Annotated in this window: 89 protein-coding genes and 1 tRNA gene (2 of these 90 only partly in view); 61 read left to right on the forward strand and 29 right to left on the reverse strand. The window is 33.3% G+C overall.

Annotated features, from left to right (window positions below):
* From fusA to NMK29_RS02295, 36 genes are all read left to right on the forward strand, one after another.
* On the forward strand, positions 1 to 209 hold the 3' portion of the coding sequence (gene fusA / locus NMK29_RS02120) for an elongation factor G (RefSeq protein WP_108802985.1). The gene continues 1,918 nt to the left of window position 1, outside the view; only the last 209 of its 2,127 coding nucleotides appear in the window; its start codon lies beyond the left edge, outside the window; its stop codon occupies positions 207 to 209.
* A 10-nt stretch (positions 210 to 219) separates the two neighbouring features.
* Positions 220 to 525 carry a 30S ribosomal protein S10 gene (rpsJ, locus tag NMK29_RS02125; protein WP_010181931.1) on the forward strand — a complete coding sequence of 102 codons (306 nt, stop codon included), beginning with the start codon at positions 220 to 222 and terminating at the stop codon, positions 523 to 525.
* Positions 526 to 673: 148 nt separating this feature from the next.
* Complete coding sequence (rplC, locus tag NMK29_RS02130; RefSeq protein ID WP_027392553.1) at positions 674 to 1,291, forward strand: 50S ribosomal protein L3; 618 nt, start codon at positions 674 to 676, stop codon at positions 1,289 to 1,291.
* Positions 1,291 to 1,920 carry a 50S ribosomal protein L4 gene (gene rplD / locus NMK29_RS02135; RefSeq protein ID WP_108802986.1) on the forward strand — a complete coding sequence of 210 codons (630 nt, stop codon included), beginning with the start codon at positions 1,291 to 1,293 and terminating at the stop codon, positions 1,918 to 1,920. Before rplC ends, rplD begins: the two co-directional genes overlap by 1 nt.
* Positions 1,921 to 1,925: 5 nt before the next feature.
* Positions 1,926 to 2,216: a 50S ribosomal protein L23 gene (gene rplW / locus NMK29_RS02140; protein WP_108802987.1), complete on the forward strand. Its 291-nt coding sequence runs from the start codon at positions 1,926 to 1,928 to the stop codon at positions 2,214 to 2,216.
* 9 nt (positions 2,217 to 2,225) lie between these two features.
* Positions 2,226 to 3,050, forward strand: coding sequence for a 50S ribosomal protein L2 (rplB, locus tag NMK29_RS02145; RefSeq protein WP_027392550.1), 825 nt, complete (start codon positions 2,226 to 2,228; stop codon positions 3,048 to 3,050).
* A 6-nt stretch (positions 3,051 to 3,056) separates the two neighbouring features.
* A complete protein-coding gene (gene rpsS, locus NMK29_RS02150; RefSeq protein ID WP_027392549.1) occupies positions 3,057 to 3,335 on the forward strand; it encodes a 30S ribosomal protein S19 in 279 nt (92 codons plus the stop codon).
* A gap of 8 nt (positions 3,336 to 3,343) precedes the next feature.
* Positions 3,344 to 3,751 (forward strand): 50S ribosomal protein L22, encoded by a 408-nt coding sequence (gene rplV / locus NMK29_RS02155; RefSeq protein WP_027392548.1) that lies wholly within the window; start codon positions 3,344 to 3,346, stop codon positions 3,749 to 3,751.
* A 10-nt stretch (positions 3,752 to 3,761) separates the two neighbouring features.
* Positions 3,762 to 4,490, forward strand: coding sequence for a 30S ribosomal protein S3 (gene rpsC, locus NMK29_RS02160; protein WP_027392547.1), 729 nt, complete (start codon positions 3,762 to 3,764; stop codon positions 4,488 to 4,490).
* Positions 4,491 to 4,510: 20 nt separating this feature from the next.
* Positions 4,511 to 4,930, forward strand: coding sequence for a 50S ribosomal protein L16 (rplP, locus tag NMK29_RS02165; RefSeq protein ID WP_027392546.1), 420 nt, complete (start codon positions 4,511 to 4,513; stop codon positions 4,928 to 4,930).
* Positions 4,931 to 4,945: 15 nt separating this feature from the next.
* On the forward strand, positions 4,946 to 5,140 hold the full coding sequence (gene rpmC, locus NMK29_RS02170) for a 50S ribosomal protein L29 (protein ID WP_027392545.1): 195 nt from the start codon (positions 4,946 to 4,948) through the stop codon (positions 5,138 to 5,140).
* Positions 5,141 to 5,152: 12 nt separating this feature from the next.
* Complete coding sequence (gene rpsQ / locus NMK29_RS02175; RefSeq protein ID WP_027392544.1) at positions 5,153 to 5,410, forward strand: 30S ribosomal protein S17; 258 nt, start codon at positions 5,153 to 5,155, stop codon at positions 5,408 to 5,410.
* A 2-nt stretch (positions 5,411 to 5,412) separates the two neighbouring features.
* Positions 5,413 to 5,781, forward strand: a complete 369-nt coding sequence (rplN, locus tag NMK29_RS02180; RefSeq protein ID WP_027392543.1) for a 50S ribosomal protein L14 — start codon at positions 5,413 to 5,415, stop codon at positions 5,779 to 5,781.
* Positions 5,782 to 5,794: 13 nt separating this feature from the next.
* Positions 5,795 to 6,106, forward strand: coding sequence for a 50S ribosomal protein L24 (gene rplX, locus NMK29_RS02185; protein ID WP_027392542.1), 312 nt, complete (start codon positions 5,795 to 5,797; stop codon positions 6,104 to 6,106).
* Between the two features lie 2 nt (positions 6,107 to 6,108).
* Positions 6,109 to 6,660: a 50S ribosomal protein L5 gene (rplE, locus tag NMK29_RS02190; protein WP_027392541.1), complete on the forward strand. Its 552-nt coding sequence runs from the start codon at positions 6,109 to 6,111 to the stop codon at positions 6,658 to 6,660.
* Between the two features lie 2 nt (positions 6,661 to 6,662).
* Entirely contained in the window at positions 6,663 to 6,932 is a 270-nt protein-coding gene (gene rpsN / locus NMK29_RS02195; protein ID WP_010181917.1) for a 30S ribosomal protein S14, read from the forward strand.
* Between the two features lie 68 nt (positions 6,933 to 7,000).
* Positions 7,001 to 7,399 (forward strand): 30S ribosomal protein S8, encoded by a 399-nt coding sequence (gene rpsH, locus NMK29_RS02200; RefSeq protein ID WP_108803006.1) that lies wholly within the window; start codon positions 7,001 to 7,003, stop codon positions 7,397 to 7,399.
* A gap of 20 nt (positions 7,400 to 7,419) precedes the next feature.
* Positions 7,420 to 7,962, forward strand: coding sequence for a 50S ribosomal protein L6 (gene rplF, locus NMK29_RS02205; RefSeq protein ID WP_027392539.1), 543 nt, complete (start codon positions 7,420 to 7,422; stop codon positions 7,960 to 7,962).
* A 10-nt stretch (positions 7,963 to 7,972) separates the two neighbouring features.
* Positions 7,973 to 8,329 (forward strand): 50S ribosomal protein L18, encoded by a 357-nt coding sequence (rplR, locus tag NMK29_RS02210; RefSeq protein ID WP_108802988.1) that lies wholly within the window; start codon positions 7,973 to 7,975, stop codon positions 8,327 to 8,329.
* A 6-nt stretch (positions 8,330 to 8,335) separates the two neighbouring features.
* Entirely contained in the window at positions 8,336 to 8,860 is a 525-nt protein-coding gene (rpsE, locus tag NMK29_RS02215; RefSeq protein ID WP_027392537.1) for a 30S ribosomal protein S5, read from the forward strand.
* 11 nt (positions 8,861 to 8,871) lie between these two features.
* Positions 8,872 to 9,051, forward strand: coding sequence for a 50S ribosomal protein L30 (gene rpmD / locus NMK29_RS02220; protein WP_027392536.1), 180 nt, complete (start codon positions 8,872 to 8,874; stop codon positions 9,049 to 9,051).
* Positions 9,052 to 9,060: 9 nt separating this feature from the next.
* Positions 9,061 to 9,513, forward strand: coding sequence for a 50S ribosomal protein L15 (rplO, locus tag NMK29_RS02225; protein WP_027392535.1), 453 nt, complete (start codon positions 9,061 to 9,063; stop codon positions 9,511 to 9,513).
* Between the two features lie 10 nt (positions 9,514 to 9,523).
* Positions 9,524 to 10,864 (forward strand): preprotein translocase subunit SecY, encoded by a 1,341-nt coding sequence (secY, locus tag NMK29_RS02230; protein WP_027392534.1) that lies wholly within the window; start codon positions 9,524 to 9,526, stop codon positions 10,862 to 10,864.
* Position 10,865: 1 nt separating this feature from the next.
* Entirely contained in the window at positions 10,866 to 11,081 is a 216-nt protein-coding gene (gene infA, locus NMK29_RS02235; protein ID WP_010181908.1) for a translation initiation factor IF-1, read from the forward strand.
* A gap of 117 nt (positions 11,082 to 11,198) precedes the next feature.
* Positions 11,199 to 11,315, forward strand: coding sequence for a type B 50S ribosomal protein L36 (gene ykgO / locus NMK29_RS02240; RefSeq protein ID WP_013621733.1), 117 nt, complete (start codon positions 11,199 to 11,201; stop codon positions 11,313 to 11,315).
* A 2-nt stretch (positions 11,316 to 11,317) separates the two neighbouring features.
* The gene (gene rpsM, locus NMK29_RS02245; protein ID WP_027392533.1) at positions 11,318 to 11,692 is read left to right on the forward strand and encodes a 30S ribosomal protein S13; all 375 of its coding nucleotides are present in this window, start codon (positions 11,318 to 11,320) and stop codon (positions 11,690 to 11,692) included.
* An 8-nt stretch (positions 11,693 to 11,700) separates the two neighbouring features.
* Positions 11,701 to 12,084: a 30S ribosomal protein S11 gene (gene rpsK, locus NMK29_RS02250; RefSeq protein WP_027392532.1), complete on the forward strand. Its 384-nt coding sequence runs from the start codon at positions 11,701 to 11,703 to the stop codon at positions 12,082 to 12,084.
* Between the two features lie 142 nt (positions 12,085 to 12,226).
* On the forward strand, positions 12,227 to 12,832 hold the full coding sequence (gene rpsD / locus NMK29_RS02255) for a 30S ribosomal protein S4 (RefSeq protein WP_027392531.1): 606 nt from the start codon (positions 12,227 to 12,229) through the stop codon (positions 12,830 to 12,832).
* Positions 12,833 to 12,855: 23 nt separating this feature from the next.
* Positions 12,856 to 13,848: a DNA-directed RNA polymerase subunit alpha gene (locus tag NMK29_RS02260; protein WP_027392530.1), complete on the forward strand. Its 993-nt coding sequence runs from the start codon at positions 12,856 to 12,858 to the stop codon at positions 13,846 to 13,848.
* Between the two features lie 63 nt (positions 13,849 to 13,911).
* The gene (gene rplQ, locus NMK29_RS02265; protein ID WP_027392529.1) at positions 13,912 to 14,379 is read left to right on the forward strand and encodes a 50S ribosomal protein L17; all 468 of its coding nucleotides are present in this window, start codon (positions 13,912 to 13,914) and stop codon (positions 14,377 to 14,379) included.
* Positions 14,380 to 14,504: 125 nt separating this feature from the next.
* Entirely contained in the window at positions 14,505 to 15,620 is a 1,116-nt protein-coding gene (gene carA, locus NMK29_RS02270) for a glutamine-hydrolyzing carbamoyl-phosphate synthase small subunit (RefSeq protein ID WP_108802989.1), read from the forward strand.
* A 184-nt stretch (positions 15,621 to 15,804) separates the two neighbouring features.
* Entirely contained in the window at positions 15,805 to 17,097 is a 1,293-nt protein-coding gene (gene eno / locus NMK29_RS02275) for a phosphopyruvate hydratase (RefSeq protein WP_027392527.1), read from the forward strand.
* Between the two features lie 280 nt (positions 17,098 to 17,377).
* Entirely contained in the window at positions 17,378 to 18,664 is a 1,287-nt protein-coding gene (locus NMK29_RS02280) for a citrate synthase (protein ID WP_108802990.1), read from the forward strand.
* 218 nt (positions 18,665 to 18,882) lie between these two features.
* A complete protein-coding gene (locus tag NMK29_RS02285) occupies positions 18,883 to 19,797 on the forward strand; it encodes a dimethylarginine dimethylaminohydrolase family protein (RefSeq protein ID WP_108802991.1) in 915 nt (304 codons plus the stop codon).
* Positions 19,798 to 19,800: 3 nt separating this feature from the next.
* Positions 19,801 to 20,733: a citrulline utilization hydrolase CtlX gene (gene ctlX / locus NMK29_RS02290; protein ID WP_108802992.1), complete on the forward strand. Its 933-nt coding sequence runs from the start codon at positions 19,801 to 19,803 to the stop codon at positions 20,731 to 20,733.
* A 102-nt stretch (positions 20,734 to 20,835) separates the two neighbouring features.
* Positions 20,836 to 21,246: an Rrf2 family transcriptional regulator gene (locus tag NMK29_RS02295; RefSeq protein WP_027392523.1), complete on the forward strand. Its 411-nt coding sequence runs from the start codon at positions 20,836 to 20,838 to the stop codon at positions 21,244 to 21,246.
* 4 nt (positions 21,247 to 21,250) lie between these two features.
* On the opposite strand, the gene NMK29_RS02300 is transcribed toward NMK29_RS02295, so the two are convergent.
* The 3 genes from NMK29_RS02300 to NMK29_RS02310 all read right to left on the reverse strand — a co-directional run bounded on the left by NMK29_RS02300 (position 21,251) and on the right by NMK29_RS02310 (position 23,914).
* Entirely contained in the window at positions 21,251 to 21,877 is a 627-nt protein-coding gene (locus tag NMK29_RS02300) for a chromophore lyase CpcT/CpeT (protein WP_108802993.1), read from the reverse strand.
* A 65-nt stretch (positions 21,878 to 21,942) separates the two neighbouring features.
* Positions 21,943 to 23,385: an SDR family oxidoreductase gene (locus tag NMK29_RS02305; protein ID WP_108802994.1), complete on the reverse strand. Its 1,443-nt coding sequence runs from the start codon at positions 23,383 to 23,385 to the stop codon at positions 21,943 to 21,945.
* A 97-nt stretch (positions 23,386 to 23,482) separates the two neighbouring features.
* The gene (locus tag NMK29_RS02310; RefSeq protein WP_108802995.1) at positions 23,483 to 23,914 is read right to left on the reverse strand and encodes a hypothetical protein; all 432 of its coding nucleotides are present in this window, start codon (positions 23,912 to 23,914) and stop codon (positions 23,483 to 23,485) included.
* A 107-nt stretch (positions 23,915 to 24,021) separates the two neighbouring features.
* On the opposite strand from NMK29_RS02310, the gene argS reads away from it, so the two are divergent.
* A complete protein-coding gene (gene argS, locus NMK29_RS02315; RefSeq protein ID WP_108802996.1) occupies positions 24,022 to 25,800 on the forward strand; it encodes an arginine--tRNA ligase in 1,779 nt (592 codons plus the stop codon).
* Positions 25,801 to 25,805: 5 nt separating this feature from the next.
* On the opposite strand, the gene NMK29_RS02320 is transcribed toward argS, so the two are convergent.
* Positions 25,806 to 27,794, reverse strand: a complete 1,989-nt coding sequence (locus NMK29_RS02320; RefSeq protein WP_108802997.1) for a tetratricopeptide repeat protein — start codon at positions 27,792 to 27,794, stop codon at positions 25,806 to 25,808.
* A gap of 152 nt (positions 27,795 to 27,946) precedes the next feature.
* Here NMK29_RS02320 and NMK29_RS02325 point away from each other — a divergent pair, with 152 nt between their 5' ends.
* Positions 27,947 to 28,417: a GNAT family N-acetyltransferase gene (locus tag NMK29_RS02325; protein ID WP_027392518.1), complete on the forward strand. Its 471-nt coding sequence runs from the start codon at positions 27,947 to 27,949 to the stop codon at positions 28,415 to 28,417.
* On the opposite strand, the gene NMK29_RS02330 is transcribed toward NMK29_RS02325, so the two are convergent.
* The 3 genes from NMK29_RS02330 to NMK29_RS02340 all read right to left on the reverse strand — a co-directional run bounded on the left by NMK29_RS02330 (position 28,414) and on the right by NMK29_RS02340 (position 32,390).
* Positions 28,414 to 30,873, reverse strand: coding sequence for a TonB-dependent siderophore receptor (locus NMK29_RS02330; protein ID WP_108802998.1), 2,460 nt, complete (start codon positions 30,871 to 30,873; stop codon positions 28,414 to 28,416). The two genes, NMK29_RS02325 and NMK29_RS02330, sit on opposite strands and share 4 nt — an antisense overlap.
* A gap of 32 nt (positions 30,874 to 30,905) precedes the next feature.
* On the reverse strand, positions 30,906 to 31,808 hold the full coding sequence (locus NMK29_RS02335) for a FecR family protein (RefSeq protein WP_108802999.1): 903 nt from the start codon (positions 31,806 to 31,808) through the stop codon (positions 30,906 to 30,908).
* A gap of 66 nt (positions 31,809 to 31,874) precedes the next feature.
* Entirely contained in the window at positions 31,875 to 32,390 is a 516-nt protein-coding gene (locus tag NMK29_RS02340; RefSeq protein ID WP_027392515.1) for an RNA polymerase sigma factor, read from the reverse strand.
* A 79-nt stretch (positions 32,391 to 32,469) separates the two neighbouring features.
* Between NMK29_RS02340 and NMK29_RS02345 the strand changes: the two genes are divergently transcribed.
* The 5 genes from NMK29_RS02345 to NMK29_RS02365 all read left to right on the forward strand — a co-directional run bounded on the left by NMK29_RS02345 (position 32,470) and on the right by NMK29_RS02365 (position 39,472).
* Positions 32,470 to 33,159 carry a hypothetical protein gene (locus tag NMK29_RS02345; protein WP_108803000.1) on the forward strand — a complete coding sequence of 230 codons (690 nt, stop codon included), beginning with the start codon at positions 32,470 to 32,472 and terminating at the stop codon, positions 33,157 to 33,159.
* A 134-nt stretch (positions 33,160 to 33,293) separates the two neighbouring features.
* The gene (locus NMK29_RS02350) at positions 33,294 to 34,664 is read left to right on the forward strand and encodes a fasciclin domain-containing protein (protein WP_027392513.1); all 1,371 of its coding nucleotides are present in this window, start codon (positions 33,294 to 33,296) and stop codon (positions 34,662 to 34,664) included.
* 166 nt (positions 34,665 to 34,830) lie between these two features.
* Positions 34,831 to 37,011 (forward strand): fasciclin domain-containing protein, encoded by a 2,181-nt coding sequence (locus NMK29_RS02355; RefSeq protein ID WP_254097129.1) that lies wholly within the window; start codon positions 34,831 to 34,833, stop codon positions 37,009 to 37,011.
* Between the two features lie 211 nt (positions 37,012 to 37,222).
* Positions 37,223 to 38,551, forward strand: a complete 1,329-nt coding sequence (gene ffh, locus NMK29_RS02360; RefSeq protein WP_027392512.1) for a signal recognition particle protein — start codon at positions 37,223 to 37,225, stop codon at positions 38,549 to 38,551.
* Positions 38,552 to 38,587: 36 nt separating this feature from the next.
* The gene (locus NMK29_RS02365) at positions 38,588 to 39,472 is read left to right on the forward strand and encodes a bifunctional 5,10-methylenetetrahydrofolate dehydrogenase/5,10-methenyltetrahydrofolate cyclohydrolase (protein ID WP_108803962.1); all 885 of its coding nucleotides are present in this window, start codon (positions 38,588 to 38,590) and stop codon (positions 39,470 to 39,472) included.
* 456 nt (positions 39,473 to 39,928) lie between these two features.
* On the opposite strand, the gene NMK29_RS02370 is transcribed toward NMK29_RS02365, so the two are convergent.
* From NMK29_RS02370 to rho, 3 genes are all read right to left on the reverse strand, one after another.
* A complete protein-coding gene (locus tag NMK29_RS02370; RefSeq protein ID WP_159092258.1) occupies positions 39,929 to 41,089 on the reverse strand; it encodes an SH3 domain-containing protein in 1,161 nt (386 codons plus the stop codon).
* A gap of 904 nt (positions 41,090 to 41,993) precedes the next feature.
* Complete coding sequence (gene msrA, locus NMK29_RS02375) at positions 41,994 to 42,665, reverse strand: peptide-methionine (S)-S-oxide reductase MsrA (protein ID WP_108803964.1); 672 nt, start codon at positions 42,663 to 42,665, stop codon at positions 41,994 to 41,996.
* Positions 42,666 to 42,834: 169 nt separating this feature from the next.
* The gene (gene rho / locus NMK29_RS02380) at positions 42,835 to 44,508 is read right to left on the reverse strand and encodes a transcription termination factor Rho (RefSeq protein ID WP_108803965.1); all 1,674 of its coding nucleotides are present in this window, start codon (positions 44,506 to 44,508) and stop codon (positions 42,835 to 42,837) included.
* Positions 44,509 to 44,708: 200 nt separating this feature from the next.
* Here rho and NMK29_RS02385 point away from each other — a divergent pair, with 200 nt between their 5' ends.
* Positions 44,709 to 45,119, forward strand: a complete 411-nt coding sequence (locus NMK29_RS02385; RefSeq protein ID WP_108803966.1) for a DUF4293 domain-containing protein — start codon at positions 44,709 to 44,711, stop codon at positions 45,117 to 45,119.
* A gap of 57 nt (positions 45,120 to 45,176) precedes the next feature.
* Here NMK29_RS02385 and NMK29_RS02390 read toward each other — a convergent pair whose 3' ends face one another.
* Positions 45,177 to 45,671: a metallophosphoesterase gene (locus NMK29_RS02390; RefSeq protein WP_108803967.1), complete on the reverse strand. Its 495-nt coding sequence runs from the start codon at positions 45,669 to 45,671 to the stop codon at positions 45,177 to 45,179.
* A gap of 118 nt (positions 45,672 to 45,789) precedes the next feature.
* Here NMK29_RS02390 and truA point away from each other — a divergent pair, with 118 nt between their 5' ends.
* Both truA and NMK29_RS02400 read left to right on the forward strand, forming a co-directional pair.
* A complete protein-coding gene (gene truA / locus NMK29_RS02395) occupies positions 45,790 to 46,539 on the forward strand; it encodes a tRNA pseudouridine(38-40) synthase TruA (protein WP_108803968.1) in 750 nt (249 codons plus the stop codon).
* Positions 46,539 to 48,305 (forward strand): ABC transporter ATP-binding protein, encoded by a 1,767-nt coding sequence (locus tag NMK29_RS02400; RefSeq protein WP_254097131.1) that lies wholly within the window; start codon positions 46,539 to 46,541, stop codon positions 48,303 to 48,305. The genes truA and NMK29_RS02400 overlap by 1 nt, the downstream gene beginning before the upstream one ends.
* Here NMK29_RS02400 and NMK29_RS02405 read toward each other — a convergent pair.
* The 4 genes from NMK29_RS02405 to folP all read right to left on the reverse strand — a co-directional run bounded on the left by NMK29_RS02405 (position 48,302) and on the right by folP (position 51,598).
* Entirely contained in the window at positions 48,302 to 49,078 is a 777-nt protein-coding gene (locus tag NMK29_RS02405) for a DUF3667 domain-containing protein (RefSeq protein WP_108803970.1), read from the reverse strand. The two genes, NMK29_RS02400 and NMK29_RS02405, sit on opposite strands and share 4 nt — an antisense overlap.
* Positions 49,079 to 49,117: 39 nt before the next feature.
* Complete coding sequence (locus NMK29_RS02410; RefSeq protein ID WP_108803971.1) at positions 49,118 to 49,912, reverse strand: DUF3667 domain-containing protein; 795 nt, start codon at positions 49,910 to 49,912, stop codon at positions 49,118 to 49,120.
* A complete protein-coding gene (locus NMK29_RS02415; protein ID WP_108803972.1) occupies positions 49,912 to 50,688 on the reverse strand; it encodes a diadenylate cyclase in 777 nt (258 codons plus the stop codon). The genes NMK29_RS02410 and NMK29_RS02415 overlap by 1 nt, the downstream gene beginning before the upstream one ends.
* Before the next feature lie 79 nt (positions 50,689 to 50,767).
* Complete coding sequence (folP, locus tag NMK29_RS02420) at positions 50,768 to 51,598, reverse strand: dihydropteroate synthase (RefSeq protein WP_108803973.1); 831 nt, start codon at positions 51,596 to 51,598, stop codon at positions 50,768 to 50,770.
* Between the two features lie 83 nt (positions 51,599 to 51,681).
* On the opposite strand from folP, the gene NMK29_RS02425 reads away from it, so the two are divergent.
* From NMK29_RS02425 to NMK29_RS02465, 9 genes are all read left to right on the forward strand, one after another.
* Positions 51,682 to 52,224, forward strand: a complete 543-nt coding sequence (locus NMK29_RS02425) for a DUF1599 domain-containing protein (RefSeq protein WP_108803974.1) — start codon at positions 51,682 to 51,684, stop codon at positions 52,222 to 52,224.
* Between the two features lie 87 nt (positions 52,225 to 52,311).
* Positions 52,312 to 54,051 (forward strand): BT_3928 family protein, encoded by a 1,740-nt coding sequence (locus NMK29_RS02430; protein WP_234424285.1) that lies wholly within the window; start codon positions 52,312 to 52,314, stop codon positions 54,049 to 54,051.
* Positions 54,052 to 54,053: 2 nt separating this feature from the next.
* Complete coding sequence (locus tag NMK29_RS02435) at positions 54,054 to 55,124, forward strand: ABC transporter permease (protein ID WP_108803976.1); 1,071 nt, start codon at positions 54,054 to 54,056, stop codon at positions 55,122 to 55,124.
* A 54-nt stretch (positions 55,125 to 55,178) separates the two neighbouring features.
* Entirely contained in the window at positions 55,179 to 55,931 is a 753-nt protein-coding gene (tpiA, locus tag NMK29_RS02440) for a triose-phosphate isomerase (protein WP_108803977.1), read from the forward strand.
* A 94-nt stretch (positions 55,932 to 56,025) separates the two neighbouring features.
* Positions 56,026 to 56,865 carry a 50S ribosomal protein L11 methyltransferase gene (gene prmA, locus NMK29_RS02445; protein WP_108803978.1) on the forward strand — a complete coding sequence of 280 codons (840 nt, stop codon included), beginning with the start codon at positions 56,026 to 56,028 and terminating at the stop codon, positions 56,863 to 56,865.
* 57 nt (positions 56,866 to 56,922) lie between these two features.
* Positions 56,923 to 57,198, forward strand: coding sequence for an ATP-dependent Clp protease adaptor ClpS (locus NMK29_RS02450; protein WP_027392496.1), 276 nt, complete (start codon positions 56,923 to 56,925; stop codon positions 57,196 to 57,198).
* Between the two features lie 102 nt (positions 57,199 to 57,300).
* On the forward strand, positions 57,301 to 57,486 hold the full coding sequence (locus NMK29_RS02455; protein ID WP_108803979.1) for a hypothetical protein: 186 nt from the start codon (positions 57,301 to 57,303) through the stop codon (positions 57,484 to 57,486).
* Between the two features lie 576 nt (positions 57,487 to 58,062).
* Entirely contained in the window at positions 58,063 to 58,908 is an 846-nt protein-coding gene (locus tag NMK29_RS02460) for a M57 family metalloprotease (RefSeq protein ID WP_108803980.1), read from the forward strand.
* A 369-nt stretch (positions 58,909 to 59,277) separates the two neighbouring features.
* A complete protein-coding gene (locus tag NMK29_RS02465) occupies positions 59,278 to 60,150 on the forward strand; it encodes a M57 family metalloprotease (RefSeq protein WP_108803981.1) in 873 nt (290 codons plus the stop codon).
* Between the two features lie 80 nt (positions 60,151 to 60,230).
* Here NMK29_RS02465 and NMK29_RS02470 read toward each other — a convergent pair whose 3' ends face one another.
* The 3 genes from NMK29_RS02470 to NMK29_RS02480 form a co-directional block, all read right to left on the reverse strand.
* Complete coding sequence (locus NMK29_RS02470) at positions 60,231 to 62,825, reverse strand: TonB-dependent receptor domain-containing protein (RefSeq protein WP_108803982.1); 2,595 nt, start codon at positions 62,823 to 62,825, stop codon at positions 60,231 to 60,233.
* Positions 62,826 to 63,737, reverse strand: a complete 912-nt coding sequence (locus tag NMK29_RS02475; RefSeq protein WP_108803983.1) for a FecR family protein — start codon at positions 63,735 to 63,737, stop codon at positions 62,826 to 62,828. It lies immediately after the preceding gene.
* A 70-nt stretch (positions 63,738 to 63,807) separates the two neighbouring features.
* Positions 63,808 to 64,317 carry an RNA polymerase sigma factor gene (locus NMK29_RS02480; protein ID WP_108803984.1) on the reverse strand — a complete coding sequence of 170 codons (510 nt, stop codon included), beginning with the start codon at positions 64,315 to 64,317 and terminating at the stop codon, positions 63,808 to 63,810.
* Between the two features lie 298 nt (positions 64,318 to 64,615).
* Here NMK29_RS02480 and NMK29_RS02485 point away from each other — a divergent pair, with 298 nt between their 5' ends.
* Entirely contained in the window at positions 64,616 to 68,029 is a 3,414-nt protein-coding gene (locus NMK29_RS02485; RefSeq protein ID WP_108803985.1) for a T9SS type A sorting domain-containing protein, read from the forward strand.
* A gap of 570 nt (positions 68,030 to 68,599) precedes the next feature.
* On the opposite strand, the gene NMK29_RS02490 is transcribed toward NMK29_RS02485, so the two are convergent.
* Entirely contained in the window at positions 68,600 to 69,511 is a 912-nt protein-coding gene (locus NMK29_RS02490) for a M28 family metallopeptidase (protein ID WP_108803987.1), read from the reverse strand.
* A gap of 201 nt (positions 69,512 to 69,712) precedes the next feature.
* On the opposite strand from NMK29_RS02490, the gene NMK29_RS02495 reads away from it, so the two are divergent.
* Entirely contained in the window at positions 69,713 to 70,510 is a 798-nt protein-coding gene (locus NMK29_RS02495; protein ID WP_108803988.1) for a sensor histidine kinase, read from the forward strand.
* The gene (locus NMK29_RS02500; protein ID WP_108803989.1) at positions 70,507 to 71,211 is read left to right on the forward strand and encodes a LytTR family DNA-binding domain-containing protein; all 705 of its coding nucleotides are present in this window, start codon (positions 70,507 to 70,509) and stop codon (positions 71,209 to 71,211) included. Before NMK29_RS02495 ends, NMK29_RS02500 begins: the two co-directional genes overlap by 4 nt.
* A 32-nt stretch (positions 71,212 to 71,243) precedes the next feature.
* Here NMK29_RS02500 and NMK29_RS02505 read toward each other — a convergent pair whose 3' ends face one another.
* Positions 71,244 to 71,972, reverse strand: a complete 729-nt coding sequence (locus NMK29_RS02505; RefSeq protein ID WP_108803990.1) for an NUDIX domain-containing protein — start codon at positions 71,970 to 71,972, stop codon at positions 71,244 to 71,246.
* A gap of 77 nt (positions 71,973 to 72,049) precedes the next feature.
* Between NMK29_RS02505 and galK the strand changes: the two genes are divergently transcribed.
* Together galK and NMK29_RS02515 are read left to right on the forward strand one after the other, a co-directional pair.
* Positions 72,050 to 73,201 (forward strand): galactokinase, encoded by a 1,152-nt coding sequence (galK, locus tag NMK29_RS02510; protein ID WP_108803991.1) that lies wholly within the window; start codon positions 72,050 to 72,052, stop codon positions 73,199 to 73,201.
* A gap of 1 nt (position 73,202) precedes the next feature.
* Positions 73,203 to 74,243, forward strand: a complete 1,041-nt coding sequence (locus NMK29_RS02515) for a UDP-glucose--hexose-1-phosphate uridylyltransferase (protein ID WP_108803992.1) — start codon at positions 73,203 to 73,205, stop codon at positions 74,241 to 74,243.
* A gap of 113 nt (positions 74,244 to 74,356) precedes the next feature.
* Here the strand turns inward: NMK29_RS02515 and NMK29_RS02520 are convergent, their stop codons facing one another.
* The 6 genes from NMK29_RS02520 to NMK29_RS02545 all read right to left on the reverse strand — a co-directional run bounded on the left by NMK29_RS02520 (position 74,357) and on the right by NMK29_RS02545 (position 113,125).
* On the reverse strand, positions 74,357 to 76,651 hold the full coding sequence (locus tag NMK29_RS02520; protein ID WP_108803993.1) for an FdhF/YdeP family oxidoreductase: 2,295 nt from the start codon (positions 76,649 to 76,651) through the stop codon (positions 74,357 to 74,359).
* A 459-nt stretch (positions 76,652 to 77,110) separates the two neighbouring features.
* Positions 77,111 to 89,854 (reverse strand): Calx-beta domain-containing protein, encoded by a 12,744-nt coding sequence (locus NMK29_RS02525; protein ID WP_254097133.1) that lies wholly within the window; start codon positions 89,852 to 89,854, stop codon positions 77,111 to 77,113.
* A 210-nt stretch (positions 89,855 to 90,064) separates the two neighbouring features.
* A complete protein-coding gene (locus NMK29_RS02530) occupies positions 90,065 to 110,863 on the reverse strand; it encodes a Calx-beta domain-containing protein (RefSeq protein WP_254097135.1) in 20,799 nt (6,932 codons plus the stop codon).
* A 515-nt stretch (positions 110,864 to 111,378) separates the two neighbouring features.
* Positions 111,379 to 111,452 (reverse strand) — tRNA-Arg (locus NMK29_RS02535).
* A 44-nt stretch (positions 111,453 to 111,496) separates the two neighbouring features.
* Positions 111,497 to 111,724 carry a putative signal transducing protein gene (locus NMK29_RS02540; protein ID WP_108803328.1) on the reverse strand — a complete coding sequence of 76 codons (228 nt, stop codon included), beginning with the start codon at positions 111,722 to 111,724 and terminating at the stop codon, positions 111,497 to 111,499.
* Positions 111,725 to 111,784: 60 nt separating this feature from the next.
* Positions 111,785 to 113,125 (reverse strand): SPFH domain-containing protein, encoded by a 1,341-nt coding sequence (locus NMK29_RS02545; RefSeq protein WP_108803329.1) that lies wholly within the window; start codon positions 113,123 to 113,125, stop codon positions 111,785 to 111,787.
* 377 nt (positions 113,126 to 113,502) lie between these two features.
* Between NMK29_RS02545 and NMK29_RS02550 the strand changes: the two genes are divergently transcribed.
* Positions 113,503 to 114,015 (forward strand): adenine phosphoribosyltransferase, encoded by a 513-nt coding sequence (locus NMK29_RS02550; RefSeq protein WP_108803331.1) that lies wholly within the window; start codon positions 113,503 to 113,505, stop codon positions 114,013 to 114,015.
* A gap of 61 nt (positions 114,016 to 114,076) precedes the next feature.
* Here NMK29_RS02550 and NMK29_RS02555 read toward each other — a convergent pair whose 3' ends face one another.
* The 3 genes from NMK29_RS02555 to NMK29_RS02565 form a co-directional block, all read right to left on the reverse strand.
* The gene (locus NMK29_RS02555) at positions 114,077 to 114,898 is read right to left on the reverse strand and encodes a hypothetical protein (protein WP_108803333.1); all 822 of its coding nucleotides are present in this window, start codon (positions 114,896 to 114,898) and stop codon (positions 114,077 to 114,079) included.
* Positions 114,899 to 115,025: 127 nt separating this feature from the next.
* Positions 115,026 to 115,175 carry a hypothetical protein gene (locus tag NMK29_RS02560; protein WP_027392435.1) on the reverse strand — a complete coding sequence of 50 codons (150 nt, stop codon included), beginning with the start codon at positions 115,173 to 115,175 and terminating at the stop codon, positions 115,026 to 115,028.
* Between the two features lie 63 nt (positions 115,176 to 115,238).
* Positions 115,239 to 115,343 carry the 3' end of a M56 family metallopeptidase gene (locus NMK29_RS02565; RefSeq protein ID WP_108803335.1) on the reverse strand. It continues 1,926 nt past the right edge of the window, so only the last 105 of its 2,031 coding nucleotides appear in the window; its start codon lies off the right edge, out of view — the gene reads right to left on this strand; it ends in the stop codon at positions 115,239 to 115,241.

The raw sequence follows: 115,343 nt of genomic DNA on the forward strand, positions 1-115,343 counted from the left end.
GAGGACAAGTTAGTGATATGGGTGATAGAGCTGGTGCAAAAACTGTGAAAGCTACTGTGCCACTTTCAGAAATGTTTGGTTATGTTACTACGTTAAGAACATTGTCATCTGGTAGAGCAACATCTACTATGGAATTTTCTCACTATGCTGAGACTCCTTCTAATATTTCAGAAGAAGTGATTGCAGCAGCAAAAGGAGTTAACGCTTAATTTTACAGAAATGAGTCAAAAAATTAGAATAAAACTAAAATCTTACGATCATAATTTGGTGGATAAGTCTGCAGAGAAGATTGTTAAGACCGTTAAGAGTACTGGAGCTGTGGTTACAGGCCCGATTCCATTACCAACACATAAAAAGATTTTTACAGTATTGCGTTCTCCGCACGTTAATAAAAAATCTAGAGAGCAGTTTCAATTAAGTTCTTATAAAAGACTTTTGGATATTTACAGCTCGTCTTCAAAAACAATTGATGCGTTAATGAAGCTAGAATTACCAAGTGGAGTTGAAGTTGAAATTAAAGTTTGATAATACTTCTAAGTAAGAAAATCTTACGATAAATGTCCCAAGCTGCGTGCGAGGGAAAAACGGCAAAAGAATACATTCAGGGTTGAAGTATTTTGACCCTGTTTTTTTGCAAAATAATAAGTAAAATACTAATTAATAATTAATAAATATGTCTGGGTTAATAGGAAAAAAGATCGGTATGACCAGCATCTTCGACGAAAATGGAAAGAATATTCCATGTACAGTTATCGAAGCTGGACCATGCGTGGTTACCCAAGTCAGAACTGAAGAAGTTGATGGTTACAAAGCTGTTCAGCTAGGTTTCGATGACAAAGCAGACAAAAATGCTACAAAAGCGGCTTTAGGTCACTTTAAAAAAGCAGGAACTGTTGCTAAACGTGAAGTTGTCGAATTCCAAGGTTTTGATGAGGAGTACAAATTAGGTGATACGATAACAGTAGAGCACTTCGTAGAAGGAGAGTTTGTAGATGTGTCTGGTACATCAAAAGGTAAAGGTTTTCAGGGAGTTGTTAAGAGACATGGTTTCGGCGGTGTTGGACAGGCTACTCACGGTCAACATAACCGTTTAAGGGCTCCAGGTTCGATTGGAGCGGCATCTTATCCAGCTAGAGTATTCAAAGGAATGCGAATGGCAGGAAGAATGGGTGGAGATAAAGTAAAAGTTCAAAACTTAAAAGTATTAAAAGTAGTTACTGAAAAGAATCTACTTGTTGTGAAAGGGTGTGTTCCTGGACATAAAAATGCTTATGTAACTATTCAGAAGTAATGAAGGTAGCAGTAATTGATATTAACGGAAAAGAAACAGGTAGAAAGGTAGACCTTTCTGATGCTGTTTTCGGTATAGAACCAAACGATCATGCTGTATACTTAGATGTGAAGCAGTATTTGGCTAATCAACGTCAAGGAACTCACAAGGCTAAGGAGCGTGCTGAGATTGTAGGTAGTACAAGAAAGATAAAGAAGCAAAAAGGAACTGGTACAGCGAGAGCAGGTAGTATTAAATCTCCTATCTTCAAAGGTGGGGGTAGAATTTTTGGTCCTAGACCTCGTAACTATTCTTTTAAATTGAATAAGAATTTAAAAAGGTTAGCACGGAAATCTGCACTAAGTATTAAGGCTAATGACAAAGCTATTACAGTTGTTGAAGACTTTACTTTTGATACAATAAAAACAAAGAATTTTACTGCTGTTTTAAAGTCTTTAGGGCTTGAAGGTAAAAAATCTTTATTTGTGTTGGGAGAGTCAAATAAAAATGTATATTTGTCGTCACGCAATTTAAAAAGTTCTGAAGTTATAACTTCCTCAGAATTAAGTACTTACAAAATACTTAATGCTAAGAATGTTGTGTTTTTAGAAGGTTCTTTGAAAGGAATTGAAACGAATTTAAGTAAATAGAAGCCATGAGTATCTTAATAAAACCTATTATTACGGAAAAGGCTACTGCTGATAGTGAGGTGTATAACCGCTACGGTTTTGTAGTTGATAAAAAAGCGAATAAGGTAGAGATCAAGAAAGCAGTTGAAGCTGCTTATGGAGTATCTGTTACTAAAGTTCGAACTATTAATGTCCGTCCAGACCGTAAAACTCGTTATACAAAAACGGGTATGGTCACTGGTAAAACAAAAGCTGTTAAAAAGGCTATTGTACAGGTGGCGGAAGGTGATGTAATTGATTTATATAGTAATCTTTAAGACTAAGAAATGTCAGTAAGAAAATTGAAACCAATTACCCCAGGTCAGCGTTTTAGAGTAGTTAATGGATATGATGCCATTACTACTGATAAGCCGGAAAAAAGCCTATTGGCTCCGAAAAAAAGATCTGGAGGTAGAAACAATCAAGGAAAAATGACCATGCGCTACAAAGGTGGTGGTCATAAGAAAAGGTATCGTATTGTTGATTTTAAACGTGATAAGCAGGGGATTCCTGCTACCGTAGCAACAATAGAGTACGATCCAAACAGAACTGCTTTTATTGCGCTTCTAAATTACCAAGATGGTGAGAAGCGTTATATTATAGCTCAAAACGGTCTACAGGTTGGTCAGAATGTTGTTTCTGGAAGCAATGTTGCTCCAGAAATAGGAAACGCGATGCCGCTTAGTGATATCCCATTAGGTACAATCATATCTTGTATAGAATTACGTCCTGGTCAAGGTGCTGTTATGGCACGTAGTGCTGGTTCGTTTGCTCAGCTTATGGCTAGAGATGGTAAGTTTGCTACTGTAAAATTACCTTCTGGAGAAGTGAGATTGGTGTTAGTTAATTGTATGGCTTCTATAGGGGCTATCTCTAACAGTGATCATCAGTTAGTTGTAGGTGGTAAAGCAGGTAGAGGAAGATGGTTAGGTCGTCGTCCTCGTACAAGACCAGTAGCTATGAACCCTGTTGATCATCCAATGGGTGGTGGAGAAGGTCGTTCATCTGGAGGTCACCCTCGTTCTAGAAAAGGTCTTCCTGCTAAAGGATTTAGAACCCGTTCTAAGACGAAAGCGAGTAATAAGTATATTGTAGAACGTAGAAAGAAATAATAAGATATGGCACGTTCATTAAAAAAAGGACCTTACATTCACTATAAGTTAGAGAAAAAAGTAGCTGCGAATGTAGAGGCTAATAAAAAGACTGTGATAAAAACTTGGTCAAGAGCATCAATGATATCTCCGGATTTTGTTGGTCAGACAATTGCAGTGCATAATGGTCGCCAATTTGTTCCTGTATATATTACAGAGAATATGGTAGGTCATAAACTAGGAGAATTTTCGCCAACACGTTCTTTCAGAGGGCACGCTGGTGCTAAAAATAAAGGTAAAAAATAATTTAAGCTATGGGAGTTCGTAAAAGAGAAATGGCAGAAAGAATTAAGGAAGAGAAAAAGCAGATTGCTTTTGCTAAGCTTAATAACTGTCCTACTTCACCTCGCAAGATGCGCTTAGTAGCAGATTTGGTACGTGGTGAGAAAGTTGAAAGAGCGCTTCATATTCTTAGATTTAATCCTAAAGAAGCATCTCGTCGTTTAGAAAAGTTATTGCTTTCTGCGATAGCTAACTGGCAAGCGAAGAATGAAGACGCAAACATCGAAGAGGCAGATCTTTTTGTAAAAGAGATTCGTGTAGACGGAGGTAGTATGTTAAAAAGACTACGTCCTGCTCCACAGGGTCGTGCACACAGAATAAGAAAACGCTCTAATCACGTTACAATCGTGGTTGCAGCAAAAAATAATACACAAAGCTAATATAAATAGTATGGGACAGAAGACAAATCCAATCGGAAATCGCCTTGGTATCATCAGAGGATGGGAATCCAATTGGTATGGAGGTAATGACTACGGTGATAAACTTGCCGAAGACGATAAGATTAGAAAGTACGTACACGCACGTTTATCTAAAGCTAGTGTATCTAGAGTAATTATTGAGCGTACGCTTAAACTTGTAACCGTTACTATCACTACTGCTAGACCTGGTATAATTATCGGAAAAGGTGGTCAAGAGGTAGACAAGTTAAAGGAAGAGCTTAAGAAAATTACAGATAAAGAAGTTCAGATCAATATCTTTGAGATTAAGAGACCAGAACTTGATGCATTTCTAGTTGGATCTAGTGTTGCAAGACAAATTGAGAGTCGTATCTCTTACCGTCGAGCAATTAAGATGGCTATTGCGGCTGCAATGAGAATGAATGCAGAAGGTATCAAAATTCAGATTTCAGGACGTTTGAACGGAGCTGAGATGGCACGTTCGGAGTCTTATAAAGATGGTCGTATTCCTTTATCAACATTTAGAGCTGACATAGATTATGCTTTGGTTGAGGCACATACTACTTATGGTAGATTAGGTGTAAAAGTATGGATTATGAAAGGCGAAGTATATGGTAAGAGAGAGCTTTCTCCTTTAGTTGGTCTTTCTAAGAAACAAGGAAAAGGAGGCGATAGAGGAGCCGGACGAGGTGGTAATAATAAATCACGTCGTAGAAAGTAATTTTTTAAAGTAAATTAACAATGTTACAGCCTAAAAGAACAAAATTCCGTAAACAACAAAAAGGACGTATGAAAGGTCTTTCTCAAAGAGGACATACACTTTCTAACGGAACTTTCGGAATCAAATCATTAGATTCAAGTTTTGTTACTGCTAGACAGATAGAAGCAGCACGTATTTCTGCTACTCGTTATATGAAAAGAGAAGGATCTCTGTGGATTAAAATTTTCCCAGACAAGCCTATTACAAAGAAACCTCTTGAAGTACGTATGGGTAAAGGAAAAGGAGCTGTAGAATACTGGGCGGCAGTTGTAAAGCCTGGAAGAATCTTATTTGAGATCAGTGGTGTGCCATATGATGTAGCTAAAGAAGCATTACGCTTAGCTGCACAGAAGCTGCCAGTAAAAACTAAGTTTATTGTGTCAAGAACCTATCAAGGTTAAAATTCAAAAGAGACTATGAAACAATCACAAGTAAAAGAATCGTCTACAGCTGAATTGCAAGAAGAGCTTGGTAAATCTCGTAAAGAGTATTCAGATTTAAAAATGGCTCACGCTATGTCTCCATTAGAGAACCCTTTACAATTACGTAAAGTGAGAAGATCTATTGCAAGAATGGCTACTGAGTTAACTAAAAGAGAATTAAACGGTTAATTCTGCTGAAAGATGGAAAAAAGAAACTTAAGAAAAGAGCGTATAGGTGTAGTTACTAGTAACAAAATGCAAAAATCAATTGTAGTTGCTGAAGTAAAAAAAGTAAAACACCCGATGTACGGAAAGTTCGTGTTAAAAACGAAAAAATACGTTGCACACGACGAGAAAAATGACTGCAATATTGGTGATACTGTAAAGATCATGGAAACAAGACCTATGAGTAGAACCAAATGCTGGAGATTAGTAGAAGTAATTGAAAGAGCGAAGTAATTATGGTACAACAAGAGTCTAGATTAAAAGTAGCAGACAACACAGGTGGTAAAGAAGTTTTAGTTATCCGTGTTTTAGGTGGTACAAAAAGAAGATACGCCTCTGTAGGAGACAAGATCGTTGTCAGTGTTAAAGAAGCAACTCCTAATGGAAACATTAAAAAAGGAGCAGTTTCTACTGCAGTTGTAGTTCGTACCAAAAAAGAAGTGCGCAGACCAGATGGTTCTTATATTCGTTTTGATGATAATGCTTGTGTTCTTTTGAACCCTGCTGGAGAAATGAGAGGAACCCGTGTTTTTGGTCCTGTTGCAAGAGAACTTCGTGACAAACAGTTCATGAAGATTGTATCACTAGCGCCAGAAGTGCTTTAATAGTATAGCAAAGATGACAAAGCTAAAAATTAAATCAGGAGATACTGTAAAAGTTATCGCTGGGGACAACAAAGGTCAACAGGGAACTGTACAGAAGGTATTGAAAGATAAGAACAAGGCAATAGTAGAAGGTGTTAACCTTGTGTCTAAACACCAAAAGCCTAGTGCAGCTAATCCACAAGGTGGTATAGTGAAGCAAGAAGCAGCTATTCATATTTCTAACTTAACATTGTTAACCGCTAATGGGGATGCAACTAGAGTAGGATATAGAGTAGAAGGAGATAAGAAAGTGAGATTTTCTAAAAAATCTAATGAAGTAATATAGTTATGGCTTATATCCCAAGACTAAAACAAGAGTATAAGGACAGAGTAGTGTCTACTCTTACAGAAGAATTCAGTTATGGTAATGTAATGGAAGTGCCTAAGCTTAAAAAAATAGTTTTAAGTAGAGGTGTTGGTGCAGCTGTAGCAGATAAGAAGTTAATTGACTACGCCGTAGATGAATTAACAATGATCACAGGTCAAAAAGCAGTAGCTACAATTTCTAAAAAGGATGTTGCAACTTTTAAGTTACGTAAAGGAATGCCTATTGGTGCTAAGGTTACGTTAAGAGGAGAAAGAATGTATGAGTTTTTAGATCGTTTAATTACTTCAGCTTTGCCACGTGTACGTGACTTTAATGGAATTAATGCTACTGGTTTTGATGGTAGAGGTAATTATTCTTTAGGAATTACTGAACAGATTATTTTTCCGGAAATTGATATCGACAAAGTGAATAAGATTTCAGGAATGAATATTACTTTTGAAACTTCTGCAGGAACAGATAAAGAAGCAAAATCATTGTTAACAGAACTAGGGTTACCTTTTAAAAAGAATTAATTATGGCTAAAGAATCAATGAAAGCCCGTGAGGTGAAGAGAGCAAAAACAGTTGCTAAATATGCTGAAAAACGTAAAGCTTTAAAAGAAGCTGGTGATTATGAAGCATTACAAAAGCTCCCAAAGAATGCATCTCCAATCCGTATGCATAATCGTTGTAAGTTAACAGGAAGACCAAAAGGATATATGCGTCAGTTTGGAATTTCTCGTGTAACATTCAGAGAGATGGCTAATCAAGGGTTAATTCCAGGAGTAACTAAAGCTAGTTGGTAATAATAAAAAATTAATTGGTCTAAGGTTTGGCTATACTAGCCGAAAACCAAGATCATAAATTATATACAATGAATACAGATCCTATAGCAGATTATTTAACTAGAATACGTAATGCAAATAGTGCTCAACATAGAGTTGTTGAGATTCCTGCATCAAAGGTTAAAAAAGAGATCACTAAAATATTATTCGATCAAGGATATATTTTAAGTTATAAATTTGAAGATAATACGACACAAGGTAGTATTAAGATAGCTCTTAAATACGATAAACTAACCAAAGAACCTGTAATAAAAGAATTACAAAGAATCAGTAAGCCTGGTCTACGTAAATATGCAGGATCTAGCGAGATACCAAGAATTCTTAATGGATTAGGTATTGCGATTGTTTCTACTTCTCACGGTGTGATGACTGGTAAACAGGCTAAGCAGGATAATGTGGGTGGTGAAGTACTTTGTTACGTATATTAACAGTATAAAAGACAAAAGAAATGTCAAGAATAGGAAAAAATCCAGTAACTATTCCGTCTGGTGTCACTGTAGAAGTGACAGGTAATGTTGTTACTGTTAAAGGAAAATTAGGTGAACTTACACAGGAGATAGATGCTATCAATGTGAAAGTAGAAGAAGGTCAGGTTGTTCTAGAAAGACCTACGGAAGCTAAGGATCATAAAGCAAAGCATGGTTTGTACAGAGCTTTGATTAATAATATGGTTCAAGGTGTTTCTGAAGGTTTTACTAAAGAATTGGAATTGGTTGGAGTAGGTTATAGAGCTTCTAATCAAGGACAAAAATTAGATTTAGCTTTAGGTTTCTCTCACAATATCGTTTTAGATGTTGCTCCAGAAGTGAAAATAGAGACTATATCAGAAAAAGGTAAAAACCCGATCGTAAAATTAACTTCCCATGATAAACAATTAGTGGGGCAGGTAGCAGCTAAAATTAGAGGTTTCCGTAAGCCAGAACCTTACAAAGGTAAAGGAGTTAAATTCGTAGGAGAACAATTAAGAAGAAAAGCAGGTAAATCTGCATAATAACGAAGTTATGGCATTCTCAAAAGATTTAAGAAGATTAAAAATCAGAAAGCGAATCCGCGGTAAAGTAAGCGGAACAGAACAACGTCCTAGATTATCTGTTTTTAGAAGTAATAAAGAAATCTATGCTCAAATCATAGATGATGTTACCGGTAAGACTATCGGTTCAGCTTCTTCAAGAGATAAAGATATTGCTGCTGCATCAGGTAATAAAGCAGAAAAGGCAAGCTTGGTAGGTAAAGCCCTTGCTGAAAAAGCTAAGAAAGCTGGTATAGATACTGTATCATTTGATAGAGGAGGATATTTATATCACGGAAGAGTAAAATCATTGGCTGAAGGAGCTAGAGAAGCAGGACTTAAATTCTAAGAAATTATGTATCAAAAATATAAAAACGCAGAATTAGTAAAACCAAGTGGACTTGAATTAAAAGATCGTTTAGTTGGAGTACAACGTGTTACTAAAGTAACTAAGGGTGGTAGAGCATTTGGATTCTCTGCTATTGTAGTTGTAGGAGATGAAAACGGTGTTGTTGGTCACGGTTTAGGTAAGTCTAAAGAAGTTGCTGAAGCTATTGCAAAAGCAGTGGAAGATGCTAAGAAAAATTTAGTTCGTATACCGTTAACTAAAGGAACATTACCTCACGAACAAAAAGGTAAGTACGGTGGAGCAAGAGTATTATTAATGCCTGCTGCAACTGGTACAGGGGTTATTGCTGGTGGAGCTATCCGTGCAGTATTAGAATCTGTAGGTGTTCACGATGTACTTTCTAAAAATCAAGGATCGTCTAACCCACACAATGTGGTGAAAGCAACGTTTGATGCCTTATTGCAAATGCGTAGTGCAGAGCAAGTAGCAAAACAACGTGGTGTTTCACTTGAAAAAGTGTTTAAAGGATAAATATAGGAACGATGGCAAAGATTAAAATAACTAAAGTAAAAAGCGCGATTAACCGTACTCAGAGACAAAAGAGAACTCTGGAGGCTTTAGGTCTTAAAAAGATCGGTCAGGTTGTTGAGCATGATGACACTCCTAATATCCTTGGGATGGTAAATAAAGTTAAACATTTAGTTTCTGTAGAAACAAAATAATATAAGCACATGGATTTAAGTAACTTAAAACCTGCTGCAGGTTCAGTAAAAAATAACAGTAAGCGATTAGGTCGTGGTCAGGGTTCCGGAAAAGGTGGAACTGCTGCTCGTGGTCATAAAGGAGCGAAATCTCGTTCTGGATACTCTAGAAAGATAGGATTTGAAGGAGGGCAAATGCCTCTTCAAAGACGTGTGCCAAAATTTGGTTTCACTAATATCAATAGAAAAGAGTATCAAGGGATAAACCTAGATACGTTACAGAAGTTAGTTGATGCTGGTAAAATAACTGACACAGTTGATCTTGACGTGTTATTAAATACGCGTCTTGCAGGAAAGAATGATTTAGTTAAGATACTGGGAAGAGGTGAGTTAAAGGCTAAATTAAAAGTCACAGCTCATAAATTTACAGCCACTGCAAAAGCAGCTATAGAAGCAGCAGGTGGTGAAGCAGTAACCTTATAAAAGACATTTCATGAAATTTATTGATACAATAAAAAACATTTGGAAAATAGAAGAACTGAAAAATAGAATTCTAGTTACACTAGGGTTGCTTTTAGTTTATCGTTTTGGAGCACAGGTAGTTTTACCTGGAGTTGATGCGGCAGAATTAGCTAATTTGGGTACTCAAACTCAGGATGGTTTATTAGGATTACTTAATGCGTTTACAGGTGGAGCATTTGCTAATGCTTCTGTATTTGCGTTGGGTATTATGCCTTATATATCTGCTTCTATTGTTGTTCAGTTGATGGGAATAGCTATTCCTTATCTACAAAAACTACAAAAAGAAGGAGAAAGTGGAAGAAAGAAAATTAATCAGATTACGCGTTGGTTAACAATTGCAATTACCTTGGTTCAAGGTCCTGGTTATATTTATAACTTATTCGCTACACTTCCTCCTGCTGCTTTCAGTACGGAGATAAGTCAAACTGTTTTCGTTGTATCATCTGTAATAATATTAACTACCGGATGTATATTCGCTATGTGGTTAGGTGAAAAGATTACCGATAAAGGTATTGGTAATGGTATTTCATTATTAATAATGGTTGGTATTATAGCTACTTTACCTCAGTCGTTTGTTCAGAATTTTATTTCTAGAACTTCTGGAGAAGGTGGAGATATTATAATGGTATTGATCGAACTTGTGATATGGTTTGTCATAATATTAGCTTCTGTATTATTAGTAATGGCCGTTCGCCAGATTCCTGTGCAGTATGCTAGAAGAACAGCTAGTGGAGGATATGAAAAGAATGTTTTTGGTTCAAGACAATATATTCCATTAAAGTTGAATGCGTCAGGTGTAATGCCAATTATATTTGCTCAAGCTATTATGTTTATTCCTGCTGCTGTGGCTGGCCTTTCTGAGTCAGAAACCTCTCAAGGAATAGCTGCTGCGTTTAGTGATATTTTTGGATTATGGTATAACTTACTATTTGGACTGTTAATCATAATATTTACATATTTCTATACTGCGATAACTGTTCCAACAAATAAGATGGCCGACGATTTAAAAAGAAGCGGTGGTTTTATCCCTGGAATTAGACCAGGTAGTGAGACTGCTGAGTATTTAGATAAGATAATGTCACAAATAACATTACCGGGATCTATTTTCCTAGCGCTAATTGCTGTTTTTCCTGCAATAGCCGTAAAGCTTTTAGGTGTTCAACAAGGTTGGGCATTGTTCTTCGGAGGAACTTCATTATTAATTATGGTTGGAGTTGCTATAGATACAATGCAACAGGTTAATTCATATTTGTTGAATAGACATTATGATGGATTGATGAAAACTGGTAAAAATAGAAAAGCGGTAGCATAAAATGGCAAAACAACCAGCAATAGAACAAGACGGAAGTATAATCGAGGCATTATCAAATGCAATGTTTCGAGTAGAGTTAGAGAATGGTCACGTTGTGACAGCTCATATTTCGGGTAAAATGCGTATGCATTATATTAAATTATTACCAGGAGATAAGGTTAAGTTAGAAATGAGTCCTTATGATTTATCTAAGGCTCGTATAACATACAGATACTAATAATTTTAAGAATATTAGTTAATTAAGATTTTTTACGTACTTTTGCGGGCTGAAAATCTTGTTAACGAGACCTTCTGAAATGCTTAATAAGTATTTTCAGGATTTAAACACAAAGAGATGAAAGTTAGAGCATCAATAAAAAAGAGAAGTGCCGAGTGCAAGATTGTGCGTAGAAAAGGCCGACTTTACGTAATTAATAAAAAGAATCCTAGATTTAAACAAAGACAAGGGTAATTATGGCAAGAATTGCAGGGGTAGATATACCTAAACAAAAGCGAGGAGTTATAGCATTAACCTATATCTTCGGAATTGGTAGAAGTAGAGCTAAAGAAATTTTAGACGTTGCCAAAGTAGATGAAAGTATTAAAGTTTCTGATTGGGATGATGACCAGATTGGTCGTATTCGTGAAGCTGTAGGAGCCTATACCATAGAAGGAGAATTACGTTCTGAAGTACAGTTAAATATCAAACGTCTTATGGATATAGGATGTTATAGAGGTATTCGTCACAGAGCTGGTTTACCACTTAGAGGACAGCGTACTAAGAATAATTCTAGAACACGTAAAGGAAGAAGAAAAACAGTTGCTAACAAGAAAAAAGCAACTAAATAATAAGTAGTATGGCAAAGTCAACTTCAAAAAAACGTAAAGTAATTGTTGAGTCAGTAGGAGAAGCACATGTAACAGCATCTTTTAACAACATTATTGTTTCGTTAACAAATAAAAAAGGAGACGTAATTTCTTGGTCTTCAGCTGGAAAAATGGGATTCAGAGGTTCTAAAAAGAACACTCCTTATGCTGCGCAATTAGCTGCAGAAGATGCTGCGAAAGTAGCTATCGAAGCTGGACTAAAGAAAGTAAAGGTATACGTTAAAGGTCCTGGAAATGGAAGAGAATCTGCAATACGTTCTATCCATAACTCAGGAATTGAAGTTTCAGAAATTATTGATGTAACTCCAATGCCTCATAACGGTTGTCGTCCTCCAAAAAGACGTAGAGTATAAGTAAATAAATGTATCCCGAGTATTTTCGGGATCTTTTATGTTTTATATTATAATTAAAAAGTAAGTCAAATGGGGAACAAAGGATTATCGAAGGAAAGTGACCTTAATTCATATCCTCCTCAACAATTAAATTAATAAGAAAATGGCAAGATATACTGGTCCAAAAACTAAGATCGCTCGTAAGTTTGGTGAAGCGATATTCGGTGACGATAAGTCATTCGATAAAAGAAATTATCCTCCAGGTCAACATGGAAATAACAGACGAAGAGGAAAGAAAAGTGAATATGCAATCCAGTTAATGGAGAAGCAAAAAGCTAAATATACATATGGAGTATTAGAACGTCAGTTCAGAAATATGTTCGAAAAAGCGACAAGGTCTACAGGTATTACTGGTGAAGTTTTACTTCAATTATGTGAATCTCGTTTGGATAACGTTGCTTTTAGAATGGGACTTTCAAATTCTCGTAGAGGTGCTAGACAATTAGTTTCTCACAGACATATAACTGTAAATGGAGAATTAGTAAATATTCCTTCTTACCAATTGAAGCCTGGTGATGTTGTTGGGGTAAGAGAAAAATCAAAATCATTAGAAGTTATCCAAAACTCTCTTGCTAACAATAGTAAAGTATACGAGTGGATTACTTTTAATAATGATACAAAAGAAGGTACTTTCGTATCAGTTCCGGCAAGAATTCAAATTCCGGAAAACATTAACGAACAATTCATCGTCGAATTATATTCGAAGTAATAACTCTTAGAAGAAACAATAATATGGCAATATTAAATTTTCAGAAGCCCGATAAAGTTATCATGATCGACTCTAGTGAGTTTGATGGTAAATTTGAATTTAGACCATTAGAACCAGGGTACGGATTGACAGTTGGTAACGCTTTACGAAGAGTTTTGCTATCTTCTTTAGAGGGATTCGCTATAACTTCTTTAAGAATTGAAGGGGTAGATCACGAATTTTCTACTATTTCTGGAGTTGTGGAAGATGTAACAGAGATTATTCTTAATCTTAAACAAGTACGTTTTAAGCGTCAGATTGAAGATATAGATAATGAATCGGTTACAATTTCAATTTCTGGTCAAGAGCAATTAACTGCTGGAGACTTCCAAAAATTTATTTCAGGTTTTCAGGTTCTTAACCCGGATTTGGTTATCTGTAATATGGATAAAAAAGTAGCTCTTAACCTAGAGATTACTATAGAAAAAGGAAGGGGATACGTTCCTGCAGAAGAAAATAAGAAGGCTAATGCTCCGATAGGTACAATCTTTACAGATTCTATTTATACACCTATCAAAAATGTTAAGTATAGTATTGAGAATTATCGTGTAGAACAAAAAACTGATTACGAAAAATTAGTTTTTGAAATTGTTACTGATGGTTCGATTCATCCTAAAGATGCATTAACTGAGGCAGCTAAGATTCTTATACATCACTTTATGTTATTCTCTGATGAGCGTATAACATTAGAGGCTGATGAAATAGCTCAAACAGAAACATATGATGAGGAATCATTACATATGAGACAATTGTTGAAAACAAAGTTGATCGATATGGATCTTTCTGTAAGAGCACTTAATTGTTTAAAGGCAGCAGAAGTAGATACTTTAGGAGATTTAGTATCATACAACAAAAACGATTTAATGAAGTTCCGTAACTTTGGTAAGAAATCTTTAACTGAGCTAGAAGAGCTTGTAAATGTTAAAGGACTTAATTTTGGTATGGATCTTTCTAAATACAAATTAGATAAAGACTAACACATCATATTTTGCTCTCTACACGAGGTAGATTGAGCAAGATGGTGTTTAAATTTTAACGTCATGAGACACGGAAAAAAAGTAAACCACTTAGGTAGAAAAACTGCACATCGTAAAGCTATGCTTGCTAATATGGCTTGTTCTCTTATAGAGCATAAGAGAATAAACACTACTGTGGCAAAGGCTAAAGCGCTTAAGCAGTTTGTAGAACCATTAGTAACTAAGTCGAAAGAAGACACAACGCATAATAGACGTCTTGTTTTTAGTAAGCTTCGTAACAAGTATGCAGTCGCAGAATTGTTTAGAGATGTTGCTGCAAAAGTTGGTGACAGACCTGGAGGTTATACAAGAATAATCAAATTAGGAAATCGTCTTGGAGATAATGCTGATATGGCGATGATAGAGTTAGTTGATTATAATGAGTTATATAACGCTGGTAAACCTGCTAAAAAGAAATCTACTCGTCGAGGTAGAACTAAGAAAGCGGAAACTGCACCAGTAGTAGAAACTCCTAGTTCTGAAGAAGAATAAATGAAAAATGTGATATACACATAGTTATAAAGGATAAACGTTCATCGTTTATCCTTTTTTTTTGAAATTTTATAAAAAAAGTCTAAGTCCTTGAAAGGGAATTTTAATACTAAAAAAGATATAGGATGAAATATCAATCTCGAAAGAAAGCAATTGTTTTATTAGCAGACGGTACTATTTTTTATGGTAAAGCTGTAGGAAAGGAAGGAACAGCATTTGGTGAAGTATGTTTTAATACTGGAATGACAGGATATCAAGAGATTTTTACAGACCCATCTTATTTTGGGCAATTGATGGTTGCTACTAATGCGCATATTGGTAATTATGGAACTAATATTGAAGAGGTAGAATCTGATTCAATAAAAATTGCAGGTTTGATTGTGAAGAATTTTAGTTATGAATTTTCACGTGATCGTGCCGATAGTTCTTTACAAGATTTTTTAGAAAAAAATAATTTACTAGCCGTATCCGATGTGGATACAAGGGCTTTAGTTAGTTATATTAGGGATAATGGAGCAATGAATGCATTAATTTCTACAGAAATAGATGATATCGATTCATTGAAAAAACAATTGGCAGCTGTTCCTGATATGAATGGATTAGAGTTAGCTTCCAAAGTTTCAACGAAAGAGCCTTATTTTTTTGGTAATCCAGATGCAACTTATAAAATATCAGCCTTAGATATTGGAGTTAAAAAGAATATACTACGTAATCTTGCGGAAAGAGATGCATATATAAAAGTATTTCCTTACGATGCTACATTTGATGAAATGAGCGAATGGCAACCTGATGGTTATTTCTTATCAAATGGTCCTGGTGATCCTGAACCATTATCTCAAGCTATAGAAACTGCTAAAGAAATTATTTCAAAAGATTTACCACTATTCGGAATTTGCTTGGGTCACCAAGTGATTGCATTGGCAAATGGCATCAGTACGTATAAGATGCATCATGGTCATAGAGGTATAAATCATCCTGTTAAAAATTTAATAACTGGCAAGGGAGAGATAACATCACAGAATCATGGTTTTGCTATTAATAGAGAAGAAGCAGAAAGTAATCCGGATGTAGAAATAACACATGTACATCTTAATGATAATACTGTGGCTGGTATGAAAATGAAAAGTAAAAACTGTTTTTCAGTGCAATATCATCCAGAAGCTAGTCCTGGTCCAAATGATTCAGTTTATCTATTTGATCAATTTATAAATAATATTAAAAATACAAAGGTAGAAGCTTAGAATTTTAAAATTTATTGTAAATATTCTATACTCTTAATAATAGGTTGATCTATAACGTTATAGTTGATAACTTGTCGTGTTTACTAGGGTTTAAGCAATAAATTAAGAGATTTTCTGAGGTATTTAAATTTACCGGTTTTGTATATTGCGAAGAATTAAAATTATCCAACAAAAACAAATCAAAATGAGTGTAATTATAAATATTCACGCCAGACAAATTTTAGATTCACGTGGTAACCCAACAGTAGAAGTTGACGTGATTACCGAAAATGGTGTTTTAGGTAGAGCTGCTGTTCCTTCAGGAGCTTCAACAGGAGAACACGAAGCAGTTGAGCTAAGAGATGGAGGTAGTGACTATATGGGTAAAGGAGTTAAAAAAGCGGTTGAAAATGTAAATACTATAATCGCAGAAGAATTATTAGGATATTCTGTATTTGATCAAAATTTATTAGATCAAACTATGATAGAAATAGATGGAACTCCTAATAAATCTAAATTAGGAGCTAATGCAATATTAGGTGTTTCATTGGCAGCAGCAAAAGCTGCGGCTAATGAACTAAATATGCCATTATATAGATACGTTGGAGGAGTTAGTGCTAATACACTACCAGTGCCAATGATGAATATTATTAATGGAGGATCACATAGTGATGCCCCAATAGCTTTTCAAGAGTTTATGGTAATGCCAGTTAAGGCAAAAGACTTTACTCATGCTATGCAAATGGGTACAGAGATTTTTCATAACTTAAAAAAAGTACTTCACGATAGAGGATTAAGTACCGCAGTTGGAGATGAAGGTGGTTTTGCGCCGACATTAGATGGAACAGAAGATGCATTAGATTCTATTGCTTTAGCAGTAGAGAAAGCTGGGTATAAGTTTGGAGATGAAGTTATGGTAGCTTTGGATTGTGCAGCTGCTGAGTTTTTTGTGGATGGGAAATACGATTACACAAAATTCGAAGGAAAGACTGGTGTAATAAGAACAAGTGAAGAGCAAGCAGATTATCTAGCTGAGTTAGCTTCTAAATACCCTATTATATCTATTGAAGATGGAATGGATGAAAATGATTGGGATGGTTGGAAGTACTTGACTGATAAGGTTGGAGATAAGGTACAGTTGGTAGGTGATGATTTATTTGTTACTAATGTAGAAAGATTATCCAGAGGAATTGAAAATGGTATTGCTAATTCAATTTTGATTAAGGTGAATCAGATAGGAACATTAACCGAAACTATTGCAGCTGTAAATATGGCTCATAATGCAGGGTATACTTCTGTGATGTCTCATCGCTCTGGTGAAACTGAAGATAATACAATTGCTGATTTAGCAGTGGCGTTAAATACTGGTCAAATAAAGACAGGTTCAGCTTCTCGTAGTGATAGAATGGCTAAGTACAACCAACTACTTCGTATAGAAGAAGAGTTGGGTGTTGTTGCTTATTACCCGAAAGAAAAAGCATTTAAGATTAAAAAGTAAGTTAAAGTGTAATAATAGAAACTTTTAGTTTACTAAACTTTTTATTCATGAAAGAGCACTAGATATTACATAATGAGATTATGTTCGTATTTAATTTGTTCATTTTTTCAAAAAAAACATACGTTTTTAAAAGAGGATTCATAACGAATCCTCTTTTTTTAGCTATTACCATAAAGTGACGTTTCTGTTGTAAAATAGATGGTATGATTAATAATATATTAACACTATATTTTGTAATTTAGCAACCCTTATTATAACAGCAAAATTCTAAATAATCACAATGTCAAAAAAAGCTACTTTAGAAATAGACGGTAACAAATATGAGTTCCCCATAATAGAAGGAACTGAAAACGAATTAGGAATTGATATCAAGACTCTCAGAGGTGCCACAGGTGGTATAACAACTATTGATCCTGGATTTAAAAATACAGGAAGTTGTGAGAGTGGAATCACTTTTCTAGATGGAGAAAAAGGAATTCTAAGATACCGAGGATATTCTATAGAAGAATTAGCAGAAAAAGCTGATTTTTTAGAAGTGGCTTATTTGTTAATTTTTGGTGAGCTACCAACTGCTGAGCAGTTAGATAAGTTTGATAAAGATATTAAAGAGGAGTCTCATGTAGATGAGGATATGAAGAGAATTCTTGATGGGTTCCCTAAAAGTGCTCACCCTATGGGAGTGCTTTCATCTTTAACTAGTGCATTAATAGCTTTTAATCCAGGTTCTGTAGATGTAGATTCTGAAGAAGCTATGTATAATGCTATTGTAAAAATAATGGCTAAATTTCCTGTTCTTGCGGCTTGGACCATGAGAAAGCGTAAAAGCCTTCCTTTAGATTATGGAGATAGTTCATTAGGTTATGTAGAGAATTTACATAAAATGATGTTCTCTAGACCAAATAAAACTTATGAAGCAAATAAGATTGTAAATGACGCATTAGATAAACTTCTAATATTGCATGCTGATCACGAGCAAAACTGTTCTACATCTACGGTGCGTATAGTTGGTTCTTCGCATGCAGGTCTATTTGCATCATTATCAGCAGGAATTTCCGCTCTTTGGGGGCCATTGCATGGAGGAGCAAATCAAGCGGTTATTGAAATGCTTGAAGCTATTAGAGAAGATGGAGGAGATACAGCAAAATATATTGCTAAAGCTAAAGATAAAGAAGATTCGTTCCGTTTAATGGGATTTGGGCATAGAGTATATAAAAACTTTGATCCAAGAGCTAAAATCATAAAAGTATCTGCAGAAGAAGTTTTAGGAGATTTAGGAATAGAAGATCCGGTTCTTGATATTGCTAAAGGTCTTGCTAAAGTTGCGTTAGAAGATGAGTATTTTGTAAAGAGAAAGTTATACCCTAATGTAGATTTTTATTCAGGAATTATATATAGAGCTTTAGGTATTCCTACTGAAATGTTTACAGTAATGTTTGCATTAGGAAGATTACCTGGTTGGATTGCACAATGGAGAGAAATGCGTCTTCGTAAAGAACCAATAGGAAGGCCTAGACAAATATATACTGGAGAAACTTATAGAGCTTTTAAATCTGTTTCTGAAAGATAGAAAAACTGAGAATATAAAAAAGGGATGTAGCATTAGTGCTACATCCCTTTTTTTATGGAATTAATAATTTATTGGTTTCTTTAGGATTTAATTTTAGGATTTGATAAAAAGTTTGTATTTTTTTTGAATAAAATTAGCATCTACATAATACCTCTTCCTATATTTGTTCATATATAAAAGTTAGTTATTAATAATAGTTTTACTTTAAAATCAGACCATTGAAATTAAATATTAAAAATGAGACTTCTAGACTGAGAGCAGTTGTTTTAGGCACAGCTATTAGTAACGGTCCAACGCCTAAAATAGAAGAGGCATATGATCCAAAGTCGATACAACATATAAAGGCTGGTACGTATCCTAAAGAAGTAGATATGGTTGCTGAAATGGAAGCAGTCGCAAAGGTGTTTGAAAAGTATGGTGTAAAAGTATATAGACCTGAAATAATAGAAAATTATAATCAAATTTTTGCTAGAGATATTGCATTAGTTATAGATGATACTTTTATAAAGTCGAATATACTTCCGGATAGAGAAAAAGAAATAAAAGCAATTCAATACGTAATAGATCAGGTTGAACCTGGAAAAGTTTATAAAGCACCATCAGAGGATATTCATTTTGAAGGAGGTGATATTATTATTCATAATGATCATATTTTTATTGGAACCTATAACGGAGATGATTATAGCGATTGTATTGTGGCTAGAACTAATATGAAGGGAGTAGCATATATTAAGTCTCTTTTTCCTAATAAAACTGTAAAAGAATTTGATCTTCAAAAGTCAATGGAAGATCCTAGAGATAATGCTTTACATTTAGATTGTTGTTTTCAACCTGTTGGCAAAAATAAAGCTATAATTCATAAAGAAGGATTTAGGAGTATAGAGGATTATAAGTATTTAGTTGATTTTTTTGGCAATGAAAACTTATTTCATATTAACAGAGATGAAATGTATTACATGAACTCTAATATATTTTCAATATCAGAAGACGTGGTAATTTCTGAAAAAGGTTTTACTAGATTAAATGATTGGTTACGTAATTTAAATATAACAGTAGAAGAAGTTCCATATGCGGAAATAGCAAAACAAGAAGGACTTTTACGTTGTTCTACAATGCCACTGATAAGAGATTAGATAATGAAACAGATAACAAATACTATAGTGATGATTCGTCCAGTTAAGTTTAGGATGAATGAACAAACAGCTGTAAATAACTATTACCAGAACAGTTCAAGTAGTAGTGCAGAAGATGTGCATATAAAAGCACAAAATGAATTCGACGGTTTTGTTGAGAAATTGAAATCTATCGGAGTAAATGTAGTGGTTATTGATGACAAGGAAGAAAATGATACTCCAGATTCTATATTTCCAAATAATTGGGTTTCCTTTCATGAAAATGGTGATATTGGATTATATCCTATGTTCGCTGTTAATAGAAGGAGGGAGCGTAGGCCGGAAATTTTAGATATTATAGAAGGCACTGGTTTTGAAATAAAAAACATTGTTGATTACACATCAGCTGAAGAAGATAATGTTTTTCTTGAAGGTACCGGTAGTCTTGTGCTTGATCGAGTAAATAAAAAGGCTTATTGTGCATTATCTCCAAGGGCAGATGAAGAATTACTTATTGAATTTTGTGAGGATTTTGAATACACTCCAGTAATTTTTACAGCATATCAAACAGTAAAAGGTGAACGATTAGCAATTTATCATACAAATGTTATGATGGGTATTGGAGAAACCTTTGCAGTAGTATGCGTAGATTGTGTAGATGATAAAAAAGAGCGTAAGAATCTTTTGAATCACCTAAAAAATGATGGTAAAGAAATTATATCAATTACAGAAGCTCAAGTGAATAATTTTGCAGGGAATATGTTACAAGTTATCGGGGCGGATGATAAAAGATATTTGGTAATGTCTTCTGCAGCATATAACAGTTTAAGTAAAGATCAGATATCAAAAATAAAAAAACATTGTGAGATTGTTCATAGTGACCTGGGAACAATAGAAGAACTTGGAGGTGGAAGCGCCCGATGTATGATGGCAGAAGTTTTTCTTCCCAGAAAATAATAGTTTGTAGATAACTTTTCTGAGTCTTAAAATAGTTAAAAGATATCACTTAAACACTAAGTGATATCTTTTAACTATTTTTGATTATATTCAATTTAAAAAATGCTTTCGAAGAAAACAAAATACGGATTAAAAGCCCTAACGTATATAGCAAGGAAAAAGTGTGAGCACCCTGTTTTAATATCAGAGATTGCTAAAAGCGAAAATATTTCTCAAAAATTCTTAGAAAGTATATTACTAACACTTCGTAAAAACGGTTTTTTAGGCTCCAAAAAAGGAAAAGGAGGAGGTTATTATTTAATTAAAGAACCTAAAGAAATTTCAATGGCTTCGGTGATCAGGGTGTTAGAAGGGCCTATAGCAATGTTACCATGTGTAAGTCTTAATTTTTATGAAAAATGCGATGACTGTCCAGATGAGGATGCTTGTACAGTGCATGAATTGATGATTGAAGTTAGGGATAATACCTTAAAAGTTTTGGAGAATAAGACTTTAGGGGATTTTATGGACTAAGTTTCTATTCTTCTAAAACTCTAAGGAATATATAAGGTCCTTGAATCTTTCCCCAAACCTGTTTCCCTTGATTATCATACCCTCTATCCCAAGAAGAAATTTTATTTCTACTAATTACTATATTACTGGTAGTATAGGATATGGTTTTGCTAAAACTACTAGAGCAGGTTCCTTTTTCTGTTTTTCCCAGATAAATTGTGGAAGTCTTTTTTTTAAAATAAACATCACACCCTTCCCTTATTTTTAAACTGTCTTTTGTTAACCTATCAAAAACTGATACATTTTTCCATGAATTAACATATTTTCTTTGATTTGGTATTACATAGCTTGTTGTGCTTATTGTAACACTGTCTACTCTTTTAATATGTATTATTCTTTGATTGTATACAGAGGTGTTATTTTTTTCATCAAATAGTTCCTGATAAAACCAATACCCAGATCTGTTTTCCCAGATTGGATAATTATAAAGATTAACCGCAGAATAACCTGATTCTTGTTTAGATTGTTCTTTAGAAGAAAAATTCCCCGATATTATTTTTACAAAATCATCTAGCTCCTGATCGCTACCTTTTTTTGTATTACAACCAAGTGCTACTATTATTAGAAAAAAAATGAGGAAAGGTTTCTGCATTTATTTTTTAGTAAAAATACTAATATTAGATCGAATAAATGCTATTTATCGTATTATTTTGCTTTTTATCTGATTTTTTTAACCTTGTTTGAACTGATATTACGTATCATTCCTCCAAATATAAAGTAATGAAAGGGTACCATCAGATACCAATATAATCGCCCCCAAATGCCTCTTGGTCTAAAGGTAGCAGTTTGATGAAGTATGTTGTTTTTGTCGATGTCAAATTCAAGCCAAGCTTCACCAGGAACCTTCATTTCTGCAAAAAGTAGTAGACGTTTTTCATTCTTATCAGCCACTAAAACTCTCCAAAAATCTAAAGCATCTCCAGAGTTGATTTTATCGGGATTAGTTCTTCCTCTTCGTAAACCAACTCCGCCAAAGAATTTATCAATATGTCCCCTTATTTTCCACATCCAATCTCCATAATACCAACCAGTTTCACCACCTATCGCCCAGATTCTTTCGATTACTCGATGAGGGTTATCTATATTCATCTTTTTATAATCTCTAAGACATCCCTTTTTTGGAACTTTTACATATTTCTGAATATCTTTATCAAAACGACCACTAACCATAGAATCTTTCCAGCTTGATACCACCTGATTTTGTTCTATTTTAATAAAAGCTAATTCTAAAGCTTTGGTATATGTCATAGGTTCAATACCTAATATTTTTTGTAATCGATTGTCGTTGGCTATTACAGGAATACTCATACTATCTACTAAATTTAGCGCAAGTTTATACGATGTAGAAGTAACAAAGTATAACCAATACGAAGAAAGTTTGGGAGTCATTACTGGAAGTGTTAGAATAAGTAAACTGATTCCACGTACTTTAGAATATAACAAAAGCATTTGTTTATAAGTAATGACATTAGGCCCGCTGATATCAAATGATTGATTATAACATTCGGTATTTCCTAATACTCCTGTCATAAAACTTAAGACATCTCTTATAGCAATCGGATGTGTTTTGGTATTTACCCATTTTGGTGTTAGCATAATAGGTAATTTCTCGCAGAGATCTCGAATTATCTCGAAAGAGGAACTGCCTGACCCAACAATGATTCCTGAACGTAAAACAGTAAGATTAAAATTTCCTTTATATAAGGTTTCCTCAACATTTTTTCTGGACCATAAATGCTTGGATAGGTTTTTTTCGTTTACAATACCGCTTAAATATATTACTTGTTTTATGTTAGTTTGTGCTACATAGAGATTGAAATTTTGCGCAGAAATTTCTTCTTTTTTATCAAAATCAGAAGTAGAAGAACTCATAGAATGAATCAAGTAATATGCTACATCAATATCATGAGGTAGTTTAGAAGTATTTGGGTCTTCTAAAAAGTCTATTTCTACAATAGATACTTTTTCGATCATTTCATGATCTATAGAAAGCCTATCTCTATCTCTTACGCAGCAAATAATATCGTGACCAGCGTCTAGTAATAAAGGGAGTAACCTCATGCCAATATAACCATTAGCACCTGTAAGTAATATTCGCATCTTTTTAGGTATAAGATACGAAGAATTACATTGTGATTTTGTCAAAAAAGTAGATTGCTAAAGTTTTTTTACCACTCAATACTGATGTCAATCTTATTTATAAGTCTTCGATATTCGTAGGACTATTGTCTGCTTTATAATTAAGTACTTTTTTAATGTATTGGTGGGTAGCAGTATCCGTGTTTTTTACTTTTATTTTAATGTGATAATTATCCTTATAAATGCAATATTCTTCTGCTTTTCCTTTGTAGATCGTTAATTTATAGAAAGGAATAACTAAAAGATACGTTTCTAAACGTACACCAAAACCAATCAAAATACCTTTTGGTCTCAATTCTATATTACAAGTATGTATTCTGTTATCCAGCATTAATAGGTTATTAATTTCTACACTGGACCCTACAATATGAAGTTTTGGAGAACCAATCCCTCCTAATTTTATTCGTTCTATTAAGGTAAATGGTTTTCCAACTTGCTCTATGAGTTTCTCTTTAAGTTCAGGGTCTCTATATGTATTATTAACAAGCATCTTTTTCTTTTATCACAAGATACGAATTGATGTCAATAGAGGTGGCGGAAGATTATATTTCTATTATCTTTGCTGCCTGATTTTTATATCAAAATACAATTCATAAAATGGCATTACAACAAACTATTACAGAACAAGTAAAAGCGGCAATAAAAGAATTATATAGTGCAGATTTAGAATCCGTAGAGTTACAAGGTACTCGTAAGGAGTTTGAAGGAGATATTACGGTTGTTGTTTTTCCGATGTTGCGAGTAGTAAAAGGGAACCCAGTTCAGATAGGAGAAGCTTTAGGGGCTTATTTAGTTGAGCATATGAAAGAAATTACTTCTTTTAACGTAGTAAAAGGATTTCTTAATTTAGTAATAGAAGATCAATATTATTTAGATTTTTTTGCTAAAATAAAAGATACTAATAATTATGGTTTTGCTAACCCGTTAGAGGGAGATAAGGCAGTAATGGTTGAATATTCTTCTCCTAATACAAATAAACCATTGCATTTAGGACATATTCGAAATAACTTATTAGGTTATGCCGTAGCTGAAATAATAAAGGCTAGTGGTAAAAAAGTATATAAAACTCAGATTATTAACGATAGAGGAATACATATTTGTAAAAGTATGGTAGCCTGGCAAAAGTTTGGGAATGGAGAAACTCCTGACTCTACAGGTTTAAAAGGAGATAAGTTAGTAGGGAATTATTATGTGCGTTTTGATAAAGAATATAAAAATCAGATATCAGAATTGGTAGCATCGGGAAGAACGGAAGATGAGGCAAAAAAAGAAGCCCCTATTCTTATTGAAGCCCAAGAAATGCTCAGAAGCTGGGAAGCAGGAGATGCGGATGTTGTGGACCTGTGGAAGACTATGAATAATTGGGTTTATGCAGGATTTGATCAAACATATAAGACGCTAGGTGTTGATTTTGATAGCTATTATTATGAAAGTAACACATATCTTTTAGGGAAAGATAATATAGAAGAAGGTTTATCGAATGGAGTGTTTTTTAAGAAAGAAGATGGATCTGTTTGGTGTGATCTCACAGATGAAGGTTTAGATGAAAAATTAGTGTTACGTAGTGATGGTACTGCTGTATATATGACACAGGATATAGGTACAGCTATCCAACGTGTAAAAGATAATCCTGATATCGGAGGAATGATTTATACTGTTGGTAACGAACAGGATTATCATTTTAAAGTTCTTTTTCTAATTCTTAAGAAGTTAGGATATGACTGGTCTAAAAATTTACATCATTTAAGTTATGGAATGGTTGATCTTCCAAGCGGTAAAATGAAAAGTAGAGAAGGTACCGTTGTAGATGCGGATGATCTTATTGTCGAAATGGCAGTGACCGCTGGAGAAATTTCAAAAGAATTGGGGAAACTTGATGGCTATTCTGAAGAAGAGAAGAATTCAGTCTATAAAACTATTGGTTTAGGAGCATTAAAATATTTCATTCTTAAAGTAGATCCTAAGAAAAGAATACTATTTGATCCTTCAGAATCAGTAGACTTTCAAGGAAATACCGGTCCTTTTATTCAATATACTTATGCAAGAATTCAGGCTATTTTGCGTAAAGCGGATTTCAATTCGAGTACTTCTGTAAGTGATATAGTATTGGATGGAAAAGAAAAAGAATTGATTAAATTGTTAGAGATGTATCCTGATATTATACAGAGTGCAGCTAAGGATTTAAGCCCTGCAATTGTTGCTAATTACACATATGATTTAGTAAAGGCGTATAATTCGTTTTTTCAGAATGTATCAATATTTGGAGCAGATTCTGAAACCGAGAAAGTTTTTAGAGTTCAACTGTCTGAAATGGTGGGTAAAACTATTAAATCTGCATTTAGTCTACTTGGGATTCAGGTTCCAGAGCGTATGTAATTATTTTAAGAGTTTTGGTTTTTTGGTAGAGTAATACAAAAAGAACTTCCTTTTCCAAGAGTACTTTCAACAGTTAGAGTCCCTTGGTTAAGAGCGATCAATTCTTTACAAATATTTAACCCTAATCCAGTACCAGCTTCGTTGTTAGTTCCTTTTGTGGTCAAGGTTTCTTCAGAAAAAATTTTCTTTAGATTTTCTTCAGATATTCCAATTCCGGTGTCATTAAAATAGATTTTTACAACGTTCTCTTCTTCTTTTTTAAATAAGGTTATGGTGTCTCCAGGATTGCAAAATTTTATTGCATTTGCAATCAGGTTCTGGGTTACTATGGTACACATATCTTTATCGGCATATACCTGTGTGGTATTTTTTAAGCCATTAATGATTTTGATTTCTTTTTGAGAAGCTTTTGATGAAAAAAATATAATTTTTTCTCGTATAATTTCCGAAAAATCGTACGTATTAGGGTTTGCCTTAAGCTCATTCATCTGAGATTTGGACCAGTTTAATAGATTAGTTAATAATAGGGATGTTTGATGGGCACTATTAGAAAGTAAAGGGATTATCTCTTTAAATTCATTTTCGGAAATTACATCATCTCTTAATAAATTAAGAGTGTTATCTAAACCGTGTATTTCATTTTTTAAATCATGAGATACAATAGAAAATAATTTGTTTTTTACTTGATTGGATTCATTTAACTCTTTTATATATTTAGCTCTTTCTAATCTGCTTTTTACTATTCCTATTATAAAAATGAAGGCAACAACAAAAGCTGCAATTGCCAAATAGGTATATATTTTCTGTTTGAACAATTCTTCTTTAGCTAATTGTTCACTTTTTTTTTGTTTATCTAAAGTTATTTGTTGCTTTTTTTCATCTTCAACTCTTCTTTTTACAAGTTCTATTTTTTGACTAGTTTCTTTAAGTGTATGAGCATTAAATAAATTATTATATTTTTTTTGCCATTTATATGCGTCTAGATATTTTCCTTGTGCAGAGTCTAGAGCAGAGGATAAATCATAACAGTTGAGAAGTAATGGTGTAGAATTAAGCTTTTGTGATTCAGTAGTAGCTGCAGAGATATAGCTTTCAGCATCTTGAAATTTCTTAGTCTTTATAGCAACTTCGCCAAGAGATAATTTTGTTCTGATTAGTCTTTCTTTATAGGCTACTTTGCCTCCAATAAAAAGTGCAGATTCATAATACTTTTTGGCTTGCTGGTACTCTTTTTTAATAAAAGATATTCTGCCTAGAGCACTATATGCCTCAGCAATTCCATGACTATCATTTTCTCTTTTATTAATTGTTAAAGATTCATTTAGTAATACCAATGCACTATCTAATTTTTTTTCTTTGATATAAATTAGTGCTAAATTATTAAGAGTAGAACCTATAGTTTTCGAGTTTGTATTTCGTTTTAGTGCTAATGATTGATAATAATATTTTTTGGCGGATTCGAGCTCATTAATGTCTCCATAGACGTTTCCAATGTTGTTAATAGTTGTGGATAGACTAGCACTATCTTTTAATTTTTCATAATATTGATTAGCTTCTAAAAGATGTGTAATGCTTTTTTCGGGATTTCCTAGTCGTTGTTCAATAACTGCTTTGTTATTTTGAATTATCGCCAGCCCTCTTGTGTAATTTATTCTTCCGTAGTATAAAGCAGCTTGATCAAAACACTTTAAAGCTTCATATAAATCATCAGTGTGATTATAGATAGCAGCTTTTTCGTTATGTATCTGTCCAACACCTTTATCGTATTTGATCTCTTTAGAAATTCTAATAACGCTATCGCAATATTTTAAACCTTCTTCAAATTTTTCATTTAAATTCAATTCATAGATCAAATCAGCTGCAAGATTAATATTTAAGGAATCCGATATAGATTTTGTAACCTGAATAATGCTATCCAGTTTTTTTTGTTGTGATAACCCAATACTACTAGTAAATAATAGTAGAATGGTAAAGCAATAATAGGTATGTTTCATAAAAATAATTTAGGGCACTTAAAAATTACGATATTTATCGTTGATTTTATGTTTTTTTTAACTAAAAATTTCATTCCTACGGCATTTTTTTTATTTTTATAGGAAATGTTGTTTTACCCCATAATAAAAGAAGTATTCTTCTACCTAACTAAATGAATTATCAAATATCCAAAGCTACTGACAGTGATTTGCCATTAATGCAACGATTATTCTATCAAACAGTTACCATCTATGGTTCTAAGATTTTTACCAAAGAAGAGGTGAAAATATTTTCTAGACTAGCATTAGATAAAAAACACTGGAAAGCAAAGTTTGTGGATGACTATGTATATAATGCTAAACTTAATGGAGAAGTTATTGGTTCATTTTCGCTTAGTAAAAATGGGGAAATAGAATATATTTTTGTTCATCAAAATTATCAAGGAAGAGGAATAGCAAAGAAACTTTACCAGACTTTAGAAGAAGTCGCAAGAGAAGCGAACATGTTAACCTTAAGCACTCAAATTAATTCTAATACAAAAGATTTTTTCAAAAAAAATGATTTTGAGATTATTCAAAATATAGAAAAAGTTGCGGGAGGAGAAGATATTGTTGGGTATAATGGTGTTAAAAAACTTGGTTAGAAACTTAATCGAAAAACAGCATTAGGTGTAATGCCTAAACCAAATTCTTTTATAGTTTCAATTTCACTTTGATTTCTTATGACGAAATATTGATTAAAAATGTTTTCTTGATTTAAAAGATTCCAAATTGAAAACCCAGCTAAACCGTTAATGCTTTTTCCTATTTTAAAAGTATAGGTAGATGAAAGATCGATTCTGGTGTAGCTATTTAATCTATTGCTATTAGGGTTTTGGTAATTTATGATATCATTTTCAATGCTATTTGTGGTATTAGGAAATGTAGTTGGTTTTCCACTATGCCAATTTATACCGGCAGATATCTTTAAGTTTTTATTATTATATGCAGCTGCAAAGTTTACGTTATGCCTAATATCAATATTGTTGGCAAAATTGGATGGACTTAAATTAGAGAATGAGTATTCATTATCTGCATACGAATAACTAAGCCAAGTACTAAAGTTTTTAAATCTCTTGTTAATCAAAAAATCAATACCTAATACTTCGTATGAACCGTGATCATTAGTGAATTCGAATTGATTCTGAAATCCTTGACTTCTAGTAATAATTCCTTTTACATCCTTATAGTATATATCTGTAGTTATAAGCCAATTATTATGATTATAGCTAAGGCCTATAGAAGCTTGTCTACTTTTTAAAACAGGAATGTTTTCATCATTAGATAATACCCATCTTCTGTTTTCAATGCCTAGAAAATCATTCTGTAGATCTATAACTTGAGATGTAGATTGACTTTTGATTTCTCCTAAAACCTCAATTGTAAAGTGATTATTAAATCTTTTGTAAAAATTAATTCTTGGTTCGAGAATGTATGTGTCAAACTTTTCTAAGTAATTAAGACGAGCACCTAGGTTTGCATATATAGAACTGCTGTCAGAATTATATTCTATCTCAGAAAATAAACTATGCGTACGGATTACTTCTTTAGTAAGATCTCTAAATGTTGGATTATTTAATTCTTGTAAATATGATATACCAGTTTCATTGAATTGGTATCCATTTTTCAAATTAATATTTGCATCAGTTTTAAGAAATGTATTTAGTTTTAAACCATTTTCTAGAACATCATTTTTTTGTAAAAGTCGCTGATTATTTGGTATGTCAGAATTAATTGTTTCTAGGACATAATTTGTGCCATACAATAGTAGTTCACTCTGAAAAAGTTTACTCCAATTTCTTTGATAAAGAATACCACCTACGATGTTGTTTTGTGTAGCACTACTTTCTCTAGAGTTATTAATCTGGGTATCAGAAGAATTTTCTTGAAAAACCAGGTTGTTTCGCATTAGAAGAGCATTTACTTTTATAAGATCTTTAGGAGATAATTGATATAGCCATCTCATACTTATATCATAGAAAGAAAATCGCTCTCCAGAATTATTAGTGCTAAATACTTCAGAATTTTGGAATGCTTTGTCAAAGTACTGATTATATGTTGGTGTTTCTAATATATCATTAATAGAATGTCTTACTGCTAATTGAATGGAAGATTTTTTATTTATTGGAGTATCTAAATAAGTATCAACACTGATTAAATTTAAACCAATACTTGCGTCTAACTTATTGTTAATTTTGTTAGTCGTATTCATTGCTATTACACTTGAAACACCATCACCATATTTGGCGCTTGAACCATTTTTGTATACCTGAACATTTTTAGTTAGATAAGGATTAAATGCGGAGATAAGCCCAAAAAAGTGACTAGATTGATACATTTTAATACCATCCCATAGAATTAGGTTTTGATCATTAGTACCTCCCCTTACATTGATATCAGAAACAGTTTCGTTTACACTAAGAACTCCTGGAAGTGCTTGTATAGTTTGTAATAGGTCTGGTTCTGTAAGACCAGGCAAAATACCAAAATCATTATAATCGATTTGAATAGAACCATCAAGTTGTTTATCTATCCCTTTAATTAAATAGTCATTTAGGACGATTTCGTTTATATACTCTAGTTTTTGAATTAATGTTATTTTTTTACAAGGTTTGTTAAAAAAATCAAGTGCAGAAACAGTGACTGGTGAGTAACCTAAAAAGCTAATTTTAATTTTTTCATTAGGAGAATTTACTTTAAGCGTGAATTTGCCATTAATATCACTAATAGCGGTATCATCGATTCCTTGAATAGAAGCATCAGATATAGTTCTATTAGTGATGTCAACTAAAGCACCACATATTTCTACAAACTTAAAACTAACAGCAACAGAATTGTTTTTTAGGATCGTATAATCGAATGGAGTGTTATTTCTTAGATATACAATGGTTCGTTCGAAAGAAATAGAATCAGAAGGTTTAATAATATTAATATTTTCCAATTCTTGGTTTACATAAGAAAAATCATATCCAAATTTTTCCTGTATAGTATTTAAAAATGATATAAGTGAAATTGTATCTTTTTCGGTTTGAGAATTTACCTTAAAAAGAAAAAATAACATTAAAAAAATAGAAATGAGGATTTTGGGTTTAATCACTCTTTAGATAAAGTTACTGTTTTGTTATTAATCACATATTTTATACGCATTGGAATCGTAACCGATTTTAATGCATTTTCAATATCTGAATGTACAAAATTACCCGTAAATAGAATAGAAGGATCTATATTTTTTGTTTCTAGTGTAACTCCAAATTGCCATTCTAATTCTTTAAGAACTTTAGAAAAGGGAACTTTATAGAAATAACTTTTATTATAATACCATTTAGGTTCTTGATCAGTAATCTTTTTGTCTAATATAACATTCGAATCATATTCTAGTGCATCTCCAGCTCTCAAATACTTTGTTTCATCACCTATAGCAACACTAACAACTCCTTCGTAACAGATTACCTCAAAAAAGTTTTCTCTTTGCTTAATATTAAACCTAGTTCCTATAACACTTACGATCCCTGATGGAGTATGGACATCAAATTTTTTACCTTTAGCAACTTTAAAATATGCTTCTCCTTGTAATGATATTTTACGTTCACTTTCCCAATTTTTTTCATTGTAAGTTAATGAAGAGGTAGCATTAAGTCTTATCATTGAATCATCAGGAAGATTAATGGTAGATTTATCACTTATCGTTTTAATTGTAGTGTCATATTGTTTAAAAAAAGAAAAATATAAGCCAATCCCAATCACAAAGATTGCAGCTATAGGAAACAATATTTTAATATAAGATTTTCTTTTTGGCATTTGTTTTTTCTTAGATAAATCGTTAGTAAGGTTTTGTAAATTACTTATTGTATCATAATCAGGCGCACTAAATTTTTTAGCAGTTTCTGATATTTTTACATAAGAATCATAGGCGTCCAATTTCTCAAACGCCTCTGATTCCTGCTTAGTGAGTTGATCATTATTCAACCACTTATTAATAAGATCCTCCTTTTTCATAACAAGTTTCTTAATATTATAACAACTGATAGGTGAAAATTCCTACCCTGGTTTTTAAATTATTTTTTAAATTCCTTCAATATCTTTTCTCAACTTTTCTAGAGCACCATAAATTCTTTTTTCTACTGCTTTTCTAGAAATACCTAATAAGTCAGCAATTTCTTTGTGCTTTTTGCCTTCTATTCTATTCATCAAAAACGCAACTCGTTGAGATTCTGTTAAGTTAGATAGTGCATTTTGATATTTTAAAAGATATTCTTTTTCCTCCATTATAAATTGAGGACTTTCATTTGTACTACTTTTTGTTTCCGTTAACTTATAATTTAATTTTACTTTATCATGTTTTATCTGATTTAAAGTAAGATTATTAGCTACGGTGAATAAAAAACTCTTTGCTTTTTCTATTGAAACTTTATTACAATTATCCCATAGCTTAATAAAAGCTTCCTGAACTTGATCTTTAGGATTTATATGAGAACCATATTTGTAATAAATGAAGTCGTGAAGATTTTTAGAATGTTTTTTAAATAATTCTGAAAACAGTCTTTCCTCGCAAACATCTTTGAAGAGAGTTTTTGGCATTTTGAATTTTTTCCAAAATTAAAAAAAAACTTAAGCTAGTGGGAATTTGAGTACTTAAATTGTTATAATAGTGAATTAAATGAAGAAAAGTACTATGGAAAAAATGAGAAATTGTATAATCTTAATATTTGTGAGTTTTACGGTATTAATGATTTCTTGTCAAGAGGAGGAGAGGGAACTTATTGATCCTGAGTTGGATAATGCCATTCATCAGGATTCGCAACTCGCAGGGTTAATGAGGAATATTGTTACTCACGATGGGTCTTTTGATGATTTAATTGATGGAGGTAATTGTTATAGTATTAACTTACCATATTCGATACTGCTAAATGGTACAGATGAAATAATCATCAATCAAATTTCAGATTATGATCTTTTTACAGAATCAGATAATATTCAGATCCAATTTCCTATTACCGTTACACAACATAATTATATAGAAGAAATAATCGAAAACGAATCACAATTACAAACATTGGCTAATAGTTGTGAGTTACAGGATGATGATATAGAATGTATTGATTTTATATACCCTTTTAGGTTTGCAACTTATAATACCTCTAATAATATTTTAAATACAATAGAAGTAATTCATGATGCACAAGTGTATGGATTTATGGATAATCTTGATGAAAATACGTTAGTTGCTATTAATTACCCTTTGAGATTATCATTAAGTGATGGGACCAGTATAGAAGTAATACATAATGATCAATTAGTATCTGAGATACTAACATTTGAAACATCTTGTGATGAAAATGACGGATAGTTTTGTTTATTTTTTTTATAAAATAGTTAAACAAAAAGTTAAAAAAATACTAAAATCATTTTTTGAGGTAGCACTTTTACTTTATCAGTTGTTTCATCAACGAACAATAAATTAAAAAAATAAAAACCAATAACATGAAAAATTTCTTCAAAAAAGCTTTTTTAGCATTCTGTATTATTTCAATTGCTTCTTGTAGTGATGACGACGATACTACATTTATCCCCGATGCAATGACAATAGCTGATTTTGTTGCAGATAATGCGGATTATAGCTCTTTATTAGCTGCATTGGAAAGAACAGATTTAGACGTAACATTAAATGGGAATGGTAATTTTACTGTATTTGCACCTAACAACGCTGCATTTACTGAATTCTTAGATGGAACACCATTAGAAGATGTGCCTGTTGAAACGTTAGAGCAAATTTTATTAAACCACGTTTTAGGAACTACGCAAGCTTCTACTAGTCTAACAACAGGTTATGTGAAGAATTTAGCTACAGAATCTAATTCTAATACTAATATCAGCATGTATATTAATACAGCAAATGGTGTAGTAATAAATGGGGAGTCTACTGTAACAACTCCAGATATAATGACAGATAATGGTATTATACACGCAGTGGATAAAGTAATTCCATTGCCTACGATGCTTACTTTTGTGACAGCTGATAGTAATTTCTCTTCACTTGCTGGAGCAGCAACTACACCTGGTTTTGACACGGATTTTGTAGCTGTATTAAGTGGTGCAGATAGTAATTTAACATTACTGGCGCCTGATAACGATGCATTCACAGATTTAGGAGATATTTCTGGATTATCAACTGCTGCATTAGAGCAGGTCTTATTAAATCACGTAATTGCTGGAACAAATATTTCGACTGCTCTTACTACTAGTTATAATAATACATTAGCTACCTACGGTGATACTATGGATAACTTAAGTATTTATATAAATACTGAAAGTGGAGTTTCTTTTAATGGTATATCCGATGTTAGTGAAGCAGATATTGTTGCTTCTAATGGAGTAATTCATAAGGTGGACGCTGTAATTACGCTACCAACAGTGGTTACTTTTGCTACAGCTGATGCAACTTTTAGTAATCTTGTAGCGGCTCTTACCAGAGATGATCAATTAGATGAAAATTATGTTTCTATATTGAGTACAGAAAATGGAACATCTCCTGCACCTTTTACTGTGTTTGCTCCAACAGATGATGCATTTGCTAGCCTTTTAACAGAACTTGGAGCAGCTTCCTTAGCTGATATAGAAGAAGCTACATTAACGGCTACTTTAAATCTTCATGTTGTAGCAGAAGCAAATGTTAGAGAAGAAAATTTAATGACTGGTACAGTAACTACATTAGGAGGAGATATTACTGCTGATGCAACAAATGCAACATTAACAGATGTTAATGATAGAGTAAGTAATATTATTGTTACCAATGTTCAGGCTGCTAATGGTGTAATCCATGCGATTGATAAGGTAATTCTTCCTGCACTATAAGAAGAAATTAACTAGAACAGTAAACTAAAATATATAGTGCACTGCACCTCTAGATTATAATTCCCCCGAAAGGGCATTTAGATATTGAATCCCCCTATTAATTCAGGACTAAATGCCCTTTTTTCTCACACATATTTTAAATATTAACTAATTTAAATTCAAACTCATGAAAACGCTAATCAAAAGATTAACGGTACCATTTTTGTGCCTTATTTTAACGAACTTCATTATTTCTTGTCAAAATGATAATAATGAATTAGACCCCGAAAACCCTGATCAAATCGAATTTGAAGAGTCAAAAATTATTAGTTTTGACGAAGTTGAGGAAATGACTCAGAATATTATCGATGGTGAGTTGCTTGAACCCGTAAACGAAGATGAAGCTTTTGGCAGTTCTAAAGATTCTAGATTCGATATCAGTAGAGAACGACGAGTATATGATTTTTCTGCAACAGTTAATAGTGGAACCGGAGCAGGAACAGATATTACAGGTAAACTTCGCTTAAACTTCACCTTATATCACGCTAGCTTTACAATCGTTCGAGGAAATTTGGTATTACCCGATGGGACTAAAGCTAGGACTAGAGGAGCTATTGTAAGTGACGGAATTGTTTATTTAATAATTGACCCTCCTGGTAGAAATTTGATTTTTGGAATTGGAAGAGTAGATGAAGAAGGTGATCTAGAAGGACACTTTAGAATTTTTGGAAATGGGATAGGAAGAGGAGATTGGAATGCTGAACTAGTTAAAACTATTTTCCCTGATAAAACGATTGTGGATTTAATTGTAGAAGATGGTAGATTCACATCTTTAGTTGGGGCTTTACAGGCCACAGATTTAGTAGCTCCTTTGTCCGGAGAAGGCCCGTTCACAGTTTTTGCACCTACAGATGAGGCATTTGCAGCATTAGATGAAGTTCCGGAGTTAGAAGTATTAAAACAGGTACTGTTGTATCATGTAGCAAGTGGAAGGTTTAATACACCAAGATTGTTGAGAGAAGAAATGATAGAAACATTACAAGGTGAAAATGTTAAAGTAAGTCTTGATGAAAACAATGAAATTGTTATAAATGACACTGTTAAGTTGCTTTCTGCAAATATTGGTGGTTCTAATGGAGTAATCCAAATCATAGATGCAGTATTAATACCACCATCTTTTCAGCCTTTACCATCAATTGTAGAAATAGCTGTCGCAACTCCAGAGCTTTCTACGTTAGTAGGAGCATTGCAATCTGCTAATTTAGTAGATACATTAAACGGAGAAGGACCTTTTACAGTATTTGCACCAACTAATGATGCATTTGCTGCTTTGGATGCTATTCCTGATGGAGATGCTCTAACGGAGGTGCTTTTGTATCATGTAGCAGCTGGAAGATTTACTGCAGAAGAGTTAATTGCAGGGCAAACAGTTACTACAGTACAAGGAGATGAAGTAACCATTGAAATGATTAATGGAGAGGTGTTTTTAAATGGTACAATAAAAGTGATTTTAGCAGATATTCAAGCATCTAATGGTGTTGTACACGTAATTGATGGAGTGTTACTTCCACCTGCTGATCTTCAGTCGATTGTAGAAATAGCTGTCGCAACTCCAGAGCTTTCTACTTTAGTAGGAGCATTGCAATCTGCTAATTTAGTAGATACATTAAATGGAGAAGGACCTTTTACAGTATTTGCACCAACTAATGGTGCATTTGCTGCTTTGGATGCTATTCCTGATGGAGATGCTCTAACGGAGGTGCTTTTGTATCATGTAGCAGCTGGAAGATTTACTGCAGAAGAGTTAATTGCAGGGCAAACAGTTACTACGGTACAAGGAGATGAAGTAACCATTGAAATGATTAATGGAGAGGTGTTTTTAAATGGTACAATAAAAGTGATTTTAGCAGATATTCAAGCATCTAATGGTGTTGTACATGTAATTGATGGAGTGTTACTTCCACCTGCTGATCTTCAATCTATTGTAGAAATAGCTGTTGCTACTCCAGAGCTTTCTACGTTAGTGGGAGCATTACAAGCGGCTAATTTGGTAGATACATTAAACGGAGAAGGACCTTTTACAGTATTTGCGCCAACTAATGCTGCTTTTGCTGCTTTAGATGCTATTCCTGGAGGAGAAGCATTAACCGAAGTGTTGTTGTATCACGTGGCAGCAGGTAAATTTACCGCCGATGATTTGCTAACAAGACAGATAGTTACTACTGTTCAAGGAGATGAAGTAACTATTGAGATGATCGAGGGGCAGGTGTTTTTAAATGAAATTATTAGAGTTGATATTGCAAATATCGAAGCATCTAATGGTATCATACATGTAATTAATGGAGTATTAATTCCTCCATCTTTATAAAGGACAGAACTTGAATTAGCCAAAGAATAATGTCCTGAGAGCTATTAGAAAGAACATAAAGTATCTTTCTAATAGCTTTTTTATTTGAACTAAATTTCTTTTTCGATATTTATAATTCTGTTATAACCATTCTTTATTAATACACTTCAAATCATTAAATTTGCACCTGTCTACTAAAAAAGTAGATTTTTTCAAAACCTGAAGAAAGCATATGTTTGATAATTTAAGTGATAAGTTAGATAAGGCGTTACATATTCTTAAAGGCCACGGTCAAATTACAGAAGTAAATGTTGCTGAGACACTTAAGGAAGTTCGTAGAGCGTTGGTTGATGCCGATGTTAATTATAAAATTGCCAAAGATTTTACAGCTACTGTAAAGGAAAAAGCGTTAGGTCAAAATGTACTTAAAAGTTTAAAACCTGGTCAATTAATGGTAAAACTTGTAAAAGACGAGTTAACCGAATTGATGGGAGGAGAAGTTGCTGGTGTTAATCTTTCTGGCAATCCTTCAGTGGTTTTAATGTCGGGATTACAAGGATCTGGTAAAACTACGTTTTCTGGAAAATTAGCAAACTTTCTAAAGAATAAAAAAACTAAGAAACCACTTTTAGTTGCCTGTGATGTATATCGACCGGCGGCTATTGATCAGTTACACGTTGTTGGAGAACAAATAAACGTTGAGGTTTTTAGTGATAGAGGAAATAATGATCCTGTTGCTATTGCTAAGGCAGGTGTTGCCCATGCTAAAGCGAATGGATTTAATGTAGTGATTATAGATACAGCTGGTCGTCTAGCTGTTGATGAAGTCATGATGACTGAGATTGCTAATATTCATAAAGCTGTTACTCCTAACGAAACTTTATTTGTTGTAGATTCTATGACCGGTCAAGATGCGGTTAATACTGCCAAAGCATTTAATGATGTATTAAACTTTGATGGTGTTATTCTTACCAAATTAGATGGAGATACTAGAGGTGGAGCAGCAATTTCTATTAAATCAGTTGTTAATAAGCCAATAAAATTTATTGGTACAGGAGAAAAGATGGAGGCAATTGATGTATTCTATCCTTCTCGTATGGCGGATCGTATCTTAGGAATGGGAGATGTTGTGTCTCTTGTAGAACGAGCTCAAGAACAATTTGATGAAGAAGAGGCCAGAAAATTACAGAAAAAAATTGCCAAAAATCAATTTGGTTTTGATGACTTCTTAAAACAAATTCAACAGGTTAAGAAGATGGGTAATATGAAGGACCTAGTTGGAATGATTCCTGGAGCTGGCAAAATGATGAAGAATGTTGATATTGATGATGATGCTTTTAAACATATAGAAGCAATTATCCATTCTATGACTCCAGCAGAGCGAACAAAACCTCAGATTATTAATGCAAGTAGAAAAAAACGCATTGGTAAAGGATCTGGAACTTCTGTGCAGCAGGTTAATCAATTACTCAAGCAGTTTGATCAGATGAGTAAAATGATGAAAATGATGCAAGGTGGCGGCGGAAAGCGAATGATGCAGATGATGGGTAAAATGAAATAATATATAATTAAATTAACAATAGAGTAGGGGCTCAATATGGAAGTTTTAGACGGTAAAAAAGTAAGTAACGATATTAAAAATGAAATCGCTGACGAGGTTCAAAAGATGAAAGATCGTGGCGAAAAGGTTCCGCATTTAGCAGCTGTATTAGTTGGAAATGATGGCGCCAGTCTTACTTATGTCGGGAGTAAGGTAAAGGCATGCGAAAGAATAGGTTTTGAATCTACTTTAGTGAAAATGCCAAGTACCACAAGTGAAGTTGAATTGTTAGCTAAAATTAAAGAATTAAACGAAGATTCTAATATTGACGGGTTTATAGTTCAGTTACCACTACCGCCACAAATTGACACTCAAAAAGTATTATTGGCTGTAGATCCAGATAAAGATGTGGATGGATTTCATCCAATGAATTTTGGGAAAATGGCTTTGGATATGTCTACTTTTATTCCAGCCACACCATTTGGAATTTTAGAACTTTTGGAACGTTATAATGTTGATACAAAAGGGAAACATACCGTAGTTATAGGCAGAAGCCATATAGTAGGAAGGCCAATGAGTATTTTGATGGGAAGAAAAGGCTGGCCAGGTAATTCTACAGTGACATTAACGCATAGTCATACAAAAAATATTACACAGATTATTTCCCAAGCAGATATTGTTATATCAGCGTTAGGTGTTCCTAATTTTCTTAAAGCAGAAATGGTAAAAGATGATGCTGTAATTATTGATGTAGGTATTACTAGAGTTACTGATGATTCTAGGGAAAGAGGATATAGAATTGTAGGGGATGTAGATTTCGAAAATGTTAGTAAAAAAGCTTCTTTTATTACCCCAGTTCCAGGAGGAGTAGGTCCGATGACTATTGCAATGCTTCTTAAAAATACATTGTTAGCTAGAGAGAGGCATCGTAATAACGGGTAAAGTATAATTTTTAGGATGATGATATCCAATAATAAGGTAGGTTTTAATAATCTATTTTAAAGAATATATAATTAAGTAAAAGCTTTGAGGTTTTAAAACCTCAAAGCTTTTTTGTTATAACGAATTTGCTAAACATTATAAACTGATCTTTTTTAGAGAGTTCAATACTTCTAGTGCTTGCATCGTCGATAAAATGCAAATAGTTTGGAAATCATAAACCGTTGAACATTCTACTGTCAACGGCTTTTCCTAGTATTTATTTGCCCTGTTTTTTTATACGATTGTGTAACGCAAATAATCTATGCTTATACTTAAATATATTTAATACAATATTAAATTAATTCAAAATAAAAAAGCGCCTTGAATAAAGGCGCTTTTTTTTATTTTACATTTATTATTGGTGATAATAAAATATGTATATTTTTATTTTAATAGTTTACTGTTCGCGTAGTACTATTAAAAAGAGTTGAAAGAACTAGCATCAATGTTATCTTGATCTTCTACATCATTGTATAAAGTTCCATTCGCTTGAAGATCTAAAGAAAGACTATAAGATGGTACATTAATTCCTTCATCCGTCTTGATTGTGTTGAAATCTAAGATATCTTGTCCTTTTTCATACAAAGCATTTTTTGTAAAAGTACCTTGCTTCTTTCCATTCTTGCTAGGAGACTCTCTCCATTCTTTTCCATAAGCAATCACACAATAGTACTCTCCTTCAGGAATATTTCTAATGAATTGAGTTTGGTTACTATTAATGTATACAATTCTTATTGTCTCATCATCTTTTGCAGTTTTACCCATTTTAACAAGTTTAACTACAACTTCTGTGTTCTTACCTACTTCTACTTTTAAATAGTTGTCTAATTTGTATTCAAATTTTCCTTTGAAATTAAATGACTTAGGAGTAGCTCCTGACTTATATGTTTTCTTTTCCCAACTAGAATATTTATTTTCTCTAGTCACTTTAGTTGGTGCAGCAGCTGCTCTTGTTCCAGCATTACTGCCACCAGAAGCTGTTTTAGATTCTATAGGCGTGTATGCAGTCTCTGTAGATCCTAAAGTTCTTTTGTTCGCTTCTTCTAATGCTTTTTGAGTCTCAGCTAATTCAGCTAATCTTCTTCTTTCTGCAGCAGACTGATTTTCTTTTGCAGCACGAGCGGCAGCTTCTGCTACAGCAGCATCAGCTTCTGCTTGTCTTGTTAGTCTTTCAGCTTCAGCAATTGCTTTTCTTGCAGCTTCGGCAGCGGCAATTTTAGCTTGTTCTGCTTTTCTAATTGCTTCTTCTGCAGCAAGTCTAGCAGCATTTCTTCTAGCTTCAGCAGCTTTTGCAGCTCTTTCAGCTTCTGCGATACTACTATCTTCTGCTAGTAATTTTGTTTGTACAAAACCGTTTCCGTTTTTGTATTGTACTGTACTCCAGTCTCCATAACCAGAACTAATAACATATACTTGGGTTCCCTGAGGGATCTCCCCAATAATGTCGAAATTTGCTCCTGGTCCAGTTCTTAATTCTAATTTGGCGGTGGACATTAAATAGCGATCCAGCGACTTTATTTGAGCGAAAGTCGAGGAAGTCATCACCAATAGCAAAATAAATGTAAAAATTGATTTCATAATCTTTCTGTGTTTACATAATTAAAATTCAAAAATAAAGCAGATTAGGGTTCTTTAATCTTAAGACGTTAATCTTTAGTTGCTTTTTTTATACTCTTTTAAATAATTTTTTAAAAGTTATTGTTCAAAAATCCGTTCTCAAAAAACATGCCAAACTATTTTTAATGACATTTCTAAATTGTTAACAAAAGTTGCCTTCGTGTTAAAAAAAGTAGATTTTTAAAGAACATTTACAAGCTTAAGTTGTTGTCTTTCAGTTAATTAAACATGTTTTCCTTGAGTACAAGTTTAAACTTATTTATTAATCAGCTGAGTTGAAAACTCTTAAACTATAAACAAAAGTAAGTTATTAATATGAAAAACACAACTTGTTTTGACTTTATTTGCATAAAAATCTACTTTTTTTTTAATCGATTTGTGTTTTTCAACGATTATTTTGTGTATTACAACTGATTTACGCCGTGTTTATTGGGCTTGAAGTCGGTGAGCGATTTTTTAGTTTTTTTAAAATTTATTTTTACTTTTTTTATCAATGGATTATTAGTGATTGGATTTTATTTTTCACAATACTTTAACATTTTTAATTATGCGTGCATAGTATATTTCTGTGCTTTTAAATAAATATTATTCTTCTTGGTAGCCTTATCTTTTTGATATTAAGTAGTTTGAGTTTTTTATTTCTTTGTTTTGTTTTAGATTTTCAGATATTTCAGTTTATTATATTAGGCATTTTATTTTAAGATTAACATGGCTAATATTCTATTGGAAAATTCACTTATTTACGTTGTTTTAAGAGTGAGTTTTACTTCCGTCAGAAATAGATGACCGTTTTTATGGTGTAAGATTTTAGTGAGAATACGATTCTTGTTTAAAAGAATTTGCTACTAATCATTTAGAAAACGATTTAGTGGTTTTCTTTGATTAATTCAGGAATTTTTTTTTGAAAACGTTTTAGCCTAGGTTTAGATACATTCTGAATATACCTATTATATGGATTTCTTTTTTCATAATCTTGGTGATAATCTTCTGCTTTCCAAAATTTTTGAAATGGAGTTACTTCTGCTGCGATTTGTCTATTTAAGCTTTTGCTAAGAAAGTTTTTCTTTTTTTGAATTATATTTTTTTGTTCATCATTTTGATAAAATATAATTGATCTGTACTGAGATCCGTGATCTGGGCCTTGGCCGTTTATTTGTGTTGGATTTTGGGAGCCAAAATAAACGTCAACTAGTGATGAAAAAGAAATTATTTTTGGATCATATAAAACTTCTACAGCTTCTGCGTGCCCTGTACGTCCTGTATTGCTCGATTCATAGGTGGGATTTTTGGTATGTCCTCCAGAGTATCCAGAGACTACTTCTTGTACGCCAATAACGCTTTCATATACTGCTTCTACGCACCAAAAACATCCGCTAGCGAAATATGCACGTTCTAATCCATTAATTGGTTCGGTTTGGATAGCTTTTATGTTTTGATTTTGAGTGGTATTACTAGTTTGGTTATTATTTTGACTATTACCTTGGCAACTAGTTAGTAAAGTAGAAATGGTGAGTATGCTATATATTAAGGTCTTCATAATTTTTTTTTATAATAGTCTTTGTTTGTTGTTAAACCTTTCAGTGTTTAATCTTTATTGCAAAATTACATAGATGTGCTGATTATGATCCTTAAAAAAACTGTAAATAAAAAAAATGGCTGTCACTAAAATGACAGCCATTTTTTACATTATATATATAAGGTATGTTTTATCCGTTCATGGAAATCAAGAATTCATCATTGTTCCTTGTTTGTTTAAAACGTTCATTGATAAATTCCATAGCTTCTACAGGATTCATATCTGCTAGGTATTTTCTCATTACCCACATCCTTTGTATTGTGTTTTCGTCTAATAATATGTCATCTCTACGTGTACTTGACGATGTAAGATCAATAGCAGGGAAAATTCTACGATTGGATATTTTACGATCCAATTGTAGTTCCATATTACCAGTTCCTTTGAATTCTTCAAAGATAACTTCGTCCATTTTGGAACCAGTTTCGGTTAAAGCTGTTGCTATGATGGTAAGTGATCCACCATTTTCTATATTACGAGCCGCACCAAAAAATCGTTTAGGCTTATGTAACGCATTTGCATCAACACCACCACTAAGAATTTTACCAGAAGCTGGTTGCACAGTGTTGTATGCTCTAGCTAAACGGGTAATAGAGTCTAGTAGTATTACTACATCATGGCCACACTCTACTAGTCTTTTTGCTTTTTCTAATACAATGTTAGCAATTTTTACATGCTCGTGAGCTTCCTTGTCAAATGTTGATGCTATAACTTCCCCGCGAACATTACGCTGCATATCGGTAACTTCTTCAGGTCGTTCATCAATCAGTAATATCATTTGGTATACTTCAGGATGGTTAGCTGCAATTGCATTTGCTACATCCTTTAGTAGCATTGTTTTACCTGTTTTTGGTTGAGAAACAATCATACCACGTTGTCCTTTACCAATAGGAGAAAACAAATCCATTATTCGTGTTGATATAGTGCTTTGTCTTTCTGCTAATTTAAATTTCTCTTGAGGGAAAAGTGGTGTTAGGTGTTCAAAAGAAACTCTGTCTCTTACTACTTGAGGATCAAGACCGTTAATTTTATTTACCTTTATTAGAGGGAAATATTTTTCACCTTCTTTAGGCGGTCTTACTTGTCCAAGAACTGTGTCACCAGTTTTAAGTCCAAATAGTCGAATTTGTGATTGTGAAACGTATATGTCATCAGGAGAAGAGAGGTAATTGTAATCACTAGATCTTAAAAAACCATAACCATCTTGCATGATATCAAGTACTCCTTCGCTTTGGATGATTGCATCAAATTCGTAATCAGGTTCTTTGTAGCGATTTCTGTTGTCTCTGTTCCCGTTATCCCTATTTCCGTTATTATCTTTTTTATTATTGTTATTACGGTTTTTGTTTTGGGATTTATCGTTATTTCTATTGCGATTATCTTTTCTGTTATCGTCTTTTCGATCCTCTTTTTTCTCTTCCTGTTTTCTTTGAGGTTTTTTGTTTTCTTTGGCCTCTTTCACAGGTTGAGTATTCTCCTTAGGTTCTGGTTTAGCAGGACTACTTTTTTCTACAGGAGGATTTGTGTCTTTTTTGACTTGAGGATTTTGAGTGTTTGTAGTTTTGCGCGGTCTTCTTTGTCTTGGCGCTTGCTTAGATTGAGGTTTTTCGGTTTTCTTCTCTGTTTTGGCAGAAGAATCTTCTGTAATAACCTCTTTAACCTTGTTAGGGTTTGCTGCTTGGTAATCAAGTATTTGGTATACCAAGTCTAACTTTTTCATGGTGCGAAATTTAGGTACATTTAAACTTTTCGCAATTTCCTGTAGCTCAGGAAGCTTTTTTGCTTTTAATTCAGAAATCTCTAACATTTAAATTTGTTATATAATTTAAGGTTCTGGTATTAAATTTTCTAAAGAAGAATTCTAGGAAAATTTTATTTTGAAGGTAAGTAACCTAAATAGAATGGGTTACATAAATTGTGTTGCAAGTATACGACTTTATTTTTGATTTTTGCACATAATTATAAAAAGAAACTCTTATTTTTGCTTTTCCAAAAGCGTAAGGGGGAATGATACAAAGAATTCAATCAGTTTATTTGTTTTTAGTAGTTTTAATATCCGGTGGATTGTCTACTATTTTACCTTATGGGCTTAATGAAAATGGAGAGGAGTTATTACCTCAGGATAATCTTTTGGTTTTGGGGATGTTTGCTGGGGCAGCAATTTTGGCTTTAGTAAGTGTTTTTTTATTTAAGAATAGACAGCTTCAATTTGTTTTGGGGCGTATCAATATCTTATTAAACTTTATTTTACTAGGAGTATTTGTTTATTGGTCACTAACATTATCTGGAGAAACCTTGGTTTCGGAGAAAGGTATTGGGATGTTGATTCCTGTTATTTCTATCGTTTTATTAGTTGTAGCCAACAAGGCTATAAAAAAGGATGAAAATCTCGTAAAATCTGTAGATCGATTACGATAAACCTAAAATCTTAGTAGTATTAGTGCGTTAGGACCCGGAGTATGCCAACTTCGGGTCTTATTTTTTACCAAGCTCGATTACTTCAAGGTTTTCTATTTTTCCTTTACTTAATGTGAATCTTAACATGGTTCTTACTTTATGAAATCCATGTTTTCCGGCTGCTCCTGGATTCATATGTAATACGCCATTATTTTTGTCAGGAATCACTTTTAAAATATGCGAATGTCCGCATATAAATAATTTCGGTGGGTTAGTCTTTATTTCTTCTATCGTATTGCGATTGTATTTTGGGGGATATCCTCCAATATGAGTTATCCAAACAGAAACTTCTTCACAAGAAAATCGTTGATGTAGTGGAAAACAAATTCTTGCTTTGTCATCATCAATATTTCCATAAACAGCACGAAGTGGTTTAATAGCCTCAATTTTATCGGTTACTTTAAGGTCACCGATGTCTCCTGCATGCCAAACTTCATCTGCTTCTTTTACATAATGTAAAATACGATCGTCGATATAGCTATGCGTATCACTAAGTAAGAGTATTTTTTTCAAATTATTGAATAAGAAAGATTTATGATGTAATAAATAAACCGAAGTATTACAATATAATTCATCTCTATATTATAAAGTATATTTGCGGTTAGAATTAGGACAAAAATAGAATAAACCGTTGAGATATTTTTTAGAACTTTCATATAATGGAACACCTTATCATGGATGGCAACGACAACCTAATGCAATTTCGGTGCAGGAGGTTTTAGAAGATGCGTTATCATTACTGTTGAAATCTAAAATTGATATTGTAGGTGCTGGTAGGACAGATGCAGGTGTTCATGCAAAACAAATCATGGCACATTTTGATAGTAAGGATGAATTGAATGTTGTTAAATTTCGATATAAACTTAATTCTCTTCTTCCTAAGGAGATTGCAATAAAAGAAGTGAGTTTGGTAGGTGATGATGCGCACGCTAGATTTGACGCGATAAGTAGATCTTATGAGTATTTTGTAACATTGTATAAAGACCCTTTTAGTATAAATAGTGCTTATTATCTAAAGAAAGAGTTGGATGTTGATTTGATGAATGAAGCTGCTAAATTACTGTTAAACTATACGAGTTTTAAATGTTTTAGTAAGTCCAAAACCGATGTAAAAACGTATAATTGTACTATTACCCATGCTGTTTGGGAGATAAATGATAATAAATTAATTTTTAAGATTTCTGCGAATCGTTTTTTAAGAAATATGGTAAGAGCGATTGTCGGAACACTTATAGAGATAGGAGAGCATAAATTAAACCTAGAAGATTTAAAAAATATAATAAAAAGTGAGAATAGAAGTGAAGCTGGGTATTCTGTGCCAGCTCATGGTTTATATTTGACAGAAGTACAGTACCCAAAAACTATTTATCGTACAAAGTAATGGCTGAAAAAAGCGGAAAAGCATTTGATTTTAAGTTGTTTAGAAGATTGATTAGTTATACTAATCCTTATCGGTTTACATTTTATTTTGTGGCCTTATCTGCTATCTTATTATCAGCTTTTGCGGTATTAAGACCGCTCTTACTACAGAAAACAATTGATGAAAGTTTTATTCCTAAGGATGAAAAATTAATAGTTTTTTATATCAGCTTAATATTTGGAGTTTTACTATTGGAGGTTATTTTTCAATTTCTATTTATATATTTTGCTAATTGGCTAGGTCAAGAGGTGATTAGAGATGTTAGAGTTAAGCTTTTTGATCATATGTTAGGTTTTAAAAAGCAGTATTATGATAAGTCTGCGGTTGGTAGATTAGTAACTCGTGCAGTGAGTGATATAGAAACGATTGCCAGTATATTTAGTCAAGGACTTTTTATGATCATAAGTGACTTGTTAAAAATGGCGGTTATTCTTTGTTTTATGTTGTACTACAGTTGGCAACTTACCTTAATTGTTTTAGCAATTTTACCTTTTATAATTTTTGCTACCAGGGTTTTTCAAAGAAAAATGAAAACTGCTTTTGAAGAAGTAAGAACTCAAGTTTCTAATTTAAATTCTTTTGTACAGGAACGAATAACTGGAATGAAAATAGTTCAGCTTTTTACTAGAGAGAATATTGAATATGACAGTTTTAAAGAAATAAATGAAAAGCACAAAAAAGGCTGGATAAAAACCGTTTGGTATAATTCGATATTTTTTCCTATTGCAGAAATGTCTAGTTCGATCACTATAGGATTAATAGTTTGGTATGGAGGATTGAGAGCTGCACAAGGTGATGTGATTACCTTAGGTGTTGTAATTGCTTTTATTGAGTTATCTCAAATGCTTTTTAGGCCATTACGACAGATAGCGGATAAGTTTAATACGCTGCAGATGGGTATGGTTGCGGCAAATCGAGTATTTGCAGTATTGGATACACATTCTAAGATAAATGATTTAGGAACGATAGAACTTCAGAATATAGAAGGGAATATCGATTTTAATGATGTGCGTTTTAGTTATATAGAAGGAGAAGAAGTGTTAAAAGGAATCTCGTTTTCTGTTAATTCTGGAGAAACAGTTGCAATTGTAGGAGCCACTGGTGCAGGTAAATCGACAATTATCAATTTGCTAAATAGGTTTTATGAAATTGACGGAGGAGTTATTTCTATTGATAATAAACCTATTGATACCATTGATTTAAAATCTTTGCGAAGCCATATCGCTGTAGTCTTGCAAGATGTGTTTTTGTTTGCAGATACTATTTTTAATAATATAACGCTAAATAATACGAATATAACAGAGGATCAAGTTGTGAAAGCTGCTAAAGAAATAGGGATTCATGATTTTATAAGTAGCCTTCCTGGCGGTTATCATTATAATGTGAAGGAAAGAGGGGTAATGCTCTCTTCTGGTCAAAGGCAATTAATATCTTTTCTTAGAGCTTACGTTTCTAATCCTGGTGTTTTAGTTTTAGATGAAGCCACATCTTCTATAGATTCTCATAGCGAACAATTGATCCAGGACGCTACCGACAAGATTACAGAAGGTAGAACTTCTATTGTTATTGCTCACCGATTAGCAACTATTAAAAATGCTGATAAAATTATCGTTATGGATAGCGGTAAGATTGTAGAACAAGGAAACCATAATGAATTGTTAGAGGTTGAAAACGGTTACTACAAAAATCTTTATGATGTACAGTTTGCCGAAGTTCGAGAAGCTTAGTTAAGAAACCCGTATTCTTCAAGAAACTTTGTAGATAGAGCCATCGCAACTGCTAATCCGATAAAGATTAAAAGAATCAATAAGAATCCAATAAGTCCTTTTACGATAACCTTTATGTATTTAATTTTATATAAATTTTTGAATAAAAATGTTGCGTAAATAGCCTGAATCCCTAAAAAAACAAAGCTACTTTCTTCTATATAATCACCAAAACTAAACGAAATTAGATAAGGAATAAAAGTTAATATCGTAAGGTGTGCTATTAGGTATGTGTTTATTACGATATGTTCTGTGAAATTATACTTCTTATATTTTCTAAATATAAATCGAGATATAAACGAGTAAAAAGGTATTAATAAAAAATAACCAAGTGTAGGATATTTTTCTGTTACTTCTATGAAAAACTTCAATGTTTCTGATTGATCATCTAATTTTTCAGATTCTGACGCAATATTAAAAGCTTTTTCTTTTAAGAACGTTAATATAGTCGATAATGTAAGTGATAATAGAAAGTATGAAGGTAAATTAAGGTGTTTTTTTCTGACACCATTAATATAATCATCGATTACTAAGTGAGGTTTTATAGTAAGGTCTCTAATAGTTTTTATAAAAGTATTATCAACATTAAGATAAACTTCACTTATTTCGGTAAGTAAGTTTTTAAAGGTAATACGTTTTGTGATTTTTTTAGCGCCACAATTAGAGCAGAAATTAACATCTTTTATATTGTAACCACAGTTTTTGCAATTATTAATTGTAACAGTTTTGTTCATTATATACTGAGGTTTTTTTGGAGATATTAATTAAAACAATTAAATAGAAGAGTTTGCTTCTCCTTCCATAACACCTGTTTTCATCATTATTATTGCGACAATAATAGAGAAAATTACAAACAAAACGGACATAATTATAAAAAACAGCAAGGTCTTAATTAATATTTTTTTCAGATTTATCTCATAAAGACTTTTAAGTACATATGCTATATAAATAATGGAAACTGGGAATTGAATCCACAGAATTAGATATAAGTTTTTTGCAGTTAAGAGCAGAGGTAAGGTAATAAAACTTATAACCATAGTTATATGTGAGTACGCATATAAATAGATCACAAAATGTTCTGTAAGATTATATTTTTTATAGTTTATGAATACCAGTCGTGATATCAAAGCTAGAATCGGTATGGTTAAAAATGAGATCAGGGATTGATATTCAAACGAAAAATCCGAAGCTACTTTTGAGGCTTTAATTTGGTTGACATCTGTAAATACATTTGAGAAAATTACATCTTTATACTTGCTAAGAATAAAACTGTATAAACTTGCTATAGTAAGAGAAATAGCAAAGTAACTAAAAACATTTACATATCTTTTTCTTAGACCATGAATGAATCCGTCAATTACAGTATTCGGTTCAGTGAATAGATGTATGAATGTTCTTATAAATGAATTATCGAGATTAAGAAAGCGATCACTAAATTCTTGAGTTAGATTTTTAAATGTGATGCGTTTGGTTATTTTTTTAGCTCCGCAATCAGGACAAAAGGAGTAGTGATCAATCTGAAAACCACAATTTTTACAATGATTTATATTAGTTGGATAGTTGCTCATTATTGTAAATCCCTGGTTATTTTTTCAATCAATTCTTCAGGAGTTTTAAAAATTACAAACTCTCTATTTTTAACATAAGATATTTGACCTGTTTCTTCGCTTACTATAAGTGCTAGTGCGTCAGTTTTTTCTGTTATACCTATAGCCGCACGATGCCTTAATCCAAAACGTAAAGGGATGTCTCTGTCATTTGTTACAGGTAGAATGACACGAGTAGCTACGATTCTATTATCCTCTACAATCATAGCACCATCGTGTAATGGACTATTTTTATAAAAAATACTTTCTATAATCGGTGTTTTTACTAAAATATCTAGTTCATCACCAGAAGTTTTTACAAAATCCAATGAAGTATTTCTTTTAATTACGATTAATGCGCCAGTAAATGTAGTTCCCATTTTTTGACAGGCTTTCACAATGGAGCCTACGTCCGTAAGACTGTCTTCTGGAGTGTCTCTAATAAATTTTAGCTGTCTTAGAAATTTTCTTCGTCTTCCAAAATTTGTAGATCCAATCATTAATAAGAATTTTCTTATTTCTTGCTGAAAAACAACAATTAAAGCAAACATTCCCACACCAATAAACTCTCCTAAGACACTACTTAGCATTTCCATGGCTAGAAACTGCGTAAGCTTCCAAACCAAGTAAATCATTACGATACCTATAAAAATGTTAATTGCTGCTGTTCCCTTAACCAACTTATAGATATAGTATAGCAAGAGTGCCACGAGTACGATATCTAGGACATCTAATATTCTAAGGTTGATTAAATCCAAATGCGGTCTTTTTGTAAAAATAGAAAAATTAGTGAAACTCTGATTTGAAAAGCTTGAAAAAGCATCGTTTTAAAAAACTTTAAGTCTGTACTTTATATTTGTTCATTAGTGTAATACATTCCATAGCTTCTTTTACATCATGTACCCTTAAAATCGAAGCACCTTTTAGTAACGCAATAGTGTTTAAGGATGTTGTGCCATTTAAAGATTTAGATGGGTCAATTTTTAATGATTTGTAAATCATTGATTTTCTTGATACGCCTACTAGAATTGGTAACCCTTGGAGGTTGAATAAATCAAGTTTTTTTAGGAGCTCAAAGTTTTGATCGATATTTTTTGCAAAACCAAAACCAGGGTCGATAATAATATCGTTAATTCCTTCTTTTCTGGCTTCGATTATTTTTTTAGAAAAATAAAGCTGCACATCCTTAATCAGATTATCATATTGATTTAAAGATTTCATGGTTTGCGGCGTACCTTTCATATGCATCATAATATAAGGCACTTTGAGCTCTCCAACGGTTTTAATCATCTCTTTGTCTAGACTACCAGCAGAGATATCATTGATAATTGATGCACCAGCTTCTATACATTGTTTTGCAATTTTACTTCTAAAGGTATCAATCGATAAAATAATATTAGGAAACTTAGACAGAAGTAATGTAATTATTGGTAAAATTCTATTTTCTTCTTCTTCGATCGAAATATGATCTGCACCAGGTCTAGATGAATATGCTCCAAGATCTATAAAAGTAGCTCCTTCTCGCAGCATTTTTTCGGCTTGATGTAAAATCTGTGATTCGTCTTTATATTTTCCACCATCATAAAAAGAATCTGGTGTTAGATTTAAGATACCCATCACTTTTGGTGTAGAGAGATCGATTAAAGAACCTTTGCAATTAATAGTCATAGAAGAGTTTATACTATATTTTTAATGTTTATTTGGTATAATTGCCATATTAAAGCGAAATTTACGCAAAATTCAACAGTAATATGCAAGATACGTCAACACAATATGACGCGGTAATTAAGAAATGTCGTGATCTCTTCATCAACAAAATGAAAGATTACGGTAGCGCTTGGAGAATTCTAAGATTACCATCCCTTACAGATCAAATTTTTATTAAAGCGCAACGAATTAGAGGTTTGCAAGAGAATGCTGTAAGAAAAGTAGATGAGGGAGAGGTTTCTGAATTTATTGGAATCATAAATTATAGCCTTATGGCTTTAATACAGTTAGAAAAAGGAATTGCTGAACAGCCAGATTTGTCTACAGATACAGCTACAGAATTGTATGATAAACATATTGATATTACAAAAACATTAATGATGAATAAAAATCATGATTATGGAGAGGCTTGGCGTGATATGAGGGTTAGTTCACTTACTGACTTAATTATTCAAAAATTGTTAAGAGTAAAACAAATTGAAGATAATAAAGGTAAAACATTGGTTAGTGAAGGAATCGATGCGAATTATCAAGATATGATTAACTATGCAGTTTTTGCTATGATCCATTTAGGTGAAGCGAAATAATGCAGGTTTTATAAAATACTGTTAAACTAAAAGTAACAAGATGTAAACCTATTATCTTGTTCAAAATAAATTATAATTACTATTCTAATGATGAAAATACTTGTTGGTTTTTCCAGAATATTTGTAGCTGCTCTTTTCTTATTTTCAGGCTTTATTAAACTTAATGATCCTTTAGGATTCTCCTATAAACTACAAGAATATTTTAGCGAAGGTGTATTAAATATGGAGTTTTTGATTCCAATTGCTTTACTTATGGCAGTATTCCTTTGTATTTTTGAGATAATAGTTGGAATTACGTTGCTTTTAGGGTATTTGCCCAAGTTTACAGTTTGGTCATTATTGGGTATGATTGTCTTTTTTACATTTCTTACCTTTTATTCCGCATACTTTAATAAAGTTACTGATTGTGGATGTTTTGGAGATGCATTGCCATTAACACCTTGGGAATCTTTCACTAAAGATGTAATTCTATTGGTGTTTATTTTAATATTATTCTTTGGAAGAAAATACATAACGCCTATTCTACCTGAGGCTTCTCATAAGTGGATAGTATTTGTAAGTTTTACAGCCTGTTTAGCATTTGCTTATCAAGTATTAATGCATTTACCTACATTCGATTTTAGAGCATATAAAATAGGAACAAATATAGAAGAAGGAATGTCGGTTCCTGATGGAGCTCCAGAGGCAGAGTTTAAGTACTCTTGGAAGTTTGATGTAAATGGTAAAGAAGAAATTGTAACAACTAGTGGAGAATATCCGCAAGTTGATGGTAAGTATATTGGTGTAGAAACAGAAATGATTAATGAAGGATATATACCGCCTATCCATGATTTTGCTATTGAAAAAGATGGAGAGGATTATACAACAGAATTTTTAGAAAAAGAAAATGTTGTGCTTATTGTAATGTATAATTTGTCAAAAAGTGAAGGAGAAGGAATGAGCGTGATAAAAGGACTTACTGATAAAGCTATGACCCAAGGGTATGATGTAATAGGTCTTACAGCATCTTCTCCTCAAGAAGTTTCTCAGAAAAAACAACAGTATAATTTAAGTTTTGAGTTTTATAGTACTGATGAAACTGCTCTTAAAACAATTTTAAGATCAAATCCTGGAATAGTAAAATTAAATAAGGGAACCATTACTGAAAAACTGCATTGGAATGATGCTGATAAATTGGTTTTGGATAAAGTAGAACCGTCTAAACCCAAAATTAATGTAAAATTGAGATCTCAATTAGATAGTATTGCTAAACTAGACCAAAAGTTTAGAAGACTAATGCAAGCTAAGACAGTAGAGGAGCGAGATAGTATTGCTAAGTTAGTTGGAGCAACAGAAAAGGAAGTAACTACGGATCTATGGCAGCAACAGAGCGCAATAGATTCTTCAAATACAGTTTTTATAGAACAAGTTTTTAAAAAACACGGATATCCTGGTAAAAGTTTAGTGGGAGAACCGACCAATAAAACCGCTTGGTTTGTGATTCAGCATTCTAATAAAATAAATGAATACCTTCCATTGATTAAAAAAGCTGGAGAAGAAGATGAAATTCCTTTTAGGTTAGTAGCTATGATGGAAGACCGGCATCTAATGAGTATTGGTGAAGAACAAGTTTATGGTACTCAGGGAACGACATTAAATCATAATACAAATACACCGGTCAAGATTATTTGGCCGATAAAAGATGCTGAAAATGTTAATCAACGCCGAAAAGATGCTGGATATAATACTACAATAGAGGAATATGCTAAAAGATTATATGGAGATACTTTTGAATATAAAGTCTATACATTAGAAGAGGTCGAAAAGTTGAAAGAAAAGACAAATTAGTAATGACTAAATACTTCTATAAATTTGGGTATGCATTACTTACTTTATTAGGAGTAATTACTGTTATATTTCTTCTGTTTACTATTCTTCCCGGAGATCCGGCGCAAATGATGATGGGACAGAATGAAAATAAAGAACAATTAGACATTATTAATAAAAAATATGGCTTTGATCTTCCTTTGAGTACACAATATCGATATTATCTTAATGATCTTTCGCCTGTTTCATTTCATAGTATAGACGAAAATGATTTTTCATTTTTTGATACTGAAAAATATACAGGCTTTTCATTATTTACAATTGGTAAAACAAAAACAGTTTTTAAGTACCCTTATCTAAGAGAGTCCTTTCAGAAGAACGGTAAAAAAGTAAGTCAGGTGATTAAAGAAACCTTGCCAAATACTGCAGTACTTGCTGTGTCTGCTATTTTAATAGCTATATTTCTGGGGATTTCTATGGGTATTGTTAGTGCATTAACTAAGGATCAATGGGCAGATCGATTAATTCAATTGGTAAGTACTATTGGTATGAGTGTACCTTCTTTCTTTAGTGCTATTATTTTTGCTTGGTTGTTTGGCTATGTTTTACACGAATATACCAATCTTAATATGACAGGAAGTTTATATGAAGTAGATGATTTTGGAGAAGGAACTTATATTCAATGGAAGAATTTAATATTGCCTGCTATAGTTCTTGGAGTGAGACCATTAGCAGTAGTTACTCAGCTAATGAGGAATTCATTATTAGAAGTCATGAGTCAGGATTATATACGTACAGCTAAGGCAAAAGGCTTATCGTTGTTTCAGGTAATTAAAAGACATGCGTTAAAAAATGCATTAAATCCGGTAGTGACAGCTATTTCTGGTTGGTTTGCATCAATGTTAGCGGGAGCCGTTTTCGTAGAATATATTTTTGGTTGGAACGGCCTTGGCAAAGAAATAGTAGATGCATTAAATACATCAGACCTTCCTATTATTATGGGAGCCGTTATCGTAATCTCTTCTGTATTTATCTTAATCAATATATTTGTAGATCTTATATATAGATGGCTAGATCCTAGAATAAGGGTGTAAGTATCTTATTTAGAATTATAACCAAATAAAAACCACACACATAAATTAAAATTAATGAGAACAAAAATTGTAGCAGGAAACTGGAAAATGAATAAAAATCTTGCGGAGACAGGAGTTTTACTTTCAGAATTAAAGGCAAAATTTCAAGATTTACCAGAAGCTAAAATAATCGTAGCTCCGACCTTTACAAATCTTTATTACGCTTTCGAAGAACTTAAAGAAGTTGATATCGATGTAGCGGCACAAAATATGTATCAAGCAGAAAGCGGTGCATTTACAGGAGAGATTTCTGCAGACATGTTAAAAAGTGTAGGTGTAGAAACAGTTATACTTGGTCATAGTGAGCGTAGAGCTTATTTTGGAGAAACAGATGAATTGTTAGAAGAGAAAGTGAATACAGCGTTGAAGCATAAAATGACTATTATCTTTTGTTTTGGAGAAGAACTAGAAGATCGTAAAAGCGGAAACCATTTTAATGTAGTAGAAGGGCAATTAAAAAATGCTTTATTTAAATTAGATAATGATGCTTGGAAGCATATTGTTTTGGCATATGAGCCAGTTTGGGCGATAGGAACAGGAGAAACCGCAAGTCCTGAACAAGCACAAGAAATGCATGCTTTTATACGTAAAACTATAGGAGACGCCTTTAATGCAGAAATTGCAGAAGATGTTTCTATATTGTATGGAGGAAGTGTAAAACCTGCAAATGCTAAAGAGATTTTTGCAAAACCAGATGTAGATGGAGGACTAATAGGAGGAGCTTCATTAGACCCTGATAGTTTTGCAGCTATCGCTAATTCATTTTAAATTATATTTTTGAAAATAAATAAAAGGTATTCGTAAGTGCGAATACCTTTTTTATTAGTCAAAGTATTAACTTTGCACCCTAATTTAAATAAAGATGACAACACCTATATACATAGGCTATTATTTTAATATCACACCGTTGCAGCCCGCTACAGAAATTCTGATAGCAGAATTAGGTAATGTTGGTTTTGAGAGTTTTGTTGAAACAGAAAATGGGTTAGAGGCTTTTATTCAAAAGGAAGAATGGAAAGCGAATATTTTAGATGATATCTACATACTAAGCTCCGATGAATTCGAAATTACCTTTTCGACTAAAGAAATAGAACAGGTGAATTGGAATAAGGAGTGGGAGAAGAATTTTACTCCAATCGTAGTCGATGATACTTGTGGTGTAAGAGCACCTTTTCATGAAAAGCCAGAATTACAATATGATATCGTGATAGAACCGAAAATGTCTTTTGGAACAGGTCATCATGAGACAACTCATATGATGATTCAGCACTTACTTAAACAAGATTTACAAGATAAAAAGGTTTTGGATATGGGGTGTGGAACTGGTGTTTTGGCAATTTTAGCTGAAATGAAAGGAGCACAACCTATAGATGCAATTGATATTGATAATTGGTGTTATTTAAATACAATTGAAAACGTAGAGCGAAATAATTGTAAACACATTACCGCTTACGAAGGAGATGCTTCGTTACTACTAGATAAAAAGTATGATGTGGTGATTGCTAATATTAACAGAAATATATTGTTAAAAGATATTTCTACTTATGCCAACACATTACGTACTGATGGTGTTCTTTTGTTAAGTGGTTTTTATCAAGAGGATTTAGAGTTAATTACCAAGCAATGCAAAGACAATAATTTAGAGTTTGTTGAGTGTTTTGATAGAAATAATTGGATAGCAGCTGGTTACAGGTTAAAATAATGTGAGAGACGATAATTTTTTCTTTTCGAAATAGTATATTTGTATAAAATTAATGAGATGAGCACTCAAGAAAAGGTTTTAGAAGAAGTTTTAGAAAAAACAGTAGAACAAAATAATAATGAAATTGTTCTATATAATGATGATGTCAATACGTTTGATCATGTCATTGAAACATTAATATATACATGCGAGCATACACCAGTTCAAGCAGAACAATGTGCAATGTTAGTTCATTATAAAGGAAAATGTACGGTAAAAACAGGAGTTTACGAGGAATTAGTACCTAGATGTTCTAAGTTACTGCAAGCCGGTTTAAGTGCGGAAATTGTATAGGAAAATATATTTAAAAGAAAAATCGCTCAATAAAATTGTTTATTGAGCGATTTTTTTTTGAATAAAAACTGTTTTATGATTTTAACCTAATAATGATCGAGTTTGAATCATTTTTGTGATTGTATCATTCGTAGAAAAAATCGTTTTACACTAAATATATGTAGAGTTTTAGTCATTTTTTACTGGAAAAAGAGTGTTGGTTCTCTGATAGGGCTATATATCCTAGGTGCGCTAACAGGTAATGATGCAACAACTGGAGAGTTTAATGGAAATGATATAGCTGCCTGAAAATATTTTCATTAAAATTTTAGAATAGTTGTAATTGCTATATTAAGATAATAAAAGTGCAATTTCCGTTAGGTTTTTATTATTGTAAATTATTCATAATGTTCTTATTGAAAATATTACTCTCTATTTTTTTAAAAAACAAGTGCTAAAGCCGATATTAATTTTTTTTTAACACTTTTTAGTTGAAAATTTATAATATGAAAGAAAAAGACTACATTTTTCATAAAAAATAAAATACTTATGAATTCTTTAACATCTCTTATATTATCATAATTTTTTGCTTAATCGCTAAGTTGAGTGTTAATTTTAAATATGCATTTAATCGGTTTTATTGTGTAATTTAAGGATATGTATTTGTTATTAATTACACTGCTTTATTGAATTAAATATATGTATTTGCCTTATTATTAGAGGATTATTTAAATTTTTAACTGATATTTTAAAAAAATTATCATATCTTCAACCCGCTTAAAATTTAAAAAGGTTCAAAGCTTTGCTAAATTAAATGCAGGCAAAATAAATTCTGTTGAAGATTTATTTTGTTAATAGTAACTACACAAACTCAACTTTTTAAAAATGAAGAAAATCAAAGTATTAGCGCTTTGCGCTATCGCGGCTGGTGTAATCACATCTTGCCAAAAAGACGAAATTAATAACGAAACACAACCTGAAACTGCAGCATTGACAAAAGCTCATTTGGATGCACTTGCTGATGCTGGACTTAATATTGCGGATGCCGAGTATTTTACAATGGAAGGTCTTCCAGGAGACCCAGCTGTACAAGGTGTTAAAGCTTCAGATGTTTTTATTCCATTAGCAGAATTAACTTCTGGTATGCACGCATTAGGTAAAGCAGAAGACGGAGTTAATAAGCAATACAGAACTAACAATTTGGTTACTGGTTCGAATCGTAGCTTTAGAGTTGTTGGATATACAGGATCTTGTTGTGCGCTAACCAGCAAAATGAGAACTGCTTTACAATGGGCGGTTAATAATTACAATAGATTAAACACATCTCTTAACTTATCTCTTGTTTTCCAAAGTAATTTTAATAACACTGATATGGTTGTTTATAATAATGGCCGTAGTGGTGGAGGTGGATCTGCTGGATTCCCATCTGGTGGACAAGCATTTAAAAGAGTTCAGATCAATGCTGGTACGGATTCTTTTAGTACAAATGTAGTAGAGCATGTAATGACTCACGAAATTGGTCACTCTGTTGGATTCCGTCACCAAGATTGGACAACTCGTCAGAGTTGTGGACAAAATACTAATGAAGGAACTGCTGGAGTTGGAGCAATCTTAATTAACGGTACTCCAAGTTCTGATAGAGCAGATTCTATAATGTTAGCTTGTTTTGGTTCTGGAGAAGACGGAGAATTCACAAGTACAGATATTACTGCTTTAAACGCTTTATACTAAAACTAAGTATACTGTAAAAATTATATAATATAAAGGCTTTGAATCTTTTTATAAAACCATCTTGATAAAATTTCAAGATGGTTTTTTTTATGAATGATATTGAAAATAAGATTGTTATAGATTTGTTTTCTTAAATTATGGAATTGATATTTTCGTGCCTTTTTAAGGTTTTTTAATAAATTTATTTTATAGTTTCCCTGTATTTGTAATAAATTATTCAAGGTTTTTGTTGTTTCATTGAAATAAATGTATAACTTGCAGGCTGCAAAAATTTTCAAAAAAGTTCAAAGCTTTCACAAAAATATTTGCTTACAGAATAGATTTTAAAACGGATCTATTCTGTAATAATACACAAACTCAACAATTTAAATGAAAAAATTAAAATTTTTAGCGCTTTGCGCTATGGCTGCGGGTGTGGTTACATCTTGCCAAAAAGACGAAATCACAAATGATGAACAACCAGTTTCATTAGAATTAAGTAAAGATTTACAGGATAAAATATGGGCTACAGGAGTTAATCCTGGTAATGCTACTATTGAAAAGATTACTCTTCTTAATGGAATAGAAGAGGAATACGTTCTTTCTGGAGATATTATGATGAAACTTTCTGAGATTGAGAAAGGAAGTTATGATTTAGAAGATTCAGAAGATGGTGTTAATAAGCAATACAGAACGAATAACTTAGTTTCTACTGCTAACAGAACTATTGATATTTTAGGATATACAGGATCTGGTAATGCATTAACGAGTAATATGCAGACAGGTTTACAATGGGCTGTTAATAACTATAACAGAATTAGTACAACTTTAAACTTTAGATTAACTTTTGGAACTGATTTCCAAGCTGCTGATATGGTTGTTTATAACAATAATGGTAGCGGAGCTGGTGGTCAAGCAGAATTTCCAGAAGGAGGAAGACCAGGAAAGTTTATCCAAATCTTAAATGGAACTGGAACTTTCGGTGGAAGTAACGTAAATAATGTTAATGAGCATGTAATCGGACACGAAATAGGTCACGCTCTAGGTTTTAGACATACTGATTATGCTCGTAGAAGATGTGATAACAGTAACGAAGGAACTGCTGGTAGTATCGGAGCAATTAACATTCCTGGTACACCTACTGCAAATCAGTGGGGTCAGAGCGGTTTAGATTCAGGTTCATTAATGATCTCTTGTTTTGACGGTAGTGAAGATGGAGAATTTAGTAGCTTTGACATCGTAGCTTTAGAATATCTATACTAATAATAAATTATAGTATAAAATAAAGCTTTGAACTTTTTATAAACCATTCCAAACTTGTTGTTTGGGATGGTTTTTTTGTTTTAAAAATCTATTCGAAAAGATACATTAGGTGTAATTCCGGCAGAAAAGGTGTTTACTTCTTGCAGTAAATAAGTGTTATTATCAAATCTAACACTATATGTTCGATTTAAAGTATTCTCTCTATCATAGAGATTAAATAACGACAAACCAATTTTGCTTTGCCAAGCATCATCTTTTGATAAATTAAATTTATAAGAAGCAGAAAAATCTAGACGATGGTAAGTATCTAATCGATCACTATTAACTTCTCCATAGTCAATAAGAATGAATTCATTAGTTTCTATAATACCTAAAGCAGGAGTATAAGGTCGACCTGTTCTTGCAGTCCATCCTAATGAAAATTCGAAATTATTCCATTGATAGCTGTGTATCCAAGATAAGTAGTGTTTAATGTCAAAATTACCTCGAAAATATTGGTTGTCATTTACATTTTCAAATCTGAAATCTTGATCTGTATATGAATACCCAACCCAAGTTCTATAATTTTTTATTCTTTTTTTGATTAATACGTCTATTCCAAAAACCTTACTTGATCCTGTTTCTAAGTCTAGAACCCCATTAAAACCATTAGCAAATGAAGTAAGTCCGCTTGTGGATTTATGATATCCTTCGATATCAATATACCAGTCGTTTTTGTTAATAGTAAATCCAGTAGATATTTGATCACTACTAAGCATGGATACAAACTCTGAATCTGCCAATAACCATATTTGATTATCTAGGTTAAAATCATTCGGTAAATAATTAGATATTTGACTAATTACTTGGTTTTTTCTTTCAGCTGCTAACTTTGTTATGATATTTTTTGATAGGTTCACCTCTAAGTTTATTCGAGGTTCCCAGTATGTTTTATTAAGAACAGAGAAATAATTACCTCTAACTCCGGCACTTATTTTAAGTTTCTCATTAGCATTAAATTTATATTCTCCAAATATGGCGTGGGTAATATTACTATTACTTTCATCAAAAGAAAAATTGTCAAAAGAATAGTCAGCATTATATGCTACATCATTGGTTGAAAAATCATAGCCAGAAGCAAAACTGTGTTTAGTATTTATTGTCCAATTAGTATGAATAGAGGCACCAGAGTCTCTAATTGTATTCTCCTCTACTATATTGTTATCAAAGAACAGAAACCCATCAATACTTGCTCTAGATTCTCTTAATCCGTTATAGTTAAAATCATAATTAGAAAAATAAATATTAGCCGAATGAGAAAAACTATTGTTCCATTTTTTATCCCATTTTATATTAGCTCCTTGATTTACAAATTCTAAATTGTCTTTTTGGATTTCATCAAATGGTTCACTAAATCCTTGGATGTTTTTAATATTAAGTGTGTAGTTGAGGTCATTGTTTGTAAAAATAGAACTAATTATTAATTTGTCATCTTTAGATAAGTCTAGAATTGCTTTGACGGTTAGATCAGTAAAATAAAATACATTTTCATTTTCTACAGTTTCTTGATCCAATTTTTGATTGTCTACAAAAAATCGAATACTTTGGAAAGCTCGATCAGAATAGCTGCGAAATGTTGATGTTTCGATAAAGTCAGTAAATGCTCTTCTTGCCGATACAATCACGCCAAAATCATCATCAATAGGAGCTTCGATATATGCATCAACGTTAGTCATATTAAAACCAAAACCAAAGCCAAAGTCTTTTGGAACCTCATTTTTGGATTCGATATCTACAACTCCAGAAATTCTATTTCCATATTTAGCTTCAGTACTACTTCTATAAAGTTTAATATTTTCTGTTATGTACGGATTGAAAATGGATAATAAATCAAAAAAATGACCTGAACTATACATTTTTATTCCATCCCATAAAATCAAATTATGATCAGGTGTGCCACCTCTAATATGTAATCCAGAAGCGGTTTCGGTAGGGCTTTGAATTCCAGGAAGAAACTGAAGTGTTTGTAATACATCGGGTTCTACTAGTCTTGGTAAAATACCTAGTTTACTAGGGTCTATATTTACTGCACTACTAGCTCCTTGTCTTGATATTCCAGAAGTCACATACTCCGTAATTACTACTTCGCCTAATTGGAAATCATCTTCGGATAGTAGTATTTTAATACAATCACTATTTTCTAATTCTTTGGCAGTAAATTGTCTGTTTTTGTAGCCTAAAAACTGAATGTTAATAGTGTCATTGGGGCTTGATAAGAATAATTGAAAATAACCTTTATGATTTGATGTTGTAGATTTGGCTTGGCTTTTATTATTAATAAAAGCTTCGGACAACGATTCTTTTGTTAAATTGTCTAATAAATACCCGCAAATTGAAATTTTTCCTTTTTGATTCTTTTTCCTTATTACATAATACCTGTCATTGATTTTTTCAAAAAGAATAGAGGTTTGAGATTCAATCTCTTTAAGAACTTCTTCTAGAGATGTTATTTCAGTAATGTTGATTGATTCGTTTTTTACTATTTCAGGATTAAAGGAGAATTTAATTTCATTAGATTTTTCTAAGATTTTTAAAAACTCTTGTAGTGATATGTTTTCATATCTTTTGTTGACCGTAGTTTGAGAAAAACAGTTAATATATATAAGTACAAAAAAAGATAAAAAAAAAGATTTCATTTATTCCTTAACGAGAACTATGTGGTTTTCGTTGTTAAAAGTATATGAAATTTCCATAGGAACAAAGATTGTTTTTAAAGCTAGTTCAATATCATTGTGATTGTAGCTACCTGTAAAACGCTTATCTTGATTAATGCTTTTCTTGTCAAAAGAAATTTTAAACTGATTTTCTAAAGATTGTATTACTTGTTTTAGGGGAGTGTTTGTAAACGTAGTTTCTCCAGACATCCAGCTAGGCTCTGTTATTTCGGTTTCCCAATTTTCAACTATGTTATCCGAAACTCTAAAGGCTTTTCCTTTGGTAAGAATGACTTCTTTAGTAGTATTATGCCCTATAGCTTTTACCTTACCTTCAGAACATATTACCTCAAAATAATCTTTTTGTGCATTAACATTAAATTGTGTCCCTAATACTCTAACCTCTCCGGATTCAGTTTCTACAACAAAATTAGATCCTTTTTTAACTTTAAAAAAAGCTTCTCCTACCAGAGTAACTTTTCTTTGGTTTTCCCAATCTGATTTTTTGAATTTTAATTCCGATTTCGAATTTAAAACTACTTCAGATCCATCTAAAAGTTCAATGGTGATTTGTTCTCCGTAATCCGTAGCATGAGTAGTAGTGTTGTCAAAGAAAAAAAACAGTCCAATAAGAGCTAACAAGGCAGCAGCAGCACCATAAGTCCATCTAGTAATAAAAGTTCTTACTTTCGGTTTTTCTTGTATTTCATTTTTAATAGTGGTAAAAATTTCCTTTTTGTTATAACTAGGAGATTGTAATTTATCTATTTTATCAAGAATAGTGATATATTTTTGATAATCTTCCGATTTTTCAAATTCCGCTTTCTCCTTGTCATTTAGATCGTTATTTAACCATCTTGCCAAAAATGTTTCGTCTGAATATGGATTTTTCATTAATTTTCTTCTACTTCGTTTATGCTTCCTTATTTATTAACAGGCTTATACTATATTACCCTACAAATGATTACAAAATATCTCCTAATTTTTGTCTTAAGCTTAATAAAGCATAATGTATTCGCTTTTCTATAGCTTTAACGGAAACTCCCGTAATTTCGGCAATTTCTTTATATGATTTTTTATCGATTCGTGATAATAAAAATGTTTCTCTTTGTTTTTCGGGCAGGCTATCTATTGCATTATTAAGCTTAACCATAAACTCTTTTTCTTCAATAATAAACTGAGGATCTTGATTGTTAAGATCAGAATGAGGTCTTTGTTCATACCTCAGAACCACCTTTTTATGAGCAATATGATTTAATAAGTTGTTATTTGCTACTGTATATAAATAAGATTTAGCTTTGAAAAAAACTACTTTTTTACAGTTCTTCCATAACTTTATAAATGCATCTTGTATTATATCTTCTGCTAAATCAATATCTCCACATTTATAATAAATAATATTCCGCAGTGACTCAGAACAATCATCAAAGATTGATTCAAAATTTTTTTCATCACAAACAGATTTCTTTTCCATATATTTTTCGAAGATATTTATTTTATTGATATATCAAAACAGAATATAGTTTACTCTCTAAAAAATAGTACTCTATCTTTTAAGAAACACATTTTATGACTTTTAATTTTATCTATTAATGAGAAAATTATGATATTTCAATTGAAACAGTATATTTAACTGATTATCAATATATTTTTAGTTTGTGATTTTAAAAAAAAATAGAGTATGTTAGCGAGGTAAAAAAAACAGTAGAAAAAGTAGGGTTTTATCTTTTTTACTTGTTTATTATAGAAGTAACTCAACAAAATTTGTTAAAATGAAAAAAATTATTCTTTTAGTTGTAGCATTATCTTTCTCTTATTTGGGTAGTGCTCAGTTTAATTCAAAGGCTCCTTGGATGAAGGAGTTAAATGCGCAAAAAAAGTCATCCGGGACAGATGAACCTCTAAAGTTTCAGGAAATTGTAGATGCGTTTAATGAGTATTGGAAGGATAAAGATTATACCAAAAAAGGTTCTGGATATAAGCCTTTTAAAAGATGGGAAGATTTTTGGAAAGACTGTTTAAATGATGATGGAACTCTTATGACTGCGAAACAGATATGGGATTCTGGATTACAAAAAAAAGCATTACAAAGTAAAATGGTTGATGATAGTAATTGGGTGGCATTAGGGCCAGACGATATAATTGATAGATCATTTTCAAGTGCAAATATTGGTCGTGTAAATGTTGTTATTGTAGATCCAGTTGACTCTAATAAATATTATGCAGGAACACCTGCTGGTGGAATATGGAGATCTTTAGACGCAGGAGCATCTTGGACTCCTTTGTCTGATGAATTACCACAGATTGGGGTTTCGGCGATTGCTATAGATCCTGTAGATACCGATATTATATATATCGGAACTGGTGATGATGATGCTAACGATACCGTTAGTGTTGGAGTCTTGAAATCAACGGATGGAGGTCAGACTTGGAATACAACAGGATTAAATTTTACAGTATCTAGTGCTAATAACATTAGTGAAATATATTTAGATCCAACTGATAGAAATAAAGTATTCGTTTCTACAAGTAGAGGATTTTATAAGTCGATTAATGCTGGGACTAGTTTTGTTAGGGTTTTTAATTCAGACTTAAATGATATGAAATTAAAGCCTGGAGATTCTAACATCATTTATGCTGTTTCGGATTCACAAGTTTTTAAATCTGTGGATAATGGAGATTCTTTTTTAACTATCTCTAGTGGATTGCCACTTTCAAGTACGAATACAAGATATGCTATTGATGTAACACCAGCTGATCCTAATTATGTTTATGTATTAAGTGCAGGAGCTGGTAGTGCTTTTCAAGGGTTGTATAAATCAACTGATAGTGGTACTACATTTACAAAAACTGCTACTACTGAAAATGTTTTCGGAGCAGGACAGGCTTGGTATGATATGGCGTTGGCTGTTTCTGATACTGATGCTGATGAGGTTTATACAGGAGAGTTGGATGTTTGGAAATCAACAGACGGAGGTGATAATTTCACTCAGGTTAATAACTGGTCGGTAAGAACAGCATCTTATACGCATGCGGATATTCACTTTTTAAGATTTTTTAATGGAGAATTGTATTGTGGTAGTGACGGAGGTATTTTTAAATCTACTAATGGTGGAACGACTTTTTCTGATCTAACGCAAAAAATGCAAATAGGACAGTTTTATGAGATAGCAGTTTCTAAAGCTAATGGAAAATCTAAGAAAATGGCTGGAGGTTTGCAGGATAATGGAAGTTTTGGTTTAACAACCTCTGGAGAATGGAATGTTTATGGAGGCGGTGATGGAATGGATGCGGCTATCGATCCTAATAACGATAATAATTATTATGGTTTTATGCAAAATGGTCAGAATCTTTGGATATCTACTAACGGTGGATTAACTCAAACTGCAAGAGTTGCGCAACCATCAGGTTCAACAGGAAATTGGATAACTCCTCTTTTAATGAATAAAGAAAGTGAGTTATATGCTGCTTATAATGCTATTTATAGATTAGATGGTAATGCTTTTACTCAGGTTTCCCCTAATTTCACAGGGAGTTCTGACACTAGAAACAGAATAGATCAATTTGAAATAGACCCTTCAAATTCTGATATTATGTTTGCTACAATTAATGAAACAATGTGGAAAAGTATAGATAGAGGTCTAACTTTTTCTGAAGTTGAAACTTTTGCTCTATCTGTTACTTCTGTAACGGTACATAGTAGTGATAGTAATATTGTTTATGTTACTACTTCTGGGAGATCAGGTAAAGTGTATGTATCTAATAATGGAGGGGAAGATTTTACTGATATAACAGGAGATTTACCAAGTATTCCTAAGCTTGTTATTAAACATCAAGATTTACATTCAGATAATCCCTTATTTGTAGGTACCTCTACTGGTGTATATAGAACAGATGATACTACTCCTGGCGTATGGGAAGCATTTGATAATAATTTACCAAATGTTCCTGTTAGGGATTTAGAAATTAATGTAAACGATGCCAATATTACGGCGGCTACTTATGGTAGAGGTGTTTGGCAATCAACAATACCAGTTGAATTAGCACAAGATGATATTCGTTTAGTAGCAATCAATTCTCCAGGAACAGAAATTAATTGTGGAGCAATATCTCCATCATTTACTGTTAAGAATAATGGAGTAAATCCAATTTCTTCAATTGCTATAGAATATATTGTAGATGGTAATTCTAATACAACTTCTTGGACGGGTAATATTAATTCTAACGAAACAGCAATTATAGACTTACCTGAAATGAATTTAGATTTAGGAATTCATAGTATAAGTGTTATCGCTTCGGTTACTAACGATACTAATGATGGTAATGATTCAATTGAAGTGAGTTTTAATACAAATAGTAGTTTTGATATCGCTCAAGGAGTTAATGATTTTGAGGATAGTGAAGATGAGTTGTTAACTAGTGGAGGTGTTTTATGGGAGCGAGGAGTTCCTGCTGGAGCTATTTTAAATACAGCTGCTTCTGGACAGAATGCGTACGCAACGAATTTGGATGGTAATTATATTGATGGTACAACCAGTTATTTAGTTTCTAATTGTTATGATATGACAACTGTAGGAGATAATCCTGTTCTTAAATTTAATATGGCATTTGATATTGAATTAGATTGGGATTATATCAATGTTGAGTATTCAACTGATGGGGGAGCTGTTTGGAATATTTTAGGAACTGCTAGTGACCCAAATTGGTACAATAGTAATACTGCGGTTAATTTAAGTAATTGTTCTACTTGTCCTGGAGCTCAGTGGACTGGAAGAGATGCTACTATGAAAGAATATAGTTATGATTTATCTGCTTTTTCAAGTGAAAATAATTTCGTTTTTAGATTTAACTTCGTATCAGATGGTGCAGTTAATAATGAAGGAGTAGTTATTGATGATGTAATAATTGAAGGTAATACATTAAGTGTTGGTGAATTTGAAAATACTCCTGTGTTGAGTCTTTTCCCAAATCCTTCTAGCGATGTGTTTAATATCCAGTGGAGAAATGCTAATAATGTATCATATACAGTTACAGATTTAGCTGGAAAATTAATTGCTTCTAGAAACGCGGTTAGTTCTTCTGAAAATACTACACAAATTAATTTATCTGGTTTTGCGAAAGGAATGTATTTCTTAAATGTAAATTTAGATGGCGTAGAAGAAACAATGAAGCTTATTAAGAACTAAGTATATTAATGATTTAGAAATAAAATTTCTAAAGCTGTTATAATTTTACAAAGGCTACCAGATTTTATTATCTGGTAGCCTTTTTGTTTAAGATGATTCGTTATCAAATTTTTATCGATATCATTATTTAATATAAAAGTTAAAATATATTATTAGATTAAATGTTGTGAGGTTTTTTATTTAATATCGGAAATATTAGTTTCCTCTTAATGAATAATAAAATACCTAAAATTAGGTATGATATGCTTTTTAATCCGTACCCTATGGTAAATTGATAATATGCGCCTGATGGAATACCTCCACCTGGTTCTATGAGAATTAAAGCATTCAAAAATATTCGAATGACACTATAGCAAATAATCAGGATGCTCCAGTACTTTATGATTTTTTTTAAAGTTTTTTTCTGATTTAAAAAAATATAACCAAAAGGTAATAGGAAAATAATACTGAGCAATAATGGGTAATATAAACCTATAATCGTGTACTCTAATCCTTTGTTAAGGATGAGTATAAAACTAATTAGTAATAGTATTTCGTATATATTATATTTTACAAACTTTTTTGATGATTTCATTGCACAAGGGATCTAAAAATTTGAAAAATGAATTCTGTAGATGATGCTAAATACTCAAAATTTACGGTGTCATAAGTATCCATATTAGTATGGATATAAGGTGTTGTGTCTCGTTTAGCATATTCTTCTGTGATTCCAAGGGTGTTAAATCCTAAATCAATGAAAGATTGATGATCCGAGGATCCTATTTTAGTCACCTGAATAGGAATGTTATATTTTTGTGCGTTCCTCTGATATAAATTTTTTAGGATAGGTGATGGGAGTTCTATTTCAATACCAAGATTATTATCGTCATCCCAACCCATCATATCTATCGTATGAATAGAGTGTATTTCTTTACCACTATTTTTTAACATTTTGGCATATGCCTTGCTTCCTACTGTTCCATCTTCTTCTTGATCAAATAGTACCACAATAAAGTTTTTATTACGTGTTTTAAGTTGCATAAGTTTATATGCAATTGTTAAACTCAGAGTAACTCCTGTTGCATTATCAATAGCTCCAGGACAATTTCGTTCAGAATCATAATGACTTCCAAATAAGATGTATTCTTTACTTTTTGTTGTTGCAGGTAATATGGCCGATACATTGACCCCATTCATCGGTTGTAAAAACAGATCAAGAAACAGGTTTCCGTTTGTGGTTTTGTAATGATGGTTTTCGATTTTCCATCCTATTTTGGATAGATAATTAGATAAGTAGTTAGCAGTTAATTTACGTTCTTCTGGTGATGCTCTTTGTGTTATATATATGTTTTCATTTATAGGTTTTTCTCCTGTAAGTTTCATCATAATTTCTTTTTGTATTAATATCGTATCTAAGTTGTTCACCGAATCGGTTTGAGTGAAACTTAAAATTGGTATAAGAACAAGGTTATATCGTATAATTTTTAGAAGTAGTTGCTTCATATGGCGTTTGGTTTTATCCAAATGTATAAGGGGTATTTTTAATATTCTAAATATTATGACAGATACCAATAATAAGAGGGTCAATTCTTAAAGTATATATATAAAGATCAATTCATACAGTATTTTAAAGGATTCGACGATGATTTTAGCTTGTCTGTCCAATTGGTTGATTTAGAATATCAAAAACAATACTTTTGATAGATGTTTCGACCTTTTCTTAGATATTACCAAATTATAATTCCTCTTTTAGTGATAATTATCTCTTTGATTGGAATGGTTCGATTTAAGAGATTAGGAGAAATGTCTCGACTGGAGATTCATGACTATTATTTTCGTGTATTTCAGCTTGTGTTTTTTCTTTCTATTGCGTTTTTTGTAGTGCGCTGGGTCTTTAATCTTTGGAAAGAATACCAGGCGTTAAAGAATGATAAAAATGAAGCAGAACTTATGCTCTTGAAGAGTAAGATAGACCCTCATTTTTTCTTTAATACATTAAACAATTTATACGGTTTAGCTATAGAAAAATCTGATCAAGCTCCAGAAGTAATATTAAAACTTTCTGAAATCATGCGATATACTATTTATGAAGGAGAACATAAATACGTAACGTTAAAAAAGGAAATTGAATATCTAGAGCAGTATTTAGAAATTCATAAATTACGATACAAGAAGCAAGTTGATATTTTTTTTGAACAGAAAATTGATGATGATCAAGTAAAAATAGCCCCTTTAATGTTTATCATTTTATTAGAGAATGCCATAAAGCATGGAGCCGAAAGTATGGTCGATAGTGCATACATTAGTATAAATCTTACTGTTATGGGAAGTGATGTGTGTTTTGGAATAGAAAATAATTTTAAGTCCAGAACTGAAAAAGTAACGGGTATTGGTTTGAAGAATTTAAGAAGAAGATTACAGTTACTGTATCCTAAAAGACATGAATTAGTAATGAGATCTAGCGATACTGTATACGAGGCAATACTTAAAATTAAAATATGATTAGATATATCATTTTAGATGATGAGCCAATTGCGCATCGCATAATAGAAGGTTTTTCGCAAAAATTAAATCAACTAAAAAAAGTAGGGAACGCTTATGATGCTTTTGAAGCTATTACTATGCTGCAAGAAAATAGTGTAGATCTTTTGTTTTTAGATATAAATATGCCTGAGTTAAGCGGATTCGAATTTTTGAAAACTCTTTCTAATGCACCTAAAATAATTGTTACTTCTGCGCATAAAGAATTTGCTTTAGAAGGATACGAATTTGATATTACTGATTATTTATTAAAACCATTTTCTTTTGAGCGATTTCTAAAGGCTGTTAATAAAGTAATTCTTTTTAAAAAGAATGAGATATACATAAAAGGTCCTGAAAAGAATCAATATATATTTATTAAATCAGGTAAGAAACAATATCAAATATCTTTAGATGATATTCTTTTCATTGAAGCTTCTGGGAATTATAGTAAAGTTTATTTAATAGATGAAATGGTTCTTACATTACGTAAAATTTCAACTTTCGAGAAAGAGTTACCAGTTAGATTTCTGAGAGTTCATAATTCCTTTATTGTATCTAAAAATAAGGTAAACGCTATAGAAGGGAATAAAATCATAATAAACGATCATAACGTTCCAATTGGTCAAACTTATAAGAGTACTATAAGTAGATTGTTTACTTCTGGAGGTAATCAATTATAATTATTTTAGAGGCGAATTGAGTTTTATAAGGCTTATTGAGTACTGTTTTTTAGTATTGGCGCATCAAAACCATTTGATTTAAGCTGTTCATATTTTTCAGGATCGAACTGATATAAAAATGCACCTTTTTTAGATGAAGATTTATCTTTTTTCTCTGTGTTTTTTAATAAATCTAATGATAATATCTTTTTTCTGAAGTTACGTGCATCAAATTTTTTTTGAAAAATTTCTTCGTATAATAATTGTATTTGAGGCAAAGTAAAGTTATTAGGCAGTAGTTCGAATCCTAACGGGAAAAATTTAGCTTTATTCCTTAATCTTTCTAGTGCATCGGCAACCATAGTATTGTGATCCAATATAAGATTAGGTAATTCATTTAATGGGAACCAAAATGCTCCGTGTTTCTCAACTAGATCCTTATTGTCTTGATCTATTCGGATCAAAGCATATTGTGCTATACAAATACATCTAGCTCCAGGATCTCGATGTATGTCTGAGTATGTTTTCAGTTCTTCAGTAAAAATTTGTTCTAGGCCTGTAATGTCTTTTAAAATTCTATTAGTTGCTTGATCCGAGTTTTCATCAGATCTAACAAAACTACCAATTAATGACCAAGAACCTCTCAAAGGCTCAATTTCTCTCTTAAAAACTAGAAGTTTTAAGATTCCATTGTCAAAACCAAAAATAATACAATCGATAGCAACAAATATTTTCTCTTTGTTCTCATACCATCGATTCTGTTGATTTTTAGCAAAATCCATAAAAATATTATTGATAAACATAATAAATGTATTTTTTACATTTATTATATTTGTTACTTAAATTTGATATCGCTATCATGAACAAAGAAAACAATTTTAATCCTGAGATCATAGTTGATTCTCCGGGACGTATAAACTTCATTGGCGGACATACTGATTATAATAATGGATTTGTACTTCCTGCAGCAATTGATAAAAAAATAAAATTTGAATTTAAAAAGAACGGAACAACCAATATTTGCAATGTTCAAAGTAAAAATTATAATAAATTTCTTGTTGTTGATCTTGCTAAAATCAAACCTAGTACAGAAGGTTGGGAGAATTATATTCTAGGAGTATTACAACAATTATTAGATCGATCAGATCGTGTTAGAGGATTTGATTGTATTATAAGTAGTGAATTACCTATAGGATCTGGATTAAGTTCTTCTGCGGCTTTAGAATGTGGATTAGCCTATGGAATTAATCAATTGTTTGATCTTAGATTATCTAAATTAGAAATAGCTCAATTAAGCAGAGATGCAGAACAGGAATATGTAGGAACTAAATGTGGAATTATGGATCAATATGCCTCTGTTTTTGGCGAAGAGAATATGGTGTTGTTTTTAGATTGTCTCTCATTAGAATATCAGTTGATTCCTATGCAGTTAACCGATTATAGAGTTTTAATTATCAATACTAATGTAGAGCATAACCTTTCTACCAGTCACTATAATAAGCGAAGTGAAGAATGTGAAGAAGGAGTTGAGGTCATTAGAGAAAAATACAACTCAGTTTCTTCTTTAAGAGGAGTGACACTAAGTATGTTGGAAGAAGTAAAGGAATTTATGTTACCTATTGTATATCAAAGATGTTTGTATATCATTCAAGAAAATGAGCGCGTACAAAAGGCAGCAGAATATTTAAAAAATAACAATCTTAAAAGTTTTGGAGAGTTACTATATCAATGTCATAAAGGGTTAAGATATCAGTATGAGATTAGCTGTAATGAGTTGGATTTTTTGGTTGATTTTTCTAAAGAGAAAGACTTTGTTTTAGGTTCTAGGATGATGGGTGGAGGTTTTGGTGGATGTACCATTAATATTATACAGAAAGATTTTGTAGAAACTTATATAAAAGAGATAAGTCAGGCTTACGAAGATGAGTTTAATATAAAATTAGATGCTTTTCAGGTAGCACCTAGTAAAGGAACAAATCATCAGCTGCTTACTATTCAAGAAAATAGATGAAATGAAAGAGGTTATAAATAATAATCCACACAGAAGGTATAATATATTGACAGGAGATTGGGTATTAGTGTCTCCACATAGGACCAAAAGACCATGGCAAGGAAAGCAAGAAGCTGTAATTGTAAGTAAAACGGCTTCTTATGATAAGACTTGCTATTTATGCCCAACAAATACAAGAATGAGTGGTGATAAGAATCCAGATTACAAAGATCCTTTTTCTTTTGTAAATGATTTTTCTGCATTATTATCGGATACTCCAGAACAAAATTATGATAACGGTCTTTTGCAAGGTAGTTCTGAGCGAGGAATCTGTAAAGTGGTTTGTTTTTCACCTGATCATTCATTGACATTGCCTTTGATGAAAGAAGAAAACATACAAAAAGTAATTAAACTATGGAAAAAGGAATATAAAGAACTAGGAGAACTGCCCTATATTAATCATATACAGATATTCGAAAATAAAGGAGATGTTATGGGATGTAGTAATCCCCATCCACATGGTCAAATATGGGCTCAAGAATCCATCCCGCTGGAATCTTCTAAAAAGACAAAACAGCAGAATGAATATTGGGATAAACATCAAAAAAGTTTGTTGCTATCTTATCTAGAACAAGAACTAGAGATGAAAGAAAGAATAATCTCCGAAAATGAGGATTTCGTTTCTTTAGTTCCTTATTGGGCAGTGTGGCCATATGAAACTTTAGTATTGCCAAAAAGACATATACAGAATTTAAATCAATTAACAGAAGAAGAGATTGTCTCTTTTGCGAGTATTATTAAAGATTTAACGATTAGGTACGATAATTTATTTAACGTTAGTTTTCCGTATTCTGCGGGCATTCATCAATCTCCTACTGATCAAAATAGCCATCCAGAATGGCATTTTCATATGTCATTTTATCCACCTTTATTGCGGTCAGCAACTGTAAAGAAATTTATGGTGGGATATGAGATGTTTGCAGATCCGCAACGTGATATAACGGCAGAACAAGCAGCAGAAACGCTAAGGTCTTTGCCTTCTGCACACTTCAGTAATAGGTAACGTTAGATACTTGATGTAATTTACGTAAAGAATATAATTTTGACTATTTCTGATTTCTATTTAAAAAGAAAAAGTGTTTGTTAGGAGTGTTGTTTTTATAAAACATATGACGGTTATTTCTTTACTATTTTTACTACAACAGATTTACTAATTGGAGTATTGCTTTTATCTGCATAATGGTTATGCGGTACCAAGATGTTTGTTTCCGGAAAGTAAGTAGCGATATTTCCTTTTGGGATGTTATAAGGTATTATTTTGAAATTTTCGGCTTTTCGAGTTATAGTATCATATGTACTTGTTAGATCGACAATTTCTAATGGAATAAAACCAAATTCTTTTATATCATCCGAGTTCATTAATACCACTCTTCTTTCATTAAAAATACCACGATATCGGTCATTCATTCCGTAAATGGTAGTGTTAAATTGATCGTGAGAACGTATGGTCATCATCAGAAATTCATCTTGCTGTAGCTGATGAGTAGGTAAGGAGCAGTTACTAAATTGTGCTTTTCCATTAGGTAATTTACTAAAATCTAATTTGCGCACATTGTTTGGTAAGTAAAAACCTGACCCTTTGGATTTTTCTTCTAATCCTTTAAAATCACTAATAACTTCTTCTAACTTTGTTCTAATAGAAGTGTAATCAGTACTTAAATTTAGCCAATCTACTGGATGATTTTCTTTAAAATATGCATGTGCAATGCTTCCAACAATTTCAGGTTCACTTTTCAGGTTTTCAGAAGGTGGTTGTAGCATCCCTTTTGATCTATGTACTTTACCCATACTGTTCTCTACAGTAAAAAACCTAGGTTTTCCGTCTTTTTGATCAAATTCAGATCTTCCTAAGGTTGGTAGAATCAATGATGTTTTACCTGCGGTTGTATGTGTACGGTTTAGTTTGGTACTTACCTGTACAGTTAATTCACAATTTTGTAACGCATCTGCTGTATATTGCGTATCAGATACTGCGGAGACAAAATTTCCTCCTAAAGCAAAAAAGACTTTAGCTTTCCCTTCATGCATAGCTTTTATTGAGTGTACAGTATCTAATCCTTCTTTAGTAGGTGGTGTAAACCCAAAAACTTTTTCGACCGCATCATTAAATGCTTTTGATGCATGATGCACGATTCCAACAGATCGATCTCCTTGCACATTGCTATGACCTCTAACAGGGCATGTTCCTGCTCCTGGTTTTCCAAGACTTCCTTTTAATAATAATAAGTTTACGCATTCCTTGATGTTTTCAACTCCATTCTTATGTTGAGTAAGCCCCATTGCCCAACAAATAATGATTTTTTGTTTATTTGCTAATAAGTTTACCACCTTATCTATTAATGAAACTGAAACTCCAGATTGTTTAATGAGCTCGTTTTCATCGAAACTCTGTAGATGTTCTAAAAATGATTGATAACCTTGTGTGTAAGTTTGAATAAAATCATGATCGAATATATCATTAGTTTCCTGATCTAACGCGGCAAGTTTTATTATAATAGCTTTTAGCAGTGCTACATCTTGATTTATTTTTACCTGTAAGTGGATATCGGTTAGTGCTTCACCACCAGCTATAATACCTTTTATTTCCTGAGGATTTTTAAACCGGATAAGTCCTGCCTCTTCAAGTGGGTTTATACTTATGATTTTACCACCTTGCTCTTTGCATTTTTGTAATGCTGATAGCATGCGAGGATGATTAGTACCTGGATTTTGCCCAAGTACCATAATTATTTCAGCTTTTTCAAAATCATCTAAAGTAACGGAACCCTTACCAATTCCTAAAGTTTCTTTTAGTGCTACTCCACTTGATTCGTGACACATATTAGAACAGTCAGGCATATTATTAGTACCAAAAGCTCTTATAAAAAGCCCGTACAAAAAGGCAGCTTCGTTACTGGATCTGCCAGAAGTATAAAATATTGCTTCATTTGGATTGTTTAACTTGTGTAATTGCTCTGCAATTAAGTTAAATGCTTTGTCCCAACTGATAGGTTGATAATAGATGCTATCGGGGTATAAAACCATTGGTTCTGTAATGCGTCCACTCTTTCCGATTTCATAATCTGTCCATTGCGAAACTTCTTCTACAGAATACTTTGAAAAAAAATCGGCATCAACCTTTTTATTGGTAGCTTCTTCGGCTAATGCTTTTGCGCCATTTTCACAATATTCGCCCACTTTAGAAGGTTTTTCTGGATCCGGCCAAGCACAACCTGGACAATCAAAACCTTCTTTTTGATTCATTTGAGCGAGTCCTGTTAAAGATTTCACTACCCCCATTTCTTTAAAAGCGTGCTTGAGGGCTACTGTAACCGCTTTGGTACCTGCAGCATATGTCGAAGGTTCCTTTAATGTTAACTTAGAAAACGCTGTTGATCCAGTTACGGAAATGTTTCTTTTAGAATGACTCATCTAGATTAAAGAAGAAATTAATAAAATTTAATATACAATTATTGATGTAATAAATACAATAGTTCTTGAAAATAAATATTACTAGGAAATGTGTTGGCTTAAGTTAACATATAACTTAAAATACGAATTAGACTATGTATTTAACAACGATGTTTTTATGATAAAAAAGGGGTTTAAAATTTCGACTAATAAATATTAATCAGTCCTTATAGATAAGTGTCAGTATTTTAGGAGGTGAGATAAGACTCTGGGGCAATTAATATGCAAACTCAACTTTAGATATATTATAGATTCAGTTTGAACTAAGTCATAGATTTTTATTATTCTAGTACTAGGCTAGATTTCATTTACGTATGCATTCATAATATAATCTACTACCATATACTGTAAATATTAATTTGTTTTAGACCCATATTTAAAAATATCATCTTTTTGCGTACGATAATTCAAAATATAATATTACCATTTGCCAGTTATATATAAATATCCAGATAACATTCTGGTTTGACCCTGAAAATCAGTATAATTTATGATATAAAAATAAGTTCCTGTTGGAAGTCCATCAGAGCCTCCAATAGTTCCATTAACCTCAGAGAAGCCTCTAAATACATTATTTATATTGTCATATTGTTTAGTCTCATATACAATTCGTCCCCACCTATTAAAAATTTCAACTTTATTATTTGGATAACATTCTATACCTTCTATAATAAAAGAATCATTAGATCCGTTTTCATCGGGTGTTACAGCGTTGTATATTTTAATTTCGCAACCACTAAGTAGAGTTTCTGTAGGGTTATCTCCAAAATTATCTAAGTTATCAGATAAGTCTTGTACAATAAGGCCAAGATTAGTAGTGCCGAATACTGTAGCTTGATTCGTTACTTTTTGATTTGATATATCTTCTACCGTAATTGTGTATGTTCCAAAAAAGTTTTCGTTATCAGATTCTCCGGGTTCTAACGTAATTGATTCTCCGGTAAGAATTAAACCAGGTAAATCATCTTCTATAGTTATGTCAAATAAGGTTACATTTCCTGTATTTGTTACTGTAAACTCGTAAGTAATAGTTTCTCCTATTTGTGAGATTCCATCATTGTTTTCATCATTAAATCTTGAGGTTTTAATAAGAGCGATACTTTCTATTTGCGATAATTCCACTATTGTTGGATTGTCATCACCATCTTCCTCAATACCATTATCAGATATGTCATCTATAGTTGTATTTAAAACACTATCTACTGCAAATATATATGCAGTATTTGTAACATTACCTACATCAATATCGGCTTGTGTAATTTGATAATCTATCGAAATTGATATTTCCTCCTCTTCTAAAAGTATTCCTTCGATTGGAATTGGCGATATATCTAATAAAGGATCATTGATCTCAATAAAGTCTAATGGAACATTACCAATATTATTAATAACAAAGGTATATGTGATGATATCACCCAGTTCTCCATTCCCCTGTAAATTAGCTGTTTTTATAAGCTCTATTACAGGATTTGGTATTTCATCATCTTCAATGATTATTATTGCTTGACTTTGAGGTCCAATAACTAATACATTTTCTACAGTTTCTAATGCGATACTTAAGGTTTCTCCATTAAACTCCACAATATCATCGTCAATAACTTCTATAGGAATGATAACAGACGTAGTATTTGCTGGAATAATTATAACTCCATTTAATTGAACATAATCTAAATCAGCAGTTGCAATTCCCTGGACACTATAGCTAATAGAAGTATCGATGCCAACAGGTTTATCTAGTATTATTTCAAACTCACCCGTTGTGGAAGGTTCACTGGCATTGGTAAGAGCTAAGATGTTTACTTCGGCTAAATCATTATCATTTATACTAACAGTAGTAGAGTTTTTGTTTTCTGCTATTGTTACGTCATTATCTGTTTCTGTTAATGATATAATTACAGTTTCTATTCCTTCTACATCTAGATCATCTATTACAGATATATCAATAATTCCTGAAATATCTCCTGCAGGAATAATTATGCTTCCGTTTAAAGCCGTGTAATCTTCATCTGGATTAGCTGTTCCAGATACAGCATAACTTATAGTTGTCGCTATAGATACAGGATTACTTAAATTTAATGTAAATATTCCATCTGTATTAGGTTCTGATGCTTGCGTTGTTGATACGATATTTACTTCAGAATTGTCATTATCAGATATTGTTATAAATGCTTCACTTTCTGTTCCTATAATTACAGAATTATTAGTTTGTGTAATGGTAATAATTATTGTTTCTTCTTCTTCTAAAATCAAATCATCTAGTATAGGTACTTCAATTGTTCCAGAAGTATTTCCGGTAGGAATGGTTAAACTTCCACTTAAAGCTGTATAATCCAAGTTTTCTATTGCTGTTCCAGTGATATTGTAGTTAATAATTGTTGGAATTGAGACAGGGTTACTCAAATTTACTGTAAATAATCCGTTAGTATTTGGTTCAGAGGCTTGTGCTGTCCCTACAATACTGACAATTGACCCGTCATTATCAAGTATTTCTGCGGTTGCGGTATCTGTTGTAATAGCTACTTGTTGTGCATTAGCATTGGTAAGAGCTATAGTTCCAGTAAATGTTTCTGTAGGTTCTACGATAAGATCTCCCAGTATAGATACAGGTAAATTAATAGCTGTCTGACCAGCGATTAGTGTATAGGACTGTGTAGTTTGTGCTGTATAGTCATCCCCATCAATTGCTGTTGCATCAGATGTAGTAAGAATAAATATGATATTTTCTTCCGCTGGTATATTACTAGTTACCGTAAAGTTTTCTGTTTGTGTAGCTTCATTTTCAGTGATTGTAAATCCTGCAATGCTCAGTTCCAGACTATCATTATCAAGTATTTCTGCTGTTCCTTGGTTCTCTGTAATAGTTATTCCTGTTTGTCCATTGGTTTGTAGATTGCTTAGATTCACAAAATAGGTTTCCGTAGGTTCCGCAATGTTATTATCAAGTATAGTTACACTAAAGGTTTGTATATTGTTATTAGTTCCTCCAAAGGTCAGTGTTGTTGCGGCTATTGTTGTATAATCATCACCTGTGATTGCTGTATTATCAGCAGTACTGTAATCTATGGTAAAGTCGTTCTGTACATTCCCTGTTAGTGTAACCGTAAAAGTAGCTGTTCCATCATCTTCATTGACACTTACATCATTGATACTTAAAGTAACAGTATCATTATCAAGTATTTCTGCTGTTGCGGTATCTGTTGTAATAGCTACTTGTTGAGCATTAGTATTGGTAAGAGCTATAGTTCCAGTAAATGTTTCTGTAGGTTCAGCTATAAGATCTCCCAGTATAGATACAGGTAAATTAATAGCTGTTTGACCAGCGATTAGTGTATAGGACTGTGTAGTTTGTGCTGTATAGTCATCCCCATCAATCGCTGTTGCATCAGATGTAGTAAGAGTAAATATGATATTTTCTTCCGCTGGTATATTACTAGTTACCGTAAAGTTTTCTGTTTGTGTAGCTTCATTTTCAGTGATTGTAAATCCTGCAATGCTCAGTTCCAGACTATCATTATCAAGTATTTCTGCTGTTACGGTATCTGTTGTAATAGTTACTTGTTGAGCATTAGTATTGGTAAGAGCTATAGTTCCAGTAAATGTTTCTGTAGGTTCAGCAATAAGATCTCCCAGTATAGATACAGGTAAATTAATAGCTGTTTGACCAGCGATTAGTGTATAGGACTGTGTAGTTTGTGCTGTATAGTCATCCCCATCAATTGCTGTTGCATCAGATGTAGTAAGAGTAAATATGATATTTTCTTCCGCTGGTATATTACTAGTTACCGTAAAGTTTGTTGTTTGTGTAGCTTCATTTTCAGTGATTGTAAATCCTGCAATGCTCAGTTCCATACTATCATTATCAAGTATTTCTGCTGTTGCGGTATCTGTTGTAATAGCTACTTGTTGAGCATTAGCATTGGTAAGAGCTATAGTTCCAGTAAATGTTTCTGTAGGTTCAGCAATAAGATCTCCCAGTATAGATACAGGTAAATTAATAGCTGTTTGACCAGCGATTAGTGTATAGGACTGTGTAGTTTGTGCTGTATAGTCATCCCCATCAATTGCTGTTGCATCAGATGTAGTAAGAGTAAATATGATATTTTCTTCCGCTGGTATATTACTAGTTACCGTAAAGTTTGCTGTTTGTGTAGCTTCATTTTCAGTGATTGTAAATCCTGCAATGCTCAGTTCCAGACTATCATTATCAAGTATTTCTGCTGTTGCGGTATCTGTTGTAATAGTTACTTGTTGAGCATTAGTATTGGTAAGAGCTATAGTTCCAGTAAATGTTTCTGTAGGTTCAGCAATAAGATCTCCCAGTATAGATACAGGTAAATTAATAGCTGTTTGACCAGCGATTAGTGTATAGGACTGTGTAGTTTGTGCTGTATAGTCATCCCCATCAATTGCTGTTGCATCAGATGTAGTAAGAGTAAATATGATATTTTCTTCCGCTGGTATATTACTAGTTACCGTAAAGTTTGCTGTTTGTGTAGCTTCATTTTCAGTGACTGTAAATCCTGCAATGCTCAGTTCCAGACTATCATTATCAAGTATTTCTGCTGTTACGGTATCTGTTGTAATAGTTACTTGTTGAGCATTAGTATTGGTAAGAGCTATAGTTCCAGTAAATGTTTCTGTAGGTTCAGCAATAAGATCTCCCAGTATAGATACAGGTAAATTAATAGCTGTCTGACCAGCGATTAGTGTATAGGACTGTGTAGTTTGTGCTGTATAGTCATCCCCATCAATTGCTGTTGCATCAGATGTAGTAAGAGTAAATATGATATTTTCTTCCGCTGGTATATTACTAGTTACCGTAAAGTTTGCTGTTTGTGTAGCTTCATTTTCAGTGATTGTAAATCCTGCAATGCTCAGTTCCAGACTATCATTATCAAGTATTTCTGCTGTTGCGGTATCTGTTATAATAGCTACTTGTTGAGCATTAGTATTGGTAAGAGCTATAGTTCCAGTAAATGTTTCTGTAGGTTCAGCTATAAGATCTCCCAGTATAGATACAGGTAAATTAATAGCTGTCTGACCAGCGATTAGTGTATAGGATTGTGTAGTTTGTGCTGTATAGTCATCCCCATCAATTGCTGTTGCATCAGATGTAGTAAGAGTAAATATGATATTTTCTTCCGCTGGTATATTACTAGTTACCGTAAAGTTTGCTGTTTGTGTAGCTTCATTTTCAGTGATTGTAAATCCTGCAATGCTCAGTTCCAGACTATCATTATCAAGTATTTCTGCTGTTGCGGTATCTGTTGTAATGGCTACTTGTTGAGCATTAGCATTGGTAAGAGCTATAGTTCCAGTAAATGTTTCTGTAGGTTCAGCAATAAGATCTCCCAGTATAGATACAGGTAAATTAATAGCTGTTTGACCAGCGATTAGTGTATAGGACTGTGTAGTTTGTGCTGTATAGTCATCCCCATCAATCGCTGTTGCATCAGATGTAGTAAGAGTAAATATGATATTTTCTTCCGCTGGTATATTACTAGTTACCGTAAAGTTTGCTGTTTGTGTAGCTTCATTTTCAGTGATTGTAAATCCTGCAATGCTCAGTTCCAGACTATCATTATCAAGTATTTCTGCTGTTGCGGTATCTGTTGTAATAGCTACTTGTTGAGCATTAGTATTGGTAAGAGCTATAGTTCCAGTAAATGTTTCTGTAGGTTCAGCTATAAGATCCCCCAGTATAGATACAGGTAAATTAATAGCTGTCTGACCAGCGATTAGTGTATAGGACTGTGTAGTTTGTGCTGTATAGTCATCCCCATCAATTGCTGTTGCATCAGATGTAGTAAGAGTAAATATGATATTTTCTTCCGCTGGTATATTACTAGTTACCGTAAAGTTTGCTGTTTGTGTAGCTTCATTTTCAGTGATTGTAAATCCTGCAATGCTCAGTTCCAGACTATCATTATCAAGTATTTCTGCTGTTGCGGTATCTGTTGTAATAGTTACTTGTTGAGCATTAGTATTGGTAAGAGCTATAGTTCCAGTAAATGTTTCTGTAGGTTCAGCTATAAGATCCCCCAGTATAGATACAGGTAAATTAATAGCTGTCTGACCAGCGATTAGTGTATAGGATTGTGTAGTTTGTGCTGTATAGTCATCCCCATCAATTGCTGTTGCATCAGATGTAGTAAGAGTAAATATGATATTTTCTTCCGCTGGTATATTACTAGTTACCGTAAAGTTTGCTGTTTGTGTAGCTTCATTTTCAGTGATTGTAAATCCTGCAATGCTCAGTTCCAGACTATCATTATCAAGTATTTCTGCTGTTGCGGTATCTGTTGTAATGGCTACTTGTTGAGCATTAGCATTGGTAAGAGCTATAGTTCCAGTAAATGTTTCTGTAGGTTCAGCAATAAGATCTCCCAGTATAGATACAGGTAAATTAATAGCTGTTTGACCAGCGATTAGTGTATAGGACTGTGTAGTTTGTGCTGTATAGTCATCCCCATCAATTGCTGTTGCATCAGATGTAGTAAGAGTAAATATGATATTTTCTTCCGCTGGTATATTACTAGTTACCGTAAAGTTTGTTGTTTGTGTAGCTTCATTTTCAGTGATTGTAAATCCTGCAATGCTCAGTTCCATACTATCATTATCAAGTATTTCTGCTGTTGCGGTATCTGTTGTAATAGCTACTTGTTGAGCATTAGCATTGGTAAGAGCTATAGTTCCAGTAAATGTTTCTGTAGGTTCAGCAATAAGATCTCCCAGTATAGATACAGGTAAATTAATAGCTGTTTGACCAGCGATTAGTGTATAGGACTGTGTAGTTTGTGCTGTATAGTCATCCCCATCAATTGCTGTTGCATCAGATGTAGTAAGAGTAAATATGATATTTTCTTCCGCTGGTATATTACTAGTTACCGTAAAGTTTGCTGTTTGTGTAGCTTCATTTTCAGTGATTGTAAATCCTGCAATGCTCAGTTCCATACTATCATTATCAAGTATTTCTGCTGTTGCGGTATCTGTTGTAATAGTTACTTGTTGAGCATTAGTATTGGTAAGAGCTATAGTTCCAGTAAATGTTTCTGTAGGTTCAGCAATAAGATCTCCCAGTATAGATACAGGTAAATTAATAGCTGTTTGACCAGCGATTAGTGTATAGGACTGTGTAGTTTGTGCTGTATAGTCATCCCCATCAATTGCTGTTGCATCAGATGTAGTAAGAGTAAATATGATATTTTCTTCCGCTGGTATATTACTAGTTACCGTAAAGTTTGCTGTTTGTGTAGCTTCATTTTCAGTGATTGTAAATCCTGCAATGCTCAGTTCCATACTATCATTATCAAGTATTTCTGCTGTTGCGGTATCTGTTGTAATAGCTACTTGTTGAGCATTAGCATTGGTAAGAGCTATAGTTCCAGTAAATGTTTCTGTAGGTTCAGCTATAAGATCTCCCAGTATAGATACAGGTAAATTAATAGCTGTCTGACCAGCGATTAGTGTATAGGACTGTGTAGTTTGTGCTGTATAGTCATCCCCATCAATTGCTGTTGCATCAGATGTAGTAAGAGTAAATATGATATTTTCTTCCGCTGGTATATTACTAGTTACCGTAAAGTTTGCTGTTTGTGTAGCTTCATTTTCAGTGATTGTAAATCCTGCAATGCTCAGTTCCAGACTATCATTATCAAGTATTTCTGCTGTTGCGGTATCTGTTATAATAGCTACTTGTTGAGCATTAGTATTGGTAAGAGCTATAGTTCCAGTAAATGTTTCTGTAGGTTCAGCTATAAGATCCCCCAGTATAGATACAGGTAAATTAATAGCTGTCTGACCAGCGATTAGTGTATAGGATTGTGTAGTTTGTGCTGTATAGTCATCCCCATCAATTGCTGTTGCATCAGATGTAGTAAGAGTAAATATGATATTTTCTTCCGCTGGTATATTACTAGTTACCGTAAAGTTTGCTGTTTGTGTAGCTTCATTTTCAGTGATTGTAAATCCTGCAATGCTCAGTTCCATACTATCATTATCAAGTATTTCTGCTGTTGCGGTATCTGTTGTAATGGCTACTTGTTGAGCATTAGCATTGGTAAGAGCTATAGTTCCAGTAAATGTTTCTGTAGGTTCAGCTATAAGATCTCCCAGTATAGATACAGGTAAATTAATAGCTGTTTGACCAGCGATTAGTGTATAGGACTGTGTAGTTTGTGCTGTATAGTCATCCCCATCAATCGCTGTTGCATCAGATGTAGTAAGAGTAAATATGATATTTTCTTCCGCTGGTATATTACTAGTTACCGTAAAGTTTGCTGTTTGTGTAGCTTCATTTTCAGTGATTGTAAATCCTGCAATGCTCAGTTCCAGACTATCATTATCAAGTATTTCTGCTGTTGCGGTATCTGTTGTAATAGCTACTTGTTGAGCATTAGTATTGGTAAGAGCTATAGTTCCAGTAAATGTTTCTGTAGGTTCAGCTATAAGATCTCCCAGTATAGATACAGGTAAATTAATAGCTGTTTGACCAGCGATTAGTGTATAGGACTGTGTAGTTTGTGCTGTATAGTCATCCCCATCAATCGCTGTTGCATCAGATGTAGTAAGAGTAAATATGATATTTTCTTCCGCTGGTATATTACTAGTTACCGTAAAGTTTTCTGTTTGTGTAGCTTCATTTTCAGTGATTGTAAATCCTGCAATGCTCAGTTCCAGACTATCATTATCAAGTATTTCTGCTGTTACGGTATCTGTTGTAATAGTTACTTGTTGAGCATTAGTATTGGTAAGAGCTATAGTTCCAGTAAATGTTTCTGTAGGTTCAGCAATAAGATCTCCCAGTATAGATACAGGTAAATTAATAGCTGTCTGACCAGCGATTAGTGTATAGGACTGTGTAGTTTGTGCTGTATAGTCATCCCCATCAATTGCTGTTGCATCAGATGTAGTAAGAGTAAATATGATATTTTCTTCCGCTGGTATATTACTAGTTACCGTAAAGTTTGCTGTTTGTGTAGCTTCATTTTCAGTGATTGTAAATCCTGCAATGCTCAGTTCCAGACTATCATTATCAAGTATTTCTGCTGTTGCGGTATCTGTTATAATAGCTACTTGTTGAGCATTAGTATTGGTAAGAGCTATAGTTCCAGTAAATGTTTCTGTAGGTTCAGCTATAAGATCTCCCAGTATAGATACAGGTAAATTAATAGCTGTCTGACCAGCGATTAGTGTATAGGATTGTGTAGTTTGTGCTGTATAGTCATCCCCATCAATTGCTGTTGCATCAGATGTAGTAAGAGTAAATATGATATTTTCTTCCGCTGGTATATTACTAGTTACCGTAAAGTTTGCTGTTTGTGTAGCTTCATTTTCAGTGATTGTAAATCCTGCAATGCTCAGTTCCAGACTATCATTATCAAGTATTTCTGCTGTTGCGGTATCTGTTGTAATGGCTACTTGTTGAGCATTAGCATTGGTAAGAGCTATAGTTCCAGTAAATGTTTCTGTAGGTTCAGCAATAAGATCTCCCAGTATAGATACAGGTAAATTAATAGCTGTTTGACCAGCGATTAGTGTATAGGACTGTGTAGTTTGTGCTGTATAGTCATCCCCATCAATTGCTGTTGCATCAGATGTAGTAAGAGTAAATATGATATTTTCTTCCGCTGGTATATTACTAGTTACCGTAAAGTTTGTTGTTTGTGTAGCTTCATTTTCAGTGATTGTAAATCCTGCAATGCTCAGTTCCATACTATCATTATCAAGTATTTCTGCTGTTGCGGTATCTGTTGTAATAGCTACTTGTTGAGCATTAGCATTGGTAAGAGCTATAGTTCCAGTAAATGTTTCTGTAGGTTCAGCAATAAGATCTCCCAGTATAGATACAGGTAAATTAATAGCTGTTTGACCAGCGATTAGTGTATAGGACTGTGTAGTTTGTGCTGTATAGTCATCCCCATCAATTGCTGTTGCATCAGATGTAGTAAGAGTAAATATGATATTTTCTTCCGCTGGTATATTACTAGTTACCGTAAAGTTTGCTGTTTGTGTAGCTTCATTTTCAGTGATTGTAAATCCTGCAATGCTCAGTTCCAGACTATCATTATCAAGTATTTCTGCTGTTGCGGTATCTGTTGTAATAGTTACTTGTTGAGCATTAGTATTGGTAAGAGCTATAGTTCCAGTAAATGTTTCTGTAGGTTCAGCAATAAGATCTCCCAGTATAGATACAGGTAAATTAATAGCTGTTTGACCAGCGATTAGTGTATAGGACTGTGTAGTTTGTGCTGTATAGTCATCCCCATCAATTGCTGTTGCATCAGATGTAGTAAGAGTAAATATGATATTTTCTTCCGCTGGTATATTACTAGTTACCGTAAAGTTTGCTGTTTGTGTAGCTTCATTTTCAGTGACTGTAAATCCTGCAATGCTCAGTTCCAGACTATCATTATCAAGTATTTCCCCTGTTCCTTGGTTCTCTGTAATAGTTATTCCTGTTTGTCCATTGGTTTGTAGATTGCTTAGATTCACAAAATAGGTTTCCGTAGGTTCCGCAATGTTATTATCAAGTATAGTTACACTAAAGGTTTGTATATTGTTATTAGTTCCTCCAAAGGTCAGTGTTGTTGCGGCTATTGTTGTATAATCATCACCTGTGATTGCTGTATTATCAGCAGTACTGTAATCTATGGTAAAGTCGTTCTGTACATTCCCTGTTAGCGTAACCGTAAAAGTAGCTGTTCCATCATCTTCATTGACACTTACATCATTGATACTTAAAGTAGCAGTATCATTATCAAGTATTTCTGCTGTTGCGGTATCTGTTGTAATAGCTACTTGTTGAGCATTAGTATTGGTAAGAGCTATAGTTCCAGTAAATGTTTCTGTAGGTTCAGCAATAAGATCTCCCAGTATAGATACAGGTAAATTAATAGCTGTCTGACCAGCGATTAGTGTATAGGACTGTGTAGTTTGTGCTGTATAGTCATCCCCATCAATTGCTGTTGCATCAGATGTAGTAAGAGTAAATATGATATTTTCTTCCGCTGGTATATTACTAGTTACCGTAAAGTTTGCTGTTTGTGTAGCTTCATTTTCAGTGATTGTAAATCCTGCAACGCTCAGTTCCAGACTATCATTATCAAGTATTTCTGCTGTTGCGGTATCTGTTGTAATAGTTACTTGTTGAGCATTAGCATTGGTAAGAGCTATAGTTCCAGTAAATGTTTCTGTAGGTTCAGCAATAAGATCTCCCAGTATGGATACAGGTAAATTAATAGCTGTCTGACCAGCGATTAGTGTATAGGACTGTGTAGTTTGTGCTGTATAGTCATCCCCATCAATTGCTGTTGCATCAGATGTAGTAAGAGTAAATATGATATTTTCTTCCGCTGGTATATTACTAGTTACCGTAAAGTTTGCTGTTTGTGTAGCTTCATTTTCAGTGATTGTAAATCCTGCAATGCTCAGTTCCAGACTATCATTATCAAGTATTTCCCCTGTTCCTTGGTTCTCTGTAATAGTTATTCCTGTTTGTCCATTGGTTTGTAGATTGCTTAGATTCACAAAATAGGTTTCCGTAGGTTCCGCAATGTTATTATCAAGTATAGTTACACTAAAGGTTTGTATATTGTTATTAGTTCCTCCAAAGGTCAGTGTTGTTGCGGCTATTGTTGTATAATCATCACCTGTGATTGCTGTATTATCAGCAGTACTGTAATCTATGGTAAAGTCGTTCTGTACATTCCCTGTTAGTGTAACCGTAAAAGTAGCTGTTCCATCATCTTCATTGACACTTACATCATTGATACTTAAAGTAGCAGTATCATTATCAAGTATTTCTGCTGTTGCGGTATCTGTTGTAATGGTTACTTGTTGAGCATTAGCATTGGTAAGAGCTATAGTTCCAGTAAATGTTTCTGTAGGTTCAGCTATAAGATCCCCCAGTATAGATACAGGTAAATTAATAGCTGTCTGACCAGCGATTAGTGTATAGGACTGTGTAGTTTGTGCTGTATAGTCATCCCCATCAATTGCTGTTGCATCAGATGTAGTAAGAGTAAATATGATATTTTCTTCCGCTGGTATATTACTAGTTACCGTAAAGTTTGCTGTTTGTGTAGCTTCATTTTCAGTGATTGTAAATCCTGCAATGCTCAGTTCCAGACTATCATTATCAAGTATTTCTGCTGTTGCGGTATCTGTTGTAATAGTTACTTGTTGAGCATTAGTATTGGTAAGAGCTATAGTTCCAGTAAATGTTTCTGTAGGTTCAGCTATAAGATCCCCCAGTATAGATACAGGTAAATTAATAGCTGTCTGACCAGCGATTAGTGTATAGGATTGTGTAGTTTGTGCTGTATAGTCATCCCCATCAATTGCTGTTGCATCAGATGTAGTAAGAGTAAATATGATATTTTCTTCCGCTGGTATATTACTAGTTACCGTAAAGTTTGCTGTTTGTGTAGCTTCATTTTCAGTGATTGTAAATCCTGCAATGCTCAGTTCCAGACTATCATTATCAAGTATTTCTGCTGTTGCGGTATCTGTTGTAATGGCTACTTGTTGAGCATTAGCATTGGTAAGAGCTATAGTTCCAGTAAATGTTTCTGTAGGTTCAGCAATAAGATCTCCCAGTATAGATACAGGTAAATTAATAGCTGTTTGACCAGCGATTAGTGTATAGGACTGTGTAGTTTGTGCTGTATAGTCATCCCCATCAATTGCTGTTGCATCAGATGTAGTAAGAGTAAATATGATATTTTCTTCCGCTGGTATATTACTAGTTACCGTAAAGTTTGTTGTTTGTGTAGCTTCATTTTCAGTGATTGTAAATCCTGCAATGCTCAGTTCCATACTATCATTATCAAGTATTTCTGCTGTTGCGGTATCTGTTGTAATAGCTACTTGTTGAGCATTAGCATTGGTAAGAGCTATAGTTCCAGTAAATGTTTCTGTAGGTTCAGCAATAAGATCTCCCAGTATAGATACAGGTAAATTAATAGCTGTTTGACCAGCGATTAGTGTATAGGACTGTGTAGTTTGTGCTGTATAGTCATCCCCATCAATTGCTGTTGCATCAGATGTAGTAAGAGTAAATATGATATTTTCTTCCGCTGGTATATTACTAGTTACCGTAAAGTTTGCTGTTTGTGTAGCTTCATTTTCAGTGATTGTAAATCCTGCAATGCTCAGTTCCATACTATCATTATCAAGTATTTCTGCTGTTGCGGTATCTGTTGTAATAGGCTACTTGTTGAGCATTAGCATTGGTAAGAGCTATAGTTCCAGTAAATGTTTCTGTAGGTTCAGCTAATAAGATCTCCCAGTATAGATACAGGTAAATTAATAGCTGTTTGACCAGCGATTAGTGTATAGGACTGTGTAGTTTGTGCTGTATAGTCATCCCCATCAATTCGCTGTTGCATCAGATGTAGTAAGAGTAAATATGATATTTTCTTCCGCTGGTATATTACTAGTTACCGTAAAGTTTGCTGTTTGTGTAGCTTCATTTTCAGTGATTGTAAATCCTGCAATGCTCAGTTCCAGACTATCATTATCAAGTATTTCTGCTGTTGCGGTATCTGTTGTAATAGCTACTTGTTGAGCATTAGTATTGGTAAGAGCTATAGTTCCAGTAAATGTTTCTGTAGGTTCAGCTATAAGATCTCCCAGTATAGATACAGGTAAATTAATAGCTGTTTGACCAGCGATTAGTGTATAGGACTGTGTAGTTTGTGCTGTATAGTCATCCCCATCAATCGCTGTTGCATCAGATGTAGTAAGAGTAAATATGATATTTTCTTCCGCTGGTATATTACTAGTTACCGTAAAGTTTTCTGTTTGTGTAGCTTCATTTTCAGTGATTGTAAATCCTGCAATGCTCAGTTCCAGACTATCATTATCAAGTATTTCTGCTGTTACGGTATCTGTTGTAATAGTTACTTGTTGAGCATTAGTATTGGTAAGAGCTATAGTTCCAGTAAATGTTTCTGTAGGTTCAGCAATAAGATCTCCCAGTATAGATACAGGTAAATTAATAGCTGTCTGACCAGCGATTAGTGTATAGGACTGTGTAGTTTGTGCTGTATAGTCATCCCCATCAATTGCTGTTGCATCAGATGTAGTAAGAGTAAATATGATATTTTCTTCCGCTGGTATATTACTAGTTACCGTAAAGTTTGCTGTTTGTGTAGCTTCATTTTCAGTGATTGTAAATCCTGCAATGCTCAGTTCCAGACTATCATTATCAAGTATTTCTGCTGTTGCGGTATCTGTTATAATAGCTACTTGTTGAGCATTAGTATTGGTAAGAGCTATAGTTCCAGTAAATGTTTCTGTAGGTTCAGCTATAAGATCTCCCAGTATAGATACAGGTAAATTAATAGCTGTCTGACCAGCGATTAGTGTATAGGATTGTGTAGTTTGTGCTGTATAGTCATCCCCATCAATTGCTGTTGCATCAGATGTAGTAAGAGTAAATATGATATTTTCTTCCGCTGGTATATTACTAGTTACCGTAAAGTTTGCTGTTTGTGTAGCTTCATTTTCAGTGATTGTAAATCCTGCAATGCTCAGTTCCAGACTATCATTATCAAGTATTTCTGCTGTTGCGGTATCTGTTGTAATGGCTACTTGTTGAGCATTAGCATTGGTAAGAGCTATAGTTCCAGTAAATGTTTCTGTAGGTTCAGCAATAAGATCTCCCAGTATAGATACAGGTAAATTAATAGCTGTTTGACCAGCGATTAGTGTATAGGACTGTGTAGTTTGTGCTGTATAGTCATCCCCATCAATTGCTGTTGCATCAGATGTAGTAAGAGTAAATATGATATTTTCTTCCGCTGGTATATTACTAGTTACCGTAAAGTTTGTTGTTTGTGTAGCTTCATTTTCAGTGATTGTAAATCCTGCAATGCTCAGTTCCATACTATCATTATCAAGTATTTCTGCTGTTGCGGTATCTGTTGTAATAGCTACTTGTTGAGCATTAGCATTGGTAAGAGCTATAGTTCCAGTAAATGTTTCTGTAGGTTCAGCAATAAGATCTCCCAGTATAGATACAGGTAAATTAATAGCTGTTTGACCAGCGATTAGTGTATAGGACTGTGTAGTTTGTGCTGTATAGTCATCCCCATCAATTGCTGTTGCATCAGATGTAGTAAGAGTAAATATGATATTTTCTTCCGCTGGTATATTACTAGTTACCGTAAAGTTTGCTGTTTGTGTAGCTTCATTTTCAGTGATTGTAAATCCTGCAATGCTCAGTTCCAGACTATCATTATCAAGTATTTCTGCTGTTGCGGTATCTGTTGTAATAGTTACTTGTTGAGCATTAGTATTGGTAAGAGCTATAGTTCCAGTAAATGTTTCTGTAGGTTCAGCAATAAGATCTCCCAGTATAGATACAGGTAAATTAATAGCTGTTTGACCAGCGATTAGTGTATAGGACTGTGTAGTTTGTGCTGTATAGTCATCCCCATCAATTGCTGTTGCATCAGATGTAGTAAGAGTAAATATGATATTTTCTTCCGCTGGTATATTACTAGTTACCGTAAAGTTTGCTGTTTGTGTAGCTTCATTTTCAGTGACTGTAAATCCTGCAATGCTCAGTTCCAGACTATCATTATCAAGTATTTCCCCTGTTCCTTGGTTCTCTGTAATAGTTATTCCTGTTTGTCCATTGGTTTGTAGATTGCTTAGATTCACAAAATAGGTTTCCGTAGGTTCCGCAATGTTATTATCAAGTATAGTTACACTAAAGGTTTGTATATTGTTATTAGTTCCTCCAAAGGTCAGTGTTGTTGCGGCTATTGTTGTATAATCATCACCTGTGATTGCTGTATTATCAGCAGTACTGTAATCTATGGTAAAGTCGTTCTGTACATTCCCTGTTAGCGTAACCGTAAAAGTAGCTGTTCCATCATCTTCATTGACACTTACATCATTGATACTTAAAGTAGCAGTATCATTATCAAGTATTTCTGCTGTTGCGGTATCTGTTGTAATAGCTACTTGTTGAGCATTAGTATTGGTAAGAGCTATAGTTCCAGTAAATGTTTCTGTAGGTTCAGCAATAAGATCTCCCAGTATAGATACAGGTAAATTAATAGCTGTCTGACCAGCGATTAGTGTATAGGACTGTGTAGTTTGTGCTGTATAGTCATCCCCATCAATTGCTGTTGCATCAGATGTAGTAAGAGTAAATATGATATTTTCTTCCGCTGGTATATTACTAGTTACCGTAAAGTTTGCTGTTTGTGTAGCTTCATTTTCAGTGATTGTAAATCCTGCAACGCTCAGTTCCAGACTATCATTATCAAGTATTTCTGCTGTTGCGGTATCTGTTGTAATAGTTACTTGTTGAGCATTAGCATTGGTAAGAGCTATAGTTCCAGTAAATGTTTCTGTAGGTTCAGCAATAAGATCTCCCAGTATGGATACAGGTAAATTAATAGCTGTCTGACCAGCGATTAGTGTATAGGACTGTGTAGTTTGTGCTGTATAGTCATCCCCATCAATTGCTGTTGCATCAGATGTAGTAAGAGTAAATATGATATTTTCTTCCGCTGGTATATTACTAGTTACCGTAAAGTTTGCTGTTTGTGTAGCTTCATTTTCAGTGATTGTAAATCCTGCAATGCTCAGTTCCAGACTATCATTATCAAGTATTTCCCCTGTTCCTTGGTTCTCTGTAATAGTTATTCCTGTTTGTCCATTGGTTTGTAGATTGCTTAGATTCACAAAATAGGTTTCCGTAGGTTCCGCAATGTTATTATCAAGTATAGTTACACTAAAGGTTTGTATATTGTTATTAGTTCCTCCAAAGGTCAGTGTTGTTGCGGCTATTGTTGTATAATCATCACCTGTGATTGCTGTATTATCAGCAGTACTGTAATCTATGGTAAAGTCGTTCTGTACATTCCCTGTTAGTGTAACCGTAAAAGTAGCTGTTCCATCATCTTCATTGACACTTACATCATTGATACTTAAAGTAGCAGTATCATTATCAAGTATTTCTGCTGTTGCGGTATCTGTTGTAATGGTTACTTGTTGAGCATTAGCATTGGTAAGAGCTATAGTTCCAGTAAATGTTTCTGTAGGTTCAGCTATAAGATCCCCCAGTATAGATACAGGTAAATTAATAGCTGTCTGACCAGCGATTAGTGTATAGGACTGTGTAGTTTGTGCTGTATAGTCATCCCCATCAATTGCTGTTGCATCAGATGTAGTAAGAGTAAATATGATATTTTCTTCCGCTGGTATATTACTAGTTACCGTAAAGTTTGCTGTTTGTGTAGCTTCATTTTCAGTGATTGTAAATCCTGCAATGCTCAGTTCCAGACTATCATTATCAAGTATTTCTGCTGTTGCGGTATCTGTTGTAATAGTTACTTGTTGAGCATTAGTATTGGTAAGAGCTATAGTTCCAGTAAATGTTTCTGTAGGTTCAGCTATAAGATCCCCCAGTATAGATACAGGTAAATTAATAGCTGTCTGACCAGCGATTAGTGTATAGGATTGTGTAGTTTGTGCTGTATAGTCATCCCCATCAATTGCTGTTGCATCAGATGTAGTAAGAGTAAATATGATATTTTCTTCCGCTGGTATATTACTAGTTACCGTAAAGTTTGCTGTTTGTGTAGCTTCATTTTCAGTGATTGTAAATCCTGCAATGCTCAGTTCCAGACTATCATTATCAAGTATTTCTGCTGTTGCGGTATCTGTTGTAATGGCTACTTGTTGAGCATTAGCATTGGTAAGAGCTATAGTTCCAGTAAATGTTTCTGTAGGTTCAGCAATAAGATCTCCCAGTATAGATACAGGTAAATTAATAGCTGTTTGACCAGCGATTAGTGTATAGGACTGTGTAGTTTGTGCTGTATAGTCATCCCCATCAATTGCTGTTGCATCAGATGTAGTAAGAGTAAATATGATATTTTCTTCCGCTGGTATATTACTAGTTACCGTAAAGTTTGTTGTTTGTGTAGCTTCATTTTCAGTGATTGTAAATCCTGCAATGCTCAGTTCCATACTATCATTATCAAGTATTTCTGCTGTTGCGGTATCTGTTGTAATAGCTACTTGTTGAGCATTAGCATTGGTAAGAGCTATAGTTCCAGTAAATGTTTCTGTAGGTTCAGCAATAAGATCTCCCAGTATAGATACAGGTAAATTAATAGCTGTTTGACCAGCGATTAGTGTATAGGACTGTGTAGTTTGTGCTGTATAGTCATCCCCATCAATTGCTGTTGCATCAGATGTAGTAAGAGTAAATATGATATTTTCTTCCGCTGGTATATTACTAGTTACCGTAAAGTTTGCTGTTTGTGTAGCTTCATTTTCAGTGATTGTAAATCCTGCAATGCTCAGTTCCATACTATCATTATCAAGTATTTCTGCTGTTGCGGTATCTGTTGTAATAGTTACTTGTTGAGCATTAGTATTGGTAAGAGCTATAGTTCCAGTAAATGTTTCTGTAGGTTCAGCAATAAGATCTCCCAGTATAGATACAGGTAAATTAATAGCTGTTTGACCAGCGATTAGTGTATAGGACTGTGTAGTTTGTGCTGTATAGTCATCCCCATCAATTGCTGTTGCATCAGATGTAGTAAGAGTAAATATGATATTTTCTTCCGCTGGTATATTACTAGTTACCGTAAAGTTTGCTGTTTGTGTAGCTTCATTTTCAGTGATTGTAAATCCTGCAATGCTCAGTTCCATACTATCATTATCAAGTATTTCTGCTGTTGCGGTATCTGTTGTAATAGCTACTTGTTGAGCATTAGCATTGGTAAGAGCTATAGTTCCAGTAAATGTTTCTGTAGGTTCAGCAATAAGATCTCCCAGTATAGATACAGGTAAATTAATAGCTGTTTGACCAGCGATTAGTGTATAGGACTGTGTAGTTTGTGCTGTATAGTCATCCCCATCAATTGCTGTTGCATCAGATGTAGTAAGAGTAAATATGATATTTTCTTCCGCTGGTATATTACTAGTTACCGTAAAGTTTGCTGTTTGTGTAGCTTCATTTTCAGTGACTGTAAATCCTGCAATGCTCAGTTCCAGACTATCATTATCAAGTATTTCCCCTGTTCCTTGGTTCTCTGTAATAGTTATTCCTGTTTGTCCATTGGTTTGTAGATTGCTTAGATTCACAAAATAGGTTTCCGTAGGTTCCGCAATGTTATTATCAAGTATAGTTACACTAAAGGTTTGTATATTGTTATTAGTTCCTCCAAAGGTCAGTGTTGTTGCGGCTATTGTTGTATAATCATCACCTGTGATTGCTGTATTATCAGCAGTACTGTAATCTATGGTAAAGTCGTTCTGTACATTCCCTGTTAGCGTAACCGTAAAAGTAGCTGTTCCATCATCTTCATTGACACTTACATCATTGATACTTAAAGTAGCAGTATCATTATCAAGTATTTCGCCAATAGCAGAAAGATTATTAACATTACCGTTTAGGGTAATACTTTGACCATTTGTTACTAGGTTGTTAATAGTTCCATTTAGAGTTTCGCTTGGCTCAATAATAGTATCATCAGTAATTGGAACGCTTACTGTTTGACTTTCTGAGTTTGATCCTCCAAATGTCAGAAGAGTAGTTGTAATTTCTGTATAATCAGATCCAGCAATTGCAGAGATATCAGAAGTAAGGAATTCTAATGTTATTTCATTTTGTATTGCTTTATCTGTTGAAATTGTAAAATCAGCAGAGCCAATATTTTCACTTACATTAAAACCCGTTATAGAAATTATGGCATCATCATCATTGGTAATAGTTCCAACAGCGGAATCATCACTAAAGGTAATGGATGAATTTGGAGCTGATACTGTAGTGATATTACTTAAGTTTACTAAGAAGGATTCATCTAGTTCTATAATTTCGTCTCCGTTAATAGTAATCTCAATAGTTTCTTGTTCGTTTGCTAAACCCTCGAATGTTAGTGTTCCTATATTAGCCACATAATCAGAGTTAGCAGTTGTTGCTGTTCCATCAGCAGTAGTATAATCAACGGTTAAGCCATCTTCAACTTCTCCACTTAGTTCTGCGGTAAATGTGAGTAAAGATGTACCTGAGTTTCCTTCTGTTATAGATACATCAGAAATAGATAAAGAAGAACTATCATCATTGATAATGGTACCGACACCGGTTTTTCCTGCAGGATCAATAGTAATATCTTTGCCTGGAGCAATTACACTATTAAGCACCACATTAAATGTTTCATTAATCTCTACTGCAGTATCTCCATTAACAGATATTGTGATGATCTGTGTTTCTCCGATAGCACCAGTTGCGAAATTAATAACACCTCCATTGGCTGTAAAATCGGATGGTGCTCTGGCTTCAACATTAGAAGTAAAGAATGTCACCCCATATCCACCAACAACTTCAGCACCAGAATGAGTAACGGTAAACTCATAATCAATCGTTCCTGAGTCACCTTCAGTCTCTGTGACACTATCAATAGAAAGAAGAGCTGCATCATCATCTGTATTATTAACAGCTACATCATCAGGATCTAGTAGATCATAATTATCATCCGTAGTTAATGTTGTATTTATTGTATTTACAATGGTATATGGGATACTACCGTCTACAAGAATGTCATCTATACCTGTTACAGTCACAGTTTGTGGAATATTCCAGTTTGCAACAGTAAACGTTAAAGAAGATGTATCTACTGTCCCTTCATTTGTATTATTACTTGCCACATCTATAATTACGACACGATCTTCTATATCAGAAGCTGGTCGACTGGTTAATACAATCGTATATGTAGCTGTTGCTCCAGTTTCAGAAGTGGTTATTGAAGTAGGAGTGACAATAAACCCTGCATTATCGTTATCTTCATTAATAACACTAACATCATCCACAACCAACGAATCATATTTAGGATCTGAAGAAGTCGTATTACTAGTAACTATAGTATATGTAATATCTCCATCCACAATATCATCATCTTTACCCGTAACAGTTACAATTTGAGGATTATCCCAATCTGCAGGTATAAATGTTAAGGAAACAGGACTAAACGTATCGCTTTCAGTTAGGTCATTACTAGAAAGGGTGATAGTAACATTTTCTGTAGGTTCAGTATTAAGGACAACGGTAAAGGTAGCAGTGCCATTATTTTCAGTAGTATTACCAGAAATTGCAGATACAGTTACGCCTGCAGTATCATTATCTAAATTTATGGCAGCAACATCTGCTGGGTCAACATTTTCATATCCTGATAAATCATCAGTTGCAGCTTGATCCGTAGTTAAGATGATGTTATAATTAATATCACCGTCATCAAGATCATCATTAACACCTGTTATAGTTACTGTCTGAGGTATATTCCAATTAGATGCATTAAATGTTAGTGTATTAGCAGATACAGTTCCTTCTGTAAGATCATCACTCGATACATTAAAAACTACATTTCCAGAAGGCGCAAAAGGTAATACAACTGTAAAGGTATCTGTTGTTAAATCTTCTGAAGTTTGTATAGAAGTTTCTGAAACGATAACCGTATTATCGGGTAATGCATTTATGGTTACTAAGAAGGTACACGTTTCTGTATTCCCAGCTGTATCCTCGGCAGTATAGGTTACTGTAGTTGTTCCTAAATTAAAACTAATACTACTCAATTCATTGATTCCCGATGCCTGAGCAGCTGAAGTTGTTGCACCTGAAAGTTCATAAGTCAATTTGGTTACGGCACAATTATCTGCATATGTTGGAGCAGGAATACCGGAAACTACAACAGACGAATCCCCTCCATTATCAACATCCTGAATAATATTTGATGGACAAGAAATCGTTGGTGTTTCATTATCAGTAACAATGACGTTAAAATTAACTGTTCCTGTATTAGACGGAGAAGCATTATCTGATACCGTCCAAGTTACGGTAGTGGTTCCAGGTTCAAAAATTTGACCGTTTAGGGTAGTATTGACCCCTGTAACTACTGTAGTAGCTCCCGTTAGTGTATAAGTAATTGTTGGATTAGGATCACAATTGTCAATTGGATTCCAAGTATTGTCTGTATGTGTATAGGTACATACATTAGTATCTGTAACTACATTTCTATCTGTTAAATCATCCAAAGTAGGGGATTGTGTATCTTCTACGATAACTGTAGTGCTGCACACATTGGTACGTCCAGAAGAATCAGTAACCCTTAAATAAACAGTGTTAGTTCCAATTTCAGAACAAATATATGTTAATGATGAACTATATGTAATATCATCTTTTGATATTTCATAGATAGAAATGGAACAATTATCAGTAGAATTATTGTCTATATCTGTTGTTGTTAAGGATGCTGTACCATCTCTTAGTAACTGAATGGTGGCTGTTTGACATATTGCCACCGGATCTTCGGTATCTGTTACTGTTACTGTATAAGAACAACTGTTGCTATTATTTTCTGCATCTAAAACCGTCCAGATTACAGTAGTAGTCCCCTGTTCAAATATTTGTCCATTAAGATCGGTGTTAGTTCCTGTGATAGTGGTTGTAGCACCAGTAAGAGTGTAGGTTAATACAGGTGAGGTGTCGCAATTATCAGTAGCAATAGGGTTTAAGCTATTATCAGGATTTGTATAGTTACAAAGAGCATTGTCTGTTACTACGGATTGGTTTGATGGACAGGTAGTGAATACAGGAGATATGTTATCTTCTACCGTTACAATTGCAGTACAAGTCGATTGATTTCCATTAACATCTGTAACGGTTAATGTTACTGTGTTTTGACCTATGTCTGAACAATCAAAAGAATTTTGATCAACGGTAAATAGGTTTATTCCACAAGAGTCTGAAGAACCATTATCTAAATCTTGTGCTAAAATATTAGCATCTCCGAATTCATCTAATTGGATGGTGATATCTTGACAAACTGCAATTGGGGGTGTAATATCTTGAACGGTTATCGTTGTTGTACAACTATTGGTGTTCCCGGCAATATCAGTTATTGTAAGTGTAACTGTATTGTCACCTATTTCAGCGCATGAAAATGTATTGGGCGATACACTTGCTGTAAAATTAGGGCAGTTATCCGAGGATCCAAAAGCAATTGAATCTACATCTATATTAGATAGGTTATAGGTTCCGTTAGCATCTAATTGAATCGTAATTGGAGTGCAGGAAACAACGGGGTTTATAGTGTCTTGAACAGTGACAATTACATTATCAGTTGTTATATTTCCACTAGTATCAGTAACCGTTAGTGTAACAGTATTTGTGCCAAAATCAGCACATGTAAAATCAGTTTTATCAATTACTAAACTTTGGATTCCACAATTATCCGAAGAACCATTGTTAATATCATTTGCAGTAATGCTTACCGTGCCGCTAGCATCTAATTGTATAGATATATCCTGACCAATAGCAATTGGGGGTGTTGTGTCATTAACAGTAACAGTATAAGAACATTGAGAAGAAACACCACTACCATCAATTGCTGTCCAGGTTACTGTAGTAATACCAGTATTAAATAGTTGTCCATTTAAAGAAGTATTTGTTGGATTATCGGCTAATATTGTATCTCCAGATAGGGCATAAGTAAGATCATTTATAGTAATACATCCGTCAGAAGCAGTGGCATCCCAGGCTGTACCACTATGTTCATATCCACATTTATCACTATCAGTTCCGACGATCTGCGATGCAATACACGTTATTATAGGAGCGATATCATCTTCTACGGTTACCAATGCAGTAGCTGTAGATACATTATTATTAACATCTGTTACTGTAAGAGTAACAGTATTTGTAGCTGGATTAGCTCCAAGATTAGAGCAATCAAAATCAGTTATGTCTAGTGTTATAGAAGCTATGCCACAACTATCAGAAGAACCATTATCAATATCAGCCGGAGTTATAGCAGCGTTACCTATATTATCCAAGTTTATAGTAATGTCTTGTGCAAGAGCAATAGGAGGAACATTGTCTTCTACAGTTACAATAGCGGTACAAGTATCTGAATTACCTGTAGTGTCTGTGATCGTTAAAGTAACTGTGTTCGCACCAACATCGTTACAATCAAAATCATTTTTACTTAGTGTCCTTACTAGAGAATCCTGACAATTATCAAAAGAGCCATTATCAATATCTAAACCTGTAATACTAACATTACCTGTAGCATCAAGATCAACAGTAATATTTTGGCAAACCGCCACAGGATCGATATCATCCAGGATTGTTACTATGGCATCACAAGTATTACTATTTCCAGCAAGATCTGTTACTGTTAGAGTTACGGTATTTGTTCCTAGATTTGTACAATCAAAAGTTGTCTCACTAATTGCCAGACTAACAGCTCCACATGCATCAGATGATCCATTATTGATATCTTCTGGGGTTATACTAGCATTTCCAAAGGCATCTAAAACAATAGATATAGGAGTACATAAGGCAGTAGGAGGTGTTACATCCTCTACTGTTAATGTTGCATTACAACTACTGATATTTCCGTTGTTATCGGTTACGGTTAGTGTTACAGTATTTAATCCTATTTCAGTACATGTAAATGTATTTGGTGTGATTACCAAACTAGCAATTCCACTAGGATCCGAGGTTCCTAAAGAAATTGCGTTAATATTGTCCGTTGTTAACGCATAATTTCCAGTGTTATCTAATTGTATGGTGATGTCATTACACACTACTGTTGGATCTTCATCATCGGTAATGATGACTTGATATGTGCCTGTATTTGTATTACCGTTTACATCGGTAGCTTCCCAGACGACATCATGAACTCCAATTCCAAAACTTTCTCCAATAATAGAGGTTGACAGATCGGTTCCAATAATACTTCCTCCATCAATCTGATAGGTTATGGTTAGTAAATCGCAGTTATCAGTAGCAGGAATGTCCCACGATGAATCGGTTGTATTTGTTGCTGTATAGGTGTTAAATCCAGTGTTTAAACTTCTTGTTTGTGTAGCTATAGTAACGAAGGTTGGACTTTGTGTATCTGTGATAGTAAATTCTGTAGTACAGGTAGCACTTACGTTATCGCTTGTGTCATATAAACGCCAAAGTACTGTGATATTAGGATTAGCTATGGTTCCCACAGGAATTTGTTCTCCCGATAGGGTGGTGCTTAAATCTGATCCAATTTCTGCCGCTCCATTTATAGAATATGTGAGTCTTGATAAACCAGCGTTATCTTCGAAAGAAAAAGGATCAAATTCTGAACCGACAACTTGATAATAACATTCCCCAGCTTCAGCATTTTGCGCTACTGTAGCATCCGGACAATTATTTATCACAGGTAACTCCGTATCTGTAATCACTACATCAATACTACATGAAAAAGCATTGTTGCTATCATCTGTAGCGGTCCAATTAACCATTGTAGTTCCTATAGGGAATGTTTCACCGGCTAAAGAGGTGTTATTATTATAATCATTACTTAAGGTGACGTCGCAGTTATCGCTAAAATTAGTAGGGTCAAATTCTATTCCTGATGCCGTATAAAATGCTTCTCCAGCATCCGTGTCTCGGTTAAATTGATTTCCTAAGTCCCCTGTTGGGCAGTTGATTGTGGGCAAGATATTATCTATTACACTAATGGTAAAGCTATAGTTAAAGGTGTTTCCAGCTTCATCAGTTACAGCATATGTTACATTGGTATCTCCTAAAGGAAATTCGTATCCTGGAACAGCTACATCTGGTGTAATTATAATAGCTAAATCTACTTCATCAGTAACGTTATCAATAAATGTTGGGGGAGTATAATTAACTTCTGCGGAACAACCACTCGATATGTTTACAGAAATATCGGTTGGAGCTGAGAGTAGGCGAGGCTCTTCTGTATCTATAATAGTGACCGTAAAAATTGCGGTACCTACATTTCCATTGTCATCCGTTGCTTCCCAGGTAATCGTATTTTCACCTATAGGTAATTGTTGTCCATCTAAAGTTCCTAAATTAAATTCATTTACTAGAGTAGTAACAATTCCACAATTGTCTGAAGCGGTTACTTCATCAAATTCAGTTCCTTGAACTGTATAAAAATTTTGATTTAAATCTGTAGGCCTTACCTGATTTCCTAAAACTATAATGCTGGGGGGTTCATTATCGTTAATCGTTAATGTATAAGAACAACTACTTATTTGTCCATTAGAATCTTCTGATGACCAGTTGATCGTTATTCGTCCTGTATTAACCCCATTTTCAGGGCCTCTGGGAATGGTCACTCCAGAAAGTGTATTTGTTCCTGTAATTAGTATGTTGGTATCTGGATTTATAAAATTCCAAGTTAATACAGGTGCTGTGCAATTATCAGTTGCTTCTATTGGATCTAATTCGTTTCCTATTACGGTATATGAGCAACTATCAGCATCTGTATTTCTTGTTTGATCAGCTACACAAGTAATAGTCGGAGGTGCGTCAGTAACAGTGACATCAAAAGAACAGGTAGAAACATTACCATCGTTGTCAGTAGCCGTGTAAATAACCGTTGTAGTTCCTATATCAAATAAACTGCCAGGAGCAAAGTTTGATATAAAAGAATCTGTACCCGAACAAAGATCAGTAGCTGTTAACGCAGGCCAAGATACAGCAGCCTGACAAGAGTTTCCTTCAGCTGCAACTATTATTTCAGAACTTGGACAATTTGTTATGGTTGGAGCTTCATTATCAACTACTGTTACTAACTGATCATAATTTGCCTGATTTCCTGCTTCGTCTGTTAATACCCATCTAACTGAAGTAACTCCTAAAAGGAAAGTAGTAGGAGCATTACTAGTAATGGTGATGTCGCCAGGTTCGGAACAATTATCCGTTGCTGTAGGAGGAGTTAATGTAATTGTATTGTTACAGGTCCCTGGAGTTACATTTAAAATTACATCATCAAAAGGAGTGTCTAATACCGGACCTTCTTCATCTTCCACGGTAAAATTAAAACTACAAGTGTTCGTATATACCGTACCACCTATTGTTTGAGAAGCAGTCCAAGTAATAGTGGTTGTTCCTAATGGTATTTCTGCACCTGCTAAAGTGGTATTTGAAGGAGCTCCAGGAAGATCATGCGTTAGCGTTCTAGAATCTCCAGTAACGGATACAAAGGTAGCGTCAAACCCAGTATTTCCAATAGGTATTGTGTAGTTACAAGAACCATTATCTGCAGGTTCTGTAGCATTGTTAGAACAAGCAGTTTCTGGTTCAAGTGCATCTACAACAATTAGATTAACATCACAAGTGGTAGTATTTGTTCCATCACTAGCAGTCCAAGTAAAAATATATGAGCCAGCTGTTAGTTCTTCTCCATTTAAAAATCCAGTTCCTGTTCTGTTATTTGTATATGAAATTACTTCGCAATTATCTGATACCGGAGGAGTAAATTCATTTCCATTTACGTAATAGAAATTCGAACCATTTGAGTATTCTCTATAATAGGTAACCACAGGACAGTCGATTACAGGGGCTTGATTATCCGTCACTGTAACACGTTGTGTAAAAAACTGAAAATTACCTCTGATATCTCTGGCTGACCAAAAAACAAGTGTTTCTCCTAATTCAAAAGTAGTTTCACTTGTAGATTGGGTATAAACAATATCAATTGGTCCATCACAGTTATCTGTAGATGTTGGAGCACCTAAGTTTACACCAGTAGCTACGCAATCACCCAAGTCCGCATTAACATTTATATCTGCAGGCCAAGTAATGACTGGATCTTCATTGTCAATTACAAAAATACTATAGATACAGTAGGAGTTAGAATTGGAGCCGTTATCGGCATTCCAGGTAACAATAGTTTCTCCTCTGTTTAATACAATCCCACTCAGACTAGAACCTCCTGTTCCTGTAGTTGCACCTGCTAACGTATATGTGAAAGTAACTCCTGGAGCTGTAGAAGAAACATCCATTTCAGTTCCTTGAACCGTATATGTACAGATATTTGTATCTGTATTTCTAGATTGATTTTGTCTACAAGTTACTGGTGGTGATGTATCTGTATCATCAGTAATTGTAATATTCATTACGCAGGTTGAGATATTACCTAGTATATCTGTAAAGGTCCAGGTAACTATTGTAGTTCCCTCTGGAAATTGAACTCCCGATAGACTATCAGTATTATTAAAATCATTAATTGTTGTAAATGAAGAGCAGTCAAAAATTCTAAACGGTTTAAATTCATCTCCAAAAACAGTATAAAAATTTTGTCCTTGATCTACTCTTCTTGTAATATTAGATCTACAATTAAAAGAAGGAGCATCATCATCTACTATTGTAATGTCTTGGGTGGTAAAAGAAATATTTCCATGAATATCTTCTACAAACCAGGTAACTGATTGTGTCCCCAAACTAAAACTATTATTAATAATATTATTCCAAACTCTTGATACTCCACAATTATCAGATGTAATTGGCGTTCCTAATGCAGTAACTTCTGCCATACAATTCCCTGTAGTTCCTGTAGTAATATCTGCGGGAGCAGTTATAGAAGGGAGTTCATTATCATTTACGGTTACAAAGAAGTTACAAATATCTGTATAGGTTACACCTTCGACCACTTGAGAAGCGGTCCAAGTAACCAATGTTATTCCTTCTGGGAAAATCGCTTCATCCAATGTAGCTAAATTGTTATAATCGTTCACTAATGTTGCACCTGCTGTTGATGCAAAAGGATCAAACTCTGTTCCCTGTGCAGTATATGTACATTGGTTTGTATCTGTATCTTTTACCTGATTGTCAACACAGCTTAAAGAAGGAAACACACTATCAACAACATCAACAGTAATTAAACAAATTTGTGTGTTTGCTGGTACTGCCGTATCTGTTGCTGTCCAGGTAATAATATTTAATCCTTGGTTTAATGTGGTGCCTGCAATATTGGTACCTGAACCCGCAGTGGCACCTGAGATAACATATGTATAAGAAGCTAGCGCGCAATTATCATCAACATTGGGTTGCAATTCTCTGTTTCTTACCGTGTAAAAAGATTCTCCAATATCCCTTACCCTAGTAATCGTACTAGAAGGACAATCAATTGTGGGACTTATATCATCTACAACCGTTAATTCTAATGTTTTAGTTATTGTATTTCCTGCATTATCTGTAATGCTCCAATTTACTGTGGTCGTCCCAACTGGAAAGGTAGCGAAAGCTAGAGAGCTAAAATTGTTATAATCGTTTACAACAGTAAAATTTTCAAGTGTACAATTATCTGTTATTGCTTGAGGATCAAATTCTGACCCCACAGTTTCATAAAAACAATCTTCATTACTGGTTGATTGTGTAGTAGTAACTACGGTATCAGAGCTAGCAATTAATTCAAAATCAGGAGGATCTACATCCAAGACTTCTACTTGATATTCTATTACAGCCACATTACCCCCAGCATCAGTAGCAGTCCATACTACAACTGTAATACCTAATGGAAAATCAAACCCAGCCAAGGTATTAGTTCCGTTTTGATTATTTACTAAAACCACTCCAGGGCAATTATCTGTTACAGTAGTTGGATCAAATTCGTTTCCTACAACAGTATAAACGCAACTTGTAGCAGTTGCATTTTCTGTTTGATCCGCTACTGTAGAAATAGAAGGGCCATCATTGTCAATTATAGTAATATTAAATTCACAACTTGCTGTGTTTCCAATTACATCAGTTACATTCCAAATTACTGTATGAACTCCAGCAGACAATATTTCATTTTCTAAAGAGCTTGAAGCGCCACCAGAAACTCCATCTAAAATATAGGAAACAGTTAAATCACCTGATACATCACAATTATCGGCTAATGAAGTAAGATTAAACTCTGCACCTTGTACAGTATAGTCGCACAATCCACCTGAAATATTTCTAATCACATTACCATTACAAACAAATGTTGGTGCTTGATTATCCGATATCGTTATTGTAAATGTACCAGCATCTACTGAATTTCCATTAACATCACTTAATGTCCATTGAACTATATAAGGGTTTGTTTCGTCTTTTGGAAGTTGTAAACCAGACAAAGAAGTATTTCCTGTAAAAACAGTAATCCCCTCTTTTGTAATAGTATATGTTGGATCTTCTAAATCACAATTATCCGCAATATTTTGTAAATCAAAACTAGCATCATTTACTGTGAAAAAACATTGAGAAGGATCAGTATTTCGTACAAAATTTCCTGTAGGTGCAGTAAAAGTAGGCATTTGATTATCTTCTACAGAAACATAAATAGTACAACTAGAGCTATTTCCGTTCTCATCTGTGGCAGTCCATATAATTGTATTGATACCAACTGGTAAAATTTTATTTGCTAATGTTGTGGTTCCGTCAAAGGAATTTGTAGCAGAATCTACATCACAACCATCTTCTGTAGTAGGATCGAATTCTGTTCCCTGAACAGTATAAGAGCAATTACCAATATCTGCTTCTCTTATAAATGGGCTACTTATAGTACTTCCAGGAACACAAGTTAATACTGGTGGTGTTAAGTCATTTACGGTAACATCAAAACTCATAGTTACTAAATTACCTGATGAATCTGTAGCTCTGTAGATTATGGTTGTAGTTCCTACTGAAAAAGCAGAACCACTAGATAATCCATTTATTTGTTCTAAAGTAAAGCCAGGACAGTTATCAGTTACTGTAGGTTCTGTCCAATTTACTATGGCATCACACCCTGTAGTAATATTCTCAGTAATATCATTAATTATAGAAATTTCAGGATTCTCATTATCTACAACGGTAACTCTAAAGCTTGTTGATCTTGTGTTTACTCCATCACTGGCAGTCCATACAATGGTATTTAATCCAATGGGGATAGTTACCCCATCTAACGTAGATGCTAGTACAGAAGGATCAGAGTTTACAGTATAGGAAACAGACGTAATTCCACAATTATCATCAAAAATCGCATCAAACTCGTTACCGGATACAATATATCCGCAGATAGTAGTTGTCGTATTTTTAAACTGATTACTCACCGCGGTGACTGTTGGTTGTTGAGTGTCTATTACAGTTTTGGTAAATGTTAATGGAGTAGAAGTATTAGTGCCATCAGAAGCTGTCCAGCTTATCGTGTTTGCTCCTAACTCTAGAGTTGCTCCCACCAAGGAACCCGTTCCAGATAACGTAGTAGCTCCAGTAACAGTATAAGATAATATAGTGCCAGGACAATTGTCAGATACTGTAGGGTCGAATTGTGATCCTTGTACAGTATAGGAACAGAATCCTAGATCTGCGCTTATATTTCCATTTGTGGTTTCTGTACTTGCATTTAATACAGGAACATTAGTGTCTGTGATGGTTACCGTTGTATTACAAATACTCGAATTTCCAGCTTCATCAGTAACAGTAACAAGGACCGCATTAGGTCCTAAATTAGAACAATTAAAAACTGTTTGATTAAAAGTATAAGTTAAATTAGCTGAGGTTGTGCAATTATCTGTAGTGCCACCATCAACATCGGTACTAGTTATTGTTACATTCCCTGATGCATCCAAATCAAGTGTTGGTGATAAGCAAATTACATTAGGTGCTTCATTATCAGTTACGGTAATTGTAAAACTACAATTACTACTGTTATTGCCTGATTCATCGGTTGCTACATAGGTCACAGTGGTCGTTCCTGTTGGAAAGCTATCCCCAGAATTATGAGAACTGGACCAAACAATAGCTGTATCTATAGTACAATTATCCGTAACAGTAGGTTCCACCCAGCTTGCCGTTGCAAAACACGCTCCCGAATCTGAATTTATTGTAATGTCAGTGGGACAGTTACTTAAAACCGGAGCTTCTAAATCTTCTACAGTAATATCAAAGGAACAAACAAGACCTTGGTTTCCAGATTCATCTGTAGCTGTATAGGTTACAGTAGTTGTCCCAACCGAGAAGGTATCTCCAGGGAGATGTGATCTTACCCAAATAATATCCTCTGGATTACTACAGTTATCTATAACACTGGGTTCCGTCCAGCTTACAGTAGTGGAACATGTTCCTAAGTTACTTGGTTTTGATATATTAGAAGGACAATCTTGGATAAGAGGGATTTGATTGTCGTTTATTGTAACAGTAAAACTATTGTCAACACTGTTTCCGGAAGCATCAGTAATAGTGTAGGTAATTGTAGTATCTCCTATCGGAAAAAAAGTACCATTGGTATTTCCTCCTGTTTGAATAATTGTGCTTCCAGGGCAATTATCTGTAGAAGATGGTTCTGTCCAATTTACAATTGCACCACAATCATCGATATCATTGTTAGTATTTATATCAGATGGTAAATTAACAATGGTTGGATTTTCTATATCTAAAATGATAATATCAAAACTACAGCTAATCGAATTTCCCGACGCATCTGTAATTTCAAAAGTATTTGTTGTAGTACCTACAGGAAATGTAGCTCCAGAAGCTAATCCAGCTATTTGAGAAGTATTAGAACTAGGGCAATTATCAGTGCCAATAGGTGGAGTATAAACGATAACTGCTCCACAAACTCCAGGATCAGAGTTTTGCGTAATAGTAGAAGGACAATTAATTTCAGGTATTTCATTATCAACTACTATGACATTAAAACTTTCAACAGTAGTATTACTATTATCATCTATAGCAGTATAAGTAATAGTAGTTGTACCAACCGGAAAATTACTTCCATTAATCAAACCTGTTGTTGGATTAGAAGTTTGTTCAAAACTTTGGATACCACAATTATCATTTGCAGTAGGAACTATCCAAGTTACTGCACTATCACAAGAATTTGAGGTATTGTTAATAGTAATATCTGATGGAAGATTAATAATTTCCGGAACTTCAATATCATTAATAGTAACGATAAAACTACAACTGTCCTCATTTCCAGAGCTGTCTGAAGCAGTAGCAGTTACAGTTGTAACACCTTCATTAAAAGAAGCACCATTAAGAGTATTAATAATAGTATTTGTGGTAGCTCCAGTGAGTACATAAGTAATGGATGGAGTTCCACAATTATCAGTTGTATTAGCATCCCAAGAATTATTATTCTTTGTATAGGTACATTGACCGCTATCCGTAATTTCGGTTTGATCGGCAATACAGTTTATACTAGGGTTGGTATCATCAGTTACTTCTACAGTAAAACTACAGGTCGAAACTAAACCGGCAATATCTATTACTGTCCACGTTACAGTGGTAATTCCTTGAGAAAAAGCTACTCCATCTAAACTGATTCCTGTTCCTGTAGATGCACCACTTAAGGCATATGATATCGAATTGATTGAACAGTTATCTGACGCTACAGCATCCCATAACGTATCAGAGTGTGTATACTCACATAAGGCATCTCCTGCTTCAGTCTGATCTGATACACAGGTGATCATTGGGTTTTGATTATCTATTAATGTAACATTAAAATTATAAGTGTTTTCATTTCCGGATTCATCAGTAGCTGTAATAATTACATTTTGTATCGTACTATGATCACTTATAATAGTGCCTGAAACTGGGTTTTGAACCAATGTGATGTTACCAATTGTAGAACAATTATCAGAAACAGTTAAGGTGGAAGTATAGTCTGGTAATACTTGATTACAACTATCTAGGCCGGTGTTAATTGTTTGATCACCCTCTCCTATAATAGAAGGAATCGTATTTTCTAAAGTCGTAGTAATCGGTGCCGATGTAATACATCCTTCGGTACTGATAGCTCGTACTGTATAATTGGTATTTGCAGTAATTGAAATTGAAATAGGGATATCTCCAATTTTCATGAGATTAGTCTCATTCCATAACTCATACGTAGCAGCATCAGTAGCTGAAGCTTCAATTAAAAAAGGAGTATTAAAACAAATAGGATTACCCGAATTTATAGTAGTATTGATATTAGATGGTAAAGGATTTACATTTACTGTAACTGCAGAGGCATTAATTGGAAGTTGTATACCAAAACTATCTAATACATCTACCAAAAAGTAGGTAGTAGTAACTGTGGGAGATATAACAATAGGATCACCACCAAAAGTTGGGCTTTCAGGATCAGAATCACTGTTGTAATTCGTAATTGTGAAATTACTAGTACCATCAGAGTAAACAACCGTATAAGGTCCTAAACTTGCTCCAATAATTACCTGTATAGAAGTTGTTTCACCTATACAGATTGAAGAGGGACCATCAAAAATTAATTCGGCATCCTGAGCATTTAAATTATATACAATTCCAAAAGATAAAAACAGTAAAATATAATAATTCCTTGCAAGGGTGATGATAGATTTGACAGGATAAATAAAAAAATCAAGCATTCTCAATCATATTAATATACCAATAGTTAAACAAGAGTAACACATGTGTTCTTTTAGTATTAGGAAATAAGTTTTATAGTCCCAATATGGAGCATGTATATAGTACGCTGTTATGAAATTTCTCAATCATGGGGTAAGTAAATTGAGAGAGAATTCCCTTTGTTTTATTATTTTAAAGGTATAGTTAAAATATGTTAAGAACAATTTTTTTGTTAATAAAAACGTTAAAAAGGCTTTTTTTATGTTAAAAAAGAGGTTTTTGTATTGTTTGAGTAAGTTTTAACCTTCGTCGTGAAAACATAACTTGATGTTTTATTTCATTTTAAACACATTTTTTAACACTACAAAATAAATAATTTTCTAAATAAACATGGGGAGAAAAAATATTCATTGTGAATTGATCATTGATTTTTTGATGTTTGAATATTTTTAAACTAAGACTGTTTTAATGTAAATTTTATGCAAATAAAAAAAGCGGACAAAAAGTTAATTTTAACTTATTTGTCCGCTTAAAGTGACCTCGGCAGGATTCAAACCTGCAACCTCTTGAGCCGTAATCAAGTGCACTATTCAGTTATGCTACGAGGCCTTTTTTGCGGGTGCAAATATATGAGTATTTCATAAAATATAAAACTATTTTGAAATTTCTTTTTGAAATTTTTTGATGATTTCACTAGCTTTTTTAGCATCATCATTATAAACGAATAGTTCAGTTGAACCTTCAATAGCTCCAAAACCTGCTAATCTTCCTGATTCTTTGTGATCTTTTATTATAAAAGGGATGTTTATTTCATCTAATAGATAAGCTAGTCTGTTAACCATGATAGATGTTCCTGTATATATATTTATATGCTTTTCCATATGTTAAGTTTATTAGATTATTAGCGGAATGAAACACTTTCATTCCGCTTTTTTTAAATGTTACTCTTTGGACGCTTTTTGTGACATCATCTTTTTGGCAAGATCAGCACCAATCAAAGATTGTAGTAGGTTGCCATCCGTTCCTGATTTACTTCCATCCTGGATATAAATTTCAGGAAGTTTTAGGTCTTTAAGCTGTTTTGCAACATTGACAGAGGTTTTAAATTCCCACTCTGCTCGTTCTTGAGGCGTAAGACCTGCAGTTACTAGTTTTGCGTTTTCATAAGATTGTGCATCAGCCATTGTTTTCTGGGTTTTGGCCTTAAACTGTGCAACCTCATAATTTTTCCGCTCTTCAATAAGATTAAATTCTGCTACTTTGGCTTTTGTTTCAGCTTCAATAGTTTTCTGAATTTGCTCTTTTTCTAATCTAGCTCTTTCTGCAGCTTTTTCAGCTTCACCTCGCGCAGTTTCTTTTTGAGCACGATAAAATTCACGCTCCGCTTGCTGTTTTTCTAACTGAGTCTGTGCGACTTCTTCTTTTTGTAACTGAAGACGTTTGTCGAATTCTGGTTCCCAATCTATTTCGGTAACAACAGCTTGTACAACCGTTAGACCATATCCTTTTAACGAATTTCCTTTTTCTCTAACTGGTTCTCCATCGTGATACTTTATTCTAAAACGTTTTTGCTTTGATTCTTTGTTAACAATCGTTCGTACCGTAGCACTATCACCAATGATTTCTCTATTTTCATTAGCAATAAATTCCTCAAGAACATACATTCCATTTTCTAATTGATCTTTAAAATATCTGTCAAAATCCGAAGCTTGTCCAGATATATAATCTTGGGCATCCATAAGCTTACAGGTGTTTTTAATAGATTGATCAATATTAGGTATGATTCTAGATCTAATCAAGTTTCTTTCGGTTTTGTTACGATCAGCAACAGATAAAAATTGATCTTGATCTGCTGTATTGATGCTAATAACTACCGAAGTTGCAATTCTGGCTTTTACTGCATCACTAAACGCCCAATACTTAGCTTTGTCAACATTCGCATATTTACTTTGCTCTCCCAATTCATTCTTCTTGTTTGGGATTACATATTTAATTGGTAATTCGAATTGAATAGGGATTAATCGTCCCCACATTTTAGTATGAATTCCTTGATGCACTACTGCTTTTTGACTCCCCCAAGGATACTGAACTGCATAAGCAGTACCTGGTTCGGCATAAAAGAACATTCCCGAAATTACACTCATGACTAATCCAATTATAATCATTGAGATATTTCTTTTTCGAGTGAATTTATGTAGTGTTTTTGATTCTTTAAAAAAAGGTTTGATGATAAAGATGGTGATTCCTATAAACACCATGATAATTCCTAGATATGTTAGCATAGTTATGATGTATTAAATTTTATTAATTAATTATTTAGTTAATAAGTGTACATCGTTGATTACATGATTTCTATGCTTTTAATAGTGAAAAAGTTGGTTTAATTAATTCTCGTGCATGTAAGATATATAGGTTGTTGTAATTAGAAAAATATTTATATTAAAATCTATAAAGGTGAATTAATATTGTAAGCTTAAAGATGATTTTAGTTCTGGATTGAAACTTAAAATATCTATTTATTGTTTTAAATTGTAATATAATATTTGCTTTTTAGGTGTAAATGTAATTTTTCAAGAGGTGTTTTTGAGATGATTTTTTAATTGTAGACCATTTTCATAATTTTTGGTACTCTTTTTTCTAATTTCATTATTTTGCAATCATGAATTTAGAAAAGTTAATAAGAGATATTCCTGATTTTCCAAAACCTGGAATTATTTTTAAAGATATTACTCCACTTTTAGCAAACTCTGAAGCTTTAGTGTATTGTGCGGACCAATTAGCAGCATTATCTCCAGATAGGATTAAAATTGATAAAGTGATTGGTATTGAAGCAAGAGGTTTTATATTAGGTAGTATGATTGCAGAAAGATTAGCCGCGGGTTTTATTCCGGTGCGTAAGAAAGGGAAGTTACCTTTTGAAGTAATTTCAAAAAGTTATGGGTTAGAATATGGAGAAGATATTTTAGAAATCCATAAGGATGCAATCAAACCGGGGGATAACATTTTGATACATGATGATGTTTTAGCAACAGGAGGAACAGCAAATGCTGTTTGTCAACTTGTAACAGAATTGGGTGGAAATATAGTACAATGTAATTTTATAATGGAATTAGGTTTTCTAAATGGGAAGGAAAAACTTAACTGTAATGTAGCTTCGTTGCTAAGTTATTAATAAAAAAGAAACAGCTTTCAGTATTATAATCTGAAAGCTGTTCCATTAATAATTTAAAGTCTTATTTTTTAGAAGTTGCGATAATAGCACCGTCTTTTGCTTTGTCACCATATAAACTTATTGCAGTAGTAGCTTTTAGGAAGTCTACCGCTTCTAGTTTATCTGCTTTAGCTAATTCGTCCAATGTTTTAAAATCAGATTCTTTTCCGTCAATGATTATTAGCTTTTCTATGTCTGGATCATCTATAAAACTAAACTTTTTAGATTTGCTAAAATGCGAAGGGAATTGTTGTCCATTAAAAATTAGGTTTCCGTTTTCATCTTCTTCAAATTCGAAAGAGTTCATGATTTGATTTTTTAAACTACCTATATCAAAATGTTTTCCATTAAAAAATATGGAGTCACCTTCTTTGTCAAAATCAAAGTTAAATCTAAAGTTTTGGTTTTTTAAAATACTATCTAAATCAAAGTTTTGTTTGTTAAAACCAATCTGGTTTCTCCAAGAAGAAATGTCAAACATGCCAGAGTTAGTAATGTAAAGATTTCCATTTTTATACCCAAGCTCAACATCAGATATGGGTTCGGATGATGATGATGAGTATTTGCTCTTAGCATTTCCTTTTTTTAGAATAATGTTTAAACTAGTGATTTCATTTTGACTATTAAACTCTATATTTTCAATAATTAGTTCAATGCCATTTTCTAAAAAAAACATTTTAAGGTCCTCTAACTCCTTTTCAGTGGTGTTCTTGTTTATTGTTGCTATAATTTCATTAAACTCAGATACTAACTGTTGAGGTGTGTTTGTAGTCGATCCTGAGGTGAATGCTGATAGGGAAAGTATACCTAGTATACCCATTCCAAAAATGATCCATTTTTTCATACTAAATATTATTTTGATTTTCGATTTTTAATTGAAATGAATTCAATATAAATACGAAAAAGGAAAATGGATGTTGCAGAATATAATTCTTTCTTATCTGAGCTTGTTGTTTGTATTTAAGTGAATACTAAAGAGCTCTTTTGGTTACATATAATCTCCAACCAAAAATTAGCATTTGTAGTTTAGAAGCTTTACTAAGATCCAGTTGTCGTTTTGTAAAACTAGGAAGTAATAGTTTGTTTAATTTTGCTAAAAATATAAAAAGCTGTTTTTTCATATCTCTAAAATAAAAAAACTCACTCGAATTCAAGTGAGTTTTTGAGTAATTGTGATATTGATTTTATTTTTTTAATATAACTTCTACAACACCATTTTCACCTTTAGAACCAAATTTAGTAATTGCTTTTAAGGATTTATAGACATTTACAGATGCTATATTATCCGG

Origin of the sequence: Aquimarina sp. Aq107 (genome assembly GCF_943733665.1) — a bacterium.
Classification (GTDB): Bacteria; Bacteroidota; Bacteroidia; order Flavobacteriales; family Flavobacteriaceae; genus Aquimarina.

Bases quoted from the DNA above. Each gene is read 5' to 3' on its own strand.
- rpsJ (WP_010181931.1), top strand. From the start codon at position 220: ATGAGTCAAAAAATTAGAATAAAACTAAAATCTTACGATCATAATTTG.
- rplC (WP_027392553.1), top strand. From the start codon at position 674: ATGTCTGGGTTAATAGGAAAAAAGATCGGTATGACCAGCATCTTCGAC.
- rplD (WP_108802986.1), top strand. From the start codon at position 1,291: ATGAAGGTAGCAGTAATTGATATTAACGGAAAAGAAACAGGTAGAAAG.
- rplW (WP_108802987.1), top strand. From the start codon at position 1,926: ATGAGTATCTTAATAAAACCTATTATTACGGAAAAGGCTACTGCTGAT.
- rplB (WP_027392550.1), top strand. From the start codon at position 2,226: ATGTCAGTAAGAAAATTGAAACCAATTACCCCAGGTCAGCGTTTTAGA.
- rpsS (WP_027392549.1), top strand. From the start codon at position 3,057: ATGGCACGTTCATTAAAAAAAGGACCTTACATTCACTATAAGTTAGAG.
- rplV (WP_027392548.1), top strand. From the start codon at position 3,344: ATGGGAGTTCGTAAAAGAGAAATGGCAGAAAGAATTAAGGAAGAGAAA.
- rpsC (WP_027392547.1), top strand. From the start codon at position 3,762: ATGGGACAGAAGACAAATCCAATCGGAAATCGCCTTGGTATCATCAGA.
- rplP (WP_027392546.1), top strand. From the start codon at position 4,511: ATGTTACAGCCTAAAAGAACAAAATTCCGTAAACAACAAAAAGGACGT.
- rpmC (WP_027392545.1), top strand. From the start codon at position 4,946: ATGAAACAATCACAAGTAAAAGAATCGTCTACAGCTGAATTGCAAGAA.
- rpsQ (WP_027392544.1), top strand. From the start codon at position 5,153: ATGGAAAAAAGAAACTTAAGAAAAGAGCGTATAGGTGTAGTTACTAGT.
- rplN (WP_027392543.1), top strand. From the start codon at position 5,413: ATGGTACAACAAGAGTCTAGATTAAAAGTAGCAGACAACACAGGTGGT.
- rplX (WP_027392542.1), top strand. From the start codon at position 5,795: ATGACAAAGCTAAAAATTAAATCAGGAGATACTGTAAAAGTTATCGCT.
- rplE (WP_027392541.1), top strand. From the start codon at position 6,109: ATGGCTTATATCCCAAGACTAAAACAAGAGTATAAGGACAGAGTAGTG.
- rpsN (WP_010181917.1), top strand. From the start codon at position 6,663: ATGGCTAAAGAATCAATGAAAGCCCGTGAGGTGAAGAGAGCAAAAACA.
- rpsH (WP_108803006.1), top strand. From the start codon at position 7,001: ATGAATACAGATCCTATAGCAGATTATTTAACTAGAATACGTAATGCA.
- rplF (WP_027392539.1), top strand. From the start codon at position 7,420: ATGTCAAGAATAGGAAAAAATCCAGTAACTATTCCGTCTGGTGTCACT.
- rplR (WP_108802988.1), top strand. From the start codon at position 7,973: ATGGCATTCTCAAAAGATTTAAGAAGATTAAAAATCAGAAAGCGAATC.
- rpsE (WP_027392537.1), top strand. From the start codon at position 8,336: ATGTATCAAAAATATAAAAACGCAGAATTAGTAAAACCAAGTGGACTT.
- rpmD (WP_027392536.1), top strand. From the start codon at position 8,872: ATGGCAAAGATTAAAATAACTAAAGTAAAAAGCGCGATTAACCGTACT.
- rplO (WP_027392535.1), top strand. From the start codon at position 9,061: ATGGATTTAAGTAACTTAAAACCTGCTGCAGGTTCAGTAAAAAATAAC.
- secY (WP_027392534.1), top strand. From the start codon at position 9,524: ATGAAATTTATTGATACAATAAAAAACATTTGGAAAATAGAAGAACTG.
- infA (WP_010181908.1), top strand. From the start codon at position 10,866: ATGGCAAAACAACCAGCAATAGAACAAGACGGAAGTATAATCGAGGCA.
- ykgO (WP_013621733.1), top strand. From the start codon at position 11,199: ATGAAAGTTAGAGCATCAATAAAAAAGAGAAGTGCCGAGTGCAAGATT.
- rpsM (WP_027392533.1), top strand. From the start codon at position 11,318: ATGGCAAGAATTGCAGGGGTAGATATACCTAAACAAAAGCGAGGAGTT.
- rpsK (WP_027392532.1), top strand. From the start codon at position 11,701: ATGGCAAAGTCAACTTCAAAAAAACGTAAAGTAATTGTTGAGTCAGTA.
- rpsD (WP_027392531.1), top strand. From the start codon at position 12,227: ATGGCAAGATATACTGGTCCAAAAACTAAGATCGCTCGTAAGTTTGGT.
- NMK29_RS02260 (WP_027392530.1), top strand. From the start codon at position 12,856: ATGGCAATATTAAATTTTCAGAAGCCCGATAAAGTTATCATGATCGAC.
- rplQ (WP_027392529.1), top strand. From the start codon at position 13,912: ATGAGACACGGAAAAAAAGTAAACCACTTAGGTAGAAAAACTGCACAT.
- carA (WP_108802989.1), top strand. From the start codon at position 14,505: ATGAAATATCAATCTCGAAAGAAAGCAATTGTTTTATTAGCAGACGGT.
- eno (WP_027392527.1), top strand. From the start codon at position 15,805: ATGAGTGTAATTATAAATATTCACGCCAGACAAATTTTAGATTCACGT.
- NMK29_RS02280 (WP_108802990.1), top strand. From the start codon at position 17,378: ATGTCAAAAAAAGCTACTTTAGAAATAGACGGTAACAAATATGAGTTC.
- ctlX (WP_108802992.1), top strand. From the start codon at position 19,801: ATGAAACAGATAACAAATACTATAGTGATGATTCGTCCAGTTAAGTTT.
- NMK29_RS02295 (WP_027392523.1), top strand. From the start codon at position 20,836: ATGCTTTCGAAGAAAACAAAATACGGATTAAAAGCCCTAACGTATATA.
- NMK29_RS02300 (WP_108802993.1), bottom strand. From the start codon at position 21,877: ATGCAGAAACCTTTCCTCATTTTTTTTCTAATAATAGTAGCACTTGGT.
- NMK29_RS02305 (WP_108802994.1), bottom strand. From the start codon at position 23,385: ATGCGAATATTACTTACAGGTGCTAATGGTTATATTGGCATGAGGTTA.
- NMK29_RS02310 (WP_108802995.1), bottom strand. From the start codon at position 23,914: ATGCTTGTTAATAATACATATAGAGACCCTGAACTTAAAGAGAAACTC.
- argS (WP_108802996.1), top strand. From the start codon at position 24,022: ATGGCATTACAACAAACTATTACAGAACAAGTAAAAGCGGCAATAAAA.
- NMK29_RS02320 (WP_108802997.1), bottom strand. From the start codon at position 27,794: ATGAAACATACCTATTATTGCTTTACCATTCTACTATTATTTACTAGT.
- NMK29_RS02325 (WP_027392518.1), top strand. From the start codon at position 27,947: ATGAATTATCAAATATCCAAAGCTACTGACAGTGATTTGCCATTAATG.
- NMK29_RS02330 (WP_108802998.1), bottom strand. From the start codon at position 30,873: ATGTTATTTTTTCTTTTTAAGGTAAATTCTCAAACCGAAAAAGATACA.
- NMK29_RS02335 (WP_108802999.1), bottom strand. From the start codon at position 31,808: ATGAAAAAGGAGGATCTTATTAATAAGTGGTTGAATAATGATCAACTC.
- NMK29_RS02340 (WP_027392515.1), bottom strand. From the start codon at position 32,390: ATGCCAAAAACTCTCTTCAAAGATGTTTGCGAGGAAAGACTGTTTTCA.
- NMK29_RS02345 (WP_108803000.1), top strand. From the start codon at position 32,470: ATGAAGAAAAGTACTATGGAAAAAATGAGAAATTGTATAATCTTAATA.
- NMK29_RS02350 (WP_027392513.1), top strand. From the start codon at position 33,294: ATGAAAAATTTCTTCAAAAAAGCTTTTTTAGCATTCTGTATTATTTCA.
- NMK29_RS02355 (WP_254097129.1), top strand. From the start codon at position 34,831: ATGAAAACGCTAATCAAAAGATTAACGGTACCATTTTTGTGCCTTATT.
- ffh (WP_027392512.1), top strand. From the start codon at position 37,223: ATGTTTGATAATTTAAGTGATAAGTTAGATAAGGCGTTACATATTCTT.
- NMK29_RS02365 (WP_108803962.1), top strand. From the start codon at position 38,588: ATGGAAGTTTTAGACGGTAAAAAAGTAAGTAACGATATTAAAAATGAA.
- NMK29_RS02370 (WP_159092258.1), bottom strand. From the start codon at position 41,089: ATGAAATCAATTTTTACATTTATTTTGCTATTGGTGATGACTTCCTCG.
- msrA (WP_108803964.1), bottom strand. From the start codon at position 42,665: ATGAAGACCTTAATATATAGCATACTCACCATTTCTACTTTACTAACT.
- rho (WP_108803965.1), bottom strand. From the start codon at position 44,508: ATGTTAGAGATTTCTGAATTAAAAGCAAAAAAGCTTCCTGAGCTACAG.
- NMK29_RS02385 (WP_108803966.1), top strand. From the start codon at position 44,709: ATGATACAAAGAATTCAATCAGTTTATTTGTTTTTAGTAGTTTTAATA.
- NMK29_RS02400 (WP_254097131.1), top strand. From the start codon at position 46,539: ATGGCTGAAAAAAGCGGAAAAGCATTTGATTTTAAGTTGTTTAGAAGA.
- NMK29_RS02405 (WP_108803970.1), bottom strand. From the start codon at position 49,078: ATGAACAAAACTGTTACAATTAATAATTGCAAAAACTGTGGTTACAAT.
- NMK29_RS02410 (WP_108803971.1), bottom strand. From the start codon at position 49,912: ATGAGCAACTATCCAACTAATATAAATCATTGTAAAAATTGTGGTTTT.
- folP (WP_108803973.1), bottom strand. From the start codon at position 51,598: ATGACTATTAATTGCAAAGGTTCTTTAATCGATCTCTCTACACCAAAA.
- NMK29_RS02425 (WP_108803974.1), top strand. From the start codon at position 51,682: ATGCAAGATACGTCAACACAATATGACGCGGTAATTAAGAAATGTCGT.
- NMK29_RS02430 (WP_234424285.1), top strand. From the start codon at position 52,312: ATGATGAAAATACTTGTTGGTTTTTCCAGAATATTTGTAGCTGCTCTT.
- NMK29_RS02435 (WP_108803976.1), top strand. From the start codon at position 54,054: ATGACTAAATACTTCTATAAATTTGGGTATGCATTACTTACTTTATTA.
- tpiA (WP_108803977.1), top strand. From the start codon at position 55,179: ATGAGAACAAAAATTGTAGCAGGAAACTGGAAAATGAATAAAAATCTT.
- prmA (WP_108803978.1), top strand. From the start codon at position 56,026: ATGACAACACCTATATACATAGGCTATTATTTTAATATCACACCGTTG.
- NMK29_RS02450 (WP_027392496.1), top strand. From the start codon at position 56,923: ATGAGCACTCAAGAAAAGGTTTTAGAAGAAGTTTTAGAAAAAACAGTA.
- NMK29_RS02460 (WP_108803980.1), top strand. From the start codon at position 58,063: ATGAAGAAAATCAAAGTATTAGCGCTTTGCGCTATCGCGGCTGGTGTA.
- NMK29_RS02465 (WP_108803981.1), top strand. From the start codon at position 59,278: ATGAAAAAATTAAAATTTTTAGCGCTTTGCGCTATGGCTGCGGGTGTG.
- NMK29_RS02470 (WP_108803982.1), bottom strand. From the start codon at position 62,825: ATGAAATCTTTTTTTTTATCTTTTTTTGTACTTATATATATTAACTGT.
- NMK29_RS02475 (WP_108803983.1), bottom strand. From the start codon at position 63,737: ATGAAAAATCCATATTCAGACGAAACATTTTTGGCAAGATGGTTAAAT.
- NMK29_RS02480 (WP_108803984.1), bottom strand. From the start codon at position 64,317: ATGGAAAAGAAATCTGTTTGTGATGAAAAAAATTTTGAATCAATCTTT.
- NMK29_RS02485 (WP_108803985.1), top strand. From the start codon at position 64,616: ATGAAAAAAATTATTCTTTTAGTTGTAGCATTATCTTTCTCTTATTTG.
- NMK29_RS02490 (WP_108803987.1), bottom strand. From the start codon at position 69,511: ATGAAGCAACTACTTCTAAAAATTATACGATATAACCTTGTTCTTATA.
- NMK29_RS02495 (WP_108803988.1), top strand. From the start codon at position 69,713: ATGTTTCGACCTTTTCTTAGATATTACCAAATTATAATTCCTCTTTTA.
- NMK29_RS02500 (WP_108803989.1), top strand. From the start codon at position 70,507: ATGATTAGATATATCATTTTAGATGATGAGCCAATTGCGCATCGCATA.
- NMK29_RS02505 (WP_108803990.1), bottom strand. From the start codon at position 71,972: ATGGATTTTGCTAAAAATCAACAGAATCGATGGTATGAGAACAAAGAG.
- galK (WP_108803991.1), top strand. From the start codon at position 72,050: ATGAACAAAGAAAACAATTTTAATCCTGAGATCATAGTTGATTCTCCG.
- NMK29_RS02515 (WP_108803992.1), top strand. From the start codon at position 73,203: ATGAAAGAGGTTATAAATAATAATCCACACAGAAGGTATAATATATTG.
- NMK29_RS02520 (WP_108803993.1), bottom strand. From the start codon at position 76,651: ATGAGTCATTCTAAAAGAAACATTTCCGTAACTGGATCAACAGCGTTT.
- NMK29_RS02525 (WP_254097133.1), bottom strand. From the start codon at position 89,854: ATGGAACTGAGCATTGCAGGATTTACAATCACTGAAAATGAAGCTACA.
- NMK29_RS02530 (WP_254097135.1), bottom strand. From the start codon at position 110,863: ATGCTTGATTTTTTTATTTATCCTGTCAAATCTATCATCACCCTTGCA.
- NMK29_RS02540 (WP_108803328.1), bottom strand. From the start codon at position 111,724: ATGGAAAAGCATATAAATATATATACAGGAACATCTATCATGGTTAAC.
- NMK29_RS02545 (WP_108803329.1), bottom strand. From the start codon at position 113,125: ATGCTAACATATCTAGGAATTATCATGGTGTTTATAGGAATCACCATC.
- NMK29_RS02550 (WP_108803331.1), top strand. From the start codon at position 113,503: ATGAATTTAGAAAAGTTAATAAGAGATATTCCTGATTTTCCAAAACCT.
- NMK29_RS02555 (WP_108803333.1), bottom strand. From the start codon at position 114,898: ATGAAAAAATGGATCATTTTTGGAATGGGTATACTAGGTATACTTTCC.
- NMK29_RS02560 (WP_027392435.1), bottom strand. From the start codon at position 115,175: ATGAAAAAACAGCTTTTTATATTTTTAGCAAAATTAAACAAACTATTA.